This is a genomic window from Belliella kenyensis, from assembly GCF_022549675.1.
GTDB classification, from domain to species: domain Bacteria; phylum Bacteroidota; class Bacteroidia; order Cytophagales; family Cyclobacteriaceae; genus Belliella; species Belliella kenyensis.
In genome coordinates, this window is sequence record NZ_JAKZGR010000008.1 from 1 (window position 1) to 115,343 (window position 115,343).

Genomic DNA, 115,343 nt, shown 5'->3' on the forward strand with positions numbered 1-115,343 from the left:
AAGTGCACCAGAATTGTCTTAATCCTTGTTTTAGTGGATGTGGTACTCTGACAATGGTATTATGAAAAGTATGATATTGAGCTATTTGGTCTTAATCCTTGTTTTAGTGGATGTGGTACTCTGACTTTAAAAAGAAAGATGTAATATCTAAAAAAGATATAGTCTTAATCCTTGTTTTAGTGGATGTGGTACTCTGACTTAACTAAAAAACTAACATGAAAACATTTATAGTAACGTCTTAATCCTTGTTTTAGTGGATGTGGTACTCTGACTAAATCAGGAATAGCTGGATTAGTCCACATAAGGGTAGTCTTAATCCTTGTTTTAGTGGATGTGGTACTCTGACAATAGAGCTAAAACCATAACGATTTACTCTCGGTATTGTCTTAATCCTTGTTTTAGTGGATGTGGTACTCTGACCCCATGAAAAAGGTCTTTATAGAGGTTTTTTAAGGGGTCTTAATCCTTGTTTTAGTGGATGTGGTACTCTGACAATCTAATAAAAAAACATGAAGAAATTAGTCAAACAAGTCTTAATCCTTGTTTTAGTGGATGTGGTACTCTGACTCTCCTAATAAGAATGTACGATGGGTTAGTACAGCGTCTTAATCCTTGTTTTAGTGGATGTGGTACTCTGACACTATCGATGGAGACTCAGTGGAGACCTTCGGGTCCTGTCTTAATCCTTGTTTTAGTGGATGTGGTACTCTGACTTTTACGAAGGAGTATGAAACTCTCCACTCTGACCTGTCTTAATCCTTGTTTTAGTGGATGTGGTACTCTGACAAAGCACAATACGATGTGCAAATTAGTACTGCGAAAGTCTTAATCCTTGTTTTAGTGGATGTGGTACTCTGACTCAGGTAGACACTCCCTAACCAGACCTTATGAAGTAGTCTTAATCCTTGTTTTAGTGGATGTGGTACTCTGACAGTGGAGATAGTGGACATGTCCACTGAAGAAGGACGTCGTCTTAATCCTTGTTTTAGTGGATGTGGTACTCTGACTCCTGATATATTGGAAATAAAATTCCAATTAGATTGTCTTAATCCTTGTTTTAGTGGATGTGGTACTCTGACAATTAATTGATAGCATAAGTGAAATTGCGAATTTGGCGTCTTAATCCTTGTTTTAGTGGATGTGGTACTCTGACAAGAATTGAAAGATGAAAGCATTAAAAAGAATTGAGTCTTAATCCTTGTTTTAGTGGATGTGGTACTCTGACATAGCTCTAGGGTGTCAAATAGAAAAAAACTTATTTGTCTTAATCCTTGTTTTAGTGGATGTGGTACTCTGACACCGATCGGGATGATCGGTACAAGCATTGGGTCTCCGTCTTAATCCTTGTTTTAGTGGATGTGGTACTCTGACACAGGAACAATTATACATATAGATCCCAAGAAAGGGTCTTAATCCTTGTTTTAGTGGATGTGGTACTCTGACAAAGAATTTACTAAGCCTCAAATTCAAATATTAGGTCTTAATCCTTGTTTTAGTGGATGTGGTACTCTGACGGCTGATGGTGCGGAGATAGAGCGCTGGGACAGAGTCTTAATCCTTGTTTTAGTGGATGTGGTACTCTGACAGCTAACTCCAGTTTTGACTGAATTTCAATATGTTACAAATTAAAATCGTGTCAAAAATTTTTAGTTTTACGAAAATAAACTTCATATTCCCCGCTGAATAGTTCAAAGCTAAGCTATTTTTTGGCGTTTTCAAAAGTCTTTTTCACTCATTTTTTTCTGTTTTTTGTAAGTCTATCATCTTCCAAGCCCATTCCCTTTTACCTTTGACAGGAGCCAATACAGCTTTGCCTTTGATCCAATCATTATGCTTTAGATTCCATTCTTTTGTCAATCTAGGATCTACGAATTTGCCGTCTACAAATCCAAATGGATTGTGATCTTGCTTAGTGAATTTTCCAGTCACAGATTGCAGAAGAGCGTGTTCTTGAGTGCTATGCGCTGTAAAATGCTTGACTTGAAAAAAATCTCCTTTGCTAAAACTTCCTTCTAAAACATACACCTTCCATAATTCAGGCTTTTGGGTATATTTACCAAATCCTGCTTTCCCATTTTCTACCAAAAAACTAAACGTCTTCTTTTCTCTATTTACATGATAGACTATTACAGAAAGCTTCTTGTCAGGCTTGATACCCAATAAAGCCTCTGCTTTTGATAAATTTTCTTGGTATCGGACAGGCATAGAAACCTTACCTACATACCATTGTGCTTCCAGGTACTTTCGGTGATAAGACCTCATCCCCCAGCCATGCTGCTCACGCAGTTTGATCATTTTTTCAAGCTCCGATTTGGCACCAGCATACTGTTCCTTAGCTATCAAATATGAAATTAGTTTTTCTTGTATGTTCAAAAGGAACTCTGGTTTGGTTCTGCAAGTCATAGCCTTACACAGACAAGAGAAATAAAGATCGTCTTGTGCCTCATAGGCTTCAGCAAATACTTGCCAAACCCAAAACTCACTAGCTTTTTTCTTAGCAAAAGGCAAAAATGACCTAACCCCTGCCTGCTTATCTCCTGTACCCAAAAGTAATTTGGCTTTGAAATAGGGCACATAAAGCATCGCAGGATATTTTTCCAAAATGGGCTCTACTAGCTCTTGAATGTAATTTAAAATTTTCTCTTCAGGAGCATTTTCACGCAGCAAGGCTTTGGAATAACTAATATGTAATCGCTCTGCCAAAGAAATGATCTTCTTACCTTCCCATTCTTGCTTTTGAAAATCATCTTCCTCTAGAATATCAAAAAAGCCTGCTTTTTCAAGAAAAATGGATTGATTTTCATTTATCCAAAATTCAGGAGGCGTTTTAACCAATTCTTGTAAAAGAAGCCTACTTACTAGCTTTTTTGAAGGCTTATATCTCTCCATTAGACCATGGAGCAACTTTTTCGTCAAGGATAAGTTTGCTTTTGTATCCTTATTGAAGGATCTTAATGTATAATATACAATCCAAGAAAGTTGCTCAACATCTGGGCTCTCATTTTTCAACTCCAACTCGAAGGCTTGTTCAAACTTGCCCTCAGTGACCAATTGCTTGACATGCAGATAACCTTGATCCAAAACTTTTTGGAAATAATTCATCCTTTCATAAAGCAATTTTTCATCATCGGGCATTTGAAGTGCTAAAAATTCGCTCAAATAGTTTTTGGCTTGTGAGGTTTGCCCCGCTTGAACGTGTTTTTTGATCAGATAGTAAATAGACCAGCTGTGATTTCTCCTTGCCCAGATGTCATGCTTTCTGTTTGCAAGTTCATTTCTTGTGAGTTTATAAGACTCTTCAAATCTATTTTCTGCCCTTAACTGTTTGAGATGTTGTTGATTCATAAAAATACGGTGTTCGGTGGATCGATAATCTGTTCTATATTTACATTTTGCCCGATTAGCTTCATGCTCCTTGCATCAGAAATATTTAGTGGGACTAGGATAATACTATCTTGATTCTCATAGATATCATTGATCTCTATTAAAGTCTGCTTGATCTCTTCGAATTTTTTATGATCAGAATGTACAAGAAAAACAGACTTTTGTACCCTAACACATCCATTCTTTAGCAAGTATTTAGCTACAAGTGTTCTGACTTTATTGTTTTGGATATCATACATGATTAAATAGTTCATTGAGGTACTTTTTTGGGGTTTACCTTGGAATATGTTTAGGATTTTCTCAATCCTACCAGAAAGGGGAAGTAGTTCATCCTCTGGATTAATTGAAGTTTTTTCTTCTGGCTGAGCCAAGATTCCAGAATCTCTGATCTTCTGAATTTTGGCTTTGAGGTCAAATTCCTTTTTGGGCGGTTTAGGCATAACTTTTTATGTATCAAAACTAGCTTTCAGGTATTCAGTAAGTGTTTTGCCAAATTCTTTGTGGCTACCTGTCTTGGTGGTACCGACGATACTCACTCCCCGCTTTCCAAAAAACACATTGACTTCAGCCCAAATGTGTCCAGATCGAACTTTCACTTGTCTCCCATAAGCTATAGGCCTCACATGTTCAATTTCAGCATTGATCTCAGCTAGGAAGCTCTGCAGACTATCCATTACCCAATTTAGTTCATCGGGCTGCTCGTATTGCTTTTCTTTCGGCTTCCTAGACTTTTGTCCTGTTTTCTCTTTGATAAAAGCTAAGACCTCTGAAGGAAGGTCCTGACCTGAATTGACCTTCTCCACATTTACAGTTTCTCTTTTGACTTCTATATGTTGCTTTTCTATTTCTTTGGCTTTCTTTTCAATTTGCTCCATTTCAAAAAACGAATCTTTCTGAACAAATGCTTCTGGATGCAATGGGGTAGCCTCAGGGTTATAGTAAGCCTCTGGATCGAAGCTTACAAAACAACAACGACTCACATCATGGGTCTTAAGATCCAAAGCGGCTCCAAGCTGATATTCATGGTTGAACTGGATACAAAAAGCTTTATAAAATAAGACATAGTATGCCGAATCTGTGATTTTTGGATCAATCTTGAAAAGCACCTTTAGTCCATCACCACTTGGAGATCCAAACATCAACTCTACCCTATTATCTTTTTTCAGCTTTTCTCTTAGCGCAGCTATATCGAGATCATTTTCAGCTATATGGTCGATATCGATCAGAAATCTATCAGCAAAGAGGAAGTTTTCTTTACGCCTGACCTTGGGGTGAAACTGGGCACAGACCACATAAGGCAGTGTGGTCTTCAGTCTCCTGTATTGGGCAGGATCCATAGCTCTGATAGCTTGTAGCTTACGTTGCAAAGAAGCAACTTCACCGTTAGAATTGATCAAGGCTTTGTAAAACTTCTCTATGCTGATATCGATCAATTGATCTGCAGCTTGTGTGACATGCTTGCCTAACCTGATCATATGCTTGCATTTTGAGTGAAAAATCTAGCCAGCTTGTGCATATCATCATCAATATGAGAAATTCTGCTCAGGGATTTACCATTGAGCAGGATGATTTCTCCTAAGTAGTCATTGACAGATTGTATCAATATTCTTTTGGCAAGAGGCCCTAGCAACAAGGCTGTATCAGGCTTCTCCTGGTCAAAAGCTTCTAAGGGGAAAGCCTCTGCTAAACATAACTGTATCACTACATAGTCCATCCATGTTCTATACCTTTCGATAATATCGTATACCAGTGCAGGCCTATTATAATCATCTCTGTGAAAGACTCCGACATAAGGGTCGATTCCTGCTTTGATCAAGGCTCCTTCAATTTTCCCATAAAGAATTCCATAGGCATAATTGAGCAATGCATTAAATGGGTCTTTGGCAGGCTGTCTATCTCTAGCATCAAAACTAAAGCTAGCGGGCATAAGCTTTGCTATACTCTGAAAATATCTTTTTCCTGCTGCCCCCTCCCAGCCCCTGATGGTAGGAGCTACATCAGAGATAAACTCTCCTTCTACGTCTTTGACTTTCTTTTTGTAATCTTCTATGCTATTGATACTGGATTTGAAAAAGTTAAAAAGTTGCTGCTGATCTTCCTCTGGATGTAGGGTTAGTAAAAGCGCTACTTGTGAGTCAAGTTTTTGATAGATCAATTCTTTGACCCATGGTAAAGACGCCTTCGAATACAGAAAATTCACTTGTGCTTTCCTTATGTTACTAATGGAGCCATATTGTACACTCCATACACGCCCCTCTGGATTACCCAAATCATTCACAAAAAGTACTTCCACCTGATGTTTGATAGCCAAGATGATGGCATCACTGGTGATGCGGGCTGACTTGGAAATACTGATGCTTTTGACTATATCTGGTGGGAAGGTTTGCTTGCCTTCGGGTGTAGTAATTACAAAAAGGTTATTTTCTTTTTGTAAAGTAGCTCCGTAAGTATTGATGACTAGGTGCATGGTTATGTTGGGTTTGATGTTGACTCTCTTAACTTTTCCAAATTTTTGGAACTTTGGAAAAGTTTGTGCTTCTAACTTAGTTTAAAAACCTTCGGGGTTTATAAAACCCCAGAGGTTGGATTAGCCTATCCACCAGTCTTGAGCAAGGATCAAGCGCTCTTTGGATCTAGTAATGCCTGTATACCACCATCGGGTAAGTTCTGGTGGGTTCATGACATACATGCCCTTGTTAAGGAAAAAGTAGACTTTCTCCCATTCTCCTCCCTGGCTCTTGTGACAGGTGACTGCATAGCCAAAATTTGCCCTAAGACTGTTCAGTATATGGTCTTTTTGCATGGCGGCATAATAGGCCTCAGTCTTAGGTCGGATCTTCTTATATCGCATCCTTTGACTGAAATCTATCATCAACAAGCGTTGCTGATCTAGGCTCAAATTAGTACTGCCGTTGTGCAAAGGCTCAAGGCAAAGTAAGGTCTCGTGAGATTTGCCGCTAAGGCGGGCTCTCACTGTCACATGAATGAAACTTATCCCTTTGACATTTTCTTCATGTCCCACTTCGATAACCTCTACAAAGTCTCCATTGGTCAGGGGGACGAGGTAATTGTTTTGGGTGACCATCAGCAGGTCGCCCTTTTGAAGAGGTTTGTAGGCATTCCCATACAGGCGATTACGTACTTCTAGGTTGATTTGGTGGCAGTTTTTGTTGCTCAAGCTGATGGCTATGGTCTGATCTGATCCATTGGTCAGCAGGTCTGTGATATAAAGCTCCTTCATCCTATCAAACCCGGCTAGCTGAATCCACTGCCCGTTTCTTGCAGGTATTTTGACCCATTTGGTTTTGAAAGGAGTACTTGTCATCCTGCGGATCTGCGTGGCCAGCTTAAGTACTTCAGAGTCTTGTTTTTGCCGCAAAATCTGGGTCATTTCATAAGAAAAGACCATTTTACCCAACTTTCTGAAAAACCCCTCCATCAGCGCAGGACTTTCCAGACTCCCTACTGGAGGGAGTTGGCAGGGGTCTCCTGCAAAGATTACTTTGTTTTCCCCCACCAAAGTCAAGAAATCCGTGAGTAAATGACCCGTACCGAAGGAAGCAAAGGAGCTTTCATCATTGCGCTCATCTCCGATCATGGAAGCTTCATCTACGATATAGACCTTTTCCGAAGCTTCATCCGGTTTGCGGATTTCAAATAAGAGTCGCATCTGTCCATAGTCATCGACATTAGTTTTTTCCTTTTCAGGCGGTGCATCACCGTCTATGTCTTTGAAATGATAAAGTTCCGAGTGGAGTGTTTTGGCTGTATAGCCTGTCTTGGCACTGAGTACTGCCGCAGCCCGACCAGTGGGAGCAAGAAGTGCAAACTGTGTCTCTGACTTATCCAGGTGTTTGGCCAAATGCTGCAGTAAGCTGGTCTTACCTGTGCCAGCATAGCCCTTGAGGATAAAGAAGGCCTGCTTTGGCTCTTCTAAAAACTGCCGGATTTGGTAGAAAGCCTGTTGCTGCTGGGTGGTGAGTTGGAAATCCTGTGCCATACTCAGTAGTTTCTGAAGCGGATAAATTCAAACTTGACGTTTTTGGTACCATCAGGTAGGTCCACCGTACTTCTGTGGGTAGTAGAAGCGATGACGGTGATGCCATGATTTTTGAGCAGTTGAACCAATTCAAAAGTAAAGGTCAGCTCGCCCATCAGGTGAACAGCTTTTGGTTGGAGCGCAAGGATTTGATGCAGGTAATCTAAGGCTAAAGCCTGAATCCCTGCTTCATCCATCAAGGGGTCTATCTGCGGGAATGGGATATCTTGGATTTCCCCATATAATTTGCTGGCAAGGGATATTTGCTTAGCTGGCCAAGAAGAAGAGGGGTGGTTGGAGAGGTTGAGGAGCATGGGGTTACATTATTTTTAAAAAATGCTTATACCTTTTTTCAAGTGATTTTTTAAACGAGTCATAGTCCTTAGGATTATTTCGATATCCAGCATGGTTAATATCATTGCGTACAGAACTTTTAATATCATTTACAAGCTGTTTTAGCTTTTTAAAATTATTTAAAGAATGAATCAGGGGTATTATTTCTTTTTCAATTGAATAAAGTCTCTTGTGACTCTCCATTTTTTCTAAAGGAAAATCATCAGGAAATATTTCTGTATAGAAAAACCTATAATTTTCTGGCGAATTAGTAATGGCCGCAGATACTATTGACCTCACTTCTGAATCTTGAAAATAGATTTCCTTTTGTATTTGAATTAAGGTATAAGTAGTACAGAATTCTTCCAATAATGTGGCACCTTGTTGAATCAAACCATTTTCAACACACCATTCGACAGCATTCAACCCATTCAAAATTGAATCTTTTTTATACGAACTAAAGTGTTTCTTCACTTTATCAAGAATTAATCTTAAAGGCTCTTGGTCTTGGAAGTCTAAAACTTCTATTTCTCTCTGTATTAATAATTGTGTTTTTCCAGAAAAAATGGAAGGCCCCCTATTAACCAAAATTTCTTTGGTGAAGGTTGCAATACCATTTTTGAGATTTGATAAACCTTCTTCTTCTATCAAATCAGAAAGCATTAATCCATTACCAGTTTGTAAAAATTGATTTGCTGCACTTGCCCAACTTTGGATTTTACTAAAATAAGATAGGTTCCATACAGGCGACCAATTAACTCCATCAACAGTTTCTCTAGCATCAAAAGCCCCATAATAAATCCCTCGAATAGTAACTCCCTTCAAAAACTTAGCATAATTAAGAAGAACTAGGGCTAACATTGGTAGGGATCTAAATCCATGTGTGATATCAAAAAACACCTCATCACCTTCATTCAAATTTTCAAAAACTGAAAGAAATATATTTAGAAGCTCTCTCTCAGATTTACCATTGGAAATTTCAATATCAGAAGATGAGAAATCTGAATTGATCTGAGATAAGCAATATTTAAGACCTTCGTTGTTTGCATTTGGCAACCAGTTTTTATACGCATCTTTCGTAATGAAAATTATAGGATTTACATCAAACTCCTTTTTTAATAAAAATTTCATTAAAGCTTCTTGAACAAAAGGAGTATCATAGAAAACTTCTTTTTGTTCATCAAAATAGTATCGAGTGACTTCGTATCTTCCTATACCTAAAAACGATAAAAATATTTTTCTTGACATATACTTATTTTTTTAATTTTTAGAATTAAACTTTTCTTTTAAAACATTGATTTTATCATGAAAGCTTAAATACTCTATTGGTCTTTGATTTAAGATTGCTTCATTTCTATGAATCTTAAAATCCTCCAAAGTAATTATCTTATTAATTCCAAGATTGCTCCGTAGATGATCAAGCTGTTCTTCTGTTACTGTTTTTTCAGGAAGGGATGCCAAAATAGCTAAATACTTTTTACACTTTAAGCCAAACTTCTGTGTAAGGGACGCTAGCTTGTACATAGGCTCTTGAAATTTTTCCTTTTTGTAAATTGCATTTTTATAAACTTTACATTCAAAAACATGTAAATCATTATTGTGAACGAACATGATATCAAATTCATTATCATGCTCATACGCTACTGGACTTCCAATTTTTTTCAACCCAACGCTGTTAGAAATTTGTGAATCATCGAGCTGAAAAAGTTGCTTGAAAAAGTGGTAGCAATAAAATTCAAACCAGTTTCCTTGTAGATAATTTCGATCAGGCTCCTTGTATTCAGGATTATAAGTTTTAGCTATCTCAGGTACCCTTCCAGCTTCGCTTGCATTTAAAACCTTTTGAAAAAGTACTGAGGGTTTTGGAGTGCCTTCAAAATATGGTACCTCACTCATAATTTCAAAGCCGTAAGCATATAGATATTCATTGAGTGTCAGTTTAATCTTGGTGTTTTTTGGAATTGATATAACTTCTGGAAATAATTGCTGGTAATTAAACGCATTTATGGGCGCATAAAGCATCTTGGAATCAAAATCCATAAAATGCTGGAAGACCATTTGAGACATTAATTTATTACCGCCGGTAAGATTTATTAAGTATTCGGCATCACTTGGAAATGCATGACCTTTCAATTGATCAAAAACCAGAAGTGCATCATTGGCATCTATGATGATCGTATGACATTTTTTTTCAGGAAGTTTTAAAGCAGCTTTCAGATTTCTTGTTGCTTGCTTTTCTTCCATTTCCTGGCTCGAAATAAAATAGAAATGTGAATCAGGCTGTGTAAATTGCTTTATAAACAACAAATTAGGCACAGCCTGATCGGAGATGATGGAGACGAGGTGGGGCATAATGGGTGTTAATGTGTTAAATAAGTTGAGTTTAAAATGAGTAAGACCGTCCCAAATGGGACATCGGGACGGCAGAATTTAAAATTGATAGACTAGTTTTCAGTAAGAACTTTTTTGGTTTCACTATCTCCTATCCATTTTGATATCTTTTTATAATATTGATTACTCTCCCAGATGGAATCTTTCCATTTTATTTTTTCCTTCTCTGGTAACACTGAAAAGATTTCCTTCAATTTGGCCTTCAGAATTTCTCTGTCTTGTTCCTCCTCAAGAGGCCCATTTTTAAATTTGACCTGAAAAATCTTCATAGCCTTTTCCAAACTATCAAAGGCTCGCGAGTTCAATTTAACCGAATCCAAATTGATGGAATTGCTTCGTTTTCCTAAAATTCTTGCTTGATCAATTTCCAGATTTTTTTGTGCTATCTGATTTAGTTTTTCCTGTTTTAATTGATCTCGTTTTTCTTTGAGCATTTCAATCAGGATCTCTTTCTGACCCGAAATAATCTTCATTAACTCATTCTCAATAGACAATTTATAAGGCAAAGTAGGATCTTCCTTTCCTTTAGAAGTTAACGACTCATAATAAGATGCCTGTATTGTATGAAAAGCTTTCTTTTGTTCAATTTCCGGTGCAGAGGCTTTACCCGAAATTATTACAGGATCAACTACTTTAGAAAAATCTAGCAGTGCTAAGCTATCCTTTTTTGCCTGATTAAAGTCGTTAATCCTATTTTCCATATCCATCTTCTGATATTTCAAGATCTTATCCCCTTTCTCGGAAGGTTTGGCCATGGAAAACAACTCTTTAACCTGAGGAGAATCAATCCAGGATATCCCTTTGGGGGTTAAAGCATAGTTCATAAAACATTCAAATTCTTTCAAAAGAGAATTTAATTCATCTTTCTCTTTGTTTTGAATTGACAATGAAATCTTCCCATACCCTAGCGGTTTAGCCATTCCGATATTATGATAATAGCCCTCATTACCATGAAAGGTAAGTGCAGAAATCAACGCTCCCAGTTCTTCCTTACGCAGGTTATGGTAGGCGATTTTAAATGTGAATTTGGTCCCCTTCGCAAGAGGAGAATATTTGCTAGCCACATCTTCATTAGCCTTACCTTTGATAATCGGAGCGGGATTTGAAACAGGATCTGAAAGCCTTACCGGATATTTTTTCCAACCTCTTATTCTGCCTTTTTGATCCTTAAAAGTGAAATAGTTTCCTGATATTTTACCTTGTCCGTCCTTGATGTTTTGTTGAATGTAATTCGGGTAATAGGAAGCTTTAGGACCACCTAGCACGTCTGTTTTCTGTGGAAGTGGATGAGAACCTTCTTCTGCAAAGGCATGACTGATCATTACTCTACCTTTAAGGGAATCAAACTTATTTTTTCCGATTTTTTTGATGTACCCAAAAAGACAATCTGCGAAATCAGGTGATAGTAATTTTTCGGATTTTTGATAGTTCTGAATACTTTCTTTAACAGAGAAATTGTACGTAATCTTATAAAGTAAAGCGAGACCAATATCCAGCAGATTATTGGCTGTAGGGGCCTTTTTGTAATCCTTAAGACGGAAAAATACAGGTATTGACTTCCCTTTTAACAGTTGGGCTTTTCTCCATTTCCAATCATCTTTTTGCTGCCCTTTGTCATGATCATAATATGCATGAAACAAGTTTCTTATTATTTCATGAGGTTTGCCTTCCTCATCTTTCTCAAGAGGAATTTCAGGGTTATTATAGTTAAAGAAGATGAATTCGTATTGCTTCCCTTGGTTTTCCTTTTCTTTTCGGACTCCAGGTTGGCCAGTAAACACAATAGTGCCTTTTGTCCCTTGACCAGTTTCATCAATGATATACTTTTCCCTACCTATGCCATCTTCAGGTTCATCAACAGATTCATACTTAAATGAATATCCATCCTTTTTGAATGGGAAAGCATCATATTTTGCCTTCGCAGACTTTTTTTTGTCTGAATTAATATTGGAGCTCTGTTGATAGTATTCCGAAATTTTTGATGGACCAGAAATTAAATCCAAACTTTTATGTGAGATTCTACCCGGCCTACCACAAGGCGTTAGAAAATATTTCACTCCATCAAATCTTAACCAACCACATTGAACATCCTTTGAAATATCACTTTTTGGATAAATAACATTATTGTTAAAGTCCCTAACCGAATATTTCACATCATTGACCTTATCCTCCATCTTTCCATAGGTCATGGCTTCAATAAAATTACGAAGCATCCCTTTGATAGAGGAACCAGGGATAAAGTAATTGGATCTAAACTGATTGAAATCAGGACTAATAATATCCTTTCCGTCTTTATCTTTTTTTCGAATCTCCCCATTTCTGACGAAAATCGGACTCTTAGCTATAATTTCAACATTCAAAACTCCAGACTGGGAATCAATAAATGGTTTATCATGTGAAATTGAAGACCCCCAGTAAGGAGTTACAATATGGTCATTCAGAGGAACAAAATTGTACGGTGCAGTAATCATAGTTATTTATGGCTAGTAGTGTATTCAAATCCTTCAAAAACAATCCAAGAGGGTTTTAAGACTTCCATCCCATCGCAGAGTTCATCTTTTTCAGCTTTCCAATATTGGATAGCTTTAAATTTTTTAATACCAATATTTTCAAATGGTGCTGAAGCTAAAAAGCTAAATCGTTCAAGTTGATTTTGATCCGTATCACTCAAGTTGACTTGATGAATATGGTATTCTCCATCGATGTTTTTAATGTTAATGCACACCCCACCTTCGTCAGGACAATAGAGATACCCCTCAAGAATAAAAGGTAAAGTAGTTAACATTGAACTCTGAAGAATATCAGAATTAAAAATCTTGGGTTTGGATTCATCCGAATACCAAAGGTAACCTGAGTAGGACTTGTTGTAATCTATATCGTTTGCTGTGATTTTTTTCATTTCAGTTTTCCTTTTTTGTTCCAGTGAAAAATCCATGACCTTTTGTAGTCATACCTCCGAGAGGAATTCCACCTTGAATTAGGTCCTCAAGCGTATCTTCCCAAGCTTTTTTAATTTTTGGATCTTCCAAAGCTTCTTTTTTAACAAAAATATCTAGATCGATAGGTTGATCTTTTCCATAAAAAGCTTTCTCCTGAAAAAGCGCGCCATCTATCGCCCCACCAGTAAACCTATCAATCTTTACATGATTGAAAACCTTATCATTTTCTTTTTTGTAGGTGAGATAAACATCCTGTATGATGACATTCCCTTTTCCAGAGGATTTTTGTTCTTCCTGTGAATGGTTATTTGCAAACCCAAAAAGAGTCTTTATGGCCAAATTAGATTCTTCACTTTGGTCTCCAATTTTAAGAATTACTGCAGCTTCATCTTTGAGCTGATTTTCGAAAGAAATCCAGGATTGGGATTTAAAAGGATCAAAATCCCGGATTTTACTTTCAAGCTCCGTAAAAACATCATCAGAGGTATATAGCTCCAAATTTTCCAAACTTGCAATCGTTTTCAATTCTGTAAGAATTTTTTCCTCATCGACGGTGGCATAGGGACGATATACATCTTTTGGACTCTCGATATAGTCATCAATATTTTTACTGAAATTAAATCTTACTCTATGGGCTAATGCTCCTTTAATTGAAGTTGCAGGTATCAGGATAAACTCCTCATCTGAGATTTTAGGGCAGTGATTTACCCATGAAATAATTTTTTCTCTTTTTGTAATGTGGTCAACATCTCCATCCCCGAAACCTGCTCCAAAAATGAAAAAGTCTTTTGCCTTGAGCTGAAGCTCGTATTTTTTCCAGCCTTTTAAAGACTGACCTTTTCCTGTATTTAGTTTTACTCCATTAGGAATAGGTAAATTAAGAGAAACGGTTTTCGACAGATACGCTGTCAGATCCGAGGTTTGCGAAAGATCAAAGACACGCTGGGTACTCCTTTCATGGATAATTTTAAATTCTCCGTGACCTTTTCTTGTTCCTGCTCCTAATCTGAAGTCAGGTGTTTCCAATAACCCAAGTAGCTGTTCCCACGAGTTTTGATCTTCTTTAACACCTTTCAGTTCGATTTCAAAAACAAACCTTGTACCTTTAAAAACCAGTTCCTCATCATATTTAGCGCCTTTTTCCGCTGAGCCACTGCTATTAATTTTAACATGGTCTCTCAAAGGCAAAGCCCTAAATAATGAATAAAAAGGATCTTCGAAATCAATAGCAAGAAGACCTTCAACTACTTTTCCTTCCTTGCCTACTAATAATCCTGGACTTATGATAAGCCTACTCCCAAACCCATCTTTTGATTCTCCAGCTTTGGAATTCCCCGTTCCACTGGTACCAAATAGTTCATTTTCTAATGCTTTATCAATGGCATGGCGAAGAACTCCTGCAATTGAAGTGCCAGGTAAATAAGGCAAACCATTTCCATCTTTCGCAACCATGTTATCATTTTGAAGCCCAACTTTTCCGGAATTAATTGCAAATGCCGAATAAGCTTCAATAGTTATTTGGGCTAAAAATCTATGCGTGAGTACTTTCATGATTCTTTCTGTTTTGGCATTTCGGTTGATAACTTTTGAATAAAATCCATAGTAAAAGCCTCTCCTTTCTCTTTCTTTAAGTATTTCACTTTTTCAATAAGGACTGGCCCGGCATTTCTCCATTGATTTTCAGATCTGCCTCTATTGATAAATCCAAACTCTTCTTCAAATGTCATAGTGAAAAAAGAATCAAAGTTTTTGGATTGTTTTGCATAACCACGTATTGTACCCCACTGACTCTTACTTGGATCTAAAAGTATTTTTTTGTTTAATTCAATAAACTGATCCACTTCCTGTTTGACCTGCCTATCAAGATCAGCAAATGATCTCCTGTTTTTAAGCGCAAGCAGGAAAGATTCAGAAGCACTCCCTACATCGGGATATGAAAACAGTTGTTCTTGAGATTTTTTTGTTAAGACGGCATCTATCCTGTCAGATTCCTGCGGTAGAAATTGAGGATTAACCAAGACCTGGCCATACCCCTCAGATCTTAAGACTCCAATTCCCATAGTAAAGAAATTTTCGGGAACTGCTTCATTGATTTTAACAACGAATACGGAACCTTTTTCTATTATTATCCTGTCTGAATCTTTCGATTGTCTTTTTCCGTTCCATACTGGATATTTTCGACTCCTAACCTGCGATTTTTCCCAAATAATTTCATTTTTTTCACTACCTGTTAAATCCTTCGATGTAGGCATTGCAGTAAATAGCCCAAATTGGTCAACGAAACATAAGTCAGAAAAAGCATAAATAACAAGTTCTTCACCTGCTTCTTGGCGATAAACTAATAGTTCCGAAATCTCTTTTTCGAATTTGATATCCACCAGGCCATATTCAGCTGATTTCGATCTCCCTATTTGCTTCAACCCTTCAAGTTTTTCCCTAATAATTTCTGCATATTGGTCGGTAGAATCATGTATTGTAAAATATAGGCTGAGTCCTTTGGGAAGACTAAAATAACCGAACATTTGCCCATCTGCGGACTTCCTTTTTACCGAATCAAAGGCTGATTTGAGTTTGAAATTTTGTTCAGGTTTGAAAAGCGTTTTTTCAGACCAATTAAAATAGCCTCCTCTTGCCTGTTTCGGCTGGATTTCTTTCCCATCCTTATCTACATATTTAGCATTGGGCTTAAGATTCATTGGTAATAAAATTTCCTCTCCCAAAGATTTCCCTTTGGGAAAATAAAATGCTGCAGGAACTGGGATCATGCTGCCACCATTGATCCTGGGATACGCATTACCAAATATTACCTTTCCATTATGGAAGAGATCTGTAGCATGCCGATTATAGAGCTCTTTCGCTACTATACCCAAAAATTTTGACCCTGGTATATAATCCAAGGATTGGGATTGACCTTCCGTTGCCGCCTTGGAGGAAATAATAAGGTCGGACTCTAGTGTGCAGGTATATTGATAGATTTTCATGATTCAAACACTTTAATTTCACATCTTCCTAATCCCCTATTTCTATTAAGACCAAGGTATTTTATCATAGTGGCAGATTTGCTGAGCAGTTCATAATATTTGCTTTCAAAATCTGTAATTGCGCCATATAAGGTAAGTGGAATGGTCACTTCCATTTGGCGTAGACTTTTATCTTCTGCCACACCTAATTCATCTATTTTGGTTGAAGAAATAACCTCATAAAGAGATTCTGAAAGGCCTAGGGAGAGGATCTCTTTTGCATGTATTGAAGAAAGCTGCGCATCAGAGAAAAATAGTTTAGAGCCACTATCTTCCGAATATCCAAAAGTTCCAAAGGCTTTCTGAACCATATCTTGATCTAAGTAGGACTCTGATAAGGCAGCTAATTCCTCTGCTGCATGTCTAAAAAGCCCTTTAATTGTTTTGCCTGGAATATACGGGAGCTTATTATGATCTTTTAAAACAAGACTATCTGCTTTTGTCCCCCCTGAGAGACCAGAGCCGATATGCCAATACCCATAAAATTGAATAGAAAATTTTATTGTTTTCATTGCGGGAAGATTAAAGGGATGAAAGATTGACTACATCATAAAGATGTGTGTACGTCTTTTTGTCACGCATAAAAGGATACTCGTTTTCCAAGTGCAGGTCGGAAATTATATTTTGATAGTTTCTCTCTTTTAAGTTTTGTCTGATTCTGTCAAACATAAACTTAGCCTGAGTAGGATCATGAGGTATAACGCCAAGCCACTGACGCAGACCTGCCCGAGGAGCAGAAGGTCGCTTGATAGTTTTAATCCAAAACAGAAGTTCATCTATCGTGCTGTAGGAGTTATTTTTATCAATGAAGTAAGGGCCAAAATCGAATCGGATATGGCCATGATCAAGCATTTGATCTACAATAGCAGAATAGTCCTCTACAAAGCTTGATTGGACTTTATGGAAAATCGCAGAAGATGGTATTTTCCCCTCAATAAGATTGGACTTCGAGGATGTTTTGGCCGCGGCTGTTAAAGACTCGCTCAAATGAACTCCGTAATGAAATGGAAAATTTGGTTTTACAAAACTCACTCCAGCACATGCAGTTAGTCCTTTGCTCAGACCAAGATTTTTGTCTTCGATTTTTAGCCTTTTCTCGAGTTCAAGGAACATCGACTTTGTGTTTGCTTCGAATTTTTTGAGAAAGACGTTTGCAAAAGGAATTGCTGCATCCCCTTTAATTATCACGGTTATATCATCTCCTCCCAAAAGAATCGGTCGAATCGGAGGTTCATAGGATTCAGATTTGGAATCATTTCCAAAAATTTCTTGATACGCTTCTCTTACAGATTGTTTGGTGGCCAAATCAAGGGTTTTGGAAAACTCCCTGATAACTTCTTTTATACCATCCCCTTCAATTTTACTGTAAATCGACATGATATGAGCCCCTAATCCATTACCGTCTGCATGAATTATTCCCAACCAATTATTCCCTGAAGTGAAATCCCCCCATTCTACTGCTAGTTCGGAGTTGTCCCTTATGGCCGTGGCTTTTTTCCTTCCTGTCAAAACCTCCATTAGCTTTGACTCGCTTATTGCTGCACGCTTATGTTTATTTAACTGGCCTAAGTCTATTATTTCATCTTTTTCATACTTTACCCCCAGTCCTCCTGTTCTTCTTGCAGAAGCTCCAATTTTAAAAGGATTATAATCACCCAGAATATAGTTCGCTTTGTTTCGCTGTATCCTTAACCTATCTTCTAATGCTTGCAGAGCCTTACCATATGTTTCAAAATCATCTAGTGTGACTGTTGCCTGACTCACAGTAATCCCTGGAGCTTTCAACATCGCTTTTTTTGAAAACCCTTTCACAACTTTTTGACAGTCATCCGCTTTATTAAATTCGTATTTAATATTTCCAGCTGCACTCAAAATCAAGTCTCCCTCGTGAAACGAAATTCCATTCTCCTCAAGAAACTCTTTGAAAAAGGTACTGCTCAAATAATCAACCAATTCACTCCCCCCCACAATTTCCTTCAACTTATTGGTCTGAAAAATAAAACTTTGGATGCCCTGTATACTGGCTCCGTATAAATATTTACTCATATCGCTAATTTTTTAATTGTTGCTTTTTCTATTGTCCCAAATCCTATACTGCTACTCTTGCCTAAGCCTATACCATACGGCAGAAATACATTGGTTTTGAATATTAAATCAAAGCTTAATACCTTCTTTTTCTTTAAGTATGTCCAATTTGATTTGATTATGGAAGTAATCTTCACACTTACTGCTTCTTCAATAAACCAGTCCAAACCTTTGGCCATGGAAAGTATATTTCCGACCATCACCCTTTCCAAGAAGGCTATTTGATCAACCAAACCATCTAGACTAATGTACTTTTCATAATTCTCTCCATGTAATGGAAGCCATCTTTTGATCTGATAGGTGAAAAATTCATCACTTACTTGAAAGTTACATGTTTGAATAGATACGTTTTTTACCATAAGTGCTGTATGCTTATTTCCTATCCTTACCTGACCGATATTGTTAATGAAAAAATGATGAATCTCCTCCACCCCTTCCTTGATACAAAGAATACTTGCATGATTCCCTTCCCTTTTATATTGTATCGCTGGATACTTATAATGTAGCTTATCATCACTTAGATGATTGTGGAAAATCACATGAGATCGACCCACTGTCTCTATCACTGCTCCCCTAAATGATGGTATTTCGAAATCTTGGATGATTGTATCAAAAACTACCTTGACGATTCTAATTTGTGGCATTTGAATTCACATTCATTTACATCAGTAAACTTTTTATAACAAAACTTCTTAAATATATCAACTTCAACGTTGAAAACAAACTTAGTCGATATATCAATTTTTACTAAAAAAAGTAATTATTTACGAAGTTAAACTAAAACATTATGGATTTAAACCCAAACCTATCAGATTTAAAGTAATTCAGTTTTTTAAAAAATCTTCATTAAGAGAATAAAATAATATGGATATACGGAACTTTGCCAACAACATTACAAAATTCCGATTTATCTAACTTCCGATATTAATTGATATTGGATACTTATGGATATTGACCATTAAGAACCGGTTGAGCCAATGAATTGAAGTTGCTGGCAAAAAAGCGTATAATCTGATAAAATAATATTTAAGCTAAGTAATTAAACAGCCTTTCGAAAGTTCTTTGATCCATACACCATATGATTTTCACCTCATTTTGAATCTCCTCCCCCTCGATTTGTGTCCTCCCAAACAGAAACTACCACTCTCCTCGGTTTGTGTCCTTACAAAATGAAACACACCTAACCGTCTCCGACATGGCGCACATATTTGAAAAAAGCTCCATGCAAAACACCTCTTACCTAAAAACAAAATCAACCATTTTCATGGCTTCTTCCAGCTCTTGCTTGTTGAGGGATAAGGACTGACCTTCTTTTTCTAGGGAATGGATCAATTTTTCAGTAGCAACATTCCCAACCAGTTCATCTTTGGCCATCGGACATCCTCCAAATCCCTTCAAAGCACCATCAAATCTCAAGCATCCTGCGTGAAACGCCGCTAGAACCTTTTCTTCCACTTGATCTGGTCTTGCGTGAAAGTGTGCCCCAAACTCTATATGGGGATAAGCTTGGATATTTAACTCAAAGAGGTCTCTGATCAATTCAACATTTGCAGTACCCACTGTATCTGCAAAGGATATAATCTTAACCCCAAGTTGGTCAAGCTTCTCAATGAATTCAGCTACCATCTCAGGAGCATAAGGATCACCATAAGGATTACCAAAGCCCATGCTCAGATAAGTCACAAGTGATTTCCCTTTGACCTCTGTGAGGTTCTGAATTTCCTCTACAGCAATCAGGGCATCATTGATGGATTTGTTGGTATTGCGTTCTTGAAAAGTTTCAGAGATAGACAAGGGGAAACCCAAATAATCAATCTGTTCGAAATGTAAGGCATCTTCTGCTCCTCTAGTGTTTGCCACAATAGCCAAGAGTTTTGATTTGCTTTCGAAAAGGTCCAAGTATTCTAGTACCTCGGCAGTATCTCTCATCTGCGGCATCGCTTTAGGACTGACAAAGCTCCCAAAATCTATGGTATCGAATCCAATTTGCAATAATTGATTGATGTATGCTGCTTTGATAGCAGTATCAATAAAATTTGGGAGACCTTGCATGGCATCTCTTGGGCATTCTATGAGCTTTATCATGCCATGAAGATAAATGCATGGTGCTAGAGGCACAAGTTTTTTTCATTAATAAATAAGATCAAACAATACAAAAACCTCAAGGAAACAAAAAATAATTCCCATAAATAGAAAAGAGGATATTGTAATTGATTTATAACAACAAAAAACCTTCCAGGCTTCAATAGATTATCCCCAATAACTGACTGATAATCATTAAAAACCTGAAAGGTCTGAGGGTTTTAGACATCAACTAATACCAATTCTTCTAAAAGCATACTATAATCATCACGAAATTCTTTTAGACTACCTATGTTTAAAACACTTCCTTGGCAATCTTGTAGGTTGCATCTGCCTTGCTCATGGTATAGTAATGGAGGCATGGTGTTCCAGCAGCTATCAGTTCTTTGCTTTGTTGAATTGCCCACTCTATGCCAACTTGCTTCACGTCGGCATTACTCTTACATTTTTCCAAATCATCCATCAGCGCATCAGGAAGATCTAGAAAAAATGTCCTTGGAAGCATGGTGATCTGGCCAAGGGTAGTGATGGGTTTCAAGCCTGGAATAATCGGAATAGTAATACCTAAATCCCTGACTTTTTGCACAAACTCAAAATACTTCTGATTGTCAAAAAACATTTGGGTAACGATATATTCAGCACCTGCATCTACTTTTTCTTTCAAATATTTCAAGTCAAACTTCAAGCTCGGTGCTTCAAAATGCTTCTCTGGATAGCCTGCTACTCCGACACAGAAATCTGTATGAAAACCAGTTTCTGTCTCTTCGTGAAGATACTTCCCATTATTCATTCCGATGATTTGACTCACCAAATCCTTGGTGTAGGCATGGCCATCTGGCTCTGGAACAAACTTATTTTCACTCTTTGGTGCATCACCTCTCAGAGCGAGTACGTTTTGTACACCAATGAAGTTCAGGTCTATCAGTGCATTTTCAGTCTCTTCTTTGGTAAACCCTCCACATAGCAGGTGAGGTACAGCATCTACCTCAAAACGATTCATGATCGCTGCACAGATGCCCACGGTACCTGGACGCTTCTTAGTACTAACTTTTTCCAAAAGACCATTTGGATGTTTTTTATAGATAAATTCTTCCCTGTGGTAAGTCACATCGACAAATGGCGGATTGAACTCCATCAAAGGCTCAATTCCTACACAGAGGTCATTCAAACTCTGCCCTTTCAAGGGTGGGAGAATTTCAAAAGAAAAAAGCGTTTTCTTGGCTTGATTGATATGTTCGGTGATTTTCATAATTAAGATTCTTGTACATTAAATGATGGGGTATAAGCTAGATTTGGAGATAGCCATCTTTCTGCTTGGGCTTGACTTACTCCTTTTCTTCTGGCGTAATCTGCCACTTGATCCTCGGCGATTTTTCCAAGACCAAAATATTTGCTCTCTGGATGACCAAAATAGAATCCACTAACTGACGAAGTAGGATACATGGCAAAACTATCTGTAAGCGTAATACCGATGTTTTTCTCCACCTCTAGCAAATCAAAAAGCGTTCGCTTCTCAGAGTGTTCTGGACAAGCTGGATATCCTGGTGCTGGTCTGATTCCTGCATAAGACTCCTTGATCAATGCCTCATTATCAAGCTGTTCCTCCTTAGCATATCCCCAAAGCTCCTTCCTAACTAACTCATGCAAATACTCTGCACCAGCTTCGGCCAGCCTGTCTGCCAAGGATTTGAGCATAATGTCATTATAATCATCCCCTTTGGCTTGGAATTCCTCAAGCTTCTTCTCAATACCCCATCCAGCTGTTACTGCAAAGCCTCCCAGATAATCCGTTTTGTCTGGATGAATATAATCTGCAAGAGACCTATTGGGTACTCCTTTTCCTTTTTTGCCCTGCTGACGAAGGAAATGGAAACTCAAACCTTGCTCTGACATCACCAAATCATCACTCACACGCTGTACTGGATATAGGCCTACTACTGCTTTGGCTTGCAGCCACTTTTCAGAAATGATATTATCAAGCATGGCATTGGCTTCATTGTATAGCCTGGTAGCTTCCTCACCAACTACTTTATCATCAAGGATCTTTGGAAATTTCCCTGAAAGCATCCAAGTGCTAAAGAATGGCGTCCAATCTATATAACCTCTCAATACCTCAAGGTCAATATCATCTAGTACTGTCGTTCCAAGTTTTTTCGGAGTAAAAGGCTCAAAACTTCCCCAATCTATAAACACTGGGTTAGCTTTAGCTTCCTCGTAGGTAGCCATTTGCTTCACTTGCTGCTTGGCTTCATGCTCTATTCTTAGCTGTCTGTAAGTCTCTTTGATCTGCTTATGATAGGCCACCTTGGTTTCCTCAGAGATGGACTCTCCTGCGATAGGAACTGACTTAGAAGCATCAGTCACATGAATTACAGTACCAGAATAAACTGGGTCTATCTTCACAGCAGTATGAATCCGCGAAGTAGTAGCGCCGCCTATCAGCAATGGGATAGTCAAACCCTGTCGCTCCATCTCTGCGGCCACATATACCATTTCGTCTAAAGAAGGGGTGATCAGACCACTTAGGCCGATGATATCTACTTTGTTAGCAATGGCCTCATCGATGATTTTCTGCGCGTCGACCATCACACCCAAGTCAATGATCTGATAGCTATTGCATGCCAAAACAACACCAACAATATTCTTTCCTATATCATGAACATCACCTTTGACGGTGGCCAGCAATATTTTCTTGATACTACTTTGCTCATCACTATAGCCTTCATCTCCTGCTTTGGGCATAAATGGCTCAAGATAGGCTACTGCTTTTTTCATTACTCTAGCGGATTTCACCACTTGTGGAAGGAACATTTTCCCTTCGCCAAACAAGTCCCCAACCACATTCATCCCATCCATCAAAGGTCCCTCTATCACTTTGAGAGGGTTATTTAATTCAATTCTTGCCGCTTCTGTATCTTCTATGATATAATCCAAAATACCTTTGACTAATGCATGCTCTATCCGCTTAGATACTGACTCATCTCTCCATAGCTCAGCCGTTGCTTCCTTTTTGTCAGTGGCCTTTACTGTCTCTGCAAACTCCAGTAACTCCTCTGTAGCAGCATCATGCTTGTCAAAAAGAACATCCTCCACCTTTTTGAGTAGGTCCTTCGGAATATCATCATAGATTTCAAGCATTGTGGGGTTGACGATCCCCATATCCATACCATGTCTGATTGCATGATAGAGAAATGCCGCATGCATGGCTTCTCTCACAGGGTTGTTTCCTCTAAAAGAAAAACTCACATTACTCACTCCCCCACTTACTTTTGCTCCTAGTAAGTTTTGCTTGATCCATTGCGTAGCGTTGAAAAAATCTATGGCATTCTTTCTGTGCTCCTCCATACCTGTCGCCACTGGAAAGATATTCGGATCAAAGATGATATCTTGAGGATTGAATTTCACTTCATTGACCAAAATATCATAACTCCTTTTGCATATATCAATTCGCCTCTGATAAGTGTCAGCCTGTCCTACCTCATCAAATGCCATCACTACTACGGCAGCTCCAAACTTCTTGATCGTCTTAGCTTGGTGCACAAACTCTTCCTCACCATTTTTCAAACTTATGGAGTTTACGATTCCTTTCCCTTGCACACATTTCAGCCCAGCAAGTATGATTTCCCACCTACTGCTGTCTATCATGATAGGGATCCTGCTGATCTCTGGTTCTGAAGCGATCAAATTCAAAAATCGTTGCATAGCAACTACACCGTCCAGCATACCTTCATCCATACAGACATCCAGTATCTGTGCTCCTCCTCTCACTTGGTCTAGCGCGACCTCCAAAGCCTCATCATACTGACCATTCAGAATCAACCTTGCAAATTTTTTGGAACCTGTGATATTGGTTCGCTCCCCAATATTTACAAAATTGATCTCAGGCGTAAAAACTAGGGGTTCCAGGCCTGAAAGCTTCAATACGTTTCTATGTTTTATCTTACTCATCTGAATCGCTTAACAGTTCTAATTTCCTAGGGCCATACTTGGAAGCTAACCTCGCCAATGCTGCTATGTGATCTGGCGTCGTACCACAGCATCCTCCAAGTACGTTAATCATTCCTTCCTTTAGAAAATCCTCCACTTGGTCTGACATCTCTTGTGCATCTTGGTCATATTGCCCAAATTCATTTGGCAATCCAGCATTAGGGTATGCACTTACATAAAATGGAGCATGGTCTGCCAACACTTTCAAATATGGCCTCAACTCCTTAGCACCCAATGCACAATTGAGTCCAATGCTAAAGAGGGGTATGTGAGACACTGAAATCAAAAATGCTTCCGTGGTCTGTCCAGAAAGTGTCCTTCCTGAAGCGTCAGTTATCGTACCTGAAATCATCACAGGTATGCCACCATCTACGGGATCGAGAGGTAGTCCTCGGCTCTCAAATACATCTTGAATGGCATAAATAGCTGCCTTGGCATTCAAAGTATCAAAGATCGTCTCTACCAAAATGATATCTGAACCTCCATCAAGTAATCCTTCCACTTGCTCTTTGTATGCTTCTGCAAGCTGATCAAAGGTCACTGCTCTATATCCTGGATCATTGACATCTGGAGAAATTGACGCTGTTCTATTAGTAGGGCCAACTGCCCCAGCAACGAATCTAGGCTGATTAGGAGTTTTGGCCGAATATTCCAAAGCAACTTCTTTGGCGATTTTAGCTGATTCATAATTTATCTGATAGGCCAAATGTTCCAGCCCATAATCAGCTTGGGCAATGGTCGTACCACTGAAAGTGTTTGTTTCGATGATGTCTGCTCCTACTTCAAGGTATGCTGCATGGATAGCCTTGATCACATCAGGTCTACTCAGAGACAAAAGATCATTATTGCCTTTCAAAGCTTTGGGGTGATCAGCTAAGTCTGCGGTTCTAAAATCCTCTTCAGCAAGCTTATATCGCTGAATCATCGTCCCCATGGCTCCATCTAGAATGAGGACTCTTTGCTTGGCTTGTTTTAGGAGTATATCGGTTCTATTCATTTGCTCATTTGATTTCAAAAACTTATGCGAGCAAGAACCGGAAGAAAAAAGACATTGAATCTAATCTACCGCTCATCTTTTTCCGAACTATTTTCAGAATGGGAGTTAGCACCTTGTTGATTCAGGTTGCTAAGACGTCGCAGGGCCCTTCCCTCGGTCTTTCTCGATAAGCAACTTCAAAGTTACAGTCTATTCTTTAATTTTAGTATTATTTTTAAAAAATCTTTCAAACCTAAGTGCAATTGCTAAGAAAATGCCTTAGATGATTCGCTAAAAAATCAAATTATGGCCGAATTCCTACTGTGAAGTGTAAGTAGGAATTACCCATGTATTGGTACATGGGTATGTCTGCAAGCTTATACCTCCCTAATGGCACTTCATAGCCTCCATGCACTGAAAAAATCAAGTTAAACATATTCGTCTTCGAAAGGGGCAATCCATAAGCAATGTATAACTCAGGCTTACCCATTAATCCTCTAGCGCGCAATTGACCGTCAAAATCTGGCTCTTCAAACAATCGTGGAAAATCTGGCTTAGAGTCATTGGATAGTGTGTATCTTAAATTACCATACCCTAATCCAGTCAGGGCTCCTATTTCCACATTTCTCCTGTCATAAAATTTGTATCCGGCATTTCCATACAACCGGACACTATTGAGTGTGTGCGAATAGGTATCATCTGCTTTTCCATTCAATCCCAAATTATATACATCCATTCCATAAAGCCAGCCTTTACTATCACCTAGAATCTTTAATCCCCAATTATTGGGTCTTCCATCAAAGCCGCTGTAACCATTGGATTCCAAGGCTTCATTTAGTCTATTGGGTGCCGTAAAATGAAAACCAGTCAAAAGCTGGGCTGAAATTGAAGCATCTCTGTAGAAGAAGTTTCTATCTGGGAGTGATATCCCAGCACCTACCCTGATGAATGCTCCACTTTGAATATTTCCAAACTTGACACCATTCAAATCCCAAGCTTCTTCAAAAGGACTAAAGGAGTAGCCGAATTTGGTCATGATCTCTAATACTTCTTCTCTTCCTGGAATATCCAGATCATAGCTCATTTGAAAACCTATTTCTGTCAAGAATCCTGAAAAATACCTTGAGCCTTTATGGATGTTTCCTTCTCTTAAGATATAGCCTTGTGCAGGATCACTCAAAAATTCCGAAATCCTGTCATTGGGTCTTTCTCTCAACATTTGAAAGTTCATAAAGCCTGTTCCTACAGACATGTAGTGAATAAACTGAAATCTTCCCTCTTCCGTCAAAGCATAGCCTACATTGATCATGGCTCTGGTGGTTCTATAATCAATATCATAATCATAGAAGGTAGATTTTCTGCCCGCATTTTGGAACAATTCCACCCCTAGAATGAAATCATTATACCTTGTCTGATAACCTAACCCAAGATTTGAATAGCCTTTTCGCATTGGAGAAAGGCCCTTTGAGGCCAGCATTTCATTGAAAAGCCTCAGGTTGGCACCTGTATAGCCTTGGGTGAAATATAAGGTGGATCTATTTCCTTCATTTTTTTGTCCTACTGCTACGGTAGCTATCAAAAAGACGCAGATGAAAAGTAGTTTTCTCATAGTTGGCTAATATCCTCCAAAATTAAACCAAATCCTTCAATTGGAAAGACCATTTTTGATCAAAGCTTGAGGTATTTGATGATTTTGGTGTATAAATTATCTGGATTGAAAGGTTTTGATATAAAATCATTCATACCTATACCTTCTAATTGATCTTTCACTTCAAGCAAAGATGATGCTGTCAATGCTATAATTGGCAAATTTCTCACCTCTTCTTTTGGGTGGTTTCTTATAAACTGACCTACTTCGAATCCATCCATCTCGGGCATTTGCAAGTCAAGTAGTATCAAATCAAATTTTTGGCGCTCTAGTGCTTCTACTGCCTCCACTCCATCATTGGCGATGACTATGTTAGTTACACCCCATTTGGTCAGAAATTTTTTAATCATGATCTGATTGACTAAGTTATCTTCAGCTACTAGTACCTCGACATGAGACAGGTCTATATTGTCTATTGCTGAAACTTCCTGATTCATTTTTACCTGCATAGCACTAGGTTTTTCCAGATCCAATTCAAACCTAAACAAGGTACCTCCATTCTCCTGTCGCTCGACTAGGATATCTCCACCAAAAAGTCCTACTAGACGCTTAACGATAGCCAATCCCAAGCCTGTCCCTCCGTACTTTCGCGTTGTAGCAGCACTTGCCTGAGTAAATGCTTCAAAAATGGAATGCAACTTCTCCTCAGGGATACCAATACCACTATCCTCAAATTCAAATTTTATCCTAACTTTTGTCTCACTTTCGTAAATATTGGTCAGTTTTATCTTTACAAATCCACTTTCTGTAAATTTGATAGCATTAGAAATCAAATTATTTGCTACTTGAGATAAGCGTACAGGATCACTCATTACAATTTTGGGCAGATTACAATCTACCTCGAATCGAACATCCAAATTTTTCTCCCTTACTTGATAGCTATAGGAATGAATGATTCTGTTGAACAATAGTCTGAGATCAAAAGCGACTTTTTCTAGTTCCACTTTACCAGAATCGATTTTGGTATAATCCAAAATATCATTGATAAGCCCGAGCAGATTCTCAGCTGAAAATTGTAAAGTCTTGAGATTTTCCAATTGATCAGGTCTTGGCTGATCTTCGATGAGCAAGTGAGCCATGCCTATTACAGCATTCATTGGAGTGCGGATTTCATGGCTCATAATGGAAAGAAATTGTGACTTGATTGTCAGGGCTTGTTCTGCTTTTTCTTTGGCTAGATAGAGATCATACTGTGTGTTTTTCAACTTGGTAATATCTCTGGCTATCCCTGTATATTGCTTTATATTACCATGCTCGTCTTTGATCAATCGTCCGTTCGAACTCATGATTCTGAAGGTTCCATCTTTGTGCTTTAGCTTGTACTCAATATATTGGTTGGCTTCAAAAAAATCAGTCGCATGGGTTTCAAGTAATCCAACAAAAATTTTTCTATCATCTTCATGTAAGAAATTAATTAGGTTATCCCCTATCACTTCATGAGCTTCAAAACCCAAGAATTGCTTGACATTAGGAGATACATAAATAAGTGTCATATCTATGCCTACCGAAAAAATAATCTCTGTCGACTCCTCAACCAAAGTACGGTATTTCTCCTCACTTGCACGCAGTCTCTCTTTCGCCTCATACTCTACATTGATATCTCGAATAATACCAAGAGCATATTCTACTTCTCCGTCATGTATAATGGGCCTTACGGTCATTTCATAGACACGGTCTCTGAACTTTATGTTTTTCTGAGTGAAAGTTCGATCCTTTAAGCTGCTCTCTACGGCTATTTTGATCTCATCAAGATTATGTACATGCACTTCCTCTACGCTCTTATTCTCAAAATCACCAGATGTCATGTTCCACTTTCTGAAATTCGTCCCTTCTGCCACTACATAAGTCAAATTCCTATCTATCAAGAATACACTAGTAAGGGGTATATTTGCTGCAAGCACTCTGTATTGTTGCTTTGCTCTAAGGATTTCTTCTCTATCTCTTTTTCTATCAGTCACATCTTGAATTACTCCCTCATGTAAGACTATCTGACCAAAATGATCAAATACTTCTCTGGTTTTGTCTTCTACCCATCTGTAAGTTCCATCTTTTTTTCTGATACGATACTCTCCTGAATAAGCCGGGACTCCTCTCTTATCTTTTTTTGCATAGTGATAGTGAATCAGCTCCTCTGCATCATCTGGATGAATTATATCTAAAATACTTGCTTTGCTCGCCAAAAGCTTCTTTGCACTGTAACCAAATTGATGAATATTTTCAGTGATATATAAAATCCTAAAATGATCATTGGGGTCTAAAGTAAATAGCACCGAAGAACTATTTTCTATGATCATCTTTGCCTTCTTCGCCAAGTCTTTTTGATGATTGATTTGGGATAAATTCCTCATCACAAAGGTATAGCCAACAACCTCATTTTGATCATTATGAAAAACTTTCATATATAGTTCAATAGGTATAGAGTTACCTAATGAATTTACAACCACTATCTCCCGCTTTATTTCCTCTACATTGACCAATTCATCCAGTTCCTCTTGTATCTCAAATTTTTGATGGGTATTGAAATCAAACAAATCGAAGATTTTACATCCTAGAGTGCTTTTCAGATCAACGCCCGATTCTTTATACCCTGCATCATTCATATACAAAACATTAAGTGCAGTGTCTGTGACAACTATAGAATCTTTTATTTGTGCCAAAATCTGAGATTGCATTTTCAGATCTCTTTTGATTTGCTTACTTTTCAAAGCTCCTGAAAACACATCTGCCAATTGTGTGAGAATGTAGATATCTCCATCTCCCCAGTTTCTTATCCTGCCTACAGAATCCAGCCCGAAGAATCCAATCAATTTCAGCTCAGACATAATCGGAATCAATATCACAGAATCGATACTTTGCTTCTGAAAAATGCTTCGCTCTACAGCGTACTTATCTTCCATTTTGGATACGTCAGGAATCAAAAACACTTGTCCATTTCTCAAAACCTGAACTGACATAAACTCATCGCTAATCTGGAGTTGTCTGACAAAATCAATCTGTGGCTCTATATCCATTCGAACCCATTCATATCCTTTATCAATTTCAAAGCTTGACTCTTGAAATAAAAATATATAAGCTCTATCTACTTTTTCAAACTCACCTAACAAAGTCAAAGATTCATTAAAAACATCATCCAGCTGTTCAAATGATGCATTGACAATTTTTTTTGAAATTTTATTGATCAGCAATTCCCATTCAAAAGGATCATTTCCATCCACTCCCTTTGACTTTACTTCAGAATTGTCAGAAAGGAGTATCCCTTTCAGAAAGAGTAGATCTTCATTTGTTGATTCATCAACTAGTTTGGCAAATTGCCATTTATAATTTCGAGTAAATCCTGATAAATCTACAAGAGGTCGGATAATTTCCATTTGCGGTAATTCTCCTTTGCGAAAAAAATCGTTAATTTCTGTTTCAATACCGTCATTTAGTAAAAACTCATAGAAATTATTGAAGTCTATTTTAAATTTCTCTTTAAAATACCGATTCAAATATATAATCTCTTCTTTGGCAAAGATCAAAATGGGCTCTTTGATTTGATCAAATACACCCATTAAGGCCACCTGTGATAGATCGTCCATGAACACTTATAATTTAAAATTCGGATAGATTTTGGGATGATTAGCTTTGAGCCAACTAAACTACGACAATTCCTTTAAAACTAAATTGAAACCAAAATTAAAATAATGAATAACTACTCAAAATCAATCATTCTGATTCTATTCCTGCTTGTGCATCAAGTCATGGCACAAAAGGAAGAGCTAATTCAGCTTACCGATCTCACCAAGATAGTCACCACCTCATCACATCAAATCACGCCTGATGGCGAGCAAGTGATTTTTGTTAAAAACTTCATTGAAGACAAAGGCAAAGAACAATATGCCTATAAAAGTCAAGTATTTATAAGTAATGTGACTGGCGATGCTGAGATCCGTCCTTTGACTTCTTCTGAATACAATGTGTCTTCCTTTGCACTTTCTCCAGACGGAAAAAGCCTAGCTTACACCAAGGCTAAAGATGGAAAAGCCCAAATTTGGATTTTACCCATGGGCGGTGGAGAAAGCTATGTCCTAACAAATGATAAAAATGGCGCAAGTAATCCACAATGGTCTCCAGATGGTAAAAAAATTCTATTTTCAAGTACATTACCCCTTTGGGCAATAGATGGAAGGCCAGATTGGGAGCACCAAAGACCAGGAAGGACTTATGGAGATGAACCGAATTATAAAGCAATCAATGCTGGTATAGGTGCTGAAGAAATCAAACCTAATCCCGATGGAAACTTGGAAGAGCTTCGTGCTTGGCTAGCTAAAAATGCAGCCAAAAATGACCCAAAAGTCATTGATAGGCTAAATTTCCTTGGAGAAAGAGACCTTAGTCCAGACCTATACTTTTCTCATCTAGGCATCTATGACTTTGACACCAAAACCTCCGAGGTGCTTACTCAAGGATTTCAAAGCTACTTCGGTGCTACATGGTCACCAGATGGGAGCTACATTCTTGCTTCTTCTTTGAAAAATGAAGAACACCCAGATTTGACTTCCCATACTGAGATTTGGAAAATCGACACCAAAACAAAAGCTTCGCAAGTTTTTTTCAAACTTGAAAATCACAGAGTAGGTAATCCGAAATTTTCTCCTGATGGCAAATGGATACTAATCAACGGACAGAACATAGAAGAACCAAGCTATAATCAAAGCATGATTGGACTTATCAAACCTGATGGCTCTGGTTTCAAGTGGCTTACAGAATCTTTGGATAGAAGTATCTCTAGCGGCGAGTGGACACCCGATAGTCAATCCATATATTTCACTGGAGGTAACCAAGGAGGCAACTCTCTTTGGAAGGTAAGTATCAGCAATGGTAAAATTGACCCTATCATCACAGGCCCAGTAGGAATTGGCAATTTGAATATTGTAGGTCAAAAAATGGTCTATTCTCTCGTAAAAATTGAAAACCCATCTGAATTCTACATCTCAGATTTGGGTAACAAATCTCCAAAACAAATCAGTAAATTCAACGAAGACTGGCTGGCTGGAAAGAAAATCTCCAAACCTATCGCTCACCAAATCGAAACCAAAGATGGCTATACAGTAGACTACTGGGTAATGTCGCCTGTCGATGCTAAAGAAGGTTCCAAATATCCTACCGTACTTCAAATGCACGGTGGCCCTTCAGCAATGTGGGGACCAGGAGAAGGCTCCATGTGGCATGAGTATCAAGTAATGACTGCTATGGGATATGGCGTAGTATATGCCAACCCAAGAGGAAGTGGCGGCTATGGAAAAGCTTTTCAAAAAGGAAATTATCGTGACTGGGGTGATGGACCTTCTTCGGACGTTTTGGGATCATTAGATGATGCAGCCAGTAGATATTCGTGGATAGATCAGGACCAATATTTCCTTACAGGAGGATCTTATGCTGGCTACCTGACAGCATGGATTGTCGGGCATGATCATAGATTCAAAGCTGCTTTTTCTCAAAGAGGTGTATATGAACTCACCTTTTTCTTGGGAGAAGGAAATGCATGGAGACTAGTACCTAATCACTTTGGATATCCATGGGAAGATGGAGTAAAAGAGATCATGGATTACAATAGTCCTCAAACCTACGTTCAAAACATCCAAACCCCACTACTTATCAAACATGGTGATGTCGACTATAGGACAGGTGTAAGGCAATCTGAGCTTTTGTATAAAAGTCTCAAGATTCTAGGAAAACCGGTAGAATATGTAAGGTATCCAGAGGAAGGTCATGAACTATCCCGGTCAGGGGCTATTCATAGACGAATCGACAGAATCGGTAGAATAATGGAATTCTTTGAAAGGTACGTGGCTCATCCATAACTGCTAAAAAATTGAAAAATGAATAAAAAAATAATATACTTTCTCTTCGTATTATTCATCATATTCGAAGCCAGAGCACAAGAAAATACTAAGCCAAAAGCCATGCAGTGGAAAGATATCCCTGCATGGAAATCAATATCCACTGCTTCATTCAAAATTTCCCCCGATGGGAAATGGGTGGCTTACGGTATCCTTCCTGTAGAAGGAGATGGAGAACTCATCATTCAAAATACCAGCGATTCTTCTGATAAAAAGTCCTACAGCATAGGTTCTACCAATATGCCCAATGTGGCATTCAGTGAAGACAGTAAGTATGTAGCATTCAAAGAGTATCCTAAGGATAAAGAGAAGAAAGCGAACAAAGGTAGACCTCTCCCTGAAAAAGTAATTTTACTAGAACTCCAAAATGGGAAAAAGAAGGAGTTTGAAAAAGTAGGCAGTTTTTCTTTCAACAACTTAGCATCCACACATTTGGCTTTGAACCTCACCAAAGAAGGTAATAGTGGTGATGCCAAAGGCTCTGACTTACTTTTGATTGATTTGAAAACTGGCAAAAAACAAAATGTAGGTAATGTCTCAGAGTTTTCATTTAACAAATCTGGAACTCATCTTGCCTATACCATAGATGCGGCTAATCAATCAGGAAATGGCGTGTATCTAATGAACTTAGCAAGCAACACAACCACCGTATTGGAAAGTGATGAAGCCACCTTCAAATCTATCAATTGGACAGATAAGGGTGATGCTTTTGCACTTCTAAAATTGGTGAAAGACAAAAAGTACAAACAAGAACATGGAAAACTCATTGGAGTAAAAAACATCAATAATCCGCAGCTTACCATTTATGACCCATCCAAAGACAGTGTGAATTTTTCTCAAAGCTACACTATCAGTCCCAATAGAAGACCTCAATGGTCCGAAGACTTAACGAGAATTTTCTACGGCATACATCCTTTGGTATTGGCCAAAAAAGAAGATGAAAAGACTGAAAAGAAAAGCGAAAATCAAGACTCCTTGAAACTAGTAGAATCCGAAAAACTGCGAAAAATACTAGCTGATACAACCATCAAGAGCATGGCTGATCTACAAAAAGCCATTGCTAAGTCAGACACTAGCAAGACTACTCCAACTGGAAAGCCTGGTGACTTGACCAAGCCCGATATGGCCATTTGGCACTGGCAAGATACGCGACTTCAGTCTAGACAACAGGTATTAGAGAATCAAGACAAGAACTACAGCTTCTGGGCGATGTACCAAGTGAGTACTGGTAAGCATACAATGCTTCAAGATAGTACCATGAAGGAGCTCACCATTTTGCCAAAAGAGAAATTTGCCCTTGGTGCTGACCAATCGGCCTATGAGCTAGACATAAACTTAGATGGTCAGAATTATAGAGACTTTTATATTGTCAATTTGAATACTGGCGAAAAAAATAACTTTCTCGAAAAATTCTATCTTCCCTCCTATGCATCATTTCCAAGATCATCTCCAGATGGATCTAAACTTATTTATGCATATGATGGAGATTTTTACATTTATGATTTAGAAAATAAAACCAACACTAATATCACTGAAAAGATTGAGGTCTCATTCGTCAATGAGGAAGATGACCACAATGTCATCAAGCCAATGCAAAATGCACTTGGCTGGAGCAATGATAGCAAATACATCTTGCTTCGAGATGGATGGGATGTCTGGCAAGTACCTGTTGATGGAAAAAGTCAAGCCCAAAACTTAACACAAAATGGCAGAAAGGAAGGCATAAGATATCAAACCAGGTATATCATCGATGAAGAAGAAAAAGGATATGACTGGAAGAAAAAACAGTACTTCAGGACTTATGGTGAAAACACCAAAAAAAGTGGAATAGCTTCAGTAGAACCAGGAAAAGCCGGTCTTAAAGCTGGTGTCCAATCATTGATATGGGAAGATGCAAACATCAATAGGCTTTCAAAAGCAAAATCAGCAGAAACCTATTACTATACCAAAGAGACATTTAATCAACCTACTTCATTCTACTTGACAAATGCTCAGCTAAACGAACACGACGCATTGACAGAAGGAAAGCTTAATGATGTAGATTATGCTTGGTCGAGTGGAGTCAAGTTGGTCGACTATGTTTCTGATAAAGGTGCCAAGCTACAAGGAGCCCTATTTTTACCAGCCAACTACGAAGAAGGTAAAAAGTACCCCACGATAGTTTACTATTACGAAAAACTTTCTCAGACGCTTCATAACTATAGCACGCCAGGATTCAGTGGTACTGGTTGGAATCCTAACATTTACACAAGCAATGGTTATGCAGTGTTTGTCCCAGACATCGTGTACACTATGGATGATCCGGGCATGTCTGCTGTATGGTGCGTGATTCCAGCTGTAAAAGAAGCTATCCAAACAGGCATCATTGATGAGAAAAACATCGGGATTCATGGACATTCTTGGGGAGGATATCAAACTTCATTCTTGATCACACAGACAGACATGTTCAAAGCTGCTGCTGCAGGTGCCCCATTGACAAACATGATCTCTATGTATGATTTGATCTACTGGAATACTGGAGGAGGAAACATGTCTATCTTCGAGTCTTCACAAGGTCGATTTACTGGTGGCCCATGGGAAAACTGGGATGCTTATCAAAGAAATTCACCAGTCTACCATGTAAAAAATGTGAAGACACCTTTGCTGATGCTTCACAATGACAAAGATGGTGCTGTGGATTTCACCCAAGGAATCGAATACTATAATGCCTTGAGAAGACTAAAAAAACCTGTCATTATGGTCCAATATAAAGGCGAAAATCATGGACTTTCTAAGCTAGAAAATAGAAAAGATTATAGTGTCCGAATGATGGAGTTTTTCGATCACTATTTGAAGGGTGAACAAGCTCCTGAATGGATCTCTAAAGGAGTAGACAAACTAAATCTTGAGGATCATCTTGATGCTAGAGTATTCGGTAATAACTAAACAATAAAAAACATAAATATAATTATTATTATATTTACCAATACTTTAAATACATTCACTTCAAAAAAATACCTAGAAGTAGGTATTTTTTAGTGAAATTTTTATCTACATATTTGGAATACTTTAAGGAGCAATTCCATAAAGTGTTTAAGTTTTAAGTGGGATCAATGTGATTCATAAAAAAAGTCTTTGCTAGTAGCGAAGACTTTTTTAATTTTTTGATTCCAAACTATGAAGATCTATTGCCAACCACCTCCCAATGCTCTATAAAGTTTTATTTTTGCTTGTATCTGACTCACTTGCAATTCTACCCTATCTATCTCAGCCTCCAAAGCTCTCTGCTGAGCGTTTGTGACATCTAGATAGTTTGCATAACCCACTGAAAACATGATATTTGAATTCTCTACAGATCGTTGTTGAACCTCTACTTCGGTTTCTTTGAGTCTAGATTGAGTATCAAATAGTTCGATGGCATTTACCAAGTCCAAAACTTCCAAATAGCTTTTGAATACCACCTGTTCATAATCTAGCATAGCAATTCTTTGATTGGCATTTGCTATTTCATATCCCATTCTGATACTATTTCTATTGAAAATAGGTGCCGAAAGTCCACTTCCAAGTTGAAATACAGTTGAAGCAGGATTGAAAAAGAGCTTTCCGAAATCAAATGCATTGAATCCTGCCATGCCGAACAAATTGAAGGATGGGAAAAATGCCGCCCTAGCCCCTGCAACATCTGCCTTACTTGCATACAATTCTAACTCCGCCCTCCTGATATCAGGTCTATTATTTATCAATTGAGAAGGCAACCCAACTTGTATCAACTTTTCTCCTATACTCACTTGATCCAATCTATCTCTCTGATGATCGAAATCATACACACCCAACAAACCCGAAAGCATCAATTCATATGAACGCTGCTCTCTTTTTCTTTGAACCAATTTGCCCTTTGAATTGATCAGTAAAGCTTCAAATTGATCTATTGCCAGCTGATTTTCTTTACCAGCTTCTTTCATTTCTTTGGCAAAATTGAATGCAACATTCTGGATCTGAATGTTTTTTTCTAAGATGCTCAATTCCTCATCAAGTCCTACTAACATGTAGTATACATTTGCCACCTCTGCTATCAACCAGGTTTTTACATGATTAGACATTTCCTCAGAAGCCATGAGACGTGCATAAGCGGCCTTTTTTCTATTGCGATATTTTCCCCATACATCTAATTCCCAATTGAATTCGGCACCTAACAAAAAATCTCTGTAAGGGTCAGGAATCATCTTGTCAGCAGGTACTGTTGGTGACAAGTTAGAGTCAGCATTTCCCACTCCATCCATGGTATACTCCCCAAATCGACGCGTCGATGCTCCTGCTATGGCATTGATTTCGGGTAATCCTCCCGCCTTTGCCATTCTAAAACTCGCCCTAGCTGCTCTTATACTTTCAAGGGTTTTTAGGTTATCTTGATTGTTTTCCAAAGCAGTTTGGATCAGATTCTTGAGGTTTTCATCTTCAAAATATTGCTTCCAGTGTACCAATCCTGCATTATTCAAGCTATCAGAATATGTTTCATTCACTTTTTCAAACTTCGAAGGGATGCCTAGATCTTCGCTTGCAGAGGTGATTTTGGATGGGCTACAACCTATCATCACCAATAGGACACTCAGGTTGATGGCTATTATGCTATATTTAATTTTCATTATACTTCTTTTTGATGGTCGATTACAATAGGATTTGGTCTAAATTTGGTCGCCATTGTTTCAAACACGACATATAATCCGGGAATCAGGAAGACACCTATCAAAGTACCTATGAGCATTCCGCCTGCTGCTGCGGTACCTATAGTCCTATTCCCAATAGCACCTGCACCAGAGGCTATGGTAAGAGGAATCAATCCACACACAAAGGCAAATGAAGTCATCAAAATAGGTCTCAATCTCTCCACTCCACCATTGATAGCACTTTGCAAAATAGATAAGCCCTTGGCCCTGTTCTGAATCGCAATCTCAATAATCAATATGGCGTTCTTTCCGAGTAAACCAATAAGCATGACCAAAGAAACCTGAGCGTAGATGTCATTTTCGAGTCCCATGATTTTCAAAAACAAGAAAGAACCAAAAATCCCAGCTGGTAAAGACAAAATCACTGGTAAAGGGAGAAAGTAACTCTCATATTGAGCTGCTAACAACAAATACACGAACAACAAACAGATCAAAAAGATATAGATTGCCTGATTACCTGATGCTATCTGCTCTCGTGTGATGCCAGACCAATCTGTATCAAAACCCCTCGGAAGTGTCTGACCTGCTACTTCTTCCACAGCCTTGATCGCATCTCCAGAAGAATACCCTGGAGCAGCGTCACCGCTGATCATGGCGGAAGTAAACATGTTGTAGCGAGACAATTGCTCTGGCCCATAGACTCTCTCTAGGCTGATAAAATTCGAGTATGGCACCATTTGACCTCGATCATTTTTGGCATACATACTCAAAATAGATTCAGGAGATGTCCTGTACTCAGGAGCTGCTTGTATCATCACCTTATACATCATTCCAAATCTGATAAAGTTTGAAGAGTAAAAGCTTCCCACATAGCTTTGAAGAGTTTCCATAGATTCATTTACCGATACACCAAGCTTAGCTGCTTTATCGTGGTCAACATGGATAATGTATTGAGGAAAATTAGGCTCAAAATTAGTGAAGACACCCTGAAGCTCTGGTCTCTCATTGAGTGCATCTACAAATGCCTGAGAGGTCTCCGCCATCACCTCCAAACTTCCACCTGTACGATCTTGAAGCCTCAGCTCAAAACCAGAAGCATTTCCAAATCCTGGCACAGGAGGAGGTGAGAAAAACTGAACATCCGCACCTTTGATATGAGCGACCCTTTCTTGATAGTCTTCAATGAGCTCATTTACATTTTTATCCCTATCTCCCCAGTTTACAAGGTTGATCATGCCCATACCGTAAGATGCGCCAGCAGTCTCAGTGAGCAAAGAGTATCCAGCTAAGGTAGATATAGTCTCCACTTCTTCTAATGGCAATAGACTAGCTTGAACTTGATCCATAACCACACTGGTACGCTCTACTGTTGCCCCTGGAGGTGTAGTCACATTGACATAGATCATCCCTTGATCCTCATTGGGAATAAATCCCCCAGGTACCATGGAGATACCTCCCGCTGTCAAGACAAAGAAAAGGATCAAAGCCCCAAAAGTAACCACCTTTCTTCCTGAGATATTATTTAATACCCAGGAATATTTCGTACTCAAAGCATCGTATTTTTTATTGAAATTGAAGAAAAACCTTTGTAACAAGCCTTTTTTCGGATCATGATCGATATCATTTGGCTTCAACAAGAGTGCGCATAAGGCTGGTGAAAGTGTGAGTGCATTGATACCAGATATCACAATAGCTATGGCCAAAGTAAGTGAGAATTGTCTATAAAATATCCCTACAGGACCCGAGAGGAAACTTACAGGTATAAATACCGCTGACATCACCAAGGTGATTGCTACAATGGCACCACCTATCTCTTTCATTGCCTCCAGTGTCGCATCCAGAGCATTTAGCTTGAGGTCATGCATCTTTACGTGAACAGCTTCTACCACCACTATGGCATTATCCACGACAATACCAATAGCCAACACCAAGGCAAACAAAGTCAGCAAGTTGATCGAGAAACCGAACATTTGCATAAATGCAAAAGTCCCGATCAATGATACTGGTACGGCTATCGCAGGTATCAATGTAGATCGGAAATCTTGCAAGAAAATGAATACAACAATAGATACTAAGATAAATGCCTCGACCAAGGTCTTTACAACTTCTGATATAGAAGCATCAAGAAATCTGGAAACATCGTAGGAATAATTGTACTCCATACCTGGAGGAAATGAACTATCCTGAAGCTCTTCCATTTTGGATTTGATATTGGCAATTACTTCTCGTGCATTGGAGCCAGGACGCTGCTTGATCATAATAGATGCAGATGGCCTTCCATCTGTCATAGAGACCATGTTGTAATCTTGAGAATCAAACGCAACTTCCGCTACATCCCGCAGCTTCAGTAGAGAGCCATCAGGCAATGCCTTTAGTGTGATATTTTCAAAATCAGAAACTTGATTAAACTTCCCTGTATACTTCAAGACATATTGTAGGGCCTGAGGATCTCTGTCTGATGAAATCCCAGATTTACCAGGTGCAGCTTCGACATTTTGATTTCTAATAGCTTCTGTAATATCTTGAGGACTCAAGTCATAAGCCACCAACCTATCAGGGTTCAACCAGACTCTCATGGCATAATCCCTTGATCCCATGATTTGCGCAAAACCTACGCCGTCTATCCTCTTCAATTCAGGAAGAATGTTTATGTCTGCAAAATTGTATACAAACTTCTCATCTTGTGTAGTGTCAGCAGTCATCAGATTGAGGTAGAGAAGCATGCTATTGACCTCTTTCTCTGTCTGCACCCCTGCTCGAATTACCTCCTCAGGAAGTTCATCTAGTACAGTGGCGACCCTATTTTGTACGTTTACAGCTGCTTGATCTGGATCCGTTCCCACTTCAAACACCACATTGATCAGCGTAATTCCATCATTGGTATTGACCGAAGTCATATAACTCATTCCTGGCACACCATTGATGGCTCGCTCCAGTGGTGTCGCCACGGCTTTGGACAATACTTCTGCGTTGGCTCCAGTATATTTTGCAGTCACAGTAACGGAAGGCGGTACGATCTCAGGGAATTGGGTGATGGGAAGTGAAGTCAAAGCCAACAATCCCAACAAAGTAATGAACACGGAAATAACGGTCGATAAAATCGGCCTTTTGATAAATAACTCAAACATGGCTCAAGACTTTATTAGGATTTTAGAGAATTGATCAAAGTGTCGTAAGCATCTTCTTCAGTCACTTCAAGTGGCTGGATCTCCATTCCATCTTTGAGTTGCTGAATACCTTCATATATGATCCTATCTCCCGGCTCAAAACTATCTGAGATATAATAGATACCAAAGCGCTGCATGGGCACAAAACTCCTTACTCGAACTTTGTTATTTTTATCCAAAATATACACGTAGCTATAATCCTGAATTTCAAAAGTGGATTGCTGTGGTATCAAAAAGATCCCTTCCAAAGTGCTATTCATTTGAATCTTACCACTAGCTCCATGCTTTATAAGTTGGTCAGGATTTGGAAATCTCACCCTAAAAGCAATGGATCCAGTTCCCTTTTCAAAGTCTGCTTCCATAGTTTCTAATTTACCTGGAAATCCGTACTGCTCCCCATCAGAAAGAATCAATGACACAGTATCATCAATCATTGCTGCCGTGTCAGTCTCAGCTTCAAGCTTATCACGCATGTACTTGAGATATTCGTTTTCGGTTACTTTATAGTAGGCAAAAACCTCAGTGATATCTGTGATATTTGTAAGTAAATCTCCAGCAGTCACCAAGCTTCCTGTCTTGTGAGGAATCCTATCTACAATACCATCGAAAGGCGCCTTGATAGTAGTATAGGACAAGCCTGTCTGCGCATTTTTTAGCATCGATTCAGCTTCAAGAATGGCTGATTGTGATACAGCATTTTTTGCTTTGGCTAGCTCAAGCTCGGAAGATGATATAATTTTCTTGTCCACCAATATCTTCAGTCTTTCTACTTCTAGGCTAGTGGATTTGGCCTCCGCTTTGGCTTGCATGAGTTTTGCATTAGCTGAATTGACCATTTCATTGAACTCATTGGAAGTCAACTTGAATAATGGCTGTCCTTTTTTGACATATTCACCCTCGTCTACATATATTCTGTCTACAAAGCCTTCTACTTTAGCCCTTACCTCTACAAATTGAACAGCTTGCAGATCACAGACATATGTTTTTGGAACTTCTATAGTCTTAGGATTCAGTTCCAATACAGGTACATTGGATAATATGAGATTTGCTTGATTCTTTCCACTACCAGATTGGCACGATGTGAAAGCGACAATAGTAAGAATTGATAAAATGTAGCTCAACTTATGAGAACCCACGTATGAGTAACCCACAAGGTATTTTGTTAAACCTTTTGGTTTCATGATTATTTGTAATGTAAATAGATTAGTGACCCCAGTTTTGTAGGGTGAGATTTGAAAGTTATTGGTAAGCTAAAAATACGGGACTAATCAGGGAGCATTGGAAGAGATGATCTTATCCAACAATACATTCAAATATGGGATAGAATCTTCAAAATCAAAGAAAAAAGTATGAACAAATTCAGTTTGTGGTGCAAGCTTAGGGACAAGGTAATCGAACACCTTGATCAATTCCATTCTTTGAACTTTATCTAGCTTTGAATTCGAAAGATTTCTGACTACGGACGTAGGGAAGTCCACGTAGTCAAATTCCACCTCATCTACAAATTCCCCAATGTAGACTGGCTCCTCTTCAACTTCAAAACCATCAAATACCGCTAAAGAAATGAAAAATACTGCCAACATTACAGCCAATAGTTGAATGTATAATTTGCAAATATTTCTCATTTTCATAATCATGACGCAAAAGTATGCATTTATTAGTCAAGTTTCGGATTTTTTTAAACCAAAGAATACAAAATAATTTTATGTACAATTTCATGGTTAAATAATCCTTACGACCTTTGATCAAATTTCATGCAAAAATCAAATAATGAAAAAAGACTTGAGAATTATATATATGGGTACTCCAGAATTTGCTGTACCTTCTCTAGAAATATTGGCCAAAAATGGTTGGAATGTCATCGCAGTGATCACTGCACCTGACAAGCCTAAAGGTAGAGGGCAAAAAATGATACCCTCAGCCGTAAAGGAATCTGCCTTAAGTCTTGGAATCCCCGTGCTTCAACCAACTAATCTCAAATCCCCAGAATTTCTGAATGAACTAAAATCCCTTCAAGCTGATATACAAGTAGTGGTCGCCTTCAGGATGCTTCCAGAAGTAGTTTGGAACATGCCTCCTAAGGGTACATTCAACCTGCATGCTTCCCTCCTCCCCAACTACAGAGGTGCAGCACCGATCAATTGGGCGATAATAAATGGTGAGAAAGAGACTGGTGTGACTACATTTTTCTTGAAACATGAAATAGATACTGGCAGCATCATTTTTCAAGAAAAAGAAGTGATCCATGATGATGATGATATAGGCACATTATATGAAAGACTCATGCAAAAAGGTTCTCAGTTGGTGCTAAAAACTATAGAAGCAGTAGCAAATGACAATGTTCACCCTACACCACAGAACGAATCAAATGCAATACATCATGCACCGAAAATCTTCAAAGAAACATGTGAGATCGATTGGAGCAAAGATGCATTTGCTATTCATAATTTGGTCAGGGGACTATCCCCGTACCCTGCCGCATGGACAACACTCCATGATAAAGTGTGTAAAATCTATAAAACAACCATCGGTGAAACTAAATCAACAAATAAAATCCCTGGAGAATTCGATTCAGATGGAAAAACATACTTAACATTCCAAACAGGCAAAGGCAGCATCGATATCTTAGAGCTACAACTAGAAGGGAAGAAAAGAATGAATATTGAGGACTTTCTCAGAGGGTACAAAATCACAGGATAAAAGCGTCAAAAATATAAATCATTGTCAATTTTAATCCCGAAAAACGATCTCTATTCTGTTTCTAAATACAACTTGATCTCATTGAAACAATTGTTAGTTGCATCTTCATTCAATTCGATACTATTTCATATTAGATGCTAATAGGAATGGAATAGATGATACCATGAGTTTTATAATATGATGTCACTAGCGGGGAAGGGCGTTAACATATCAATTTAAATTTCAAATTGGGAAGAGTAAGAAAATTTCGTAGTTCAAAAAGTTATCAATTTTTGCATTTCCTACAATAAGATTTTACATTTATACTTTACTAAAATCCAATTAGTTATGAAAAAACTTCTAAAGATTATTTTTGCTTCATTCATCCTATGCTCCTCCCTTCCTGCGGAGGCACAGCTCGGCAATAGGCTTAAGCAAGCTGCTACTAGGGGGCTAGGCAATGCCCTAGAAAAGAGAGTAGAAAAAGAAATGGAAAATGTAGCCCAGAGACAATTAGAAAAAGCATTTGAAAATATCTATGGACCAGATATGCCAAAAGGCGGAGGGTTCAATATGGAAAAAATCCTATCTGGGCTTTCAGCAGATGTGGAAACAGCAGAAGCATATCAGTTCAGTGGGTACTCCGTCATGGAAATCACAGCAGTCGATGAGAAAGGCAAATTACAAGACCCTTTCAGGATGAAAACTTATATAGACCAAAGTAGCCAAACGGTGGCGATGGAGTTCGAAAGTCAAGAGAAAAAGAAATCTTCAAAGACGATTATAATTTATGATATAGATAGAAATGCAAATATATTTTTACTAGAAGCAGATGGTCAAAAGAGCAGCATGGCATATTCATACGATTTTGAAAACATCACTGAAGAAGCTGATCTCAGCGAATGGGAAAAGGAACTGGATTCAAAAGACCTCAATTTTGAAAAAACTGGCAGATCAAAAGTCATTCATGGATATAATTGCGCAGAGTATATAATAGACTCTGAGGAAGGAAAAGCCACCTATTGGATCACAGATAGACCGATCATCGGTAGTGGTTCGTTTTGGGGAGAAAGCAATCCCCTGATGGGAAACAAGACCTATAGAGATAAAAACTCAAAGCTAGGAAATCTCCCTAATGGGCACATGATGGAGATGATCTTTGAGAGCAAAAAAGATCAATCAAAAAGTGAAATTAAAATCATAGAAATCAATGAGACATCATCTCAAAAATTTGAAATGAGTTCATACCCTAATCTATTCAAAACCACTCAAATGTAGCCGTTTAGCTATTCTTCATTAGCAAATACTTTATCCCAAAACTCAAGATTTTCTTTAACAATGAGTTTTGGGATCTTTTCCTTACAAGTTACGATTTTTGATTATCTAAAGGCAAAGCCACAGAATCAGCACAAAATTGATTTGACTTTTTGATTTTTTGCATTCAAAATCCTTGGTATCTTGTAGACTTATTCCAGACATTTATAAATTTGAAAATATCACTAATCGTAGCAAAAGCCGAGAACAATGTAATAGGCAGAGATAATCAATTGATATGGAAGCTATCAGATGATTTGAAATTATTCAAAAAACATACCACAGGACATCATATCATCATGGGAAGAAAAACCTATGAATCCATGGGGAAGCCACTCCCTAATCGAACCTCAATTGTAATCTCCAGAAACAATAATTATGAAGTACCAGCAGGTCACCACGTAGTCAATTCTCTTGAAAGTGCCATTCAGCTTTGTATAGGTAAACATTTGGATCAAGTATACATTATAGGTGGAGCCCAAATATATAAAGAAGCAATAGGTATTTGCGATGAGATGCTCATTACGGAGGTGGAGGCAAACCCGCAAGGAGATGCATTTTTTCCTGAGTTTAACAAAAAGGAATGGAAAGAAGTATATGATGAGGAGCATCGTAAGGATGAAAAAAATGAATTCGATTTCAAATTTGTCATCTACAAAAGAATGCATACAAAGGTAAAATGAATCAAATAAAAGCAGAAATAATAGCAATTGGAGACGAGTTGCTTTACGGTCAAATAATCGATACAAATAGCCATTGGATCAGTCAAGAGCTCACCAAGATAGGTGTAAGAGTGATACAGAGGACCACTGTAGGGGATCAAGAAGGATCTATTTTGAAGGCTTTTGAAGAAGCTGAAAAAAGGGCGGACATCATTTTAATGACTGGGGGACTAGGCCCAACCAATGATGATCTTACAAAACCACTTCTTGCAAAGTATTTTGAATGTGAAATAGCATTAGTTCCAGAGGCTTTGGAGGCGGTGAGGTCTTTTTTCGAAAAGCGAGGAAGGGAACTGACACCGTTGAATGAACTTCAAGCCCATCTCCCTACGAAGTGTACTTATGTTCCCAATGAGGTAGGCACGGCTCCAGGTATGTGGTTTGAGGAGCATGGAAAGCAGTGGATGTCTATGCCAGGAGTACCTCATGAAATGAAAAAGCTGATGGAAGACTTTGTCCTGCCAAAAATCAAAGCCACTCATAAGCTTCCTATTATTTACCATAAAGTTATCAAAACTGTAGGGATCGGAGAAAGTTGGTTGGCAGATTTGATAAAACATTGGGAAGCTGGTCTGCCAGATCATATTCGATTAGCTTATCTTCCGTCCCTTGGTCAGGTAAAATTGAGGCTCACTGCTTTTGGTGAGGATTATGATGAATTACAAGCGGATGTAGAAACACAAATTGACTTGGTCAAACCACTGATAGACAAATACATCTTCGGATACAATTCTGAAACATTGGAAGAGGCGGTAGGAAGGCTTTTGAAACAGAAAAATAAAAAACTAGCTTTGGCAGAAAGCTGCACTGGCGGATATATTTCACACATGATCACAAGTATACCGGGAAGTAGCAAATACTTTCAAGGAGGAGTCACGCCATATCACAATGAGTTCAAGACAAAGTTACTTTCAGTAGATCCAGAAATACTCAAAACTCATGGCGCTGTGAGTGAAGCTACGGTAGTCACTATGGCTCAAGAAGTCAGAAGTATGTTCAATGCTGATATAGGACTATCAAGCAGTGGAATAGCAGGCCCTGGAGGTGGTTGGAAAGAAAAACCTGTAGGCACTATATGGATAGCATGCTCAAATGGGGAAAAAACCATAAGCAAAAAACTACAACTGACACAAGACCGTATGCTAAATATTCAACTAACCGCAATTTCGGCCTTGAATCTTTTGCGATTAGTCCTTACAGACCAAACAGAATAAAAATATCGTATTTTGTCTTTGTAATACATAAAATAAAATTTAATTTTAAAACTCAGAAATAAACCCAATTAAATAATAAACTATTATGGCAACTGTAGAAATGGTAATGCCCAAAATGGGTGAAAGCATCATAGAAGGCACTATACTGAGCTGGCTTAAAAAGGAAGGGGATAAAATCGAACAAGATGAATCAGTGCTAGAAGTAGCTACTGACAAGGTGGACACCGAAGTTCCTGCGACCCATGAAGGCATCCTTCAAAAGATCTTGGTAAAAGAAGGGGACGTAGTAGCTGTAGGAACACCCATAGCCATCATCGAAACAGATGGTGGACAAGATTCTTTAGAAAAAAAGCCTACTGAAAAAGAAGCTGAAAAAACCAACAGAGAAGAGGTAATCGAAAGTGCCCCTGCTCATACAGAAACATTAATTTCTCAAGCTGATAGCAAACAGCTTGGTGGTGATAGCAGATTCTATTCTCCCCTAGTACTTAGCATAGCCAAGGAAGAGAATATTTCAAAAGAAGAATTAGCAAAAATCCCAGGGACAGGAAAAGAAGGAAGAGTTTCTAAAAACGACATGCTTTCTTATCTTAAAAACAGAGGAAAAGCCCAAGAAGGAAGTGAAGTAAAATCAATTGAAACACCACCGGCTCAAAAGATTGCTGTCAGTGTATCTGCTCATGACGAAATCATTGAGATGGACAGGATGAGGAAAATGATAGCACAGAGAATGGTGGATTCTAAAAGAATTTCACCACATGTCACTTCATTTGTAGAGGCAGATGTCACCAATATCGTGCTTTGGAGAAACAAAGTAAAAGATAGCTACAAGAAAAAAGAAGGAGAAGCGCTTACCTTTACTCCTTTCTTTGTTCATGCAGTCGCTAGAGCTATTAGAGATTTCCCGATGATCAATATTTCTGTAGATGGAGACAAGATCATTAAGAAAAAAGATATCAACATTGGTATAGCGGTGGCCTTACCTTCAGGCAACTTAATTGTTCCTAATATCAAAAATGCTGATCAATTTAACCTAACTGGACTATCTAAGAAAGTGAATGATCTAGCCAATAGAGCCAGAATCAATAAGCTTTCTCCTGATGAACTAGCGAATGGCACTTATACCATTTCCAATGTGGGTTCATTTGGAAACGTGATGGGTACTCCGATCATCATGCAACCTCAAGTGGCTATTCTAGCCGTCGGTGCTATTACGAAAAAACCTGCTGTAGTAGAAACGCCAACAGGAGATGTAATTGCTATCCGTCACAAAATGTTCTTATCCCATTCTTATGATCATAGGGTAGTAGACGGATCATTAGGTGGAATGTTTGTCAAAAGAGTGGCAGACTATCTTGAGGAGTTTGATTTGAATACAGAAGTTTAATACAAAAACTAAAGGCGGTATCAAAAGGTACCGCCTTTTGATTTAAGTTCATGGTGCTTTTTGATGGTAAGGGCTATCTCCATCACTTGCACAGGCTTAGTAAGGTATCCATTCATCCCTATAGAAATGGCGTTATTGATATCTTCATGAAAGGCATTGGCAGACAACCCTATAATAGGGACTTTAGATTTTTCTTCGAGTTTTCTAATTTGTGCAGTTGCCTCCAAACCATTCATTTTGGGCATTTGAATATCCATAAAGATCAAATCAAAATCACCCTCCTGAACTGCCATAACTCCTTCTAAACCATTTTTGGCAATGGTAATATCATACCCAAGTTCATTCATTAGCATTTTCATGAATTTCAAATTGGTCTCATTATCCTCCACCAAGAGAATGGACATAGGGTACTCATTTGCCATATTTATCCAATCAAAACCCTTTACTTCATCCTCTTTGAAATCCAAAGTCACTTCTTCTGACTGAACACGCTGCTGATCATTCCAGATAGTTCCAAACACACTGAAAGAAAAAGTAGAACCAACTCCTAGTTGACTTTCAATTTCCAACTCACCTCCCATTAGCATTATCAACTTTTCGGATATAGCTAGTCCCAGGCCAGTCCCTTTGTACTCGCGTGTATTACTGTTGTCAGCCTGAACAAATGGCATTTTAAGTGATTGTATTTTGTCATCTGAAATCCCAATCCCTGAATCCTTTATGGAAAAATTCAGCATAACATTCCGCTCCAAAAACATCTCTCCTGTAACCGACACAATGATATCTCCCCCATTTGGAGTGAACTTTATCGCATTTCCTATCAAGTTAAAAAGTATTTGTCCAAGTTTTAATTTATCCATTTGAACATATTTAGGGATAAATTGCTCGAACGAGTATCTTAGATGAATTTTCTTTTCTTCTATCAATCCATTGAAGATATTGAGAATTTTAAGAACCTCTTCCTTTAAATCAAATTTTGAGATATCAAGGCTCATCATTCCTGCTTCTATTTTGGAATAGTCTAGGATATCATTGATAATCGAAGTCAGCGCATTCCCAGAATCCCTGATTACCCTTAGGTACTTTACTTGTTGTTCATTCAAAGGCGTATTTTCCATTAAAGAAATGATGCCAAGTAGTCCATTCATCGGTGTTCTGATTTCGTGACTCATATTGGCCAAGAACTCAGTTTTCGCTTTATTTGCTTGTTCGGCTGCTTCCATAGCCTCTTGAAGACCTTTTTCCCAGAGTTTTTGACCAGTGACATTCCTTGCAAGTGATATTAGCCTTTCATCATCTAGCTTAAAAATCCTCATTTCAAAAATCTTCTTCCCACTCTGTCTCAATGTTTCAAACTCAAGCGTCACTAATTTACCCGTACTAATGACCGTCTCGAAACCCTTATGAAGGAGGTTTTCGACTGACTCAGGCAGTACTTCCGTCATTTTTTTACCCACTATGGTATGGAGAGGCGATGTAAATAGCAACTGATCTTGGACATAATAGTCCAAAATCTCACCCTCGTAATCACAAATTAGAATATTATCCGGAAGGCCTTGCATGATAGACTTCAACCTTTGGTTACTTCTGATCTGCTCCTGCTCTGCCAAATATTTATCATGTATATCTGTACAGATACCTACTATACCATTGAACCTTTTGGAATTGTCATAAACAAGCCTCTCAAAGACCCTAGCCCTAATCCAATCCCCATTTTTCTTTTGGAAGTTGAACTCAAAAGATATACTTTCTTTTTGCTCAGCTATAGCTTTATTTATCAATCTATCTAAATCCTCGAAATCCTCTTTGGAGAAGTAATTTCGATAGTTTTTGAGAAAATCGACTTGATCATATCCGAGGATTTGCACTACTTCGGAGCTCACTTCCGTCAATAATCGGTTGGCATCTTGAAAATAAATAAATCCTCTGGACTCCTGTAGCAGTAGATTTTGTTGCCGAAAGAGTTCAGATATTTTTTGAGAATTTTTTGATAAAGTTTGATTGGCTACTTCTGCATTTTTAATAAACCTAAACAAAGTCAAAATGACAATCAAAAGTAATACAACCAAGATCCCTAATAGGTACATGTAATTATCTATCACACCAGAGGTAATCACTGCCTTATCTTGAACAAAAATCACAGATAATGTATCTGTCAAAGGATATAAAGTAAAAGGATATTGATGAATCAATGCATCCATGGTTGATCCACTTTCGGAGATTTGGATACGACCTTGGTAGTTCCCTTTGAAACCTTGGCGGATATCATTATCAATCTCACTGTACAGCTTCGAATCTAAAGAAACATCATCGCTAGACAAGTAATCACTGATTCCAATTACTTTCCCATTAGCATAAAGCAATTTCTCCGAAGAAAGTCCAAGATAATAGTTACCTAATCGATTGTTGATAAATCTGTCTAGATCAATGATAGCTACTATGCTGACACTATTGATAGAATTTCCAAATACAATATGTCTAGAATCTTCCCAGAAAGGAATACTTCCTTGATCATGGAGCGTCTTTATAAAGTTATTTTTTGAATCAAAATGATAAGAAATCATCCTATCCGAAAAATTTATCACTAAGGTATCTACTATGTTACGATGATTGTTAAAAACCCTCCTGGTCCTTCCTTCGAGTGAGAGTTGTTCCTTCGATCCCTCCACATGGATATTTGGGTCTATGGTATTTACAAAAAACATCAAATCATCAAAAGTCATGGAAAACTGACTTTGAACATCTTTTGCAGCCAATTCGACTTGCTTACTGAGAAATTGATGCTTTGCTTTGACTTGGCTATCTGACAATGCCTCAAAAAAGTTGTAGGCTAAAAAAATTATTAAAAACACAACTATAAACCCAGCACCTACAAACCATCTATAAGCTTCACTGTAGGTTTTTGAATAAGCTGCTTGCGTGTCTTTTTTCATAAAGTTACATCTAATATGAGCCAACCAGTCCTGTCTAAGGGATAAGCTGTCACAACGATCTTTTCTCCACTTTTTTGTAAGCTATACTGATCACCGCCAGAAAGCATGAAGTGTGATATCATCTTGCGAACATCTTTGTCTTTACTTTTGAATAAATTATATTCTTCCAGTCGGAAATTATTAGAGGTAATTGTCTGAATGTAAGTATGATTTCTCAACGGTGGAAGATCAAGTGCTTCGATGGCCTTTGATTTCCCTGCGATTACTGTTCCTTTTTCATCTATTACGACTAGTTTTCTATCTGTTTTGTTTAGGTAATTTTCCAAAATCACATTGACAGAAATGTCAAATGCCATGACCATTTTCAAATCATCCTCTACATAGACGGGATTGAGTAATGAAATCACCCATCCTTGCCCTACAGGATCTATGTAAATATCTTTCACCCAAACAATCCCCTTCTCGGGATTATTTATTTCATCCGCCTCATAATAAAAATTGTAAGAAGTCACATTCAAATTCGGTTCTATCATGGTAGCTACGTCGTAGGGGGGATAAAGTCTATTGAACTGAACTTTACTATTAAAATATACCTGAGATATGACATTACTTTTGTCGACTACTCTGCGAAACTCACTATCCAAATCATTTGTCAAGAGCATCATTTCTCGCACTTCATTTTCGGAGACACTGGGTAGCTGAGGAAAATATAGTGTACATAAATCTGGATTATGATTAGGAGCCGAATTTGCGTAATGTCCCTCTTTGACATATTTATTTTCAAGTTCAGCTCTCTTGAGTACTTCTTCTTTGTTTTTATAGAGATCTTGAACCTTTTCACTTAGTCTTACTATCTCATCTTCCAATTCCTGAAAATCATAATCTATCAATGAGATAATAGCAACAACCTCTAGTGATTTGTTATCATTATCCTCTGGATTCTGATTTTTACAAGATTGAAACAGGGAACACAGTATGACTACCATGGGGATTAAGTATCTCATAAAGCTAAAGTTACATACTTTCCATTTGATTTTTCAGAGAAGCACCCATTTCTTGAAACCTTAATTTTACTTTTTCAAAAAAATCTCCTTCATAAAATCCTTCCAGATCACTCTCTACCAAGACATCCATTTCTGAAACTTTGAAAGTCTGTTCCATAGGTCCAAGTTCAAACTTGATCAAGTATTTATTATTCCATGAATAAAGAGATATCCTGATATCATCCTTTTGAAATTCATTGACTACTCTCATGCCTCTCTTCTGACTTCGGAGCTGTAAGTGATCTCAGACTTCAAAGATGAGGCTACTGAGCAATATTTATCCACTGAAAGTGCAACTACTTTGGCAAACTCCTCCTCTGTAGCATCTGGTGATACAAGTACAAAATTCAAATGAATAGTCTTGTAAAAAGCAGGAATCCCTTCATTTCGATCTCCCTCAGCCTCAACAAAAAAATCTATGATGGTTTTACGTTTCTTTTTCATCATCAACACTGCATCCACAGATCCACAACCTGCCAATGCTGAAAGCAATAAATCCATTGGAGATTGGGCCTTTTTCTCCTCTGGATCATACATGTCGATTTGTACTTTATTCCCTTGTGCGTTCACAGCCTCATATTCATAATCAGACTTCATGTGTACAGTTACATTTCTTTTGCTCATATAGGTTTTCTAATTTTTTAAGACTTTCTTGGATTTTTAAACTTAGATCTTAGATTTTAGATTTTAGATTTTAGATCTTGGATTTTAGATCTTGGATTCTTGACCTCTCGAGATCCCTTGATCATTGTATAACATACCTAGTACATCCTACATCATAATTGATACTTAATACATTGTACTTGGTACTTAACACATCAAACTTAGTACTTGGCAGAAAATAATGCGTACACAGCACCCCTTTCCTCTACATATTCCTTCTATACTGTCCTCCTACTTCATAAAGTGCATGGGTGATTTGACCCAACGAACAATATTTTGCTGCGTCCATCAATTGTTCAAATATATTTTCATTTTTTACAGCTGCTTCTTGAAGTTTCATTAGCCATTCTGTTGCTAGCAAGTCATTCTTTTTATGAAGATTTTTTAATGTGAGAATCTGGGCTTCTTTCTCATCTATCGTAGCACGGATCACTTCTCCTGGTGTCACTGTAGGAGATCCTTCCGAAGACAGAAAAGTATTTACACCTATGATAGGATATTCACCTGTATGCTTAAGCATTTCATAATGAAGACTTTCTTCTTGTATTTTCCCTCTTTGATACATTGTTTCCATAGCACCAAGCACACCACCACGCTCAGTGATCCGATCAAACTCGCTGTAGACTGCCTCTTCCACCAAGTCTGTTAACTCTTCGATGATAAATGCGCCTTGAATTGGATTTTCGTTCTTGGCAAGTCCCAATTCCTTATTGATGATCAACTGAATAGCCATAGCTCTCCTCACAGAAGCTTCTGTAGGGGTAGTGATAGCCTCATCATATGCATTGGTATGCAGAGAGTTACAATTATCATAGATGGCATACAGTGCTTGCAGTGTCGTCCTGATATCATTGAAATCTATCTCTTGAGCATGCAAAGAGCGCCCGGATGTCTGAATATGATATTTCAGCATTTGAGACCTTTCATTGGCATTGTATTTCAACTTCATGGCTTTGGCCCATATTCTTCTAGCCACTCTCCCGATGACAGCGTATTCTGGATCTATGCCATTAGAAAAAAAGAAAGATAAATTCGGTGCGAACTTATTAATATCCATCCCTCTAGACACATAGTACTCTACATATGTGAAACCATTGGAAAGTGTCAAGGCTAATTGGGTGATTGGGTTAGCTCCAGCTTCTGCAATGTGATAGCCAGAAATAGATACGGAATAAAAGTTTCTTATCTGGTTTTCTATGAAATACTGCTGCACATCTCCCATCAATCTCAATGAAAATTCAGTTGAAAAGATACATGTATTTTGAGCCTGATCTTCTTTCAATATATCAGCTTGCACAGTCCCTCTCACTTTTGCTATGGTATCTGACTTTATTTTTTCATAAACCTTTGCTGGAAGCACTTCGTCTCCAGTCACACCAAGAAGCATCAGTCCTAGCCCATCATTTCCATCTGGAATTGCTCCTTGGTACTTTGGCCTTTCTACTCCTTTTTCTTCGTATATGGCGTTTATTTTCTCATTGACTTCAGCTTCCAATCCTTCCTTCTTGATATAAAGCTCGCATTGCTGATCAATAGCTGCATTCATAAAAAATGCTGTCATAGTAGCCGCTGGTCCATTGATAGTCATCGATACAGAAGTCATGGGATCAGCTAGATTGAAGCCCGAGTATAACTTCTTAGCATCATCTAGACAGCAGATATTTACTCCTGAATTACCAATTTTGCCATAGATATCTGGCCTATAGTCAGGGTCCTCACCGTACAAAGTCACCGAGTCAAATGCGGTAGAAAGTCTCTTTGCAGGTAAGCCTTTGGAAACATAGTGAAAGCGCTTATTGGTACGCTCAGGACCACCTTCTCCAGCAAACATCCTCGTCGGATCTTCCCCCTCTCTTTTGAATGGAAATACTCCTGAGGTGTAAGGAAACTCCCCTGGGACATTTTCTGTAAGACCCCATTTCAACAAATCGCCCCATGCCTCATACCTAGGCAAAGAGACCTTAGGAATACTTGACCCCGAGAGCGATGTAGTGAAGGTTTTTACTTTTATTTCCTTATCTCGAACTTTGAATACATAGTATTCATCTTTATACTGCTGTACTTTTGAAGGCCACTCTTCTAGCCATTTTTTATTTTTCGGATCTAATTCCAAAGCCACTTCTGCATATACTTCCTCCAATTCTTTGATGAGCCTGTCTTGGTCTGCTAAAGAAAGATCTTGAATGGCTTCTATAGATTTTCTAATGCTATACAGCTTTTGAGCTACTTCTTTTTGAGCTTCGACCCAAGCATCATAGCTTCGGTTATTTTCAGATATTTCAGAAAGATATCTCGTTCTGGAAGGAGGGATAATATAAACTTTTTCTGACATTTCACCTGTCACAGCAAAGGTGCTGTCAAGATCCACTCCTGTCTTTTCGACCAATTTCTGAATGATTGCCTTGTAAAGGCTATTCATTCCTGGATCATTGAACTGGGAAGCGATGGTCCCAAACACAGGTATATCCTTATCTTCGATCTCCCATAGGTTATGATTTCGCTTGTATTGTTTTTTGACATCCCTAAGCGCGTCTTGGGCACCTCTTTTGTCAAACTTATTCAAAGCAATCACATCGGCAAAATCGAGCATATCAATTTTTTCCAATTGTGTAGCGGCACCATATTCAGGGGTCATTACATAAAGTGACATATCAGAATGCTCTATGATCTCTGTATCAGATTGGCCAATGCCTGAAGTTTCCAAAATGATAAGATCAAATTCAGCAGCTTTTACAATGTCCACTGCATCTTGCACATATCTGGAAAGCGCCAAATTCGACTGCCTTGTCGCTAAAGATCTCATGTACACATCTGGATGATTGATTGCATTCATTCTGATTCGATCACCAAGTAATGCTCCACCTGTCTTTCTCTTTGATGGATCTACAGAAATGATTGCTAAGGTTTTGCCTTTGAAGTCTATCAAAAATCTGCGAACTAGCTCATCCACCAAAGAAGACTTTCCGGCACCTCCAGTGCCCGTAATCCCTAACACTGGTGTTTTACTTTTTTGGGATAATGTTCTGACTTCATCAAGGAGCGGTTTTGTTTGCTCGGGGAAATTTTCAGCAGCAGATATTAATCTCCCTAGGCCCTTTTTGTCAGACTTTTGAAGACTTTCCAAGCCTTTGTGATCTATACCTACAGGGAAGTCAGACTTTTCGATCAAGTCATTGATCATGCCTTGAAGTCCAAGAGATCTTCCATCGTCAGGTGAATATATTCTTGCTATTCCGTAATCATGCAATTCTTTAATCTCGTCAGGAAGAATTGTACCTCCACCTCCGCCAAAAATTTTGATATGACCTGCTCCTTGCTCCTCTAGCAAGTCATACATATACTTGAAAAATTCCACATGGCCTCCTTGGTATGAGGTGATTGCTATAGCTTGTACATCTTCTTGAATAGCACATGATACAATTTCCTGTACAGATCGATTATGACCCAAATGAATCACCTCACAACCAGTAGCCTGAATGATTCTTCTCATGATATTGATAGCTGCATCATGCCCATCAAAAAGTGAAGCAGCTGTTACTATTCTAATATGATTTTTTGGTTTATAAATTTCCTTTACGATTGACATAAATATGGTTTGGGTTTACTTCCTATCTCTTAAGCTAAGGTTGAAATGTGCTCAAAATGATTTTCCTTTCGATATGCGAATATAAGAAAAATAGAAGACTAGCATCTTTAGAATAGAAGTGTTTCAAAACAATATTCTGAAATCAAATCATTTATTTAATTGACTTTTGTCATACTTTGTCAACTTTAGAGCTACGTACTTTGTTGCATCATAAGAGGTATGGAAAAAGGAATAAAGAAACCTATGACCATAATTTACAGTCCATATATTCAACATAACTCTAATCTCATGTATCAATACACCACAGCAGCAGAAGCTGTCAAGCAGATCAAAAGTCATCAAAGGATATTCATTCACGGTAGTGCTGCTACCCCATCTTTTCTCTTACAAGCTTTGGCTGAACGTAAAGAAGAACTCAAACAAGTAGAGGTGGTATCTATATCGACATTAGGTGCCATGCCATTGACAGATCCTTCTTGTAAAGGCAGCTTCTTTATGAACTCGTTGTTTGTATCTGAAAATGTACGCCAAGCAGTAAATAGCGAACAAGGAGGCTATGTTCCAATTTTCCTAAGCGAAATCGGTAGATTATTCAGAAACAACATCCTACCCATCGATGTTGCTATTCTGAATGTATCCGAACCAGATGCTCATGGATTTTGCTCATTGGGTGTATCTGTAGATATAGCAAAGCCTGCTATTGAGACCGCTAAAGTTATCATCGCACAAGTGAACAAGCAGATGCCAAGAACCCATGGTGATGGACACATACACTTTTCAAAATTTGCAGCAGCAGTGCAAGTAGATGAACCCTTACCTGAGGTCAATTACGGAAGCAAAATAGGTGAAAACGAACTAAAAATAGGCTCATACATTGCTGAAATGATAGAAGATCGCTCAACCCTGCAAATGGGAATAGGTGCTATACCAGATGCTGTACTTCAGAGACTGACTTCACACAAAGATCTTGGGATACACACGGAAATGTTTTCTAATGGAGTGATCGATCTATTAGCTTCAGGAGCTATTACGAATGCATATAAAAAGAAACATCCTGGCAAGATTGTATCCTCTTTTGCTATAGGAAATCAATCCATGTATGAACAAATTCATGACAATCCGATATTTTCGTTTCACGAAGCAGCCTATGTCAATGATACGGCAGTGATTAGAAAAAACCCAAAAGTAGTCTCTATCAATAGCTGCTTGGAAATGGACCTTACTGGACAGGTATGTGCTGATTCGATAGGAAGTTACCACTATTCTGGAGTAGGCGGCCAAATGGACTTTATGAGAGGTGCAGCCTTATCAGAGGGTGGTAAACCAATCATGGCACTTTCAGCAGCTACTAGAAGAGGCACTAGTAAAATTGTCCCGTTCTTGAAACAAGGAGCTGGGGTAGTAACTACCCGTGCCCATATGCACTATGTGGTCACTGAATATGGCACAGCCTATCTGTATGGTAAAAACTTACGCCAAAGGGCTTATGCCTTGATGAACATCGCACACCCAGATCATAGAGAAGAACTTGAAAAAGCTATCATTGAAAGATTTGGAAGCTATGTCTATCCTATAACTTAAAAAAGCTGTAATCAACAAATGTCAAGAAATTGATTTGTAAATGATTTGAATTTTAGATCAAGGGAGGGGATGGTTTGGAATGGGGTAAAGTTTAGAGTCAAGCACAATCGCCCCCTTGTTGCTTGACCCTACACTTTTTTTGGTCCAATACTTTTAAATTCATTTATTTCAATTAGTGTATCCGTTAACCTCTGCTGCATAATGCTATATAAGGACAATACTTGCATTTGTTCAAGTTATCTGTCTGATCAAATGGTGTATTGAGATCATATAGCTCTTCCAAAGTAGCCTTCAGAGCGAATTCATAATCATCTTTATAAAATCTGTAATCTTCTACTTCTTGTAAAGCACCTTTCGGGTCAGGCCTTTCTTTCAAATATGGACTAAAATTATCTCGGAAAATTTCTTTAAAATTGAATAAGGCAGGTTTCAATGGCTGCAAATTACTCGGAAAGCTTGCTTGATAGAGTAGACCATAATACAACGTTTGCATAGCCGCCTTATTTCTGTTAGTATAATCTCGATCAAATAAGCTTGCTATATCTTTGAATTCCTTTTTGTCTGCACCTGACTTATAATCGATTAATCTTATGACACCATTTCTCAGATCAACCCTATCGATGATACCTTGAAGCTTTACTTTAACAAGCCCATCAGCCGTCACAATTCTAAAGTCTGCCTGATGTGGCTGTTCCATGGAAATGATTCTAAAAGGAGCATCATTTCGATCAATTTCCAATAGTTTCTCAATGTACTTTTGAAGCACATCTCTTACAATGGCCATTTGTCCACTTAGCTTTGTATTGGCATTTTCCTCAAGCATGTAATATTGCCTGATTCCCTTTTCAATCGCTGGATAAATCCAATTCATGGACAAATCTTCAAAATCATCTCTTTCGACTACATACCGTCCTTTGCGACTTATAAAACCTCCATATAGATGCTCCATACTGTAATGCGCCAAATTCCCAAAAACACCAGCATCTATTTCTTCCTTGACTTCTTCCTTTTCTTTGACTTTTGCGATGTATTGAAAGTAAAACTTAAGCCTACAATCTAAGTATACACTCAAGGATGATGGAGAAAAGTATCTCAGCGATGTACCGTCACTTGCTACTTTGTATTGTTCAAGAATCTTGAGGATATCATCATTCTTTTCGATAATGATCTCTTTACTCGGGTGCAAGTCTACTGGCAAATATACCACCTCTTCTGCTTCTTCAAGGTTCATTTCCACTTGCATCTGCTGGATATATCTACTTTTTTCCCCTGCTTTGCCTTGATCTGAGGAAGTAGTATAGATCATATGCACCTCATCAGCATGGTGAAGCAATCTGTAAAAAGTGTAGGCGTAGATTGCATCATTCTGCTCTTGGACTGGAAGACCAAAAGCTTTTCGTAAGTTAAATGGAATCATTGAATTGAGAGATGCTGCTGGGGGAAAGCTATCTTCGTTCATATTACAGATAATCACACGCTCAAAGTCAAGATTTCTAGACTCAAGTACCCCCATAAGCTGCAAGCCTTGCAAGGGCTCTCCTTCAAAAGGTAGCTTTACTTCTCTAAAAAGTTGCCTGAATAATTTAATAAAGAATTCTAATTCAACATCTACAGCTTCTTGACTTTGAAAGATATCCCTAAGCCTATTCAACTGCTTGTAGCACTGAAAGAGATAGGACTGCTGGAGTCCCTCCTCAGGTAATCGGTCTACCAAAGCTTCAATCAAATCAGTCAAGTATCCAAATAGATCCTTAGCCTCTACTTTTTGGAAAATAAGCTCAAAAAAAGGCCCTCCCTTTTTCAATTTTTCTATTGGGTAGTAAATTTTATTTTCTTCCTGAATTACCTTGAGCACTTCTTTACAAAATCCGTCGTTCTCTGATTTGAGATAAATCAAAGATAGAATATCTTTCAAAGGCCTATGATATACTGAAAGCAACCCTTCTTCTATCTTGATATAGCGCTGTAATTCAAGTATAGCTTCAATGAATGCATACACTGGTGTGTTTTTGACTGGATAACCCATCGTCACATTCACTTTATCTACCTGCTCTGGTAAACTATGAAGGACAGGAAAAAGCATCTGCTCATCTGGTAAAATGATCACAGTATTTTCCCAAGCTTGTGTATTGGTGACATTCTCTAAGATTGAACCTACCAGATTTGCTTGGTTTGATTTCAAAGGGGTTGCATAAGTAGTAATTTGGATATTTTCACGCTGGATTTTAGTTGGAATTTCTTTGGGAAAAGTCTTTTGAAAAACTGGATCTTTTGCATAAGCTCTGAAAAACAATCCAGCCTCTTGGTTGAGGTCGTCCATATAGTAGGCATCAAAGTCCCAATATATCTCTGCTCCAAATTCAGAAACAAAATGCTTGATCAGCCGCTCTTCTGTGGCTGTGAAAGCATTGAATCCAACGAAAATATAATGCTTCTCAGGAACATTTATTACTGATAATCCTTCTACTACCTTTTTATATAACTGTCCCGAGTAAGCCAATCCAGCCACCTGTAAATGAACCTGATACGATTCATACAATACACTTAACATCTCCCAGAATCTCAGAAACTTCTCCTTTTGAAAAGCATCTTGAAGTTCAAAAGATTTCCAAAATTGCTGTATCAGTGCAACTTGCTCTTCTGACAGAAAACTTAAATCAGAAGATAACTCTTTCACTTCTGATAAGTGATGATACAACCTTTTGGCATCGGCCATAAACTGATCGATATCATTGAAATCTTTGAGGATCATTTCTCCCCAATAGTAAAATTTGTCAAATGACTCTGGGCTAGGATGTAAAGATTGGTAGACTTTGTATAACTCAAAGATCAAAGTCAAGTTATCAGCTGGACGTTGCTTTGCAAATCCGTAGAAAAGCTCTTCAATAGTGACCACCTCAGGCATCCAAGTCGGCTTAGAGATCAATTGTCCCAAATGCTGCGTAAAGAATAAGCCTGCTCTCCTATTGGGAAGCACGATACGCAATTGCTGTAGTTGCTGATGTTCATTGAGTATCTGCTCAGCAGTATTCTTCAAAAACCCTTTCATAAAACCTTAACTATTTCTCCGCTTTCCAAGTAACATAAATATCCAACGGTATGCATACTGGTCAATCCTGACACCAGTTCTACATATTCTTTGACTTGCTTTTCATAATTTGGAAGCTTTTCACCCGTTTTGAAATCAACTACAATGGCCTTTTCACCTTCCAAAATAACCCTATCAGGCCTCTTTTGCTTGCCTCCAGGCAAAAGAATACCTTGCTCAGGTAAGTATACAGCTCCAGATTCAAACCAAGATTTGAATAGAGCATTCTCAAATAAACCGTTCAACTGATTTGCTATTTGCTCTTGCTCTTCTGCTGAAATTCTACCTTCAAACATAAAGCTTTCTAAATAGGACATCATCTCATGATAATCCTTTGATTTCTCTAAAATCTCATGGATCAAAAGACCAAAATCCCTTCGCTTTCTTTGATCTATACCTTCTTGAGAAAAATCAACAGCATACTTTTTTACTTTCAATAAATGATGCCACTGCTGATAATTCCACCTAAGCTTTGGTATAACAAGCTCAGGCCCTTTTGCAAGCTGCATATCAGGCCAATGCCCCAATTCAAAGCAAAAATCATTCTCTTCAAAACTACCTGATGCTAAACTCTTCCAAAAACTATTATTGGACGTTTTGAATATTTGCTGAAAATGAACTTCTAACTTATTGACATTTTCGCCCTTTTTGTCCCATGAAGACATTGCCCAAAACACCTCCTCTGCCCTAGTCAATGCAACATACACCATATTCAAACTATCTAAATATGCCATCACAGCTTCCTCAGTATAAACTTCAGAAAAATCTGACTGAGCCAATAGTCCATTAAGAGACAAGGGAACGATAATAGGATCCTGTAGTTGCTTCATTTGAAATGGAGCCCAGACCACATTTGTTTTTCTCGAATCAAAAATATCCCAATTCAAAAATGGCATCAATACTACCTTAAATTGAAGCCCCTTTGATTTGTGAATGGTCAAAATTCGCATGGCATCATGACCTTCGGGAATCTTGACCGTGCGTTTGGTGCTTTGCTCTTCCCACCATTTGAGAAATCCTGACAAGTCGGCTCTATTCTTTGCCACGTAATCGTATACTGCATCTTTGAATGCTCCCAGATAGGCTAGTTCCAGACCTGACTTCTGCAAACTCAGGAGCATAATAAGCTCTTCTACCAATTCCATCAAGGGCAATTGAAGCAAATACTCCTGTTGACTTTTGAATAGCTTGATATCATCTTGAAGAAAAGAGGGTATGTCATTCACTGCAAACAATTGATGATTCACATCATGACCATCAATGATGGCTTTGAAATACCACATAGTCTTAAACTGAATGAGATCATCTGGATCTTGAAGGTGTTTGAGTCCTGCTATCAGTGCTTTGACTGAGGCAGATTTGGTCAGAAACATACTTTCATCAGACAGTACATCAAACCTATGTTCCGCATCAGGATGATCCATAGCATATTGCATCAAGGTATCTGCTATGCGTTCTCCTTGTCGCTTGGTTCTGACCAGAAAAGCGATATCCTGTAGCTGATAGCCTACATCTTGTAGATGCTTGACCATCTCTGGTAGCCTTGCCAAAGCTTTTTCTTCAAAATTCCCATCATCTTCATCCTTATTGATCTCCATAAATTCCCACTCCACCTTCCCTTGAAAATCCTTGGAAAACTTATGCTCAGGTACTCGCTGCTGAACATCTTTATAAGCTAAAGTAATGATATCAGATTTTTGTGCTCCATACCTTGACTCCACTGCGGCAGCAAATGACTCAGGAAGGGCATTGAAAATCGCATTATTGAAATTAATGATGTTTGGAAGGCTTCTGAAATTGGTATCAAGATTCTCGTTTCTAACATTTACGCTTCCTATCTCCTCTTCTACTTGATGTAACAAAAGCTTCATTTCTCCTCCTCTCCACCTATAGATAGATTGCTTTACGTCTCCTACAAGAAGGTTAGTATGCCCTTGAGCAAGTGTATTTTCCAAAAGTGGCTTAAAAGAAGCCCACTGAAAACCAGACGTATCTTGAAACTCATCAATGAGGTAATGGTTAAATTGGTTCCCAACCTTTTCATATATAAAAGGCGCATCATGAGATTTAGTGATTTCTTTGAGGAACTCATTGGCATCTGAAATCAATAAGATGTTTTCTTCATCCTTGATGACAGTGAGTTCATCTAAAAGGTTTTTGAAAACCCCAAATACGGAAAGGTTCTTGGAGATGGCAGATAGGGTATTCCACTTGACTATCAAAGGATCAAACTGCGCCATAATCTGCCCCAGACCTTGATGATAGGCTGCTTCTATTTGAACTATTTTTTTACTTGTTTTAGCATACCACTTGTCTGGATTTTCAGGAAGATTGATTTGCGTAGAGCTCAATTCTGGAATTGGGTGATCCTTATCCCCTAGTTTTTCAAATTTCAGAGCAAAGCTTCTGCTACCACCACTGAAATCTGTCCATTCCAATGCGTTTGATACTCTTATTTGATTAGCTTGATCTTTGAGTTTGATGGCTATATGGATGATTTCTTGTTTTTGTCTATGGACAAATAATTTAAGACTTTCTATATGCTTTTTGTCTTTTAGAAACTCCCGGATTTCAGGAGCATATTTTTTAAAGTCCTCTTGAAAAATCTGTCTACCAAGATCTTTTATCTTTTTCCTAATATCCCAGGAATTCCCCTCCTGAATCTCCTCAATGGCATAAGCTACAAGCCAGCGGTGCAAATCTTCATCTTCCATGACTTGCATCACCAACCTATCTACCACCTGATCCAATACCGCCTCTTGATCCAATTCAACTTCAAATTTGGCATTGAGATCCATTTCTCTAGCAAATGCTCGAACCACCTTTTGAAAGAAGCTATCTATGGTACTCACAGAAAATCGTCCATAATGGTGAAGGATTGTCGTAAGTGTCTGAGCTGCTCTAAGCATCAATTCTTCAGCACTAATCTGCAGTGTACTCATGATCTCATGATCCATTTTGTTTGTGGGATCCACGTTGGATTTCAACCGTTTGAGTTCTTTGATAATTCTCTCCTTCATCTCTTGGGTGGCTTTATTGGTAAAAGTCACAGCGAGAATCGACTTAAAACTGACAGGGCTTTTCAGGGCTAGTTTGAGATACTCCATGGTCAGGGTGTAGGTTTTACCTGATCCTGCCGAGGATTTGTAAATAATAAAAGGTCTACTGCTCATATTGAAAATCAAGATAGGCAAAAGAATAATAAATTGAGAGGATATAAAAATAGAATGACAGAAGATGTCAGAAAAACACATAAAATAGGACTCAATAGCCGCTATTAAAAAAAATATGATGATGTGCTTATTTCCTAGTGACACCAATTCATTGGAAAAATCAAAAGCTTTAGGTCAAAATCAATGAGTATTTTAATAGATAATTTGTTCTGCCTTTTCGAAATTGATCTGGACGCAGTCTTTTACTTTGCTTATACAAATATGCTGAATTCTATCTCTATGATTACATTTAGATAGAATGTATATCCGCAAAGATAGCAGTAGCCAAGTCATATTTGGGGGTCTCAAGATCCAGATATTAATTGATGCTAATCCCGAAGTAATCTATAATTTGAATGACTTACTTCATCTTGTATAGAAACGGATATATAATTAGACATTTATGATTTTCTGATTATACGCTTTTTTGCCACTAACTTCAATTCATTGGCTCAACAGGTTGTTAATGGTCAATATCCATAAGTATCCAATATCAATTTATATCGAAAGTTAGATAAATCGGAATTTTGTAATGCTATTTGCAAAGTTCCGTATATCCATATATGATTTTTCACAAATTGCCATTTACAAAATAGCATCCCATAAAATTTCTACCGGATGTAATGCCTGCTTTCTAGTGCCGTCTTTGATTTGGTGCCTGCAAGAAGTACCTGGGGCGGCTATGATTGTATCTGCTGAGGCTGACCTTACAGACGGAAATAGGACCATCTCACCTATCTGCATACTGAGATCATAGTGTTCTGCTTCATAACCAAAAGATCCTGCCATACCACAGCAACCTGATGGAATGACTTCAACTTGATAGTTTTCTGGAAGTGACAGTATTTTTTGAGTCCACGAGAGGGCAGACAAAGCCTTTTGGTGACAGTGCCCATGTAGTTTGATATGCTTCGCTCCCTTGGTAAAAGATGAAGCATCGATATTGCCAGCCATCAATTCTCTTCCCAAAAATTCATCAATCAAAAGTGTATGAAACTTCAATTTCTTTGCTCCTTCGACCAACTCTGGTGATACTAATCTCGGGTATTCATCTCTGAAACTCAAGATGGCGGAAGGTTCAATACCCACAAGTGGCGTATTCCCATCTATGATATCTTGAAATGCCCTCACATTACTATCCGCATGCTTCCGTGCCTTCTCTAGCAATCCCTTGGAAAGAGAGGATCTCCCACTTTCTTCATGATCTACAATTTTGACTTCATACCCCAATTTTTTCAAAAGCTTAATTGAAGTAATACCAATATGCGTATCATTATAATCTGTAAACTCATCCACAAAAAGGTAAATTGACTTAAGCACTTTTGATGGAGCAGGAAGTTTTGCATACTCATTTTTGTACCAACTCCTTAAGCTGATTGATGATATCTTGGGTAGCTGTCTCTTAGGAGCTACACCTAAGACACGCTTCATAAGCTTCGAAGCCAAGGGATTACTCAAAGTGAAATTTGCCAAAGGTGCCACTATTGAGCCTATTTTGTTCAAGTCGTTGATATGACCAAAAACTTTTGACCTAAAAGGAACACCATTTGATTTGTGATATTGGTATTGGAATTCCGCCTTCATGGAGGCCATATCTACATTAGAGGGACATTCCGCAGTACAACCTTTACATGAAAGACACAGATCTAGTGCTTCCTTGATTTCAGGATGATCAAAAGGGTTTGGTTTTTGATCTTTGGTCAAAAACTCCCTAAGGGTATTTGCCCTTCCTCTAGTAGCATCTCGCTCCATTCTGGTAGCTTGATAGCTTGGACACATCGTCCCACCTGATTCGGGAAGTTTTCTACAATCGCCTGAACCATTACACTTCTCAGCCATTCTCAAAATACCACCCACTTGATCGAAATTCATTAAGGTATCTGGCTCTGGAGTCTTCATATCTGGCTCATACCTCAGCGAAGTATTCATAGGTGCAGCATCTACGATTTTGCCTGGATTGAAAATATTATCAGAATCCCAAGTATATTTCAACCTTCTGAAAAGCTGATAATTCTCTTCTCCCACCATCATGGGTATAAAAGGTGCTCTCACTCTACCATCACCATGCTCACCACTGAGAGAACCATTGTACTTTTTGACCAACTTGGCAACATCAAATGAAATATGATAGAATGCTTCTTGATCCTCCTTTTTCTTCAAATCCAAAATAGGTCTCAAATGAATCTCTCCAGCTCCAGCATGTGCATAATGTACAGGCTCTTGACCATAGGCTTCCATCATTTTATCAAACTCATCTATGTAGTCTGCCAAATCTTCAATGTCAACAGCTGTATCTTCTATACAAGCCACGGCCTTCGCATCTCCTGGGATATTTGCCAAGAGACCTAGCCCCGCACTTCTTAAAGCCCAAGCAGATTTGGTCATCGCTGGGTCTATGATAGGAAAGGCATAGCCAAGTTGATTAACCTTCAAGTCCTCTACAAGTAAGTTAGCTTTTGCCATGGCTTCAGCCTCCGTCTTACCTGTGAATTCTATCATTAGGAGAGCCATTGGATCTCCTTCTACAAAGTACCTGTTTTTACTATACTCAATACTTTCTTTGGTGCAATCTAAAATAATCTTATCCATCAGCTCCACAGCGGTAGCGGGATGCTTCATCGCTACTTGGGAAGCCTTCATGCTTTCGTGAATGGTATGAAAATGAGCTGCCACTACCACTTCGATAGGATCAGGAAGTGGATCAAGTGAAACTTTAATTTCAGTAGTAAAGGCTAGCGTACCTTCAGAGCCTGCAAGCAGCTTACAAAAATTGAATGGCTCACCTCCCTGTGTAAAAACTTCTGAGGCTAAAAGGTAATCCACAGCATAGCCTGTATTTCTACGATGTATAGATTTTTTAGGAAAATTATCTCTTATATTTTTCTGGTTTTCGGATTGCTCAAGTTCTTCTTTGACTTGTCGGTACAACTTCCCTTCCAAGTTATCCAACCTACATTTTTGGTCAAATTCATCAGGCGTAAGAGCACCAAAAACTACCTCGCTGCCATCACTTAGAAGTGTATTCAAGGTAATTACTTTTTCTCTTGTTGTACCATAGACAATTGACGTAGTTCCAGAAGAGTTATTACCAACCATTCCTCCTATCATTGCCCTGTTGGCAGTGGATGTAATCGGACTGAAAAACAAACCGTATGGTTTCAAAAATCTATTTAATTCATCTCTTACTACTCCAGGCTGAACCCTCACCCATCGCTCAGATTCATTGAATTCGAGTATTTGGTTAAAATGTTTGGAAACATCGACCACTATACCGTTTCCTACACACTGTCCAGCCAAGGAAGTCCCTGCCGTTCTAGGAATCAAGGACGTCTTATGAGCATGTGCAAATGCTATCAGTAATTTTAGGTCTTCAGTAGTCTTAGGAAATGCCACTGCCAAAGGCATTTCTCTATACACAGAAGCATCTGTGGCATACAGGGTTTTGGATAGCGAATCAAATTTCAACTCCCCTTGAAGCTGAGAAGCTAATATTTCCAAATTTGGCAATAGGTTTGGTTGGTTTGAACTCATGGCTCAAAAATAAGCATTTGAAGCAATGCTTTCTTATCTTTCGAAAAAATTCATCCACATGTTTTTCTATTTATCCCAATTTCTTTCCTTTCTAGTAATGCCATTGAGTATTTGTTTGGCATTTATTATCACCGGTTTTATTAGAATAAGAAAAAATAAAGGTAGCGGACTTATGTTATCTGGAATTGTATTGTTACTTTTTTTCAGCAATCAATTTATCAGCAACTGGGCCATGAATCAATGGGAGCCAGATGTAAAATCATTCTCCTCTATACCAACTTATGAATGGGGCATTGTTTTGACAGGTGTAACCAATCTCAATAAGGAAGTCAACGATAGGACATTTTTCAATAAAGGGGCTGATAGAGCAACTCATGCCATACAACTTTATAAATTAGGAAAAATCAAAAGAATCCTTATCACAGGTGGTGTGGGATTGAACCCCCAAAGTCCATTTGCCGAAGCTGCACTTCTGAAAAATGTAATGGTCATTGCTGGTGTTCCTGAAGAAGACATTGTATTGGAAGGCAAAGCAAAAAACACCAGACAGAACGCACTTTTCACCAAGGAAATTTTAGATCAAATGCAAATCCCTACTGGTCAAAAGCATCTTCTTATCACCTCTGCCTTCCATATGAGACGATCCAAAGGATGTTTTGATAAGGTAAAAATAAATACGGACACATTTCCAGTGGATTACTATGGCCATTCGAACAAATATGACATCCCCTCCCTCCTTTACCCAGATCCTTATGCCATTTTCAAATGGCAAAAACTTTTCAATGAATGGGTGGGAATAACAATGTATAAAATCGTTGGTTATGTCTAATCTACTTGGCTTTCAACAATCGGAATTGTAGTTTTTCCTCGTCTAACCCTGGATTATCTGGATGATCCACAGAAAACCAAATCCCTTCTTCACTGTCAAAAACATAGTTGCCATTGGCTTCGTTTTCAGGAAGTATCAACTCTCCAGTCTTAGCAAATTGCTCATCAAGAAAAATAAATGCCCAACGTGAAGGAACATATTGCCTCATTGCATCACCACCTTCTACCTCATCTTCAAACTTTGCAACTCTTACGTATGTATTTTGCTGGGGGAGAAAATGAATACTTTCATAGCTATCCGTATAATTGATCAACCTCATGATCTCATCCATATCTTCAAAAATATCCCTATCTGAAACGGGAGGTTCTGGTGAAAACTTTGAAAAAGATGCAGCTAGCTTATTGACTTCATTATTCTTGTAGACATAGATGTCTTTGTAGTTGTGATTGATAATGATCTCATTGTTTTTGCCTTTATTTATAAAAGGCATGATAAACTTATTAAGATTACTTCCTAAGTAAGTTTTGTCATAGAAGCTCAACTTTTCAATCTCATGATTTTCAAGATCGTAAGACACAAGGTTTGGAATTGCAGAGAGTTCATCAATGGAAAGTGAATTATATTGAAAAACCATCGGAAATGCAGCTGTGTAATATTTCCCATCAATTATCTGAAAGTTGTAAGATATAAAGTCAAAATTTTCCTCAACAAAACTAGATGAATCAAATGTTATGTCTTCAATTATTTTTCCTTCACGATCGACTTTGTATAAGTGCCTATTTGAGGAGGATAGCCAAATATTGTCTTCCGCATCAATCAAATAATCAGAAACTTGGCCTGATATCCCATTGGGCCCTTCCTTATCAATATGGATTAAAAAGGACATTTGATGTGACGCCTTATCAAATGCTACTAATGAAGAAAGGCTATAATTATAAAAATACACATGGTTCCCTTGGTTTTTCATCCCTAAGTTGAAATGCCCCCACCCTTCAGGTAATTCGAATGAAATCACCTTTTCTGCTAATTCAAATGGTTCATTACTTACATTTACCTCATCAGATTTTGGATTGCTACAAGCAAATGCAAGAAAAGTAAAGAGTAATAAATAATTCGATCGAGCCATATATTTAGGGATTTTAGATTATGGATATACGGAACTTTGCCAATAACCTTACAAAATTCCGATTTATCTAACTTCCGATATAAATTGATATTGGATACTTATGGATATTGACCATTAACAACCTTTTGAGCCAATGAATTGACGTTACTGGCAAAAAAGCGTATAATCAGATTTTAGATTTTGAAAAGAATCCCTAATATACCAATACTTTTAGTTATTAAAAATTTATCCTAGTTTGATTTCTTCTTTTGATTGGCCATCTTCGATTTCAGCCACTAGTTCATCATACCAATCAGCTCCAAATTTTCTGATCAAGGCATCTTTCAAAAATTTATAAACAGGGACTCCAAGCTGTGTTCCTAGTACACAAGCAGCACTGCATATGTCCCATCGATCATAATTCAAAGCTTCAAAACCATCATATTTCTTTACCCTAATCGGATATAAATGGCAAGAAATAGGTTTTTTGTAAGCAATCTTTCCATCTAGATAGGCTTGCTCTATCCCACACTTGAGTACTCCCTTTTCATCATAAAGTGCATAGGCACATTCCCTATTATCGCCAATCGTAGGCGTTCCTTTATCGCCATCCTTATCGACAACCCAGGTTCCTTGCTTCGCTATTGCATCCCTGCCATCTTGCGTGATATAGTCTTTGACAATTGGATAAATCTCTTCTATGATCTGAGTCTCTTCATCTTCCAAGGGCGCCCCAGCATCACCTTCTACACAACATGCCCCTTTGCACTTTTCCAAGTCACAAACAAAAAACTGATCTTTTATATCATCACTGATCACAGCATTACCTACTAGTATCATCTTTTTTCATTCTTTGCACGCAAAGCTACAAAAAAGGATTTATCATTCAACCGCATTAATGTTACCAGTCATTGCAGCGTGCCTTCCGCACATGTAGGGGGCTATTTGAGTTGCGAGTTCTGGTGTAAGTGTAAAAGACATTGTAGAATCAGTAGCTACAAAATTGACCGAAGGATTATCTTCAAAGGTACCAACCATATCATTTTGAGCTAAGAGCGTAGTATTTGCTATGCCCATAATTAAAAAAGGATGCGCTCTTCCAGCTTCATTTTTGATTTCATACCTTGATCCAATTTTAAGCGTAAGTGCTGTATTCTCGACGTTCAGACTTGCTCTAGCTCCATCCCCATCGATGGCTGTAAAAATATAGGCTGTTGCTCCAATATTATTAACAGTAATGGTGGAATTTACGAAGTTTGGATCTGGTATATTGTCCTTTTCTTCTGTACAAGCAAAAATAACAGACACCATAAATAATGTAGCAGCAAATAATTTGAAGTAGATTTTCATATCTCTCTTTTATGATTGTACGCTTCTTTGCCAGTAAATCAATTTATTGACTCATTCGGTAGCTAATGGTCAATATCCACAAATATCAAATATCAATTAATATCGGTATTTAGGTAAATCGGATTTTCTCAATGTTACTGGCAAAGTTTCGTATATACATATTCTCTTTTTATGGGTTGAAATACGATGAAATCCAATGATTTGGATTTTAAAAATCATAATGGGACAAAAAAAGAACTGCCTCGACTTTTCGAGGCAGTTCAACCCAGCACTATGAAGAAAAGCTTTTTAAAGCCTTACTATACTTATCAAACAGAGTGGAGTAAATATTGTTTAAGAATCTCTGAAAAAAATTACTGATTTTTTTCCTAAAATCTAAATTCATATCCCGCTGTGATAAAACGAGGCAATCCTACTTGAATACCTTGAGGCCTTCTCGAAGCGATGTATCTTCTATCTGTTAGGTTTTTTACAGTAATATTAAATCTTGAATTCCATCTTTTTACATCATAACCAATCATTGCATCTAGTAATGTATAGCTTTCAATCCTACCATTTCTACCATCCAAAGTTGGCTCAACCCTATTCAACTCATCTCCAAACTGATCGCCTACATAATTTAGCGTAAGTCTTCCAATAAAACCACTAGTGGTTTCTATAGTCAAAGCTGAATTCACAAACCAATTGGGTGCATAGGGTGTTCTGTTTCCATTGATATTGATATCATTGATGAATCTATCAGCTGCATAAGTAGACATGGCGTAAGTAGCATTGATATCATAATTTAATTTAGTCCTAGTAAGTCCAAATAAATTCCCTAGCTCAAAAATCACAGCTGACTCTATACCTCTGTGTTTGGTAGCACCTGCATTCACTACACCAAAACCCATTCCTCCAGCTGATTCTGAAACAGGAATAATTTGATTGCTGAAATCCATCCAAAATCCAGTCATCTCAAAGAACAACCAGTTACTTACTTCCGATCGAAGGCCTAGCTCATAGTTGACACTTTCCTCCGCATCTAAATCTAGCACGTCGCCCATGGCAGTGATAGCATCTTTAGTCCTAGGAGGAGCATATCCTTTATGTACTCCACCAAAGATATTGAGCTTTTGATTTGGTCTATAATTGAAACCTATTCCTGGGATAATTTCATGTATCACATTCCCTGCCACCAAGATGGTATCTCTTATTCCGATGTTTTCAAAATTTCTTCTTCTGATATCTCTTTCATAGTTGAAGTTCTCATACCTCACACCTACATTGAGGTCGATCTTTTTGCTGATGGCAAATTTGTTTTGGGCATATGCAGCAAATGCTTCACCAGTTCTTACTTCATCTTCTACCAAATTGCCACTTTTCACTCCAGCACGAGTTCCATTTACCCTTTGTTCATTGGCTTGTTCAAAAAGCACTCGAGTTCCCACGATCAGCTCATTTTTGATATTAAAAAGTCCATGATCTACTTCCAATCTAGGCTCAATCCCACCCACTGTGAATTGACGATTTCTATTACCCGTGGAATTTCTCATGAAAACAGCCCCACCTGGAATAGATGTATCTCCCCATACAACACCCGTCCAGTTGCTTGGAGGTGTATTGGCTTCATTTATCTGAAAATCTTGACGATTCCAATTCCTCGTAGTAGTGTAAGCATAAGCAATGGTATTCAATCGAACATTTTCATTGAACCTGTATTTATGGCTGAAGCTTATTGAATACCTAGAAACATCAAGCTGATCATCAGGTGCCATTCTAGTGAAATCCTGTCCGCCTTGATCATACATCACCTGATTCAAACCTATGTATGTAGCGTTTGAAACTTCATTGTATAATCCTAACTTCAATCCTAATTCAGATTTGTCATTGATATTGAACAAAAACTTGGTATTGAAATCAGTGATATCGAAAGATGTAGGCCCAACATTATCTGCTCGCTTTTTGAGCAAATTCACTTGCATTCCTGTGTTGCCAAAAGTATTTCCATAGTTAACCAAACCTGAGAAAAACCCTCCTTGACCTCCCTGGATTCTTACAGAGCCTTCTTGTGATTGCGGTGGATTTGGAGAAATATAATTCACCACACCTCCTATGGTCTGTGGACCATATAGAATCTGACCAGATCCTTTCAAAATCTCAACGCCAGCCATTCTATCAATAGCAGGGGTATAGTACATTTCAGGCTCTCCATAAGGTGATAGTGCTACAGGAACACCATCTTCAAGCACTAAAACTGACCTACTCCTATCTGGATCAAGTCCTCTAATACCTATATTCACACGCATACCAAGACCTTCCTCATCTACCACATGTACTCCTGGAGATCTTCTTAGCACTTCATTACCACTCAAAGGTGAAATGGTATTGATTTCCTTCTGATCTATATAAGTCACAGACCCTGGTACTTTGCTGAATACCCTATCCTTAGATGATATCACAGTGACTTGAGGCATTTCTACTCCAGTCTCCTCAAAAACCAACTCAAGCTCATTGACTTCTCCGCCGCGTACTTCTACAGTTTTTGTAAACGTCTTGTACCCCACAGCTGATACTTTCAGTATATATAGCCCATCTTCTAAGTCAAAAATTCGAAAAGTTCCATCTAGTTTTGAATAAGCCCCCTTTACAGTACCTACTACAGCAACATTTGCATAAGGTATAGTTTCACCGTCCATAGACTTCACTAGGCCCGAAATTACAAGCGTATGTTCCTCGCTTTCATTTAGCGGGAGACCTATTGTCGGAATATTAATCCAAAGTAAAAGATAAGTAAAAACAGTAATGATTTTCATCTGAGTTGTAGTAATTATTATTCTTATTTAGATTTAATTTAATTAGTGCGCAAATCTAAAACCTATTTATACTTAATCCAAATAAATGGCAAACAGAATATTTAAATCGCATATAACCGTACATCAACATCATGAGATTTCTATTGACATGTATAAAAAATGCAGCTAATAAATTAACCAAATCTGCAATAGATCCAGGGACATTTACCAATGGAGTCAACATATGAGTGCTTAAAAAACCAGTAAAACATAACTAGCAATTTTCTCGAATTTATGATTCGATCCATTCTGATTTAAGATTTTATGAAGGTGAATTGGAAGATTGAGAGATATAAGCTCACACTTATTAGCTACATAGAAACAATTCAGGGAAATATTTCCTTACTTTGCAATGTGCAAGCTGGCTTGTCGCTGTTCCGATCATCGGAAGAGAGGAAAGTCCGGGCAACATAGAGCGCCATACTTCCTAACGGGAAGGGATCATATTGGAGACGGTATGGTTACAGAAAGTGCCACAGAAAATATACCGTCCTGTCCCGATAGCTATCGGGATCGGGATAAGGGTGAAAAGGTGGGGTAAGAGCCCACCGTGCTGATGGTGACATCAGTAGCAGGGTAAACCTTATGGGTTGAAAGACCAAATAGGCTCCGATCCAAGGGCTGCTCGTCCAAATTTTTCCTTTTGAGGATAAATCATCGGAGTGGGTAGGTTGATGGAGTCTGACTGTGAAGTCAGATCTAGATAAATGACAGGCATCACTTGGGAAACCAAGAGAATGACAGAACCCGGCTTACAGGCTTGCACATTTTAACTTTAAAAGACAAAAAACTACCATATGCCTAAGATTCTAATCATAGATGATGAAAAAGTCATCAGAGCTACTCTTAAAGAAATATTAGAATACGAAAAATATCAAATCTCAGAAGCTCAAGACGGGCAAGAAGGTTTGCAAAAAATACAAGAAGAAGAATTTGACCTAGTACTTTGTGATATAAAAATGCCAAAGATGGATGGTATTGAAGTGCTAGATCAAGTTTCCAAACTTGACAAACAACCTCAGTTCATCATGATCTCTGCTCATGGATCTATAGAGACAGCGGTAGAGGCAACTAAAAAAGGAGCATTTGACTTTGTCCCCAAACCACCCGACCTCAATAGGCTTTTGCTTACTGTTCGGAATGCATTAGACAAAAAGAATTTGGTAACTGAAACCAAAGTATTGAAGAAAAAGCTTTCGAAAAAATTAGACATGGTAGGTGAGTCTGGCGCAATACTTCATGTCAAAGAGACGATTGAAAAAGTAGCTCCTACAGATGCACGTGTACTGATCACTGGGCCAAATGGTACGGGCAAAGAACTCGTTGCACATTGGCTTCATCAGAAAAGTAACAGAGCCTCTGCTCCTTTTATTGCGGTGAACTGTGCCGCTATACCAGCCGAATTGATCGAGTCAGAACTCTTTGGCCATGAAAAAGGTGCTTTTACTTCAGCTATGAAGCAGCGTCAAGGTAAGTTTGAACAAGCCAATGGTGGTACACTTTTTTTGGATGAAATAGGTGACATGAGCTTATCTGCTCAAGCCAAGGTACTTCGCGCCCTTCAAGAGCACAAAATCACCAGAGTCGGTGGAGATAAAGACATCAAAGTAGACGTGCGTGTACTTGCGGCGACCAATAAAGACTTAAAGAAAGAAATAGAAGATGGAAATTTTAGAGAAGATCTTTACCATAGATTGAGCGTCATATTGATTCAAGTACCAGCTTTGAGAGAAAGAAACGAAGACATCCCTTTGCTTGTAGAAAAATTCTTGGAAGACATTTCTGGAGAATATGGCACAGCTAAGAAAGCTATTGACAAAAATGCACTCGGTAAACTTCAAGAGTTTCCTTGGACTGGAAACATCAGGGAATTGAGAAATGTGGTGGAAAGGTTGGTAATACTAGGAGGTCAAACAATTAGCCTAGATGACGTAAAAAAATATGCTGACTATTGATAGTCAGCATATTTTTTACCCTCTGATTTCTTTTGAATCTACTGCTTTCGCATAAGCTGGACATGGTCTGCTAGATGCACATGAAGCCAGTGCCAACAGCCCTACTCCTAAAACTACAATTGCTAATCTTTTCATTGATTAAATTTTTTACAAGTTCAAATATGTCTATTTCTCTGAGGAATACAAAATTAATTGAGCAATAAGTTACAACCCCTGATATCACTATTATCAAATCGACCAAGAACTTCCAAGGATCCATTCTCATCAATTTTACCCAAATCCTTTGTTTCAATAAAAGCACATGAATGAAAATTAGCCAAATCGATCACATTGATCCCGCCTTGAGATTTCTGAGCGATAGCATATGGATCATTAGCATCTCTGATCAAAACTTTCATGGAGTCTGGTAAACTGTACTTCCCATGACCAGTGGAATAAGCCTGGGACATCAACTCGGTCATCCCATATTCTGAATGAATTGCATCGACTTTAAAAGATTGAGTAAGTATCTCATGCAATTCTTGCCTGATCATCTCTCTTCTCCTCCCTTTCATCCCACCAGTTTCCATGACGATGAGGTTCTCCATTTCTGGAATGTTGACATTACTTTCTGCGATATCCAAAAGCGCAAAAGTCACCCCTAACAAAAGTACTTTTCGAGTATCACTTTTCAACTCTTCCAATTTGCCTACTAGCCTCTCATGATCGTATAGATAGGTTCCTGAATGCGCTGACTGAGATTGCTTGATAAAATATTGTGCCATTGCTACCAATGAACTGCCAGGCCGCTCTAAGTATGCTGGTAATAGTGCCAAAACATGATAACTTTGAATTTTCCCATATTTACTTTCAAATAGTCTCAACGCATGCTGAAGGTAGAACTCTTCCGACCAAATGTAATGTTTGCTGGTGACCATTCCAGTGGTACCACTAGAAGAAAAATACCTAGAATAATCCTCCATAGGGCCAGTTATCACTTGATGATCCTTAAAAAATTGAATAGGCAAAAATGGAATTTGATCTAAACTTTTGATGGACGATGAATCAATATTTCGAAAGGATAAATATTTCTTATATATTGAATTATGGATAGCCTGAAACTGAAACAGTTCCAAGGCTTTTTGGTCAAAATCAAGACTCGAAATATTTACTAGACATTCTGAAAAACTTTTGAAATAATTCATCGTTTTATATTTTGCTATCACAAAATTAAGCAAATTTACCTTTGAATGATCTTTTACCATAAACTTAAGGCATGAGAAGTCCCAAACTCTTATTTTATGCGTTAATCTTTGCTTTCAGTTTGAATGCATGTATTTCTCCACCCGATGATTTTCCGACAGTTCCAGAGATTGCCTTTGAAGGTATGGAATTTGTCAATACTTCAGGAAGTGACTCCCTGATCGTGTCTATCAGTTTCAAGGATCAAGAGGGTGATTTAGGTTTGAATGCAACAGATCTGAACCCTCCATTCAATGAACTCATTTTCAAAAGAGATAATACAGGAGCACTAATCACATACAGTCAAAGACCACCTGAGGCACCTTCTTATAATCCACTTGATTGGTCTATAAGACCAAGAATAAATAATGTGGTATTGAATGATACTGTGTGGGTAGAAATCAACCCTAATCACTTTAATATTTTTGTGAAATTTTTCATAAAGCGAAATGGTATCTTCAATGAATTTAGATGGGAAGACCCTCCTTTCTTTACTACTTTCAATGGTAGATTTCCTAGAATTCTCCCAGATAACAGGACTCAAGGAGTAGAAGGTACGATACGTTACAGCATGCGTTCTTTTGGTTGGGAATCTATATTTAGAAATGATACTATCAGAATCGATGTACAAATTCAAGATAGGGCTCTCAATAGAAGTAATATTGCGTCCAGTCCCGAATTGACCCTTCGCCAAATCACCAGAAATTAAAAATTTTCCCAATTTTTTGATCCTTTATTATTGCAATCAAATCTTTAAGATTATCAAAGATTTAGAATGCTACAAAATTATTTTTTTATAGTAACCTTCCTGATGTCTTTCTCAAATTAAAAAGGTTAAACAACCTTTTTGGCAAGGAATATGTTAAAATATCTTAAAATTTTGTTTACATAATTCAAAAAAAGCAGACTAATCTCTGCGAAGATAAATTAAAACCTTAAATATAACTAAAATGAAAAAGACAGTTTATTTAGCCTTCATCTTAACAGTGATTGGCTTTTCAGAATCATTTGCTCAAGGCTTAAACTTCGGTATCAAAGGAGGAGCAAACATTGCAAACTATAGTGGAGATATATCATCATATAGCTCTGAGAGCATTACCTCCTATCATGCAGGTGCATTTGTAGAACTAGGTTTGGGAAGCAACTTCTCGATTCAGCCAGAGTTACTTTACTCTACTATAGGTTCAAACATCACTTTCAATGGTGCAAGAGAAGATTTCAAAAATGAGTTAGGGTACATTTCAGTACCTGTGCTGGCAAGAGTGTATTTGATTCCTAACAGATTAAGTTTAGATTTCGGTCCTCAGGTTTCTTTCTTGATGAATCAATCAGAAGATCTTGATATCTCAAACTCAAACACCTTTGATTTTGCAGTTTCAGGCGGTGCTACCTTACATATTTTAGGGCCATTGTTTATCCAAGGAAGATACAACCTAGGTCTTACTGATGTAAAACCAAATGCTGATGTAACAAACAGAGTCGTTCAGCTTTCCGCTGGTCTTAGATTCTAATTAAAATCAATTTAAAATTCCTGCCATTCTTTAAGTGATCAATATGTAAACGTCAGGCTAACATTTTACATTAACTTGACCTTGAGCCAAGGCTCTAAAGACATGTCTCACCAACATCTCTTAAGACCAATGGCTCAGGGTCATTTTTTTTTACGGGATATCTCATTTTATTTTATAAAAGTATCATCTATGGCAGTTGAATTGTGGTTATGTTGAAAGATCATTGATTTGAAATCATTTTGATAAAATGATAGTTGTAATAGTATCAATCGTTTTTCACCTATTTTCAAAACAACCACAAAAAATAGAACCGCATGAAAAATTCATACCCAAAAATAAAGAACACAATGATCTGATTTTGGGAACGGGTTTCTATTTGACCACAACAAACAAAAACATATGAAAGCATCTGACCTTTTTGTCAAAGCACTAGAAAATGAGGGAGTCGAATATATTTTCGCTGTACCAGGCGAGGAGAATTTAGACCTTCTCCAATCTTTAAAAAAATCTAAAATCAAATTGATCCTGACACGTCATGAACAAGGAGCGGGATTCATGGCTGCGACCTACGGAAGACTGACAGGAAAGCCAGGTGTCTGCATGGCCACTCTTGGCCCTGGTGCCACCAACTTGGTAACGCCCGCTGCTTATGCCCAGCTTGGGGGAATGCCCATGATGATGATCACAGGACAGAAACCTATCAAAAAAAGTAAACAGGCGAGATTTCAAATCATTGATGTGGTAGACATGATGAGGCCTATCACCAAATACACCAAACAAATCGTCAACAGCAACAACATTGCCTCTCAGATCAGAGAGGCTTTCAGGATAGCTCAAGAAGAGAAACCTGGCGCCGTTCACTTAGAATTCCCTGAAGATATCGCTCAAGAAGAATGTGAAGACCTAGTATTTCAAGTGACTGGACACATCATCCCGAAACCAGACGATAAAGCTATCTCTGATGCCATAGAAATGATAGAGAATGCCAACAAACCATTGCTTCTCATAGGAGCTGGAGCCAACCGAAAGATTACCTGTGAAGCACTCAGGGCATTTGTAGACCATACGGGTATATACTTTTTCACCACACAAATGGGTAAAGGGGTAATTGACGAAAGACATCCTAAGTATCTGGGCACAGCAGCACTTTCAAGCAATGATTTTCTACATGCAGCGATAGACGAGGCTGACTTGATCATCAATGTAGGACATGATGTGATAGAGAAGCCGCCATTCTTTATGAAGCAAGGAGGCAAGAAAGTCATTCATATAAACTTCTCACCCGCCGAAGTTGACCCTGTTTACTTCCCCCAACTCAATGTAGTGGGAGATATTACCAACGCTATTAAGAAAATAAGTGATGATATTAAGCCCCAAGATCACTGGGACACCTCGCTCTTTAAAAAAGTAAAATCTGGGGTGGATAGCCATTTGAGCAAGTATTTTGAAGACACAAGGTTCCCTATGCTTCCCCAGAGGCTGGTTAACCTATTAAGAAATAAACTTGCGTCCGAAGACATCATTACGCTGGATAATGGAGTTTATAAACTTTGGTTTGCAAGAAACTACACTTGTCACAAGCCAAATACCCTTTTACTTGACAATGCCCTAGCCAGCATGGGTGCAGGATTACCTTCTGCTATGGCTGTCAATATGCTTTACCCAGACCGCAAGGTAGTGTCTGTGTGTGGAGACGGTGGATTTATGATGAATTCTCAGGAGATAGAAACAGCAGTCAGGTTAAAGTTGAACCTTACGGTCATCATCCTCAATGATGAAGCTTACGGAATGATCAAGTGGAAACAGGAAGATATGGGATTTGATGATTTTGGTTTGGATTACAAAAATCCAGATTTTGTACAGTATGCATCAAGTTATGGGGCGAATGGCTATAGACCAGAAAGCGATCAAGATTTTCAAAAAACGTTAAATCACTGCCTCGAGACTGATGGTGTACATCTGATAGATTTACCTGTAGACTACTCCCTCAATCACCCAATTTTAAATGTAATGTTGAAAGAAAAAGCTAATAAATTATGAGCAATCAAAAACTAGAGGTTTTCAATCCATATAACCTAAAGCTAATCAAAGAAATCTCCGTAGTGGGAAAAGAAGAAGTCAAAAAAGCTTTGGAAACTGCCCATACCTTATTTTTAGACCGATCCAAATGGATTCCTGCACATGAGCGTATTGAAATTTTGGAAAAAGTCCAGGAGATCATGAAATCCAAGGTAGAAGAGCTTACAAAAACAGCCGCAGAAGAGGGTGGAAAACCATATCAGGACTCCAAAGTAGAAGTTCTCCGTGCTATCAATGGCGTCAAAATAGCTTCTGAGGAAATCGCTAGGCTCAATGGTGAACAAATCCCAATGGGAATTACAGCATCATCCGTTGGGAGAATCGCATTTACCACCAGAGAACCCATAGGAGTAGTCGCTTCTATATCTGCATTCAATCATCCGCTAAACCTTATCATTCACCAGACGGTAACTGCATTTGCAGCAGGCTGTCCTGTGATTGTAAAGCCTGCATCTACCACCCCTCTTTCTTGTTTGAGTTTTGTAGAAATTCTCAAAGAAGCAGGTGTACCAGAAGGATGGGTGCAGTGCCTTATCATGGATAACGAAGCTGCGGAGACGGTCGTCACAGATAAACGGATCAACTACCTTTCCTTTATAGGATCGGCCAAAATAGGCTGGTACCTGAAATCTAAACTTGCGCCTGGTACCAGGTGTGCCTTAGAGCATGGTGGAGCAGCACCTGTCATTGTAGAGCCTGACGCAAATATCGAAGACATGATCCCAGCATTGGCCAAAGGTGGATTTTATCATGCAGGACAAGTATGTGTATCTGTACAAAAGGTATACGCTCATGAATCTATCGCTAGAAAAGTAGCCGAGCAAATCGCCAGCGCTGGAGAAAAAATGAAGGTCGGTGATCCCCTCGACGAAGATACGGAAGTGGGACCGCTTATTCTCCCGAAGGAAGTTGACAGAGTGGAAGAATGGGTGGAAGAAGCCAAATCTAAAGGAGGTGAAATCCTATCTGGTGGAAAAAGAATATCCGACACTTGCTATGCACCCACGGTAATATTCAACCCACCTCAAAATGTAAAAGTCTCACAAGAAGAAATTTTTGGTCCAGTTGTATGTGTGTACAGCTACAGTGATAGACTTGAGGCCATTGAAAGTGCAAATTCACTGGACTATCATTTCCAAGCTGCAGTATTTACGCAAGACATAGACATCGCCCTAGATACAGTTCAAAGACTTAATGCCACTGCTGTAATGGTCAATGATCATACAGCATTTAGAGTAGATTGGATGCCATTCGGTGGTAGAGATTCTTCTGGAGAAGGACTTGGGGGCATTCCATATTCTATGCATGAAATGACAAGGGAAAAACTTATGGTCATCAAAAGCAAGCTGCTTTAAAGGTTGTAGATCTACTATCTAATCCCGGGAGCAATCGGGATTAGACTGTGTTGAGAAGACCTGCTAGGTTTTATCTGGGTATGGGTATAGGAAATTATTCACAGATTCGCTTTGCGACAGAAAACCTGGCAGGTCTAAATCATATTGATTGTAGTCCTTATAGCTATCGGGTTTAGATAGATTCTCGAATCTTTTCTCTTGTTTCTTGTTTTTGTCGCGTCCTGAAATTACTTGACACTTTTTTTATCTTCTTTCAAGAAATTCAACCCCTCTGGGGTTGGTGCTTTTAACCTTAACTTTCATCTTTGATCCCCGAGTCAAAACTCGGGGCTACTGAATATTTAACCCCTTTCGGGGTTTTTATTACTTTCCTCTTGTTTCTTGTTTCTTGGCTCTTTATTCTTGTTTCTAATCTCTCGTCTCTAATCTCTCGCTTCTCGCCTCTATGTTTCTTGTCTCTTATTTCTTGTTACTAATCTTTCGCTTCTGAAAAATTAATTTTCACATTGATGGTTTTAAGGTTTTGAATATAATCCAAGTTATATTCTTTGAGTTCGGATACGGCAATATTCATATTTTCCAAAGTGAAATTAGAAAGACTATATTGATCTGATTCTTGAGTATTAAAAACAATGTCACATGAAAGGTTGATGTTACGAAGGGTAATATTACTCGCAGAAGAGAAGCGAATCCCTTCTTCTCCTTTAAGATCAAAAAATTGAGTCCATGGCTTGATGTATAGCATATTAGAAACATTCCCATGAATATCTTCAAGTAGGATGTTTTCATACACTTGTGGAGTATCTGGTCGCATTTTCAACCAAAGTAGCCTTGTAGCTTGAGATACTTTCGTTCTTCTCAGAATTATATTGTTGTTATGGACAGACTCACTTCCACAAGTCAAAGCACTGTGACAAAACCCAAACTCACAATCTTCAATGATGATATTGTAATTACCCCCATTGTTTCTGTCCTGATCAGCATGTGGCCCTTTCCCTCCTTTAAGTGCTATTGCATCATCATTGACTGACATAAAACAGTTCTTCACAAGTACATTTGTACACACATCCAAATCTATAGCATCAGAACTCGGGGCCTTTTCATGGGCAGGACTGTGAGGTGCGTAGATATACAAATCTAAAATTTTCACATTTTCACATTTGTAATAATGAGAAGTCCAAAAAGGAGAATTTATCAACCTGATCCCAGAGACTTGCACATTTTTACTATTTGAAACAAACAACAGACGAGGCCTCATTTCATCCAAGTTAGTACATTCGGGGTTAAATGCTCTTCTTAACCAAAAAGATCTCCAATATCTCAAACCATTACCATCCAATGTTCCTTTACCTGATATGGTAAACCCATCTAAACCATCAGCATTTACCAAGGCGGCAAAATACTTCAAATTTTGCCCTTCAATTCTGGTATCCAAAAGATCGAAATGACTTACATCATCGCTGCCCTTAAGCACAGCTCCCTCCTCAAGGTGAAGGTGAGTACCTTGTTTAAAAAATATTGAACCACTTAAAAAAACTCCCTTGGGAACAATCACTACACCTCCTCCTTCTTCATAAGCCAAATCAATTACTTTTTGTATCGCTTCTGTCTGGAGTACTGTACTATCCATAATAACACCATAATCTGTCAATCTATAATTTCTCCCAAGCTTCTCAATATCTGTAGCCACTACTTCCTCAAACCAAGTTGGAATCACAGAACCGTCTGGAAACACATCCTGCTGAGCTTTGAGCCCATTAGGAAATAAAAGAATGTAACATAAAAGAGCAAGGTAAATTTTCATAGATAGATTTTTGATTTTAAAGAAATTCGAGTCTAACAAGCAATGTATGACACTTCCCTCAAAAAAGAATCCTGCTATGTCTGGTTTTAAAGTTTGAAGTGATATAAATTAAGATTTTAAACCCATTCTCGTTATGGCTAAAAAAAACAAATTGAAAGAAGAACTCGGACTATTAAAATCTATCTATGAACAAAAAACACCTCTTCAGCACGGGATTAAATGGGGCGGTGATGTTTATATGTTTGAAGGAAAAGGTCTCAATGATAAAGACAAAAAATGAATCGGCAACCAGAGAATAACTTTTTCAGTTTAAACATATCATGAAGTCCAAATACCTTTTCATATTTATCGTACCTATTGTTGTCTTACTCATGATCTCAAAAACAACTGAAGAAGTTAAACCTTCTCATAAATCAAATCCTGACTTAGCAACCACTCCACCAAGTTCTGACTGGTTGGGAACACCTGTAGATGAAAACGGCAGATTTACGAACTTGTATCACGATTTTGAATCATCTATAAAAGATGTCTTAAAGTGGAAAATGAGTACAAATCCACAAAAGGATGAAAAGAAAAATGACAGCAGAACCCTGCCAATGAGTGAAACTCCATTTGACTTCAATGGAAATGAAGATTATATCATATGGCTTGGTCATGCAAGCTATTTGATCAGGGTAGACGGGGTTACAATGATTACTGACCCTTTGCTTGAAGACAATCTTTTTCTAAAACGAAAAAGTGAACTCCCTTTCCCTCTGGAAAACTTCCCAAAAATTGATTTGCTATTACTCTCACATAATCACCGAGACCACTGTGACAAATCTGGGATTTCGTGGGTGGTAGAGCAAAATCCCGACATAGAGATTCTAACAGGCCTAGGAATGAAAAATGTGATTTCCTCATGGATTGAAGATCAAAAAACGCAAGAAGCAGGTTGGTTTCAAACTTATAATACAAGCTCTCCCATTAAAATCCATTATGTACCTAGCCGACACTGGTCAAAAAGATCTTTGAATGATGATAACAAAAGCCTTTGGGGTGGATTTTTTATAGAAAGTAAAAATCAAAGCATCTACTTCATGGGAGATAGTGGGGCAGGTCCACATTTTGAAGATATCAAAAATGCGTTTGGTTCACCTGACTATTGCCTCATGGGTATCGGAGCATACAAACCCGAATGGTTCATGCACCAAGCACACATCAGCCCAACTGATGCCATTGAAGCTTTCCATACGCTTGGTGGGAAGTACTTCATACCAATGCATTATGGAACTTTTGACCTATCAGACGAACCCTTGCTGGAGCCTTGGGATGTAATCTCTTCATCAAAAGAAAAAATCAATGGTCAGCTTATTGAGCCTTTTTTAGGAAGCAACCTTATTCAAGCTCTTTGATTTCATTATGCCATTTACCATCATTGGTTTAAAAAGGTTTTGGCACTGAATCAAACATTTCATTAAATCACAACAAATGTCAAAAACTGACTACAAAGATACATATGGATTTTTTATCGTATCTTTGTAAGACTTTGTCCATAAAGACCGGCTGGTTGTAGGCCGATTCCGAATCATACCCAGCTGACACAGACCGTACAACATCTTTTTCAGCATAGAACAATTAGCCAAATGGCATTCAAAAATCTTAATTTAATAGAACCAATTCTCAAAGCATTGGCTTTGGAAGGTTATCACACCCCTACGCCTATTCAAAAACAAGCCATTCCTTTGGTCTTGTCAGGCAAAGACTTACTTGGCTGTGCGCAAACAGGGACGGGAAAAACAGCGGCATTCTCCATTCCTATGATTCAATTGCTTCATGAGCAAAAGAAACATAGATTTGGGATCAAAGCACTTATCCTCACTCCTACTCGCGAACTTGCTATCCAAATAGATGAAAGCTTAGCGGCTTACAGCAGATTTACTTCCTTGAGACACACAGTAATCTTCGGAGGTGTATCTCAAAATCAACAAACCATAGCACTTAAAAAAGGCGTAGACATATTAGTTGCCACCCCAGGAAGGCTTCTTGATTTGATCAATCAGCGATTTATTGACCTCAAACAGTTACAGTTCTTTGTGCTTGATGAGGCCGATAGAATGCTTGATATGGGCTTTATCCATGATGTCAAAAAAGTGATCTCATTGCTTCCATCTAAAAGACAAACCTTATTCTTCTCGGCAACCATGCCACCAGAAATTCAGAAGCTTGCTGATACATTACTTACCAATCCTTCAAAAGTAGAAGTAACTCCACCTTCGTCAACGGTCGATAAAATTGATCAAGTGCTGTACTATACTTCGAAAGGTGACAAAATCAAACTTTTGAAACACCTCTTATCCGCAATGGATATTGAATCTGCACTTGTGTTTACTAGGACAAAACATGGAGCTGACAGGGTAGTAAAGTTTCTCCAAAGAGACGATATCGATGCTGCTGCTATTCACGGGAATAAAAGCCAAAATGCCAGGCAAAATGCATTGAAAGGTTTCAAGTCTGGAAGTATCAAGGTTCTCGTAGCCACAGACATTGCAGCTAGAGGTATTGATATTGATGAATTGGCCCATGTTTTCAACTATGACCTACCAAATATCCCCGAAACATACGTCCACAGAATAGGCCGTACAGGAAGAGCGGGCAACTCAGGGGTTGCCATTTCTATCTGTGATGAAGAGCAAAGAAAAGAATTGAAGGATATCGAAAAATTGATTGGAAAAACAATTCCTGTTGAAGAAGATCATCCCTTTCCTTTTTCGGGCAATATCACACCTGCCATAGAGATCAAAAAAGGTAATTCACAAAAAGGGAAAAGGCCTTCAAATAACAATTTCAAAAGAAGACCAAAAAGAAAGCCTTCTGCTTAGATTTCATATTGAACCCAGCTATGAAACGTGCGTTTGTCGATATTATAAAATCAAAAGTCCCTATACTAGCGTGGCTTCCTGATTACAAGAGAAGCGACCTTCAAGGAGATATCTCAGCCGGAGTAACTGTTGGCATCATGCTGATTCCTCAAGGCATGGCTTACGCCATGCTTGCTGGACTCCCTCCTATTCATGGCTTGTATGCAGCTACCATTCCATTGATATTGTATGCTGTATTTGGCACTTCAAGACAACTCGCTGTAGGCCCAGTAGCCATGGTTTCACTACTGACAGCTGCCGGAATAGCTGGACTGGATCTAAACTCTCCCGAACAATACTTATTTTATGCAATTGCTTTAGCCTTTTTGGTTGGTGCGATTCAGTTTTCTATGGGATTGTTCAAGTTAGGATTCATTGTCAATTTCTTATCTCATCCAGTAATCAATGGCTTCACTTCAGCCGCAGCGATTATCATAGGTTTGAGTCAGGTAAAACACTTGTTTCAAATAGAGCTTCCAAGATCAGAGCATGTTCAGGATATCACCCTATCTATATTCCAAAACATAGGAGACATTCACTGGATTAGTTTTTTGATGGGTGCTCTAGCTATTGTTATTCTAAAATTCGGTAAAAAAATACACAGGAATTTCCCCGCACCACTTTTTGTAGTTTTTCTTGGAATCTGTACGGTTTGGATGCTTGACTTGACCACTGCTGGTGTCAAAGTTGTTGGAGATGTGCCAAGCGGATTCCCCAGTGTAATTGTCCCAAATCTTGACCTTAGTACTATCAAAAGTCTATTGCCAATTGCCTTTACTATTTCATTGGTAGGATTTGCTGAAAGCTTTGCAATAGCAAAAACTATCCAGTCGAAACACAAGAACTATAGACTTAACGCAAACCAAGAACTGTTCGCTTTAGGAATGGCCAATTTTGGTGCTGCATTTTTTCAAGGTTATGCAGTCACAGGTGGTTTCTCTCGTACTGCTGTCAACAATCAAGCAGGAGCTAAGACAAACCTATCTTCCATGATCAGTGCCACACTTGTGATTTTGACGCTGTTATTTTTCACAGGCTTCTTTTACAATCTACCTAGTTCGATCCTTGCTGCAGTAGTAATCGTCGCCGTCTCTGGACTGATAGACATCAATGAACCTCTTCATTTATGGAAAAAAGACCGCGTAGATTTTGTAATGCTAGTTGCCACATTTGTAATTACACTTACACTTGGAATTGAAGTTGGAATTATCTCAGGTATGGTTCTTTCTTTAGTTGTAATCATCTACAGAGCATCAAGACCACATATTGCACAGTTGGGCAGGGTGCCTGGGAGTAATGTTTTCAGGAATATCAATCGTTTCGAAAATCTGGATGTAAAAGAAGACTTAATGATCGTAAGAATAGACGGCCCGATCTATTTTGCCAACGTTGAATTCATTAAAGAAAAACTAGACAAATGGATGCTAGAGCGATCTACCAAGGTAAATATGATCATTTTCAATATGGAATCTGTGACCAATATTGATAGCACTGGCGCACATGAACTCAATGAATGGATCAATAACTGGAGAAATATCGGAACTGACGTCTGCATGACGAGTATCAAAGGACCTGTGCGTGATGTTTTGAACAGGTGGGCAATTTTAGAATGTATCGGGGCAGATCATGTCTTTTTGGATGATGTCACGGCTGTTTCAGTCTTCGATCAAAGCATCGATGCCTCCACCATTGAAAAATACACCCCATACGCTATCCAAAGTAACTTAGGGAAGGTTTGAGATTGTAGTCCCTTTAGCTATCTTAGATTAGATCATAAAACCGATCAGGAAACAAGAAAAACTCCTAATTACTGGTTCTTGTTTCTTGTCTCTTCCTAAAAATTCTTGACACTTTCTTTTAATAATAATTCTCTTATATACAAGCCACCAACATATCGCCGAACCTGGCTACCCATAGGAAGAGGAATATTTTAACTTTATTTCGCAATAGCATATTTCATTGACACGTTTCTTGTCACTCTTGATTCTTTGTTTCTAAACTCTAATCTCTCGATTTCTCTGGGTTTGAACCCAGGGCTAAGATATCGGCAGTCCATACAGGACTTATTGTTTATTCCCTATTTCCATTTAACTAAAAGATTAAAGATTGATGCAAAATCCTCACAGGTAGAACCTTATTTCGCCGCAGGCATTTTTCAACTTTATTTCGCTTTTGCTTATATCCTCCCTTCTTGTTTCTTGCCTCTTGACTCTTGTTTCTTGTTTCTTGTCTCTTGTTTCTTGTCTCTTGTTTCTTGACTCTTGTTTCTTGTTTCTTGTTTCTTGACTCTTGTTTCTTGTTTCTTGACTCTTGTTTCTTGTTTCTTGTTTCTTGTTTCTTGTTTCTTGACTCTTGACTCTTGTTTCTTATCTCTTGTCTCTCATTGCTTCTCGTCTCTCGCTTCTCATCTCTAATCTCTCGCTACTAACCTTTCACTTTTCTCCACAAAAACACAGGTAGACCAATGAACACACCTACGATACTAAAGACAAGTCCCCCTATAGTTCCTATGGCTAATGAGAACCAGAAAATTTCATTTTGACCTTCCATGATAAAAGGGATCAACCCAAAGCAAGTTGACATGATGGTCAACATGATAGGGATCGCTTTTCCAGCAGCTGATTTGATCACGTTACGGTTATAATGCTTGGGGTTGTTTGAGACCCTATTATTGAGATCATTGACTATAAATATGGCGGCATTTACTGCTAACCCACCAAGCATCACAAATGCAGCCCAGCCACCTTGATCATAATAGAAATTGCCTAGTGAAAATATCAAAAACAGGCCAATAAATGATAAAGGAATAATGGCAATGATATAGAAAGGTTGTCTTAAATTCTCGAACAATACCGCAGTAATAAAAAACACACCCACGATCAAGACGGCCATCAAGCCATATTGTCTTTTTGCTTTTCCGTAATCCCATGACCATGATTTCTTAGTAGCAGTGTAGCCGATAGGCATGGCTAACTTCATTTCGTCTAGAACTTCTGTCAAGTACTCATCTCCAAACTTTCTTGACCCCATATATTCAAATGCCACAGACCTGATGTATTGACGGTCTTCTTTATAGAGTGAATTGGTGGTAAACTCTTTGGTCAAAGTTCCAAAATTACTTACCTTAAAGATATTGTCTTCACCTGTGATTAAACTCGTCTCTTCGAGATCAAATTTTGAGAATCTGGAGGCTAGTTTTTCCCTTACAACAATCCCATAATTCTTTTCATCTAAGGTAAGCATGCCTGAAGTACCTGTTGGCTTGGACACATCATTCAGGGAATTGATCAGCTGATATTGATTGATTCCTCCCAAAGCCAAGCTTGATTGATCCAGTCTCAATACAAACTCTTCTGTTTTTGCTTCATTCCAGCTCAATCTTTCATTGGTATTTACCTCTTGAATTCTTTTATGCTTTAGGAGTTTTTCTGCCAATACTTCAGATTGACGTTCAAGTTCATCATAGTTGTAACCTTTCATCGTGACTTGAAATGAAGGAATTCCTTCCCCTCCACTTCCTGTATAAAAGCCCTGACCTACTCCATAGATATTCCACCTTGCGCCAGACCAATCAGTAGACTTTACAGAAAGTCGCCCTTTGAGCTGATAAGGTAGGGCAGATTTTTCATACGCTTCTTTGAAAGTGATTACAATATTTGCTGACTGTCCAGATCGAACTGAAGTCACAAATTGATCAATTCCTTCTACTCCTTTCAAGAATCCTTCAAATTCCCGCATGATAAAATCCATCTGATCCAAGGTATTCCCAAATGGTAATCCAGCAGTCACATATAACCTCGTCTTTTCCGCTTCTCGATATCCTGACTTTTCATAAACTCCCCTGACAAACATCCTCAATGAACCACCCAAGGCTTTATCAACATAGGGTCTGATTTCTTCTTGGTATAAAGTAGAACCGATGGTCTTATTGTACCACTCTTGCCCTTCCCATTTGGCTGGTAAAAAGAAAACAGGAATACCAAATAATAGTATCAGCATCGTCACAAACGTCTTCCTATACTTTGCTGTAAAACCAATCATGCGTGAATAGATCACAAAAGCCTTAATCCTTTTTCTCAATTGAGCATAATTCAACCTCCTGCCTTTGTTCTTCTCTGAACCAAATAGCAATTGATACATTGCTGGGGTAAACAACAATGCCACTACCAAAGAGACTCCCAGCATAGTAGCCACTACAATGGAAAATTCAGTGAGGTTCTTCCTATCTTCTTCAGGTAAAAAGAACACTATCATCAAGGCTGCTATGGTTGTCAATGAAGCTGCCAAAAGTGCCAAAAAAACCTTTCTATTCTTATGCTTATGTAGATGATCAATCATGATGATCGCATTGTCCACGATCAAGCCAAATGATATCGTCAATCCTGCCAAGGAATATAAATGTATATCGACCTTGAGGATGTATAAGATGATACCAGTGATGCTCAAATTGACCACAATCCCTAAAAACAAGATGCTCAAATACCTTAGGTTTCTATTGATCAAAAAGATAAAGACGATCAGGATCAGTATAGAAAGCCCAGACCTTTTATAGATCTTGTTCAGCTCCTTTTCCAAATATTCCGTATCATCTGTCTCTAAGCGAACTTCAAACCCAGCTGGCAGCAAAGGTTTCGCTTCCTCAATTGCTTCTTTGATGCTTTTGGCCAAAAGGACTTTATTGATACCATCTCTATTGATCACAGACAGGGTGACTGAATTGTTCCCATTGATCCTATAGTAGGAGCTTGCTTCGGCCTCTTGCAAGGTAAGTTTGGCTATATCCCTAAGGTATACCTCTTTCCCATCCCGTGTTGTGATCAAGAGATTTTCTATTTGAGACATTTCTCGAAGCGATCGATCTACTTGTATGAAGAGGGTTTCTGCTCGACTATTTGTCAATGCACCGGGGAAAGTTCTTCCAAAAGCACTATTGATCGCTTGTACTACATCACCACGTGAAAGCTTCAAAGCTTGAAGCTTCTTGATATCATAATCTACAAACAATTGCAAATCTGTAGCTCCTTGGACATTGATTTCTTCGATTTCATCAAACTTATTAAGAGAAGTCTTTAACACATCTTCTGTGATTTTTTTGATTTCGAAAGCTGCAAATGGTCCATTTACACTGTAGACTAAGATGGGGTTTTTGATATCATTTCTCCGCTCTCCTGATTGAGTTACCAAGGGATAGCTTACATTTTCATCCAATGAGGGATAGACTTGCCTGATGATAGAAGCTACTTCGAACTTTTTAAAATCCATATCGGTCTCCTTGTCAAAAGTCAATGTAACGTTACCCCCATTGTACCTTGAAACAGATTTGATATTCTTCAGCTCTGCCAATTGAGACAATGCTCCCTCTAGTGGAGATGTCGCGAGTTTTTCTACTAATTCAGGTGAAGATTGACGCACTCCATAGCTGATGGTAAGCACTGGCTCCCTTTCTCGAGGATTGAGGTCGACAGATAGCTTCGGCACCAAGGCAAAACCTATGACTGCTAAAACAATGAATGCTATGATGATTCTAAATGGAGTCATGGCTTACGGATTAGACGATCACAGTTTCTGGATCTTTGATTGACACTTTTCCTCCGATAAACCAATAGGCTAATGGTACAAAATATAGTGCAGTGAATGTCCCTATAGTCAGACCACCAATCACTGAAAACACCAAAGGTCTTTGCAAATCCGCCCCAAGTCCAGCGCTAAAGACTACTGGAATAAGTGCGAGAATAGTCGTCACAGATGTCATAAGGATAGGCTTAAGCCTGATTTCTCCAGCTTCATAAAGCGCTCTATTCAAAATTTCTTTGGTACTAAGAGAGGTCTCTATGGCATATTTTAACCGAAGCCTATTAATCGTATCTATTTTCAAAATGGCATCATTCACCATGATCCCAAGCATAACCACAAGGCCTATAGCTGACATAACATTCAAAGAAGTCTCTGTTATCAAAAGTACAATAAATGCCCCTCCAATCCCTAAAGGCAAGGTAAAGATAACGATAAGCGGCTGAATAAAACTCTCAAACTGTGCTGATAAGATAAAGTAAAGTAAGACCACTGATACCAACAATATCCCTATCAATTGACTGATAGTTTCTTTGTCCTTAAAATACTGTCCAAAAAAGCCTATTCCGAGATTTTTATTAGCTCCCCATTGGGTGATTTGCGCATCATATTGAGTAGGATTATCAGCTGATAGCAATACAGACTGATACACACCACCTTTGTCTGCTGTGACGAATTTATAATGATTGACATAATCAAATCGGATGAAATTACTTATAGCATATTCGTTTCCGTCTGTGCCTGATACATAATTTTGTCTAAGTATCTGTTCGAAATCATTTCGCTCGCCCTTAATTCTTATTGGGGTAATTTCTCCGAATCTTTTGATCTCTGTAATGGTAAAATTTCCAAATAGCTTTTTTATTTGATCCTGAATACTAGCAACGGAGACTCCATAAGTCGTCATCCTAGCAGCGTCAAGACTAAAAACTACAGAAGCTTCCTTTTGCAGGGCAGGACCTCTTTCGTATTTTTGAGTAGGAAAAGTCTTTAGCCATTCATCCATCCGCTCTTCTTCCACTGGCCTTTTGGTGCCCAAATCTTTCCATCTGACTTCGTAATAAGGTAAATTAGATGCAAATAGTTGATCAAAGGCATTTGGAGCATCCATGATACTTACATTTGCACCAGGGAAATTTTCAGTCAGCAATCCCCTAAACCTGTCCATGAGTGAGTTTTTCTTTTCCTGTGATTCAAACAGGAAATAAACACTCGCTTGCTGTATGGAATTTTCACCATCAAAAAGCAAAAACTGCCGAACACCTATATCCGATTCTGCTTTGAGATATCCATCTCCTAGCGCTTCTAAGCTAGTCAAAAGTCTATCCCGATTTTGATCCACGCCGATAGGTTCATTCCAGTCAATTTCGACCAAGGCATCAAATTTCTCGATTGGAGGTAAACCCTGAGAATCCAATAGTTGACTCACTAGCAAGGCAATTGGTATAAATATCAAAAAGACAACAAAACTCAACCCTCTTCTCAAAAATATCACTTGGTAAAGCTTTTTGTATCCCTTGAGCACTTTCCCAAAAAGTTTACTATCTTCTTTTGCAATATCTTCTACAGGTTTGTTTTTGAAGAAAAAGTGATACAACATTGGCAATAAGATAAATGCCACCAGCAAAGAAACAAACAATATGGCTGCTACAGAAACGGCTTGATCATAGAATAGGGCTCCTGATATGCCACTCAAAAATACCAATGGAATGAATACTGCCAAAGTTGTCAAAACAGAACTAATCAAAGCCGACATTACTTCATTGACTCCCTGAACACAAGCTTCAAAAATAGGCAGTCCTTCTTTTCGTTTTCTAGTAATATTATCCAAGACAATGATCGCATTGTCAATAAGCATCCCCAGACCCAATGCCAAGCCACTAAGAGAGATGACATTGATAGAGATTTCGAAGAAATAGAATACCAAAAAACTAATAATCAAAGACGAAGGTAAGGAAATCCCAATGATGACAGGAGTACGGTAATTTCCCATAAAAACGAACAGAACACCAAATGCGAAAAGTCCACCGAATAAAAGTGATGTTTGTAGATTGCTGATACCAGCGTTCAGTAAGGTTGATTGATCTTGAGTCACATCAAAATCAACTTGAGGATAATCATTCTTGAAATACTCCAATGATTCATAGATCAAGGGCATCATTTCATTCATTTTGGCAGAGGCTTGCTTGTGCACAGTAATCACCAATCCTTCCTGAGTTCCGAAATAATGGTAGCCTAATACATCTTTGGTCTCATACTTAACTTGAGCTACCCTAGAAACATCTACTGTAGTTCCTGAACTACTCCTCACTGGAAGTCTCATAATATCTTCAGGAGTGTCTACTCTTGTTGCCATTCTCAAGTAATACCTAAACTGGCCATCTTCTACACTTATCCCCGGGAGTTCTTCATTACCATTCCTTATGGCTTGAATCAAGTTTTCTTCCGTCATTCCCAAAGCTCTCAATGCTGACCTATCAGGAATAACCGAAATACCCTTCTCCTTTTTACCATTGATATCTACTAGCGACACGCCTTGTAATTGCTCCAGTCGCTTTTTCAGGACATTCTCAGCTAGCAAGCTGACTTCGGCGTAATCTATACCAGGCTTAGGCACTACTTGTACCCTGATGACAGGTATATCGTTGGTATTGATCCTGATGACCTGAGGTCTTATCAGGTCAGAAGGGAGGCTATTGGTAATTCTATCTATTTTTTCATTGACATCGATATAAGCTAGTTCCATTTTGGTACCATAATCGAAAGTCAATCTGATCGTACCTACTTCACTTCCTGCTTTGCTATCTACTTCCTCAAGACCATTTAAGGTCATGAGCTCTTCTCTGATATTCGATAAGACATTCTGCTCTATAGCCTCTGGAGATGCATTGGGATAATTCACCTTGATCACAATTTGAGGTACATCTATAGGCGGAAGTAAGGAGATCGGCAATGTCCTGAATACAATGACACTAAAAACCATCAATGCCACAAATGTCATCAATACGGCTATGGGTCTGGCTAATAAAAATCTAACCATAGCGCCTATTCTTTTACGATTTGAACTGGAGCTTGGTGTGCAAGCTGTAGGTTATTCGTTGTGATTACAGTGCTATTGGCTTCGATACCTGATAGGATCTCTACCTCCTTTCCGTTATCTTTCCCTACTTCTACATAGTTCCACTTGGATTCATTGTTCTCTATAGTAAACACTACAGCCCTACTTGACCTATACACCAACGCTTGTTTTGGAACAACGATACTGTTATTCTGAGGAGCCCTGATGATTGCTCTTGCGTTCATCCCTGGCAGCAATCCTTTCCCAGAATTCACCAAGATACTTACTTGGACAAGGCCATTTTCATCTACTTTGGGATTGATACTTCTTACTGTTCCAGCAAAAGGCTCCGCAGAACCCGAAACAGGATAAACTTCTGCTTTCTGACCTATAGAAATATAATTGATATCTGACTCCAGCACTTTCACCTTCAGCTCCAAAGCCCCAAGATTGATGATTTCCATAAACTCCTCACCATTTGACACCAAGCTACCTTTTTTGATTTTCAAGTCTGCTACCCTGCCAGAAGTAGGTGCTTTGACCACAGATTTCTCGATATCCATTTGCGCTTCTTTCAAATCAATTTCTGCTGCAAAAAAACCACTCTTGGCTTTAATCTGGTCTTGAATACTACTCTTCCTGTCTTCATCTTCTGAGCTCATGATAGAGCCAAAGCTCAAAATCTCTGAGTCAAAATTTGCTTGTGCGTTTTTCAATTGAATCTGGGCTCTCTCTAATTTGAACCTGGCTTCTGAGTCATCCAATCTGGCTAAAACTGCCCCCTTCTCTACTACATCTCCCTCTTTGACTAGCAGTTCACTCAAGACACCTTGCCTTTGAATCACCACTTTCACTTGATCTACTGCATCGATTTTGCCTGTGGCATTGATCAAATAATCAAAGGATCTCTGCTCTGCTTTGGCGGTGCGCACAGGAGTGGCAGCGACCTCTCCCCTAAAGGAATCCTGTGCTATCTCTTCATTCTCCTTTTTTTCTTCCTCACAAGAAAATATACTTCCTATCAGAACAATGGCAATAAAAAACAGTCTACGTTGGCTCATTTGAAAGATGTTAAAGTGTTGGGCTTTCAAATAACTAAAAATTTAAACAATATCAAAATGATGAATTGTTAAAAATCTTAAAAACCTTTCTCCACATCAAAATCTTATCAAAAATAAAACCTTTCAAGGCGATTTTACTTGATACTACCAAAAACTCTTTCGTTCTGATTATCTATAAGAAGCTCTAAAAGATCTATACTTGGTCTGACAAATTCTAAGGGCTCTGGATACAATCTTAATCTCATACCTTCGGGCTTATTTTCTTGGTAGTAATCAATAAGCGATACTATTGTCTCTTGATTAGGTACCTCAAGTCTTACTGGAACTACACCATCTCTAATCATTTCAAGAGATCTTGCGGCTCCTTTGGATAGATCAATCACCCTTTTGGAACTTGGTGGTAGTCTATCATTTACTTTTACCCAAACTTCCTTATTGTTTTTCAGATTGACCACTCGGAGAATTGTCCCAAATGGAAGGTGCTTATGAGCAGCTGTCATCTCCTCCATATTATAGACATCCCCATTAGCTGTTTTTCTTAGGTGAAATCTAGTTCCATAATAACTTGCCTTTCCTTCCTCAATCAAAAATGTGGAATCAGCAACATATACCTGTTCCAATAGTGCAAATTCATCCTGAGCTAAAACTTTGGCTAAAGACAATGCCAGAAAAAACGTAAGCGTAAAATAGACTTTTTTCATTTCCGAGCTTTGGCAATTTATGTGCCAATTTTTATTAAAATTCAAATTCTAACTTGCAATGCTTGCCCTTAGCATCTAACTTTAAATCCATAATGAATTTAAAAACCTGCCGAATATATTATATTTTGCTGAAAACTACACCATTGACTTTTAATTTATGATCAAAATCCTACACACAGCAGACTGGCATTTGGGCAAAAGGTTACAGGATTTCTCTAGAATGGAGGAGCAAAAGTTGGTTTTAGAAGAAATCACCCAAATCGCAGATGAGCAAGATATTGACCTGGTCCTATTGGCTGGGGACATTTTTGATAGCTTCAATCCCAGTCATGAAGCGGTAGAATTGCTCTATAAAACACTAAGAAGATTGTCAAAAAATGGGGCTAGACCGATTATCGCCATTTCTGGAAATCATGATAGTACCCAATTTGTCGAAGCTCCGGATCCACTTGCAAGGGAAATGTGCATTTTTTTTTACAGTCGCTATGATTCTATCATTCCCACTGGAAAGTTGGATAACGGTGTAGAGATTCTTCATTCAGCATCAGGTTTTGTTGAAATCAAGCTCCCTAAACACGAAGCACCTATTCGAATCATTTTGGCTCCCTATGCCAATGAAGTTTTGCTCAAAACATATTTTGGAGAGGAAGATAGAGAAGCTGCCATGCGAAATCTCATGGAGAAAAAGTGGAATGACCTCGCTGACAAGTATTGTGATAGTAATGGTATAAATCTATTTATAGGTCATTTTTTCTTCACAAAGGAAGGCGGAAAACCTGAAGCCGAACCCGAAAGTGAACGCCCAATCTTACATGTAGGCGGTACACAAGCCCTCTTTACCTCTAATATCCCCCCTCAAATTCAATATGCTGCTCTTGGGCATTTGCATAGATATCATGCGGTAAGTAAGTCTCCTGTACCTGCGGTGTATTCGAGCTCTCCCCTAGCCTATTCATTCAGCGAAGCAGATCAAGAGAAAAAAGTCATCATCATCCAAGCCGAAGCTCAAAAGCCTGTAGCATATGAAGCCAAAACACTGGAGTCAGGAAGGCCGCTTTATAGAAAAAGGTTCGATAACCTTGCAGAAACATTGGCTTGGCTAACAGAAAATCCCTATTGCTTTGTGGAGGTCACATTTGCTACAGAAGAATCCATTGATGCAGCCACCAGAAAGGCTATCATGAAAGCACACGACGGCATTGTAAACCTCATTCCAGAAATACTTCGTGTCAAAAGCCAAGAAAATTTAAGCCTCAAAGTGGAAGACCTCAATAAAGATATGATGAGTCTCTTCAGCATGTATTATGAAAGTGAAAAAGGACAAATTCCCAATCAAGCATTGATCGAAATGTTCAAAGAAGTAATCAGCCAAGACTAAGCCCAATGATTCCTATCAAACTCGAAATCCAAGGATTGTATTCATACAAAGAAAAGCAGACGATTGCATTTGATCAACTCACAGCAGCTGGACTTTTCGGTATATTTGGTGCTGTTGGAAGCGGTAAATCTTCTATCCTTGAGGCTATTCTGTTAGCTTTATATGGAAGCACAGAGAGACTTTCTGATCGTGGCGAAAAAAACAGCATGGTCAATCTGCAAAGCGACAGCTTACTCATAAACTTCGAATTCAAAGCTGGTCTAAACAATAGCAAAACTTATATCGCCAGGTATGAGGCTAAACGTAACTCAAAGAACTTTGAGGACATCCGTCCTGCAGAACACACTTTTTATCTCAAAACATCCGCTGGTCTTGAGTCATTGATGATGAGAGGTGAGGATATCGTCGGAATGAAAAAAGAGCACTTCAAGCAAACTGTGATCATCCCTCAAGGTAAATTCAAAGAATTTATAGACCTCAAGCCGAGCCCAAGGGCTGATATGATGAAGGAGCTTTTTGGACTTGAAAGGTTTGATTTAAGTCAAAAAACAGGCAGTCTCCTAAAAAAGGTGCTTCAAGAGAAAACCATACAACTGACCCATTTGGATATTTTGGCCGAGTATACCGAACAACTCCTAGAAGATAAAGAGGCTGAAATCAAATTAATAGCAAACCAAGCAGCTGCATTGGAAAAGGAAATGCAAAATACTGAAATGCATTACAAGAAACAGGAGCAACTGCAAGGCCTGCACCAATCATTGCAAAATTTTGAATTAGAATGGGCTGATTTGAAATCCAAGGAATCTGCTATAGCTGAAAAAAAAACCATCTATAAAGATTTTCTAAAAGCCAAAACTTATCTTAAACCCCTGTGGGATCAGATAGATGAAAGAAACAAAGAAGTAGAAAAATATCTGGTAAGCATCATAGACTGCGAACGATTCAAGGACCGATACGCCGAAGAAATCGCTGATAAAGAAAAAAGGGAAGCTGAGCTAAAAGAAAAAGCCAATCAAAGATCTGAACGTGAATCCAAAATAAGAGACCTCGAAAAACTCAAAGAAATCAAGGGTTTTCAGATTCAAATCAAAGAAACAGAAAGTCAAATAAGTCAGATTCGCCCAAAGCTAGAGGCAAGGACAGCTTCACAAAAAGCACTCGAATCCAACATTAACAAGCTGGAGGAGGAATTAGATAAACAACAAATCCCAAATAGCAATCAACTGGCAAACCTCAAAAGTGCTGTAAAGGATTGGGATAATTGGATTGAAAATAAAAAAAGTATTGAAAGCGAAACTAGTCAGCTTGAAAAATCTAAAAATCAGATCAATCAGGAAATTTCCATAATTCAAAATCAGGTACCATCCGAAGAACAATCTCTTGGCAAATGGTTGGAGCAATTGAAAGTCAATCTCAAAATGCTAGAAAATGAAAAAGATAATCTGATTCAAAAAATTGGTCTTGGTGGACATGTGCATTTGCTAGAAACTGGAAAACCATGCCCACTATGTGGTGCTGTAGAGCATCCTGAACCATTGCTTGCTGAAGTTCAAAACCTTGCACTTCAAAAAAATGAAGAGCAAATAAAAATAGCGAAAATCAAGCTAGAAGATACCTTTGAACAAACTCAAAAAGTAACCGAACTGGGCTTCAAGCTAGAGAGTATCAACCAACAGCTAGAGGCTAAGCAAAAGGATTTTCAAAAAGTAGCAACTCAAATCAAAAACCTAGAGGAAAGCCTAAAAGCCAAAAGCTTTGAAAATATTGAATCAGTTAGACATTTTCTTCAAAATACAGAAAGTGCCATACAGAAAGTAGAAACTCAAAACAGTCAGCTGAAAGACTGGAGGAAGCAGTGGCAAGCAGAAAAGACCGATCTAGAGGCTGAAGAGCAGAAACTCCGTACCATGGAACAGCAGCTTCTGACGCTTCATACCATGCAAGACTCCAAAAGAAGCGACATCAAGGATTGGAGTTTTTGCCAACCATTCATTGACAAAGACGCAGAGAAAATCCAGCAGACTATCCTAAAAGTTCAACATGACATTGATATGACAGTGGATCTTTTGAATGGTATCCAAAAAAGCTTGTTAGAAATCAGAAACAAGCAAGCCACCAATGCTGCAAACCTAGAAATGTATAGAAATGCTTTATCTGACACAAAAAATAAGATAAAAGTACTACAAGATCAATTTGAGACACTCAAAATAACCTATGGTTTCGAAGATGAAGAGAAGTTGATTCAGCTTTTCCATCATTCTTTGGATGCTGACAAGGTCGAAATCGAAATCAAAAACTATGAGCAGCGGGTACACCTGGTTCAATCGAGAATAGCTGAAATCCGCAAAGCAGAAGGCATCAATCAGTTTAGCCAAGAGGCTTTTGAGGAACTGAAAATCTCTCTAAGCAAAAAAAACGAAGCTTTGGATGATATCAAAAAACAGTTCACACTACTAGACAGATCCATCAAAGAGGCTCAAGAAAAATTAAAAGAAAAGAAAAAGATACTTGCAACTTTCGAGATAATAGAACAAAGAGAAAGCAATCTTAGAGAACTTGAGCGACTTTTCAAAGGAAGTGGTTTTGTGAAATACGTGAGTTCGATATATCTCAAAGAGCTTTGCAACACCGCCAACATAAGATTTAATAAACTCACCAAGAACAGCCTTAGCATGGAGATCGATGAAGACAATACATTTTGGGTTGTAGATTACTTGAATGGTGGCAGAAGAAGATTACTCAAAACCCTCTCAGGTGGACAAACATTTCAAGCCTCGCTTTGTCTTGCTCTGGCCTTGGCCGAGAAAATCAAATCACTCAACCAGGCCGATCAAAGCTTCTTCTTCCTCGATGAAGGTTTCGGAGCCTTGGACAGAAATTCGCTGCGTGTAGTCTTCGAAACCCTCAAGGCATTGAGACATGAAAACCGAATCGTCGGTATCATCTCTCATGTAGAAGAACTTCAACAAGAGATTGAAGTATATGCGAAAGTTGAACTCGATGCTGAGCGTGGCAGTCAAGTTGGGTATTCCTTTTAGATTGATATATATATGTAAACTAATGCTTCAAGGTGATTTTGAGATTTAGATATTCATGGATATTATTGGATATTAATGGATACTAGATATTATTGGATATTATTGGATGCAAGATATTTATGGATTTTATTGGGTCTGATTATACCCTTTTTTGCCAGCAACTTCAATTCATTGGCTCAACAAGTTGTTAATGATCAATATCCATAAGTATCCAATATCAATTTATAACGGAAGTTAGATAAATCGGAATTTTGTAATGTTATTGGCAAAGTTCCGTATATCCATATTATTGGATTTTGGATATTAATGGATTTTTGACCCGTATGGGTGGACAAGTTACTGATGGATAAATTGCTCTGTTTTCTTTTTGGAATTTATCCAGAAGTTTCCCTTTTCAGGGGAAATCCTTTCTGTTGAAAAAGGACTAAAAATATAAATTCCTAAGAGATAATTTTGACGAAAAAGAAGCCTACTTGATAATTTAGCGACTTTATACAAGTGTCGGGGATTTCAAGTAGGCTCTAAAATATTATAAAATGGAAAAATCCACATGATTTATGAGATTTTTATAGAAAGCTCCATTTGTGGCTAACATTCAGTATTAAGGATACTAATTCTTATAAAAATCTCTTACAAAAGCTAATAGTTGATTATCTGTCATTTTATCAGAATTCTGTACAGAAACCCATTTATCTTTCATCGACTTACTTTCAGAAACCCTATTTTTCAATTGATCTTTTGCAGTACCTGGCCCAAAAAGTAGAACATCATCATAAGGAGCTATTTTCTGTTCGAGCAATTTGAAATACTCATTCAATTCATTTTGGGTAATATTGTTTTTTCGGTACTCATTATTTGACATATGCTCAGGGTTTGGAGAAAATTGATGGGTGTCATTTTCTTCCCCTTCTTCTCTCTTTATTCGCTCATGTGGAGATATCAATGTTTCTAAAAATTGGGCAGTGCCATCTTGATATCCTATAAAGTGAGCCTTGGATAAATCCAACCAAATACCTACTGACTTGAATTCCATATATTAAATATTTAAAGTGTGAAAATTTGATACGCTGAAATTTACTCAATAATCGTACCCTTTCAAAGTAGATTTTATTCAAATTGGCTTAAATTTGTAGGAAAATAAAACATCTATGGATCAAACGTCAGCCACCAGAGTCAACAAATACCTGAGCGAGGTAGGCTTTTGCTCCAGAAGAGAAGCAGACAAACTGATAGCTCAAGGCTTGGTCACAATCAATGGAAAAATACCTGAAATGGGGACAAAAGTGCTTCCAAGTGATGAAGTTCGGGTCAAAGGAAAACTGATCAATCCTCCTAAAACTGACCATGTCTATATTGCATTCAACAAGCCCATAGGTATCGTGTGTACTACAGATATCAAAGCCGAGAAAAACAATATCATAGATTATATCAACCATCCAAAACGGATCTTCCCAATAGGCCGACTTGACAAGCCAAGTGAGGGACTTATCTTTCTCACAAGTGACGGAGACATCGTGAACAAGATCTTAAGAGCCGGGAACCAACATGAAAAAGAATATGTAGTAACTGTCAATCGACCCATCGGAGATGATTTTGTCAGAAGAATGGAGAATGGCATTCCCATTTTAGACACGGTGACCAAACCATGCAAGGTCCGTAGAATTGGAAAAAACAAATTCAATATCATCCTTACTCAAGGTCTGAACAGGCAAATAAGAAGGATGTGCGAATACCTAGGCTACGAAGTTACCAAACTGAAAAGGATAAGGATCATGAATGTACAGCTTGATCTTCCAGTAGGAAAGTGGAGAGACTTAAGCGACAAGGAAATGCAACTCATTCATCAAATGGTTTCAAATAGCTCGAAAACACAGGAGGAAGGGTGAAGGAGGAAGGAGGAAGGGTGAAGGAGGAAGGGTGAAGGAGGAAGGAATTGAAGGTGCAAGGGTGAAGGGTGAAGGATGAGGGTGGAAGATGGAAGGTTTAAGGAGAAATCCTTGATTCTTGATTCTTGGTTCTTGGTTCTTGGTTCTTGATTCTTGGTTCTTGATTCTTGGTTCTTGATTCTTGGTTCTTGGTTCTTGATTCTTGATTCTTGGTTCTTAGTTCTTGGTTCTTGGTTCTTGATTCTTGATTCTTGATTCTTGATTCTTGGTTCTTGAGTCTAAGTTCTTGGTTCTTGATTCTTGGTTCTTGGTTCTTGGTTCTTGATTCTTGGTTCTTGATTCTTGGTTCTTGGTTCTTGATTCTTGGTTCTTGATTCTTGGTTCTTGGTTCTTGAGTCTTAAAAACTTGATAAAAACTAATACGTGGCACTTGGTACTTAGTACTCATCTCATGGTACTTGGTACAAAGAAAAATAACCTATTTCAACAAAAATATTATGCATTTAAAGACAGACGACCTGATGAGGTTAGAGATTGATTTTGAATCAGGAAGTATTCCTCCTCCTTTCAGCCATCGGTTCAAACTAAAATTAAATTTTGAGAAAAACTTCCTCAATACTTCGTTGGATATGGAGTATACGCACAGGGAAGAATTGACCGACGAGGAGATTTTGAATGAAGGATTTACTTTAGAAGATGATTATCACTGGAAAGGCGAATTACATAATGCATGGGTAGCTCCTATAAAGAAATTATATACTCAGTCAAAGTGGTCTAACAAGAAACTAGAGGAAGAAGAAGGAGGAATCAGGGTGCTAGCAAAAGACATTCATGGCAAAATCACTCGAACTACACCGCTCAATCAGGAAGATTGGCAATATGAAGCACAAGAGTTGATTCAAGCTATCTTTGAAACCAGTCAAAAAGAAGCTCCACTTTCTGTGAACTTCCTACATATTGATTCAGAAAAAACTTTGGAAATTTCTTTGGTTATGAAATTTTCTGTACGAAAAGCCGTTGCGGACATCAATGGCCAGGAAAAACAACTTAACTGGGAGAAAACCAAAGACTTACTTTCCAATGTATTCTTACCTGATTACGATTATGATAAAGTAAAAGAAAGCAAACCAAGTAAAAGAGGATCTTACATTGATTGCGGCGATGGGTTTTGGCACGAATTTGGAAAAGGCATCTATAACATCGATGCCTCTTATGATGCGGTATCTCGCATCAAAGAAGGTTTCTTAAACTTGTAAAAAAAATTCATTATTTAGCTATGAAAAAGCCAAGATTCATTAAAAGTATTTTTGCTCAAATTTTAGGAGCAGTTTTTCTTTTCAGCTGTGCTAGCTGGAACAACACTGAAAAAGGTGCTGCCATAGGTGGTGGTGCTGGAGGTGCTCTAGGTGCTGTATTAGGAAACAAAAGCGGTCAAGCTGGCAAGGGCGCAGCCATAGGAGCTGTAGTAGGTGGAGCAGCTGGTGCGGCCATAGGTATCTATATGGACAAGCAAGCCAAAAAGATCGAGGAGCAAGTAAAAGATGCTGAAGTAGAAAGAGTTGGTGAAGCTATCAAGCTTACCTTTGACTCTGGTATCTTGTTTGGCTTTGATTCTTACTCTTTGACACCACAAGCTCAGGAGAATATCATGAAATTTTCTGAGATTCTTAAGGAATTTCCTGACACCGATCTTTCTATAGAAGGACATACTGATAGCAAAGGGTCTTATAATTATAACTTGGGACTTTCTGAAAGAAGAGCAGCATCGGTTATGAATTACTTAAAAATGCAAGGTGTAGCAAGTGACAGAATGACTACCATTGGATACTCATTCGATAAGCCTATTGCTAGCAATGATACTGAAGAAGGAAGAGCCAAAAATAGAAGGGTTGAAATCCTAATCACAGCAAACGATCAGTTGATTGAAAAAGCAGAAAGCGGAGATATCAACAAATAATTCAAACAAATACATAATCCCCACTTAAAACAAAATCCCTTGGCAATCGATATTGCCAAGGGATTTATGTTTTGGAGTACTTAAATTTTCTTGTTCAGAAATCTTTGCATAACTAAAGCAATTGTTATGCATTATAACAATCATTTCCTAGCATAATCATCCTGTAATCTGACAATATCAGATTCATCAGAAGGTTGTTTAGGGTCAGTGTGAACCCATATCTCCGCTACTACTCCCCAGCCTTCAAGACCGATCAGACGATGACGCTCACCTTGGGCAAGTTTCACCAGCTCATCCATCTCCATCTTGTCTGCCTCTGGCTCTATATCTTCCAAAGATCTTGCTATCGCAGCCTCACCGGATACCAGCTTCCATAGCTCCGATCTTCTATAGTGATACTGCCAAGACAATTTTTGAGAAGGAGCTACCATCAGAATCTTGGGACTATAAGACAAATCACTTTCAAAACTTAAAGAAACTTCTCCGAAGAAATGCTTCTGAAACGCCTCAATCTGATTTGGATCTATCACCAAAAAGGCTCCCCACGGTCTTGTATCGTCATGATCTACGATTGTAAATCCAAGAGATTCAATATGTGATTTGACTTCTTGAAAAACTTCACTTTTTGTTGATGTGCTATTAGGTTGATAGGTAAGCATAGTTTCTAGGTGTTATTTATTTATCAGTTTTTTTCTTTGTTCACTTCTTTCAGAACTTTATATTTTCATTCTCTGTGGTAAAACTTTCAGGCAGTCTACCTAACATAAATTTTGGTATGAAAATTTAAGTCCTTTTCATCATGATTGCATTTTGATAGTACAGGGGAAATCTATTTTTAAGTTTTGAAATCACTATTTCTTGATTTGCTCCACACGTTTGATGAGGTACTTACCATAATCATTTTTCTTTAGAGGCTCTGCAAGCTTCAATACCTGCTCTCTAGAAATGTATCCGAGTTCATATGCGATTTCTTCCAAACATGCTACTTTCAATCCCTGCCTCTTCTCTATGGTATGGATGAAATTTGATGCTTCCAGCATTGATTCATGCGTACCTGTATCTAGCCAAGCATATCCTCTGCCCATCAATTCCACTTTGAGATTCTCTTCTTTGAGGTAAGTCTGATTCACTGTAGTGATTTCCAACTCTCCTCTTGAGCTAGGTTTGATTTCCTTTGCTATTCTTATGACTGAATTAGGGTAGAAATAGAGACCAATGACCGCATAACTACTCTTGGGTTCTTTTGGCTTCTCTTCGATACTCAACACATTTCCCATTTCGTCAAATTCTGCCACACCATAGCGTTCTGGATCATTGACATAATATCCAAAAATAGTCGCCTCTCCTCTTTCTTCCGCTGCTTTTTTTGATTTGCGAAGGAGTTCTGTCAATCCATGACCATAAAATATATTATCCCCCAATACCAAACAAACTGAATCATCTCCAATGAATTGCTCACCAATAATGAAAGCTTGCGCCAATCCATCTGGACTTGGTTGCACCGCATAGGTTAAACTTATCCCTAAATCTGAACCATCTCCAAATAGCTTCTCAAAATTGGGAAGGTCATCGGGCGTCGAAATGATTAAAACTTCCCTGATACCTGCAAGCATTAATACAGACAAAGGGTAATAAACCATTGGCTTATCGTATACGGCCAAAAGCTGCTTAGATGTTCCTTTTGTAATTGGAAAAAGCCTCGTACCCGAGCCTCCTGCTAAAATTATTCCTTTCATGCGTAAAATAAAGTATTAAGTTGGTGACATAGCATAGACCGAAACACTCGGGATTTGAATCAGGTAATATAATCAAACACTTACATGAAACACCGACTAGCTACCTGATTCATATGAAGTATCAAAGATAGTATTATTGAGATAAAAAAGTAAAAATTTTAAAGTTTGGTTATTATGCACATGATTTTATCTCTAATCTCCTTTTGCTATTCTTTACGTATGTAACAATTGAATAAAATGCCGTGTTTAAGACATAACAAAAGAAAAAATGGTACGCATATTGGAATTGAAAATCCCTTTTAACGCAATACAATTTTAAAATTAGTTATGAAAATACGGCACGCTATAAATGTACAGTACCACAATCGATTTGGATCATTATAAATCATGGTTGAAAATGGATGCGCCACGATAAATTATGCTAATCATAAAAACTGGTGAAAATCGACGTATGAAATAACTGGTAAAGAAACTCAACATCATAAAAAAAACAAAGATGGATATACAGAACTTTGCCAATAACATTACAAAATTCCGATTTATCTAACTTCCGATATAAATTGATATTGGATACTTATGGATTTTGACCATTAACAACCTGTTGAGCCAATGAATTGAAGTTACTGGCAAAAAAACATATAATCAGAAAAACCAATTCTTAAAATTATGAAAACTATATTCACATTTCTCATTTGTATGCTAGCCCTTGCAAATACATCATGGGCGCAAAGCAAGAAAAGTAACACCAACGCTACAAATGCTTCTAAAGTCAAACTAAGCGAAGCGGAATGGAAAGCAAAACTAACACCTGAACAATACTACATACTTCGCGAAAAAGGCACAGAAAGAGCTTTTACTGGTGAGTTTGTATTTACTAAGGAAAAAGGGACTTATCATTGCGCTGGATGCGGTGAAGCTTTGTTTACAGATGACATGAAGTTTGATTCTGACTGTGGATGGCCTAGCTTTGACAAGGAAATAGCAGGTGGAAAAATCAAAAAGACTCAAGACAATAGCTATGGCATGCGAAGAATAGAAATTACCTGTGCCAAATGTGATGGCCATTTGGGACATATTTTTGATGATGGTCCTACCGCAACAGGACAAAGATATTGTGTCAATTCTGGAGCGTTAACTTTCGAGAAGAAAACTCCTGAGGCGAAAGACAAAAAGTAAACCTCAGTTCTTTAAAGGGAGTTTTAAAAATTTATTTGTCCACAAAGTATGTAAAGTTGATAAGGTAGCAGTCCATTTATTGGCATTTATACAACCTACAAAACTTTGCATCTTTGTGGATATCAATGCTCTTGGAAGCTGTTGATATTAAATCCATACAGTTTACTTTAGCAATTCAAATATCTGTTCTATCTTTGCGCTCGTGTTGAAGAGCATAATACATATCGCACTTGGACTTCTCATTCTGATGAATGGAATGGTTTATTCTGTGATTCAAGGGAGTTATGAATTGAATAAAAGTTTTATCATTGAAAACTTTTGTATCAACAAATCACAACCTGAATTGAAATGTGATGGAAAGTGTTATTTATCTCAACAATTGACAGCTGAGAAAGAAAAACAAGAACAAAAAGATCAGCATACCTTTTCGATGGACTTTGGTCAGTTCATTTTTCAGGAGTTCAAAATGCCTGAAATACACATTTCAATTATACCTTTGTTTTTGCATTCAGATCTAAAAATAGATCATTATTTGTCTGCATTTTTTGACAGCCTTGACAATCCTCCGCAGGCTTAAATTGTTCCATGAAATTACTTTTCTTAGACACTAATTTTATCAAAAATTCGTCAAATTGATTTAAAGCCAAATTGAAAAATTTGCTCAAATAGGAATTATTGGTATTGGTGTAAGAAGATGAACTGTGAAAATGAAACAGCTCTCGCTTCTTGCATCCAAGAGTACTTTGAAAAATCTAGGATTCATGGAATTAAAAATATCCTCATGCCTATCATGGGTGATTAATTCATAATTACATTAAAGAATTTAAAATAGTCCATAAACCCTCGACTATAAACTGTCATATGCTTCGAACACTGTGCATTATATGTATGGCTTGGCTGATTGTGTTGAACAGCATGGTCTATTCAGTCATTTGTGTCAATTTTCAATTGAACAGATCTTTCATTGCTGAAATGTTCTGTGAAAACAAAGACACAATCATGTCTGAATGTAATGGACAATGCTACTTGAACAAGCAACTGGATCAGGCTAGCCATAACTCAGAAGCTGATTTTATGGAGGTTCGTTCTGACTTTCATCTTTTTACATTAGCAGAAGGCGCAGAGCATGTCATCACACTCATCTTTGAGCCATTGGTCATTTCAAATGACTTTTTTTTACAAATCCCCTATCAAACTGACATCAGCAAGCTGGAAAAACCACCAACTTGTTGATTTTGCTAGTTTTTCGATTCAAAAAACTTATTGCAAGTGAAAACATTCCCATCAAACAAAATTTGGGGATCAATTCACTTTGCCAAAAGCTTATATTTTCATCAAATAAATTATAGAAAACCTTAAGAAATCTAGGCTTTTCATATTAAGAAATATGGATAAACGGAACTTTGCCAATAACATTACAAAATTCCGATTTATCTAACTTCCGATATAATTTGATATTGGATACTTATGGACATTGACCATTAGTAACCTGTTGAGCCAATGAATTGAAGCTACTGGCAAAAGCGTATAATCATATTAAGAAATAGAAGTAAAAGCACTTAGCTTAAAAATAAAAAAATCATGCAAAACGTAAAGCAAATATTTTCCATCATTACTATTGTCATCCTATCTATAGTAAGTTATTCATGCCAAGATAAGGAAGACCCAACACTTACCACCACAGGTGAAATGATTGTCAAATTTGACAATTATGTAGGCAATCAAACCATGGTTGTAGATGAAGTGGGTAGTACCAATTACAGGTACACTAATAACTCTGGACAAAAATTCAACTTAACCAGATTCGGATACTACATCAGTCATATCAAGCTGGAAGGGCCAAACGGTGAGCTTTTCATTGACGAAATGAATGCATCTGCTGATGCCAATCAGATCAAAGGCTACTATCAGGTTGTGCAGGGGAATTCAGAAACATACAATATTCATTTGAAGGGAATTCCTCATGGTCAATATAACAAAATCACATTCAATCTTGGCGTAAGAGAAGATGGAATTCAGGAGGGAGCAGTAGGAGGCATTTTGGATAGAGCAGCTGGAGGTTGGTTTTGGAATTGGAATTCTGGTTTTATCAATTACATCATAGAGGGGCATTCAGATGCCTCACTCAGAGATGATAACAGAGTTCAGATTCATATCGGTGGCTGGAAAAACATCCCCTCTGGAGATAGCACGCCTCAGAGATTTTTTGACAACAATGTAGATGTATCCTTACCATTTGACGCGACAGTGACTGTAAGCAATACGCTGAGACCATCTCCACATATCATGATGGATTTACTCAAAGTGATAGGAGATGCTGACTTGTCTACTGAAAACAATATCCACTCTCCTGCTGCGGGAAAAGCATTTGCTTCTAAACTTGCTGGTGCATTTGTAGTCGATCATACCCATCAATAAGCAAATGCGCCGCATGAAATCATTGCACAACAAGGTACTATGGCCTAGCCTATTAGCAATTCTGTTGATTTGGATGGGATGTGAGCAGCAATCTGAAAAACCAATTATTTCATTTTTTCAGTTTGAAAAACCCCCTCATTTTCCAGAGCCAACTTACACCTTTAGAAACAATGAAGTCAATGAAAAAGGATTCAATCTAGGCAAGATGCTATTCTTTGATCCATCTCTTTCCAGAGATGGATCTGTTGCCTGCTCTTCTTGTCATGTTCAGAGTCATGCATTTGCAGATACATGGCTTCATCCATTTAGCTTTGGTGTGGAAGATAGAGAGGGAAAGAGGAATGCTCCCCCACTCTTCAATCTTGCATTCCATAGAGAATTCTTCTGGGATGGAGGTGTCACACATTTGGACTTCGCCCCTATCCTTGCCTTTGAGTCTGAGATCGAAATGGACATCAGCTTCGAAGATGTAGTAGGTAGAATCCAAAGAAATGATGCTTACAAGGCATTATTCAAGGAAGTCTTTGGTATAGAAGAAGTCACAGGACCATATGTATTGCATGCACTGAGTCAGTTTATGCTTATGATGGTATCCGCAGATTCTAGGTATGATCAGTATATCTTGGGAGATCAGCAAGCCCTTTCGGCTGTAGAGCTTGAAGGCCTAGTACTCTTTCGGCAGCATTGCGAAAGCTGTCATAGAGAACCTCTGTTCACTGACCTAAGCTACAGAAATAATGGAGTACAAAGGCAAATCAGCGATCTCGGAAGAGAGACTATCACCGAAGTCTCTGAGGATAGGGCAAAATTCAAAGTGCCATCCTTGAGAAACATTGAAGTGACAAGCCCATACATGCACAATGCGAGGTTTGAAGGCTTACTGCAAGTACTCAATCACTACACGCAAGGTGTACAAGACCAGGAAAACATAGATCCGCTTATTTTCAAAGATGGGAAGCCAGTGATCCAACTTTCAGAAGATGAAAAGACCAAAATCATCGCCTTCCTCAAGTCTTTGACTGACAATAATTTTCTTTCAAATCCAATATTCTTCAATTCTAATGATAGATAAAGCAAAATACATCCTCCTCGGCATCTTCTTATTGATTTCAAGTATCGAAACATACGCTTGTGAAGCTTGCGGCTGTGCTTTAGGTGGGTTCAATTTTGGGATTATTCCTCAAAACGAAGCGCACTTCATAGGTATCAAGTATTCACAAGCTCGTTTCTATGCAGAGATGATGCATGCTGGACAGTTTGAATACTCTAATGATCAATACCAAAGATTAGATATCATGGGAAGAATTGCGATCAGAGAGCGACTTCAGCTCAATATTGTACTTCCATACTTATACAATGATATGGTAGGAAGTCATGAAAAAGAAACCTTGAGGGGTCTTGGTGACCCTATGATGATGCTGAATTATAAGGTATTGGATCAAAAAGGAAACCCTATGGAGGCCTGGCTTCACAACTTATGGGTTGGCGGTGGTATCAAAGCACCTTTGGCAGATTTTGAATTCTCTCAAACTACCCAGTTGATCAACCCTAACTTTCAGCTAGGTAGTGGGTCTTGGGATTTCATCACTATGGGGAATTACACCACGATGAAAAACCGCTGGGGACTCAACATAGAAGGAGTGTACAAGATCAATACCGCCAATGCTATTGATTACCGATTTGGAAATCAATACAACTTACAAGGCAGTATCTTCTATAAACCAAAAGCTGAAAAAGTGCTTCCTATTCCAATGCTTGGGCTATACCATGAATCAGCTGGTACACACACCTTTGAAGGATTCTATCAAGTCAACAGTGGCGGATCTGCGACCTTTGCCCAAGCAGGAGTACAGGTTCAGTTTAGCAAGATGATGCTTCATGCCAACTACCAACTTCCCATAAGTCAAAGCTTCAACAGTGATGATCATGTTCACATAGAGTCCAAAGGGCGATTTTCTGTGAACATGATTGCATTTATAGGGAAATCAAACAAAAAGAATGTCTTCAGTTTTGATTAAGTAACATTCAAGAATCATGAATAATCAGATTTTTGATAAAATTAATTCAAACATTCAATCAATAAAATCCCGCTGCTTTCATAAAAAAGGTAGCGGGATTTGATATCCCTAAAAACAAAAAAAGTGTCAATTGGATATTAAATGATTTTCAATAATTTGATATTAGAATTTTCACTTACAGGACGGTCAAGTGAAATATTTGAAATCAAGACCCTACTTGATCACTTTATTAGAGCCAAAAAAAACCATCATGGATCCTGACATAAGAGAAGTCAATCACCCGCACCCATCACAGCCACATCCGTTTTTTTTCTTCTTCTTTTTGAGAAATGTCGCATAACCCACATAGCCTATCACGGAAACAAACAATCCAAAGACGATCAATTCTTGCCACATAACTATACCAAAGTCTGATAAGTGATCAATGCTGCCAAATAAGCAATAGCCGTCATGGCGACTGTCTGAATTACTGGCCATTTCCAGCTTTTGGTCTCCCGCTTCACCACAGCCAAAGTACTCATACACTGCATGGCAAATGCATAGAAAACCATCAATGATAGTCCAGTAGCCAAATTGAAAACTTTTTCGCCCGAATCAGGTCTAGTCTCACTTGCCAACTTTTCCCGTATCGTCAGCTCATTTTCCACATCACCTCCTATACTATATATCGTCGCCATGGTACTTACAAACACCTCTCGTGCTGCAAATGATGTAATCAAGGCAATCCCAATTTTCCAATCATATCCTAATGGTTTGATTGCTGGTTCAATGGCTTTTCCCATGATCCCCATATACGAAGCTTCTAGCTTCTTGGAAGCATACAGCTCAGCAATCTCTTGCTGTTCCTCTACTGACTCTGCACTGGCTAGCAAGTATTCTTCTTCACTATCCAAGGCCTCCATTCTACTTGAAGGGCCATAGCTGGAAAGTACCCAAAGCACAATTGAAATCATCAAAATCACCTTTCCCGCTTCAAAAACAAAAACTTTGGACTTAGAAAACATGGTCAAGCCAACTGCTTTCCACCTAGGCCATCTATATATAGGCATTTCTGCCAAAAGAAAGCTCGCTTGCTTTTGCTTAAATAACAGGTTCAGCACAAAAGCACCAGCTAAGGTGGCGATGGTGCCAAGAAGATACATCCCTAAAAGTGCAAAAGCCTGAGCATTGATCCCAAAAACAACTTCATCGGGGATTACGATTCCAATTATGATGATATATATTGGCAACCTTGCCGAGCAACTCATCCATGGTGCTACCAAAATCGTAATCAATCTTTCTTTATTATTGCTAATCGTACGGGAAGCCATCACCGCAGGAATAGCACAAGCCAAGCCCGATATCAATGGAACGACGCTTTTGCCATGCAATCCTAGAGGTTTCATAAACCTGTCCATCAAGAATACCACTCTTGATAAATATCCTGTATCTTCCAAAAAGGCCAAAAAACCAAATAATAAAGCAATTTGGGGGATAAAAATCACGATTCCTCCTATTCCAGGCACTAAACCTTCGGCTAAGAAATCAGTAAATACTCCCTCTGGAAGTGCTGCAGATATCCACGCTGATGCCAAAGCAAAACCTTCATCAATCCAATCCATCGGTACCTCTGCCCATGCGAAGACCGCCTGAAAAATCATTAAAAGAATTGCAAGAAAAAAAACATAACCAAAGACTGGATGAAGTAAAAAACGATCCAACTTCCTAGAAAATGAATTCGTCTTTTCCTTTTGTTTTACAATAGACCTTTCTAAAAGTTTTTGAATCTTACTGACTCTTAAGTTAGCCTCTTCAAGCTGAGCGACAGAACTATCTAGCCCACTAGCATCACACAGAGATTGTAACCAAACCTTATCTTCACTGCTAATTCCCTTGTCTTGATCAAAAAAAACAAGCATTTGAAAGGCTTGATAATCCGAATCAAGGTGAAACTTAGCTTTGATTTGGATTAAAATTTCCTCTGATACTACCTCACTCACCTCGATAAAAGGGGGGGTGACAGCAAATCTCTCCGCTTTCATCAAAGTTTTTACAGCTTCTAATCCCTCTACTTTACGGGCATCAGTTAGTGCTAGTGGTACACCAAGACTTTTGTATAGCTCATGTGTTTTTATGATCAAGCCCTGCTTCTCGGCTAGATCTTTCATGTTCAACACAAAAGCAACTGGAAGACCAAAGTCCATGACCTGAGTGCCCAAAAGTAAACTTCGCTCTAGATTACATGCATCTAATACTACTATCACCGCATCTATAGCTGTCTGCTTACCCGAAAGCATTTTGTAAGCAATCAACTCATCTTCTGATTTGGGATAAAGGCTGTAAGTACCAGGCAAATCTACCAATTCATATTTCCTATGGGAATCCTTCAAAAAACCAGATGCTTTATCAACTGTAAGCCCAGGGTAATTACCAATTTTTTGATTTAGTCCAGTGAGCTGATTAAAAATACTGGATTTCCCGACATTCGGATTACCTATCAAGGCGATGCTAAATATATCCTTTTTGCTTTTTATAGTTTCGTTCATTGCTTAGGCCAGAGGCATTAAGGTAGAGAATTTCCTGATAATGGGTGACTACAGCTCAATTTCTGTTTTGAAATCGCAGGCTATCTCTTCTACGATCACCAATTGTGCTTCAGCAGGTCTCATGCATACCATATTACCCTCCACTTCGAATGCCATTGCACCTCCAAATGGAGCCTTGTGACATCGTGTAATTGTCTTTCCAATACCCAAACCAATTTCTATCATGTTGATGTGAATAGCTGAATCATCAAGTTTGACAATCTTGTGGGCGATGTCTGCTGGCATTTTTGATGCATTTAAACTCATAAACCTCTCCTGTTTCTCAAAATATTATTCTGAACACAAAAATGA

The 115,343-nt window shown here is 38.3% G+C and carries 79 protein-coding genes, 1 other RNA gene, 1 CRISPR repeat array and 1 riboswitch; of the genes, 30 read left to right on the forward strand and 50 right to left on the reverse strand.

Annotated features, from left to right (window positions below; translation table 11 throughout):
* The first annotated feature begins 15 nt into the window (after window positions 1–15).
* Window positions 16–1,585: direct repeats of the CRISPR family, unit length 37 nt; unit sequence GTCTTAATCCTTGTTTTAGTGGATGTGGTACTCTGAC.
* 143 nt (window positions 1,586–1,728) lie between these two features.
* From MM214_RS09665 to MM214_RS09765, 21 genes are all read right to left on the reverse strand, one after another.
* Window positions 1,729–3,345 carry a DUF7017 domain-containing protein gene (locus tag MM214_RS09665; protein ID WP_241294764.1) on the reverse strand — a complete coding sequence of 539 codons (1,617 nt, stop codon included), beginning with the start codon at window positions 3,343–3,345 and terminating at the stop codon, window positions 1,729–1,731.
* The gene (gene cas2, locus MM214_RS09670) at window positions 3,342–3,824 is read right to left on the reverse strand and encodes a CRISPR-associated endonuclease Cas2 (RefSeq protein ID WP_241294766.1); all 483 of its coding nucleotides are present in this window, start codon (window positions 3,822–3,824) and stop codon (window positions 3,342–3,344) included. Before cas2 ends, MM214_RS09665 begins: the two co-directional genes overlap by 4 nt.
* 6 nt (window positions 3,825–3,830) lie before the next feature.
* Window positions 3,831–4,859 carry a CRISPR-associated primase-polymerase type B gene (locus tag MM214_RS09675; RefSeq protein WP_241294768.1) on the reverse strand — a complete coding sequence of 343 codons (1,029 nt, stop codon included), beginning with the start codon at window positions 4,857–4,859 and terminating at the stop codon, window positions 3,831–3,833.
* On the reverse strand, window positions 4,856–5,851 hold the full coding sequence (gene cas1, locus MM214_RS09680) for a CRISPR-associated endonuclease Cas1 (protein WP_241294770.1): 996 nt from the start codon (window positions 5,849–5,851) through the stop codon (window positions 4,856–4,858). The genes MM214_RS09675 and cas1 overlap by 4 nt, the downstream gene beginning before the upstream one ends.
* Before the next feature lie 120 nt (window positions 5,852–5,971).
* Window positions 5,972–7,384, reverse strand: coding sequence for an ATP-dependent DNA helicase (locus MM214_RS09685; protein ID WP_241294772.1), 1,413 nt, complete (start codon window positions 7,382–7,384; stop codon window positions 5,972–5,974).
* 2 nt (window positions 7,385–7,386) lie between these two features.
* Window positions 7,387–7,737: a hypothetical protein gene (locus MM214_RS09690; RefSeq protein ID WP_241294774.1), complete on the reverse strand. Its 351-nt coding sequence runs from the start codon at window positions 7,735–7,737 to the stop codon at window positions 7,387–7,389.
* 4 nt (window positions 7,738–7,741) lie between these two features.
* Window positions 7,742–9,004 (reverse strand): TIGR02221 family CRISPR-associated protein, encoded by a 1,263-nt coding sequence (gene csx2 / locus MM214_RS09695; RefSeq protein ID WP_241294776.1) that lies wholly within the window; start codon window positions 9,002–9,004, stop codon window positions 7,742–7,744.
* Window positions 9,005–9,016: 12 nt separating this feature from the next.
* Window positions 9,017–10,108, reverse strand: a complete 1,092-nt coding sequence (locus MM214_RS09700) for a Card1-like endonuclease domain-containing protein (RefSeq protein ID WP_241294778.1) — start codon at window positions 10,106–10,108, stop codon at window positions 9,017–9,019.
* Window positions 10,109–10,200: 92 nt separating this feature from the next.
* Complete coding sequence (locus MM214_RS09705) at window positions 10,201–12,618, reverse strand: TIGR03986 family type III CRISPR-associated RAMP protein (protein ID WP_241294780.1); 2,418 nt, start codon at window positions 12,616–12,618, stop codon at window positions 10,201–10,203.
* A 2-nt stretch (window positions 12,619–12,620) separates the two neighbouring features.
* Window positions 12,621–13,046 carry a TIGR04423 family type III CRISPR-associated protein gene (locus MM214_RS09710; protein WP_241294782.1) on the reverse strand — a complete coding sequence of 142 codons (426 nt, stop codon included), beginning with the start codon at window positions 13,044–13,046 and terminating at the stop codon, window positions 12,621–12,623.
* 1 nt (window position 13,047) lies between these two features.
* Entirely contained in the window at window positions 13,048–14,637 is a 1,590-nt protein-coding gene (locus MM214_RS09715; protein ID WP_241294784.1) for an RAMP superfamily CRISPR-associated protein, read from the reverse strand.
* On the reverse strand, window positions 14,634–16,067 hold the full coding sequence (locus tag MM214_RS09720) for a hypothetical protein (protein WP_241294786.1): 1,434 nt from the start codon (window positions 16,065–16,067) through the stop codon (window positions 14,634–14,636). Before MM214_RS09720 ends, MM214_RS09715 begins: the two co-directional genes overlap by 4 nt.
* Window positions 16,064–16,618, reverse strand: a complete 555-nt coding sequence (locus MM214_RS09725; RefSeq protein WP_241294788.1) for an RAMP superfamily CRISPR-associated protein — start codon at window positions 16,616–16,618, stop codon at window positions 16,064–16,066. The genes MM214_RS09720 and MM214_RS09725 overlap by 4 nt, the downstream gene beginning before the upstream one ends.
* A gap of 10 nt (window positions 16,619–16,628) precedes the next feature.
* Complete coding sequence (locus tag MM214_RS09730; protein WP_241294790.1) at window positions 16,629–18,152, reverse strand: Cas10/Cmr2 second palm domain-containing protein; 1,524 nt, start codon at window positions 18,150–18,152, stop codon at window positions 16,629–16,631.
* Window positions 18,149–18,835: a CRISPR-associated endonuclease Cas6 gene (locus MM214_RS09735; RefSeq protein ID WP_241294792.1), complete on the reverse strand. Its 687-nt coding sequence runs from the start codon at window positions 18,833–18,835 to the stop codon at window positions 18,149–18,151. Before MM214_RS09735 ends, MM214_RS09730 begins: the two co-directional genes overlap by 4 nt.
* 592 nt (window positions 18,836–19,427) lie before the next feature.
* Window positions 19,428–20,276: a hydroxymethylglutaryl-CoA lyase gene (locus tag MM214_RS09740; protein ID WP_241294794.1), complete on the reverse strand. Its 849-nt coding sequence runs from the start codon at window positions 20,274–20,276 to the stop codon at window positions 19,428–19,430.
* A gap of 292 nt (window positions 20,277–20,568) precedes the next feature.
* The gene (gene metF / locus MM214_RS09745; protein ID WP_241294796.1) at window positions 20,569–21,522 is read right to left on the reverse strand and encodes a methylenetetrahydrofolate reductase [NAD(P)H]; all 954 of its coding nucleotides are present in this window, start codon (window positions 21,520–21,522) and stop codon (window positions 20,569–20,571) included.
* A gap of 2 nt (window positions 21,523–21,524) precedes the next feature.
* Window positions 21,525–24,221: a methionine synthase gene (gene metH / locus MM214_RS09750; protein ID WP_241294798.1), complete on the reverse strand. Its 2,697-nt coding sequence runs from the start codon at window positions 24,219–24,221 to the stop codon at window positions 21,525–21,527.
* Window positions 24,214–25,257 (reverse strand): homocysteine S-methyltransferase family protein, encoded by a 1,044-nt coding sequence (locus MM214_RS09755; protein WP_241294800.1) that lies wholly within the window; start codon window positions 25,255–25,257, stop codon window positions 24,214–24,216. The genes metH and MM214_RS09755 overlap by 8 nt, the downstream gene beginning before the upstream one ends.
* A gap of 69 nt (window positions 25,258–25,326) precedes the next feature.
* Window positions 25,327–25,430, reverse strand: a riboswitch (SAM riboswitch).
* Window positions 25,431–25,540: 110 nt separating this feature from the next.
* Window positions 25,541–26,845 (reverse strand): hypothetical protein, encoded by a 1,305-nt coding sequence (locus MM214_RS09760; protein ID WP_241294802.1) that lies wholly within the window; start codon window positions 26,843–26,845, stop codon window positions 25,541–25,543.
* A 59-nt stretch (window positions 26,846–26,904) separates the two neighbouring features.
* Entirely contained in the window at window positions 26,905–30,462 is a 3,558-nt protein-coding gene (locus MM214_RS09765) for a PAS domain S-box protein (RefSeq protein ID WP_241294804.1), read from the reverse strand.
* Between the two features lie 105 nt (window positions 30,463–30,567).
* On the opposite strand from MM214_RS09765, the gene MM214_RS09770 reads away from it, so the two are divergent.
* Window positions 30,568–32,727: a S9 family peptidase gene (locus MM214_RS09770; protein WP_241294806.1), complete on the forward strand. Its 2,160-nt coding sequence runs from the start codon at window positions 30,568–30,570 to the stop codon at window positions 32,725–32,727.
* 18 nt (window positions 32,728–32,745) lie between these two features.
* Window positions 32,746–35,691, forward strand: a complete 2,946-nt coding sequence (locus MM214_RS09775) for a S9 family peptidase (RefSeq protein ID WP_241294808.1) — start codon at window positions 32,746–32,748, stop codon at window positions 35,689–35,691.
* A 239-nt stretch (window positions 35,692–35,930) separates the two neighbouring features.
* On the opposite strand, the gene MM214_RS09780 is transcribed toward MM214_RS09775, so the two are convergent.
* The 4 genes from MM214_RS09780 to MM214_RS09795 all read right to left on the reverse strand — a co-directional run bounded on the left by MM214_RS09780 (window position 35,931) and on the right by MM214_RS09795 (window position 42,159).
* The gene (locus tag MM214_RS09780) at window positions 35,931–37,388 is read right to left on the reverse strand and encodes a TolC family protein (protein WP_241294810.1); all 1,458 of its coding nucleotides are present in this window, start codon (window positions 37,386–37,388) and stop codon (window positions 35,931–35,933) included.
* The gene (locus MM214_RS09785) at window positions 37,388–40,537 is read right to left on the reverse strand and encodes an efflux RND transporter permease subunit (RefSeq protein WP_241294812.1); all 3,150 of its coding nucleotides are present in this window, start codon (window positions 40,535–40,537) and stop codon (window positions 37,388–37,390) included. Before MM214_RS09785 ends, MM214_RS09780 begins: the two co-directional genes overlap by 1 nt.
* 14 nt (window positions 40,538–40,551) lie before the next feature.
* Window positions 40,552–41,757, reverse strand: a complete 1,206-nt coding sequence (locus MM214_RS09790) for an efflux RND transporter periplasmic adaptor subunit (RefSeq protein ID WP_241294817.1) — start codon at window positions 41,755–41,757, stop codon at window positions 40,552–40,554.
* Window positions 41,758–41,844: 87 nt separating this feature from the next.
* Window positions 41,845–42,159, reverse strand: a complete 315-nt coding sequence (locus tag MM214_RS09795) for a hypothetical protein (protein WP_241294820.1) — start codon at window positions 42,157–42,159, stop codon at window positions 41,845–41,847.
* A 187-nt stretch (window positions 42,160–42,346) separates the two neighbouring features.
* On the opposite strand from MM214_RS09795, the gene fmt reads away from it, so the two are divergent.
* The 5 genes from fmt to MM214_RS09820 all read left to right on the forward strand — a co-directional run bounded on the left by fmt (window position 42,347) and on the right by MM214_RS09820 (window position 47,892).
* Window positions 42,347–43,276 (forward strand): methionyl-tRNA formyltransferase, encoded by a 930-nt coding sequence (fmt, locus tag MM214_RS09800; RefSeq protein ID WP_241294823.1) that lies wholly within the window; start codon window positions 42,347–42,349, stop codon window positions 43,274–43,276.
* Between the two features lie 327 nt (window positions 43,277–43,603).
* A complete protein-coding gene (locus tag MM214_RS09805) occupies window positions 43,604–44,533 on the forward strand; it encodes a DUF4412 domain-containing protein (protein WP_241294825.1) in 930 nt (309 codons plus the stop codon).
* A gap of 209 nt (window positions 44,534–44,742) precedes the next feature.
* Complete coding sequence (locus MM214_RS09810; RefSeq protein WP_241294827.1) at window positions 44,743–45,252, forward strand: dihydrofolate reductase; 510 nt, start codon at window positions 44,743–44,745, stop codon at window positions 45,250–45,252.
* On the forward strand, window positions 45,249–46,505 hold the full coding sequence (locus MM214_RS09815; RefSeq protein WP_241294829.1) for a competence/damage-inducible protein A: 1,257 nt from the start codon (window positions 45,249–45,251) through the stop codon (window positions 46,503–46,505). The genes MM214_RS09810 and MM214_RS09815 overlap by 4 nt, the downstream gene beginning before the upstream one ends.
* An 85-nt stretch (window positions 46,506–46,590) precedes the next feature.
* Window positions 46,591–47,892: a dihydrolipoamide acetyltransferase family protein gene (locus tag MM214_RS09820; protein ID WP_241294831.1), complete on the forward strand. Its 1,302-nt coding sequence runs from the start codon at window positions 46,591–46,593 to the stop codon at window positions 47,890–47,892.
* 20 nt (window positions 47,893–47,912) lie between these two features.
* On the opposite strand, the gene MM214_RS09825 is transcribed toward MM214_RS09820, so the two are convergent.
* From MM214_RS09825 to MM214_RS09845, 5 genes are all read right to left on the reverse strand, one after another.
* Entirely contained in the window at window positions 47,913–50,825 is a 2,913-nt protein-coding gene (locus MM214_RS09825) for a response regulator (RefSeq protein ID WP_241294833.1), read from the reverse strand.
* On the reverse strand, window positions 50,822–51,829 hold the full coding sequence (locus MM214_RS09830) for a cache domain-containing protein (RefSeq protein WP_241294835.1): 1,008 nt from the start codon (window positions 51,827–51,829) through the stop codon (window positions 50,822–50,824). The genes MM214_RS09825 and MM214_RS09830 overlap by 4 nt, the downstream gene beginning before the upstream one ends.
* A 10-nt stretch (window positions 51,830–51,839) precedes the next feature.
* Complete coding sequence (locus tag MM214_RS09835; protein ID WP_241294837.1) at window positions 51,840–52,079, reverse strand: hypothetical protein; 240 nt, start codon at window positions 52,077–52,079, stop codon at window positions 51,840–51,842.
* Window positions 52,076–52,492: an OsmC family protein gene (locus MM214_RS09840; protein ID WP_241294839.1), complete on the reverse strand. Its 417-nt coding sequence runs from the start codon at window positions 52,490–52,492 to the stop codon at window positions 52,076–52,078. The genes MM214_RS09835 and MM214_RS09840 overlap by 4 nt, the downstream gene beginning before the upstream one ends.
* A 244-nt stretch (window positions 52,493–52,736) precedes the next feature.
* On the reverse strand, window positions 52,737–56,117 hold the full coding sequence (locus MM214_RS09845; RefSeq protein ID WP_241294841.1) for a methylmalonyl-CoA mutase family protein: 3,381 nt from the start codon (window positions 56,115–56,117) through the stop codon (window positions 52,737–52,739).
* A gap of 288 nt (window positions 56,118–56,405) precedes the next feature.
* On the opposite strand from MM214_RS09845, the gene MM214_RS09850 reads away from it, so the two are divergent.
* Entirely contained in the window at window positions 56,406–57,698 is a 1,293-nt protein-coding gene (locus MM214_RS09850) for an acetyl-CoA hydrolase/transferase family protein (RefSeq protein ID WP_241295147.1), read from the forward strand.
* A 184-nt stretch (window positions 57,699–57,882) separates the two neighbouring features.
* Here MM214_RS09850 and MM214_RS09855 read toward each other — a convergent pair whose 3' ends face one another.
* From MM214_RS09855 to MM214_RS09865, 3 genes are all read right to left on the reverse strand, one after another.
* Window positions 57,883–60,747 carry a PD-(D/E)XK nuclease family protein gene (locus MM214_RS09855; protein ID WP_241294843.1) on the reverse strand — a complete coding sequence of 955 codons (2,865 nt, stop codon included), beginning with the start codon at window positions 60,745–60,747 and terminating at the stop codon, window positions 57,883–57,885.
* Window positions 60,744–63,959, reverse strand: coding sequence for a UvrD-helicase domain-containing protein (locus MM214_RS09860; protein WP_241294845.1), 3,216 nt, complete (start codon window positions 63,957–63,959; stop codon window positions 60,744–60,746). Before MM214_RS09860 ends, MM214_RS09855 begins: the two co-directional genes overlap by 4 nt.
* A 624-nt stretch (window positions 63,960–64,583) precedes the next feature.
* Window positions 64,584–67,529: an FAD-binding and (Fe-S)-binding domain-containing protein gene (locus MM214_RS09865; RefSeq protein WP_241294848.1), complete on the reverse strand. Its 2,946-nt coding sequence runs from the start codon at window positions 67,527–67,529 to the stop codon at window positions 64,584–64,586.
* A 172-nt stretch (window positions 67,530–67,701) separates the two neighbouring features.
* On the opposite strand from MM214_RS09865, the gene MM214_RS09870 reads away from it, so the two are divergent.
* Window positions 67,702–68,358: a YdcF family protein gene (locus tag MM214_RS09870; RefSeq protein ID WP_317208457.1), complete on the forward strand. Its 657-nt coding sequence runs from the start codon at window positions 67,702–67,704 to the stop codon at window positions 68,356–68,358.
* A gap of 1 nt (window position 68,359) precedes the next feature.
* Here the strand turns inward: MM214_RS09870 and MM214_RS09875 are convergent, their stop codons facing one another.
* The 4 genes from MM214_RS09875 to MM214_RS09890 all read right to left on the reverse strand — a co-directional run bounded on the left by MM214_RS09875 (window position 68,360) and on the right by MM214_RS09890 (window position 73,605).
* Complete coding sequence (locus MM214_RS09875) at window positions 68,360–69,484, reverse strand: DUF4221 family protein (RefSeq protein ID WP_241294855.1); 1,125 nt, start codon at window positions 69,482–69,484, stop codon at window positions 68,360–68,362.
* A 225-nt stretch (window positions 69,485–69,709) separates the two neighbouring features.
* Window positions 69,710–70,303 (reverse strand): DUF3109 family protein, encoded by a 594-nt coding sequence (locus MM214_RS09880; protein WP_241294858.1) that lies wholly within the window; start codon window positions 70,301–70,303, stop codon window positions 69,710–69,712.
* Window positions 70,304–70,345: 42 nt separating this feature from the next.
* On the reverse strand, window positions 70,346–70,813 hold the full coding sequence (locus MM214_RS09885; protein WP_241294861.1) for a hypothetical protein: 468 nt from the start codon (window positions 70,811–70,813) through the stop codon (window positions 70,346–70,348).
* 368 nt (window positions 70,814–71,181) lie between these two features.
* The gene (locus MM214_RS09890; RefSeq protein ID WP_241294864.1) at window positions 71,182–73,605 is read right to left on the reverse strand and encodes a TonB-dependent receptor; all 2,424 of its coding nucleotides are present in this window, start codon (window positions 73,603–73,605) and stop codon (window positions 71,182–71,184) included.
* 392 nt (window positions 73,606–73,997) lie between these two features.
* Between MM214_RS09890 and rnpB the strand changes: the two genes are divergently transcribed.
* Both rnpB and MM214_RS09900 read left to right on the forward strand, forming a co-directional pair.
* An RNA gene (rnpB, locus tag MM214_RS09895) (RNase P RNA component class A) lies at window positions 73,998–74,415 on the forward strand.
* A 26-nt stretch (window positions 74,416–74,441) separates the two neighbouring features.
* Window positions 74,442–75,599: a sigma-54-dependent transcriptional regulator gene (locus MM214_RS09900; RefSeq protein ID WP_241294867.1), complete on the forward strand. Its 1,158-nt coding sequence runs from the start codon at window positions 74,442–74,444 to the stop codon at window positions 75,597–75,599.
* Window positions 75,600–75,787: 188 nt separating this feature from the next.
* On the opposite strand, the gene MM214_RS09905 is transcribed toward MM214_RS09900, so the two are convergent.
* Window positions 75,788–76,783, reverse strand: coding sequence for a long-chain-fatty-acid--protein ligase (locus tag MM214_RS09905; RefSeq protein ID WP_241294870.1), 996 nt, complete (start codon window positions 76,781–76,783; stop codon window positions 75,788–75,790).
* Window positions 76,784–76,854: 71 nt separating this feature from the next.
* Between MM214_RS09905 and MM214_RS09910 the strand changes: the two genes are divergently transcribed.
* The 4 genes from MM214_RS09910 (at window position 76,855) to MM214_RS09925 (ending at window position 81,765) form a co-directional block, all read left to right on the forward strand.
* Window positions 76,855–77,529: a hypothetical protein gene (locus tag MM214_RS09910; RefSeq protein WP_241294872.1), complete on the forward strand. Its 675-nt coding sequence runs from the start codon at window positions 76,855–76,857 to the stop codon at window positions 77,527–77,529.
* Between the two features lie 241 nt (window positions 77,530–77,770).
* Window positions 77,771–78,331, forward strand: coding sequence for a porin family protein (locus tag MM214_RS09915; protein ID WP_241294875.1), 561 nt, complete (start codon window positions 77,771–77,773; stop codon window positions 78,329–78,331).
* Between the two features lie 399 nt (window positions 78,332–78,730).
* A complete protein-coding gene (locus tag MM214_RS09920) occupies window positions 78,731–80,371 on the forward strand; it encodes an acetolactate synthase large subunit (protein WP_241294878.1) in 1,641 nt (546 codons plus the stop codon).
* Window positions 80,368–81,765 carry an aldehyde dehydrogenase family protein gene (locus MM214_RS09925; protein ID WP_241294881.1) on the forward strand — a complete coding sequence of 466 codons (1,398 nt, stop codon included), beginning with the start codon at window positions 80,368–80,370 and terminating at the stop codon, window positions 81,763–81,765. The genes MM214_RS09920 and MM214_RS09925 overlap by 4 nt, the downstream gene beginning before the upstream one ends.
* A gap of 472 nt (window positions 81,766–82,237) precedes the next feature.
* On the opposite strand, the gene MM214_RS09930 is transcribed toward MM214_RS09925, so the two are convergent.
* Window positions 82,238–83,569, reverse strand: a complete 1,332-nt coding sequence (locus MM214_RS09930; RefSeq protein ID WP_241294884.1) for a rhamnogalacturonidase — start codon at window positions 83,567–83,569, stop codon at window positions 82,238–82,240.
* Window positions 83,570–83,702: 133 nt separating this feature from the next.
* Between MM214_RS09930 and MM214_RS09935 the strand changes: the two genes are divergently transcribed.
* From MM214_RS09935 to MM214_RS09950, 4 genes are all read left to right on the forward strand, one after another.
* Window positions 83,703–83,849, forward strand: a complete 147-nt coding sequence (locus MM214_RS09935) for a hypothetical protein (protein WP_241294887.1) — start codon at window positions 83,703–83,705, stop codon at window positions 83,847–83,849.
* A 40-nt stretch (window positions 83,850–83,889) separates the two neighbouring features.
* Window positions 83,890–84,963: an MBL fold metallo-hydrolase gene (locus MM214_RS09940; RefSeq protein ID WP_241294889.1), complete on the forward strand. Its 1,074-nt coding sequence runs from the start codon at window positions 83,890–83,892 to the stop codon at window positions 84,961–84,963.
* A gap of 231 nt (window positions 84,964–85,194) precedes the next feature.
* Window positions 85,195–86,430 (forward strand): DEAD/DEAH box helicase, encoded by a 1,236-nt coding sequence (locus tag MM214_RS09945; RefSeq protein ID WP_241294890.1) that lies wholly within the window; start codon window positions 85,195–85,197, stop codon window positions 86,428–86,430.
* A gap of 20 nt (window positions 86,431–86,450) precedes the next feature.
* Window positions 86,451–88,208 carry a SulP family inorganic anion transporter gene (locus tag MM214_RS09950; protein ID WP_241294892.1) on the forward strand — a complete coding sequence of 586 codons (1,758 nt, stop codon included), beginning with the start codon at window positions 86,451–86,453 and terminating at the stop codon, window positions 88,206–88,208.
* A gap of 685 nt (window positions 88,209–88,893) precedes the next feature.
* Here the strand turns inward: MM214_RS09950 and MM214_RS09955 are convergent.
* The 4 genes from MM214_RS09955 to MM214_RS09970 form a co-directional block, all read right to left on the reverse strand.
* Complete coding sequence (locus MM214_RS09955) at window positions 88,894–92,007, reverse strand: efflux RND transporter permease subunit (RefSeq protein ID WP_241294894.1); 3,114 nt, start codon at window positions 92,005–92,007, stop codon at window positions 88,894–88,896.
* A gap of 10 nt (window positions 92,008–92,017) precedes the next feature.
* A complete protein-coding gene (locus tag MM214_RS09960) occupies window positions 92,018–95,080 on the reverse strand; it encodes an efflux RND transporter permease subunit (protein ID WP_241294895.1) in 3,063 nt (1,020 codons plus the stop codon).
* 5 nt (window positions 95,081–95,085) lie between these two features.
* Window positions 95,086–96,159, reverse strand: coding sequence for an efflux RND transporter periplasmic adaptor subunit (locus MM214_RS09965; RefSeq protein ID WP_241294898.1), 1,074 nt, complete (start codon window positions 96,157–96,159; stop codon window positions 95,086–95,088).
* Between the two features lie 134 nt (window positions 96,160–96,293).
* The gene (locus MM214_RS09970) at window positions 96,294–96,860 is read right to left on the reverse strand and encodes a septal ring lytic transglycosylase RlpA family protein (protein ID WP_241294901.1); all 567 of its coding nucleotides are present in this window, start codon (window positions 96,858–96,860) and stop codon (window positions 96,294–96,296) included.
* Between the two features lie 157 nt (window positions 96,861–97,017).
* Between MM214_RS09970 and MM214_RS09975 the strand changes: the two genes are divergently transcribed.
* Window positions 97,018–98,238 (forward strand): metallophosphoesterase family protein, encoded by a 1,221-nt coding sequence (locus MM214_RS09975; protein WP_241294903.1) that lies wholly within the window; start codon window positions 97,018–97,020, stop codon window positions 98,236–98,238.
* 5 nt (window positions 98,239–98,243) lie between these two features.
* Window positions 98,244–101,276, forward strand: coding sequence for an AAA family ATPase (locus tag MM214_RS09980; RefSeq protein WP_241294905.1), 3,033 nt, complete (start codon window positions 98,244–98,246; stop codon window positions 101,274–101,276).
* Window positions 101,277–101,886: 610 nt separating this feature from the next.
* On the opposite strand, the gene MM214_RS09985 is transcribed toward MM214_RS09980, so the two are convergent.
* Window positions 101,887–102,309, reverse strand: a complete 423-nt coding sequence (locus MM214_RS09985; RefSeq protein ID WP_241294907.1) for a hypothetical protein — start codon at window positions 102,307–102,309, stop codon at window positions 101,887–101,889.
* A 115-nt stretch (window positions 102,310–102,424) separates the two neighbouring features.
* Here MM214_RS09985 and rluF point away from each other — a divergent pair, with 115 nt between their 5' ends.
* Entirely contained in the window at window positions 102,425–103,162 is a 738-nt protein-coding gene (gene rluF, locus MM214_RS09990) for a 23S rRNA pseudouridine(2604) synthase RluF (RefSeq protein ID WP_241294909.1), read from the forward strand.
* Window positions 103,163–103,259: 97 nt separating this feature from the next.
* On the opposite strand, the gene MM214_RS09995 is transcribed toward rluF, so the two are convergent.
* Entirely contained in the window at window positions 103,260–103,610 is a 351-nt protein-coding gene (locus MM214_RS09995) for a hypothetical protein (RefSeq protein WP_241294911.1), read from the reverse strand.
* 49 nt (window positions 103,611–103,659) lie between these two features.
* Here MM214_RS09995 and MM214_RS10000 point away from each other — a divergent pair, with 49 nt between their 5' ends.
* Both MM214_RS10000 and MM214_RS10005 read left to right on the forward strand, forming a co-directional pair.
* Complete coding sequence (locus MM214_RS10000; protein ID WP_241294913.1) at window positions 103,660–104,418, forward strand: hypothetical protein; 759 nt, start codon at window positions 103,660–103,662, stop codon at window positions 104,416–104,418.
* Between the two features lie 20 nt (window positions 104,419–104,438).
* Window positions 104,439–105,119, forward strand: a complete 681-nt coding sequence (locus tag MM214_RS10005) for an OmpA family protein (protein WP_241294915.1) — start codon at window positions 104,439–104,441, stop codon at window positions 105,117–105,119.
* A gap of 140 nt (window positions 105,120–105,259) precedes the next feature.
* On the opposite strand, the gene MM214_RS10010 is transcribed toward MM214_RS10005, so the two are convergent.
* Together MM214_RS10010 and rfbA are read right to left on the reverse strand one after the other, a co-directional pair.
* A complete protein-coding gene (locus MM214_RS10010) occupies window positions 105,260–105,778 on the reverse strand; it encodes a cupin domain-containing protein (protein ID WP_241294917.1) in 519 nt (172 codons plus the stop codon).
* Window positions 105,779–105,970: 192 nt separating this feature from the next.
* On the reverse strand, window positions 105,971–106,855 hold the full coding sequence (gene rfbA, locus MM214_RS10015) for a glucose-1-phosphate thymidylyltransferase RfbA (RefSeq protein ID WP_241294919.1): 885 nt from the start codon (window positions 106,853–106,855) through the stop codon (window positions 105,971–105,973).
* A 666-nt stretch (window positions 106,856–107,521) separates the two neighbouring features.
* On the opposite strand from rfbA, the gene msrB reads away from it, so the two are divergent.
* From msrB to MM214_RS10045, 6 genes are all read left to right on the forward strand, one after another.
* On the forward strand, window positions 107,522–108,031 hold the full coding sequence (gene msrB / locus MM214_RS10020; RefSeq protein ID WP_241294921.1) for a peptide-methionine (R)-S-oxide reductase MsrB: 510 nt from the start codon (window positions 107,522–107,524) through the stop codon (window positions 108,029–108,031).
* Window positions 108,032–108,233: 202 nt separating this feature from the next.
* Entirely contained in the window at window positions 108,234–108,608 is a 375-nt protein-coding gene (locus tag MM214_RS10025; protein ID WP_241294924.1) for a hypothetical protein, read from the forward strand.
* 311 nt (window positions 108,609–108,919) lie between these two features.
* Window positions 108,920–109,264: a hypothetical protein gene (locus tag MM214_RS10030; RefSeq protein WP_241294926.1), complete on the forward strand. Its 345-nt coding sequence runs from the start codon at window positions 108,920–108,922 to the stop codon at window positions 109,262–109,264.
* Between the two features lie 348 nt (window positions 109,265–109,612).
* Window positions 109,613–110,449: an MbnP family protein gene (locus tag MM214_RS10035; protein WP_241294928.1), complete on the forward strand. Its 837-nt coding sequence runs from the start codon at window positions 109,613–109,615 to the stop codon at window positions 110,447–110,449.
* A gap of 13 nt (window positions 110,450–110,462) precedes the next feature.
* Window positions 110,463–111,521, forward strand: coding sequence for a cytochrome-c peroxidase (locus MM214_RS10040; protein WP_241294930.1), 1,059 nt, complete (start codon window positions 110,463–110,465; stop codon window positions 111,519–111,521).
* Window positions 111,511–112,467 (forward strand): hypothetical protein, encoded by a 957-nt coding sequence (locus MM214_RS10045; protein ID WP_241294932.1) that lies wholly within the window; start codon window positions 111,511–111,513, stop codon window positions 112,465–112,467. The genes MM214_RS10040 and MM214_RS10045 overlap by 11 nt, the downstream gene beginning before the upstream one ends.
* A 276-nt stretch (window positions 112,468–112,743) precedes the next feature.
* Here the strand turns inward: MM214_RS10045 and MM214_RS19125 are convergent, their stop codons facing one another.
* The 3 genes from MM214_RS19125 to MM214_RS10055 are packed head-to-tail and all read right to left on the reverse strand — an operon-like array spanning window position 112,744 to window position 115,298.
* Entirely contained in the window at window positions 112,744–112,944 is a 201-nt protein-coding gene (locus tag MM214_RS19125; RefSeq protein WP_353959764.1) for a FeoB-associated Cys-rich membrane protein, read from the reverse strand.
* Window positions 112,866–114,992, reverse strand: a complete 2,127-nt coding sequence (gene feoB / locus MM214_RS10050) for a ferrous iron transport protein B (protein ID WP_241294934.1) — start codon at window positions 114,990–114,992, stop codon at window positions 112,866–112,868. The genes MM214_RS19125 and feoB overlap by 79 nt, the downstream gene beginning before the upstream one ends.
* 48 nt (window positions 114,993–115,040) lie before the next feature.
* Window positions 115,041–115,298: a FeoA family protein gene (locus MM214_RS10055; protein WP_241294936.1), complete on the reverse strand. Its 258-nt coding sequence runs from the start codon at window positions 115,296–115,298 to the stop codon at window positions 115,041–115,043.
* Window positions 115,299–115,343 lie beyond the last annotated feature (45 nt).

What these genes read in the sequence shown, in the direction of transcription:
- MM214_RS09725 (WP_241294788.1), bottom strand. Translation starts at nt 16,618, where the DNA reads ATGAAAACAATAAAATTTTCTATTCAATTTTATGGGTATTGGCATATC.
- MM214_RS09685 (WP_241294772.1), bottom strand. Translation starts at nt 7,384, where the DNA reads ATGGCACAGGATTTCCAACTCACCACCCAGCAGCAACAGGCTTTCTAC.
- MM214_RS09710 (WP_241294782.1), bottom strand. Translation starts at nt 13,046, where the DNA reads ATGAAAAAAATCACAGCAAACGATATAGATTACAACAAGTCCTACTCA.
- csx2 (WP_241294776.1), bottom strand. Translation starts at nt 9,004, where the DNA reads ATGTCAAGAAAAATATTTTTATCGTTTTTAGGTATAGGAAGATACGAA.
- MM214_RS10010 (WP_241294917.1), bottom strand. Translation starts at nt 105,778, where the DNA reads ATGCTTACCTATCAACCTAATAGCACATCAACAAAAAGTGAAGTTTTT.
- MM214_RS09805 (WP_241294825.1), top strand. Translation starts at nt 43,604, where the DNA reads ATGAAAAAACTTCTAAAGATTATTTTTGCTTCATTCATCCTATGCTCC.
- MM214_RS09850 (WP_241295147.1), top strand. Translation starts at nt 56,406, where the DNA reads ATGTATCAATACACCACAGCAGCAGAAGCTGTCAAGCAGATCAAAAGT.
- MM214_RS09920 (WP_241294878.1), top strand. Translation starts at nt 78,731, where the DNA reads ATGAAAGCATCTGACCTTTTTGTCAAAGCACTAGAAAATGAGGGAGTC.
- MM214_RS09995 (WP_241294911.1), bottom strand. Translation starts at nt 103,610, where the DNA reads ATGAGTACTAAGTACCAAGTGCCACGTATTAGTTTTTATCAAGTTTTT.
- MM214_RS09785 (WP_241294812.1), bottom strand. Translation starts at nt 40,537, where the DNA reads ATGTTTGAGTTATTTATCAAAAGGCCGATTTTATCGACCGTTATTTCC.
- MM214_RS09765 (WP_241294804.1), bottom strand. Translation starts at nt 30,462, where the DNA reads ATGGACGATCTATCACAGGTGGCCTTAATGGGTGTATTTGATCAAATC.
- MM214_RS09755 (WP_241294800.1), bottom strand. Translation starts at nt 25,257, where the DNA reads ATGAATAGAACCGATATACTCCTAAAACAAGCCAAGCAAAGAGTCCTC.
- MM214_RS09955 (WP_241294894.1), bottom strand. Translation starts at nt 92,007, where the DNA reads ATGACTCCATTTAGAATCATCATAGCATTCATTGTTTTAGCAGTCATA.
- MM214_RS09730 (WP_241294790.1), bottom strand. Translation starts at nt 18,152, where the DNA reads ATGAGTAAATATTTATACGGAGCCAGTATACAGGGCATCCAAAGTTTT.
- MM214_RS10045 (WP_241294932.1), top strand. Translation starts at nt 111,511, where the DNA reads ATGATAGATAAAGCAAAATACATCCTCCTCGGCATCTTCTTATTGATT.
- MM214_RS09935 (WP_241294887.1), top strand. Translation starts at nt 83,703, where the DNA reads ATGGCTAAAAAAAACAAATTGAAAGAAGAACTCGGACTATTAAAATCT.
- MM214_RS09740 (WP_241294794.1), bottom strand. Translation starts at nt 20,276, where the DNA reads ATGATAAAGCTCATAGAATGCCCAAGAGATGCCATGCAAGGTCTCCCA.
- MM214_RS09735 (WP_241294792.1), bottom strand. Translation starts at nt 18,835, where the DNA reads ATGCCACAAATTAGAATCGTCAAGGTAGTTTTTGATACAATCATCCAA.
- MM214_RS09880 (WP_241294858.1), bottom strand. Translation starts at nt 70,303, where the DNA reads ATGATACTAGTAGGTAATGCTGTGATCAGTGATGATATAAAAGATCAG.
- MM214_RS09690 (WP_241294774.1), bottom strand. Translation starts at nt 7,737, where the DNA reads ATGCTCCTCAACCTCTCCAACCACCCCTCTTCTTCTTGGCCAGCTAAG.
- MM214_RS09665 (WP_241294764.1), bottom strand. Translation starts at nt 3,345, where the DNA reads ATGAATCAACAACATCTCAAACAGTTAAGGGCAGAAAATAGATTTGAA.
- cas1 (WP_241294770.1), bottom strand. Translation starts at nt 5,851, where the DNA reads ATGCACCTAGTCATCAATACTTACGGAGCTACTTTACAAAAAGAAAAT.
- MM214_RS09715 (WP_241294784.1), bottom strand. Translation starts at nt 14,637, where the DNA reads ATGAAAGTACTCACGCATAGATTTTTAGCCCAAATAACTATTGAAGCT.
- metH (WP_241294798.1), bottom strand. Translation starts at nt 24,221, where the DNA reads ATGAGTAAGATAAAACATAGAAACGTATTGAAGCTTTCAGGCCTGGAA.
- MM214_RS09965 (WP_241294898.1), bottom strand. Translation starts at nt 96,159, where the DNA reads ATGAGCCAACGTAGACTGTTTTTTATTGCCATTGTTCTGATAGGAAGT.
- MM214_RS09675 (WP_241294768.1), bottom strand. Translation starts at nt 4,859, where the DNA reads ATGATCAGGTTAGGCAAGCATGTCACACAAGCTGCAGATCAATTGATC.
- MM214_RS09700 (WP_241294778.1), bottom strand. Translation starts at nt 10,108, where the DNA reads ATGCCCCACCTCGTCTCCATCATCTCCGATCAGGCTGTGCCTAATTTG.
- MM214_RS09905 (WP_241294870.1), bottom strand. Translation starts at nt 76,783, where the DNA reads ATGAATTATTTCAAAAGTTTTTCAGAATGTCTAGTAAATATTTCGAGT.
- MM214_RS09820 (WP_241294831.1), top strand. Translation starts at nt 46,591, where the DNA reads ATGGCAACTGTAGAAATGGTAATGCCCAAAATGGGTGAAAGCATCATA.
- MM214_RS09840 (WP_241294839.1), bottom strand. Translation starts at nt 52,492, where the DNA reads ATGAGCAAAAGAAATGTAACTGTACACATGAAGTCTGATTATGAATAT.
- MM214_RS09720 (WP_241294786.1), bottom strand. Translation starts at nt 16,067, where the DNA reads ATGAAAATCTATCAATATACCTGCACACTAGAGTCCGACCTTATTATT.
- MM214_RS09860 (WP_241294845.1), bottom strand. Translation starts at nt 63,959, where the DNA reads ATGAGCAGTAGACCTTTTATTATTTACAAATCCTCGGCAGGATCAGGT.
- MM214_RS10040 (WP_241294930.1), top strand. Translation starts at nt 110,463, where the DNA reads ATGAAATCATTGCACAACAAGGTACTATGGCCTAGCCTATTAGCAATT.
- fmt (WP_241294823.1), top strand. Translation starts at nt 42,347, where the DNA reads ATGAAAAAAGACTTGAGAATTATATATATGGGTACTCCAGAATTTGCT.
- MM214_RS09930 (WP_241294884.1), bottom strand. Translation starts at nt 83,569, where the DNA reads ATGAAAATTTACCTTGCTCTTTTATGTTACATTCTTTTATTTCCTAAT.
- MM214_RS10000 (WP_241294913.1), top strand. Translation starts at nt 103,660, where the DNA reads ATGCATTTAAAGACAGACGACCTGATGAGGTTAGAGATTGATTTTGAA.
- MM214_RS09915 (WP_241294875.1), top strand. Translation starts at nt 77,771, where the DNA reads ATGAAAAAGACAGTTTATTTAGCCTTCATCTTAACAGTGATTGGCTTT.
- MM214_RS09950 (WP_241294892.1), top strand. Translation starts at nt 86,451, where the DNA reads ATGAAACGTGCGTTTGTCGATATTATAAAATCAAAAGTCCCTATACTA.
- MM214_RS09975 (WP_241294903.1), top strand. Translation starts at nt 97,018, where the DNA reads ATGATCAAAATCCTACACACAGCAGACTGGCATTTGGGCAAAAGGTTA.
- MM214_RS09945 (WP_241294890.1), top strand. Translation starts at nt 85,195, where the DNA reads ATGGCATTCAAAAATCTTAATTTAATAGAACCAATTCTCAAAGCATTG.
- MM214_RS09760 (WP_241294802.1), bottom strand. Translation starts at nt 26,845, where the DNA reads ATGAGAAAACTACTTTTCATCTGCGTCTTTTTGATAGCTACCGTAGCA.
- feoB (WP_241294934.1), bottom strand. Translation starts at nt 114,992, where the DNA reads ATGAACGAAACTATAAAAAGCAAAAAGGATATATTTAGCATCGCCTTG.
- MM214_RS10030 (WP_241294926.1), top strand. Translation starts at nt 108,920, where the DNA reads ATGGCTTGGCTGATTGTGTTGAACAGCATGGTCTATTCAGTCATTTGT.
- MM214_RS10055 (WP_241294936.1), bottom strand. Translation starts at nt 115,298, where the DNA reads ATGAGTTTAAATGCATCAAAAATGCCAGCAGACATCGCCCACAAGATT.
- MM214_RS19125 (WP_353959764.1), bottom strand. Translation starts at nt 112,944, where the DNA reads ATGGCCAGTAATTCAGACAGTCGCCATGACGGCTATTGCTTATTTGGC.
- MM214_RS09855 (WP_241294843.1), bottom strand. Translation starts at nt 60,747, where the DNA reads ATGAAAGGGTTTTTGAAGAATACTGCTGAGCAGATACTCAATGAACAT.
- msrB (WP_241294921.1), top strand. Translation starts at nt 107,522, where the DNA reads ATGAAAACTATATTCACATTTCTCATTTGTATGCTAGCCCTTGCAAAT.
- MM214_RS09865 (WP_241294848.1), bottom strand. Translation starts at nt 67,529, where the DNA reads ATGAGTTCAAACCAACCAAACCTATTGCCAAATTTGGAAATATTAGCT.
- MM214_RS09775 (WP_241294808.1), top strand. Translation starts at nt 32,746, where the DNA reads ATGAATAAAAAAATAATATACTTTCTCTTCGTATTATTCATCATATTC.
- MM214_RS09925 (WP_241294881.1), top strand. Translation starts at nt 80,368, where the DNA reads ATGAGCAATCAAAAACTAGAGGTTTTCAATCCATATAACCTAAAGCTA.
- MM214_RS10035 (WP_241294928.1), top strand. Translation starts at nt 109,613, where the DNA reads ATGCAAAACGTAAAGCAAATATTTTCCATCATTACTATTGTCATCCTA.
- MM214_RS09875 (WP_241294855.1), bottom strand. Translation starts at nt 69,484, where the DNA reads ATGGCTCGATCGAATTATTTATTACTCTTTACTTTTCTTGCATTTGCT.
- MM214_RS09770 (WP_241294806.1), top strand. Translation starts at nt 30,568, where the DNA reads ATGAATAACTACTCAAAATCAATCATTCTGATTCTATTCCTGCTTGTG.
- MM214_RS09885 (WP_241294861.1), bottom strand. Translation starts at nt 70,813, where the DNA reads ATGAAAATCTACTTCAAATTATTTGCTGCTACATTATTTATGGTGTCT.
- MM214_RS09795 (WP_241294820.1), bottom strand. Translation starts at nt 42,159, where the DNA reads ATGTTGGCAGTATTTTTCATTTCTTTAGCGGTATTTGATGGTTTTGAA.
- MM214_RS09815 (WP_241294829.1), top strand. Translation starts at nt 45,249, where the DNA reads ATGAATCAAATAAAAGCAGAAATAATAGCAATTGGAGACGAGTTGCTT.
- MM214_RS09830 (WP_241294835.1), bottom strand. Translation starts at nt 51,829, where the DNA reads ATGAGATACTTAATCCCCATGGTAGTCATACTGTGTTCCCTGTTTCAA.
- MM214_RS09940 (WP_241294889.1), top strand. Translation starts at nt 83,890, where the DNA reads ATGAAGTCCAAATACCTTTTCATATTTATCGTACCTATTGTTGTCTTA.
- MM214_RS09960 (WP_241294895.1), bottom strand. Translation starts at nt 95,080, where the DNA reads ATGGTTAGATTTTTATTAGCCAGACCCATAGCCGTATTGATGACATTT.
- cas2 (WP_241294766.1), bottom strand. Translation starts at nt 3,824, where the DNA reads ATGCCTAAACCGCCCAAAAAGGAATTTGACCTCAAAGCCAAAATTCAG.
- MM214_RS09705 (WP_241294780.1), bottom strand. Translation starts at nt 12,618, where the DNA reads ATGATTACTGCACCGTACAATTTTGTTCCTCTGAATGACCATATTGTA.
- MM214_RS09835 (WP_241294837.1), bottom strand. Translation starts at nt 52,079, where the DNA reads ATGAGAGTAGTCAATGAATTTCAAAAGGATGATATCAGGATATCTCTT.
- MM214_RS09980 (WP_241294905.1), top strand. Translation starts at nt 98,244, where the DNA reads ATGATTCCTATCAAACTCGAAATCCAAGGATTGTATTCATACAAAGAA.
- MM214_RS09825 (WP_241294833.1), bottom strand. Translation starts at nt 50,825, where the DNA reads ATGAAAAAAGACACGCAAGCAGCTTATTCAAAAACCTACAGTGAAGCT.
- rluF (WP_241294909.1), top strand. Translation starts at nt 102,425, where the DNA reads ATGGATCAAACGTCAGCCACCAGAGTCAACAAATACCTGAGCGAGGTA.
- MM214_RS09790 (WP_241294817.1), bottom strand. Translation starts at nt 41,757, where the DNA reads ATGAAACCAAAAGGTTTAACAAAATACCTTGTGGGTTACTCATACGTG.
- MM214_RS09910 (WP_241294872.1), top strand. Translation starts at nt 76,855, where the DNA reads ATGAGAAGTCCCAAACTCTTATTTTATGCGTTAATCTTTGCTTTCAGT.
- MM214_RS09845 (WP_241294841.1), bottom strand. Translation starts at nt 56,117, where the DNA reads ATGTCAATCGTAAAGGAAATTTATAAACCAAAAAATCATATTAGAATA.
- MM214_RS09890 (WP_241294864.1), bottom strand. Translation starts at nt 73,605, where the DNA reads ATGAAAATCATTACTGTTTTTACTTATCTTTTACTTTGGATTAATATT.
- metF (WP_241294796.1), bottom strand. Translation starts at nt 21,522, where the DNA reads ATGAAAATCACCGAACATATCAATCAAGCCAAGAAAACGCTTTTTTCT.
- MM214_RS10005 (WP_241294915.1), top strand. Translation starts at nt 104,439, where the DNA reads ATGAAAAAGCCAAGATTCATTAAAAGTATTTTTGCTCAAATTTTAGGA.
- MM214_RS09985 (WP_241294907.1), bottom strand. Translation starts at nt 102,309, where the DNA reads ATGGAATTCAAGTCAGTAGGTATTTGGTTGGATTTATCCAAGGCTCAC.
- MM214_RS09780 (WP_241294810.1), bottom strand. Translation starts at nt 37,388, where the DNA reads ATGAAAATTAAATATAGCATAATAGCCATCAACCTGAGTGTCCTATTG.
- MM214_RS09870 (WP_317208457.1), top strand. Translation starts at nt 67,702, where the DNA reads ATGTTATCTGGAATTGTATTGTTACTTTTTTTCAGCAATCAATTTATC.
- MM214_RS09900 (WP_241294867.1), top strand. Translation starts at nt 74,442, where the DNA reads ATGCCTAAGATTCTAATCATAGATGATGAAAAAGTCATCAGAGCTACT.
- rfbA (WP_241294919.1), bottom strand. Translation starts at nt 106,855, where the DNA reads ATGAAAGGAATAATTTTAGCAGGAGGCTCGGGTACGAGGCTTTTTCCA.
- MM214_RS09970 (WP_241294901.1), bottom strand. Translation starts at nt 96,860, where the DNA reads ATGAAAAAAGTCTATTTTACGCTTACGTTTTTTCTGGCATTGTCTTTA.